This window comes from Ruegeria sp. AO1, from assembly GCF_056535985.1.
In genome coordinates this window covers 631,535-746,877 of sequence record NZ_JBQFJC010000002.1, presented here as the reverse complement: position 1 = coordinate 746,877, position 115,343 = coordinate 631,535, and the positions used below count along the sequence as shown (strand labels likewise).

82 protein-coding genes and 3 pseudogenes (2 of these 85 running past the window's edge) are annotated in these 115,343 nt (G+C 54.0%); 56 read left to right on the top strand and 29 right to left on the bottom strand.

Features of this window, described 5'->3' with window-relative positions:
- The 10 genes from hisD to ACR3FB_RS21420 all read left to right on the top strand — a co-directional run.
- Positions 1–1,199, top strand: partial view of a histidinol dehydrogenase gene (gene hisD / locus ACR3FB_RS21465; protein ID WP_480565271.1) — the 3' portion only. Its footprint begins 133 nt before the window's first position; the window shows 1,199 of its 1,332 coding nt (coding positions 134–1,332); its start codon lies off the left edge, out of view; it ends in the stop codon at positions 1,197–1,199.
- The gene (locus ACR3FB_RS21460; protein ID WP_480565268.1) at positions 1,196–2,248 is read left to right on the top strand and encodes an ester cyclase; all 1,053 of its coding nucleotides are present in this window, start codon (positions 1,196–1,198) and stop codon (positions 2,246–2,248) included. The genes hisD and ACR3FB_RS21460 overlap by 4 nt, the downstream gene beginning before the upstream one ends.
- Entirely contained in the window at positions 2,248–3,012 is a 765-nt protein-coding gene (locus ACR3FB_RS21455) for an SDR family NAD(P)-dependent oxidoreductase (RefSeq protein ID WP_480565265.1), read from the top strand. The genes ACR3FB_RS21460 and ACR3FB_RS21455 overlap by 1 nt, the downstream gene beginning before the upstream one ends.
- Entirely contained in the window at positions 3,012–4,055 is a 1,044-nt protein-coding gene (locus tag ACR3FB_RS21450; RefSeq protein WP_425084655.1) for a LacI family DNA-binding transcriptional regulator, read from the top strand. The genes ACR3FB_RS21455 and ACR3FB_RS21450 overlap by 1 nt, the downstream gene beginning before the upstream one ends.
- On the top strand, positions 4,052–5,041 hold the full coding sequence (locus tag ACR3FB_RS21445; protein ID WP_480565262.1) for a nuclear transport factor 2 family protein: 990 nt from the start codon (positions 4,052–4,054) through the stop codon (positions 5,039–5,041). Before ACR3FB_RS21450 ends, ACR3FB_RS21445 begins: the two co-directional genes overlap by 4 nt.
- A gap of 148 nt (positions 5,042–5,189) precedes the next feature.
- On the top strand, positions 5,190–6,149 hold the full coding sequence (locus tag ACR3FB_RS21440) for a cupin domain-containing protein (protein ID WP_480565259.1): 960 nt from the start codon (positions 5,190–5,192) through the stop codon (positions 6,147–6,149).
- Entirely contained in the window at positions 6,146–6,748 is a 603-nt protein-coding gene (locus ACR3FB_RS21435; RefSeq protein WP_170692608.1) for a class I SAM-dependent methyltransferase, read from the top strand. The genes ACR3FB_RS21440 and ACR3FB_RS21435 overlap by 4 nt, the downstream gene beginning before the upstream one ends.
- A gap of 10 nt (positions 6,749–6,758) precedes the next feature.
- Entirely contained in the window at positions 6,759–7,883 is a 1,125-nt protein-coding gene (locus ACR3FB_RS21430; protein ID WP_480565256.1) for a cobalamin-independent methionine synthase II family protein, read from the top strand.
- Positions 7,880–8,575, top strand: a complete 696-nt coding sequence (locus ACR3FB_RS21425; protein ID WP_480565253.1) for an alpha/beta fold hydrolase — start codon at positions 7,880–7,882, stop codon at positions 8,573–8,575. The genes ACR3FB_RS21430 and ACR3FB_RS21425 overlap by 4 nt, the downstream gene beginning before the upstream one ends.
- Positions 8,572–9,267, top strand: coding sequence for an RraA family protein (locus ACR3FB_RS21420; RefSeq protein ID WP_480565250.1), 696 nt, complete (start codon positions 8,572–8,574; stop codon positions 9,265–9,267). The genes ACR3FB_RS21425 and ACR3FB_RS21420 overlap by 4 nt, the downstream gene beginning before the upstream one ends.
- Positions 9,268–9,659: 392 nt before the next feature.
- Here ACR3FB_RS21420 and ACR3FB_RS21415 read toward each other — a convergent pair whose 3' ends face one another.
- Positions 9,660–10,790, bottom strand: coding sequence for a hypothetical protein (locus ACR3FB_RS21415; RefSeq protein ID WP_480565247.1), 1,131 nt, complete (start codon positions 10,788–10,790; stop codon positions 9,660–9,662).
- Positions 10,791–11,890: 1,100 nt separating this feature from the next.
- On the opposite strand from ACR3FB_RS21415, the gene ACR3FB_RS21410 reads away from it, so the two are divergent.
- The 6 genes from ACR3FB_RS21410 (at position 11,891) to ACR3FB_RS21385 (ending at position 19,259) form a co-directional block, all read left to right on the top strand.
- Positions 11,891–13,018 (top strand): DegT/DnrJ/EryC1/StrS family aminotransferase, encoded by a 1,128-nt coding sequence (locus ACR3FB_RS21410; RefSeq protein WP_480565244.1) that lies wholly within the window; start codon positions 11,891–11,893, stop codon positions 13,016–13,018.
- A 271-nt stretch (positions 13,019–13,289) separates the two neighbouring features.
- A complete protein-coding gene (locus ACR3FB_RS21405; RefSeq protein ID WP_480566889.1) occupies positions 13,290–14,666 on the top strand; it encodes a glycosyltransferase in 1,377 nt (458 codons plus the stop codon).
- Between the two features lie 328 nt (positions 14,667–14,994).
- A complete protein-coding gene (locus tag ACR3FB_RS21400) occupies positions 14,995–16,023 on the top strand; it encodes a glycosyltransferase family 2 protein (RefSeq protein WP_425084662.1) in 1,029 nt (342 codons plus the stop codon).
- 7 nt (positions 16,024–16,030) lie between these two features.
- Positions 16,031–16,423, top strand: coding sequence for a GtrA family protein (locus tag ACR3FB_RS21395; RefSeq protein ID WP_425084663.1), 393 nt, complete (start codon positions 16,031–16,033; stop codon positions 16,421–16,423).
- Positions 16,424–16,432: 9 nt separating this feature from the next.
- Positions 16,433–17,827 carry a hypothetical protein gene (locus tag ACR3FB_RS21390; RefSeq protein ID WP_480565238.1) on the top strand — a complete coding sequence of 465 codons (1,395 nt, stop codon included), beginning with the start codon at positions 16,433–16,435 and terminating at the stop codon, positions 17,825–17,827.
- Between the two features lie 385 nt (positions 17,828–18,212).
- Positions 18,213–19,259: an acyltransferase family protein gene (locus ACR3FB_RS21385; protein ID WP_480565236.1), complete on the top strand. Its 1,047-nt coding sequence runs from the start codon at positions 18,213–18,215 to the stop codon at positions 19,257–19,259.
- Between the two features lie 115 nt (positions 19,260–19,374).
- Here ACR3FB_RS21385 and ACR3FB_RS21380 read toward each other — a convergent pair whose 3' ends face one another.
- Entirely contained in the window at positions 19,375–20,313 is a 939-nt protein-coding gene (locus tag ACR3FB_RS21380) for a hypothetical protein (protein ID WP_480566888.1), read from the bottom strand.
- Between the two features lie 336 nt (positions 20,314–20,649).
- Here ACR3FB_RS21380 and ACR3FB_RS21375 point away from each other — a divergent pair, with 336 nt between their 5' ends.
- Genes ACR3FB_RS21375 through ACR3FB_RS21360 form a run of 4 tightly spaced genes read left to right on the top strand, consistent with a single transcriptional unit; the run spans position 20,650 to position 24,561 of the window.
- Complete coding sequence (locus ACR3FB_RS21375; protein WP_480565231.1) at positions 20,650–22,080, top strand: UbiA family prenyltransferase; 1,431 nt, start codon at positions 20,650–20,652, stop codon at positions 22,078–22,080.
- The gene (locus ACR3FB_RS21370; RefSeq protein ID WP_170380976.1) at positions 22,077–22,505 is read left to right on the top strand and encodes a GtrA family protein; all 429 of its coding nucleotides are present in this window, start codon (positions 22,077–22,079) and stop codon (positions 22,503–22,505) included. The genes ACR3FB_RS21375 and ACR3FB_RS21370 overlap by 4 nt, the downstream gene beginning before the upstream one ends.
- Positions 22,502–23,827 (top strand): FAD-binding oxidoreductase, encoded by a 1,326-nt coding sequence (locus ACR3FB_RS21365; protein WP_480565228.1) that lies wholly within the window; start codon positions 22,502–22,504, stop codon positions 23,825–23,827. The genes ACR3FB_RS21370 and ACR3FB_RS21365 overlap by 4 nt, the downstream gene beginning before the upstream one ends.
- Complete coding sequence (locus ACR3FB_RS21360) at positions 23,824–24,561, top strand: SDR family oxidoreductase (RefSeq protein ID WP_425084668.1); 738 nt, start codon at positions 23,824–23,826, stop codon at positions 24,559–24,561. Before ACR3FB_RS21365 ends, ACR3FB_RS21360 begins: the two co-directional genes overlap by 4 nt.
- A 21-nt stretch (positions 24,562–24,582) precedes the next feature.
- Here ACR3FB_RS21360 and ACR3FB_RS21355 read toward each other — a convergent pair whose 3' ends face one another.
- Positions 24,583–26,217, bottom strand: coding sequence for a hypothetical protein (locus ACR3FB_RS21355; protein ID WP_480565225.1), 1,635 nt, complete (start codon positions 26,215–26,217; stop codon positions 24,583–24,585).
- A gap of 342 nt (positions 26,218–26,559) precedes the next feature.
- Between ACR3FB_RS21355 and ACR3FB_RS21350 the strand changes: the two genes are divergently transcribed.
- Both ACR3FB_RS21350 and ACR3FB_RS21345 read left to right on the top strand, forming a co-directional pair.
- Entirely contained in the window at positions 26,560–28,149 is a 1,590-nt protein-coding gene (locus tag ACR3FB_RS21350; RefSeq protein WP_480565222.1) for a hypothetical protein, read from the top strand.
- Between the two features lie 150 nt (positions 28,150–28,299).
- Positions 28,300–29,499 carry a hypothetical protein gene (locus ACR3FB_RS21345; RefSeq protein ID WP_480566886.1) on the top strand — a complete coding sequence of 400 codons (1,200 nt, stop codon included), beginning with the start codon at positions 28,300–28,302 and terminating at the stop codon, positions 29,497–29,499.
- Positions 29,500–29,986: 487 nt separating this feature from the next.
- Here the strand turns inward: ACR3FB_RS21345 and ACR3FB_RS21340 are convergent, their stop codons facing one another.
- Complete coding sequence (locus ACR3FB_RS21340) at positions 29,987–35,749, bottom strand: PA14 domain-containing protein (RefSeq protein ID WP_480565216.1); 5,763 nt, start codon at positions 35,747–35,749, stop codon at positions 29,987–29,989.
- 746 nt (positions 35,750–36,495) lie between these two features.
- On the opposite strand from ACR3FB_RS21340, the gene ACR3FB_RS21335 reads away from it, so the two are divergent.
- Entirely contained in the window at positions 36,496–37,281 is a 786-nt protein-coding gene (locus tag ACR3FB_RS21335) for a WecB/TagA/CpsF family glycosyltransferase (RefSeq protein ID WP_480566884.1), read from the top strand.
- Between the two features lie 101 nt (positions 37,282–37,382).
- On the opposite strand, the gene ACR3FB_RS21330 is transcribed toward ACR3FB_RS21335, so the two are convergent.
- From ACR3FB_RS21330 to ACR3FB_RS21320, 3 genes are read right to left on the bottom strand one after another with little or no spacing between them, the layout of a single operon-like run.
- A complete protein-coding gene (locus ACR3FB_RS21330; protein ID WP_425084674.1) occupies positions 37,383–38,219 on the bottom strand; it encodes a CpsD/CapB family tyrosine-protein kinase in 837 nt (278 codons plus the stop codon).
- A 15-nt stretch (positions 38,220–38,234) separates the two neighbouring features.
- Positions 38,235–39,791, bottom strand: a complete 1,557-nt coding sequence (locus ACR3FB_RS21325; protein ID WP_425084675.1) for a GumC family protein — start codon at positions 39,789–39,791, stop codon at positions 38,235–38,237.
- A complete protein-coding gene (locus tag ACR3FB_RS21320; protein WP_425084676.1) occupies positions 39,788–40,684 on the bottom strand; it encodes an ExeA family protein in 897 nt (298 codons plus the stop codon). Before ACR3FB_RS21320 ends, ACR3FB_RS21325 begins: the two co-directional genes overlap by 4 nt.
- Positions 40,685–41,537: 853 nt before the next feature.
- Between ACR3FB_RS21320 and ACR3FB_RS21315 the strand changes: the two genes are divergently transcribed.
- The 16 genes from ACR3FB_RS21315 (at position 41,538) to ACR3FB_RS21240 (ending at position 66,876) form a co-directional block, all read left to right on the top strand.
- Complete coding sequence (locus ACR3FB_RS21315) at positions 41,538–42,503, top strand: NAD-dependent epimerase/dehydratase family protein (RefSeq protein ID WP_480565208.1); 966 nt, start codon at positions 41,538–41,540, stop codon at positions 42,501–42,503.
- Positions 42,504–42,506: 3 nt separating this feature from the next.
- Positions 42,507–43,349 carry a sugar phosphate isomerase/epimerase family protein gene (locus ACR3FB_RS21310; RefSeq protein WP_425084678.1) on the top strand — a complete coding sequence of 281 codons (843 nt, stop codon included), beginning with the start codon at positions 42,507–42,509 and terminating at the stop codon, positions 43,347–43,349.
- Positions 43,346–44,398 carry a hypothetical protein gene (locus ACR3FB_RS21305; RefSeq protein ID WP_480565205.1) on the top strand — a complete coding sequence of 351 codons (1,053 nt, stop codon included), beginning with the start codon at positions 43,346–43,348 and terminating at the stop codon, positions 44,396–44,398. Before ACR3FB_RS21310 ends, ACR3FB_RS21305 begins: the two co-directional genes overlap by 4 nt.
- On the top strand, positions 44,395–45,570 hold the full coding sequence (locus ACR3FB_RS21300; protein WP_480565202.1) for an FAD-dependent oxidoreductase: 1,176 nt from the start codon (positions 44,395–44,397) through the stop codon (positions 45,568–45,570). Before ACR3FB_RS21305 ends, ACR3FB_RS21300 begins: the two co-directional genes overlap by 4 nt.
- Complete coding sequence (locus tag ACR3FB_RS21295) at positions 45,512–45,970, top strand: GtrA family protein (protein ID WP_480566883.1); 459 nt, start codon at positions 45,512–45,514, stop codon at positions 45,968–45,970. The genes ACR3FB_RS21300 and ACR3FB_RS21295 overlap by 59 nt, the downstream gene beginning before the upstream one ends.
- A gap of 4 nt (positions 45,971–45,974) precedes the next feature.
- Complete coding sequence (locus tag ACR3FB_RS21290; protein ID WP_480565198.1) at positions 45,975–46,817, top strand: glycosyltransferase family 2 protein; 843 nt, start codon at positions 45,975–45,977, stop codon at positions 46,815–46,817.
- A gap of 513 nt (positions 46,818–47,330) precedes the next feature.
- Positions 47,331–47,900, top strand: coding sequence for a dTDP-4-dehydrorhamnose 3,5-epimerase (gene rfbC / locus ACR3FB_RS21285; protein WP_480565195.1), 570 nt, complete (start codon positions 47,331–47,333; stop codon positions 47,898–47,900).
- Positions 47,897–48,937, top strand: a complete 1,041-nt coding sequence (gene rfbB, locus ACR3FB_RS21280) for a dTDP-glucose 4,6-dehydratase (RefSeq protein ID WP_480565192.1) — start codon at positions 47,897–47,899, stop codon at positions 48,935–48,937. Before rfbC ends, rfbB begins: the two co-directional genes overlap by 4 nt.
- On the top strand, positions 48,934–49,803 hold the full coding sequence (gene rfbD / locus ACR3FB_RS21275; protein WP_425084685.1) for a dTDP-4-dehydrorhamnose reductase: 870 nt from the start codon (positions 48,934–48,936) through the stop codon (positions 49,801–49,803). The genes rfbB and rfbD overlap by 4 nt, the downstream gene beginning before the upstream one ends.
- Before the next feature lie 11 nt (positions 49,804–49,814).
- The gene (gene rfbA / locus ACR3FB_RS21270) at positions 49,815–50,684 is read left to right on the top strand and encodes a glucose-1-phosphate thymidylyltransferase RfbA (protein WP_425084686.1); all 870 of its coding nucleotides are present in this window, start codon (positions 49,815–49,817) and stop codon (positions 50,682–50,684) included.
- A gap of 469 nt (positions 50,685–51,153) precedes the next feature.
- Positions 51,154–51,846 carry a sugar transferase gene (locus tag ACR3FB_RS21265; RefSeq protein WP_425084687.1) on the top strand — a complete coding sequence of 231 codons (693 nt, stop codon included), beginning with the start codon at positions 51,154–51,156 and terminating at the stop codon, positions 51,844–51,846.
- A 296-nt stretch (positions 51,847–52,142) separates the two neighbouring features.
- Positions 52,143–58,586, top strand: a complete 6,444-nt coding sequence (locus ACR3FB_RS21260; RefSeq protein WP_480565189.1) for a type I polyketide synthase — start codon at positions 52,143–52,145, stop codon at positions 58,584–58,586.
- Positions 58,587–58,588: 2 nt separating this feature from the next.
- Positions 58,589–59,599: a glycosyltransferase family 2 protein gene (locus ACR3FB_RS21255; RefSeq protein WP_480565186.1), complete on the top strand. Its 1,011-nt coding sequence runs from the start codon at positions 58,589–58,591 to the stop codon at positions 59,597–59,599.
- Between the two features lie 2 nt (positions 59,600–59,601).
- Positions 59,602–64,248 (top strand): MupA/Atu3671 family FMN-dependent luciferase-like monooxygenase, encoded by a 4,647-nt coding sequence (locus ACR3FB_RS21250; protein WP_480565184.1) that lies wholly within the window; start codon positions 59,602–59,604, stop codon positions 64,246–64,248.
- Between the two features lie 81 nt (positions 64,249–64,329).
- Entirely contained in the window at positions 64,330–65,262 is a 933-nt protein-coding gene (locus ACR3FB_RS21245) for a hypothetical protein (protein ID WP_425084691.1), read from the top strand.
- Positions 65,263–65,382: 120 nt separating this feature from the next.
- Positions 65,383–66,876: an O-antigen ligase family protein gene (locus tag ACR3FB_RS21240; protein WP_425084692.1), complete on the top strand. Its 1,494-nt coding sequence runs from the start codon at positions 65,383–65,385 to the stop codon at positions 66,874–66,876.
- Here the strand turns inward: ACR3FB_RS21240 and ACR3FB_RS21235 are convergent.
- Together ACR3FB_RS21235 and ACR3FB_RS21230 are read right to left on the bottom strand one after the other, a co-directional pair.
- On the bottom strand, positions 66,873–67,391 hold the full coding sequence (locus ACR3FB_RS21235) for a serine O-acetyltransferase (RefSeq protein WP_480565179.1): 519 nt from the start codon (positions 67,389–67,391) through the stop codon (positions 66,873–66,875). The two genes, ACR3FB_RS21240 and ACR3FB_RS21235, sit on opposite strands and share 4 nt — an antisense overlap.
- A gap of 61 nt (positions 67,392–67,452) precedes the next feature.
- Positions 67,453–68,292 carry a 2OG-Fe(II) oxygenase gene (locus ACR3FB_RS21230; protein ID WP_170380734.1) on the bottom strand — a complete coding sequence of 280 codons (840 nt, stop codon included), beginning with the start codon at positions 68,290–68,292 and terminating at the stop codon, positions 67,453–67,455.
- A 393-nt stretch (positions 68,293–68,685) separates the two neighbouring features.
- Here ACR3FB_RS21230 and ACR3FB_RS21225 point away from each other — a divergent pair, with 393 nt between their 5' ends.
- Genes ACR3FB_RS21225 through ACR3FB_RS21205 form a run of 5 tightly spaced genes read left to right on the top strand, consistent with a single transcriptional unit; the run spans position 68,686 to position 74,250 of the window.
- Entirely contained in the window at positions 68,686–69,822 is a 1,137-nt protein-coding gene (locus ACR3FB_RS21225) for a Gfo/Idh/MocA family protein (RefSeq protein ID WP_480565176.1), read from the top strand.
- 3 nt (positions 69,823–69,825) lie between these two features.
- Complete coding sequence (locus ACR3FB_RS21220; protein ID WP_480565173.1) at positions 69,826–70,650, top strand: glycosyltransferase family 2 protein; 825 nt, start codon at positions 69,826–69,828, stop codon at positions 70,648–70,650.
- A complete protein-coding gene (locus ACR3FB_RS21215) occupies positions 70,647–72,242 on the top strand; it encodes a GMC oxidoreductase (protein ID WP_480565170.1) in 1,596 nt (531 codons plus the stop codon). Before ACR3FB_RS21220 ends, ACR3FB_RS21215 begins: the two co-directional genes overlap by 4 nt.
- Entirely contained in the window at positions 72,239–73,012 is a 774-nt protein-coding gene (locus ACR3FB_RS21210; protein WP_480565167.1) for an SDR family oxidoreductase, read from the top strand. Before ACR3FB_RS21215 ends, ACR3FB_RS21210 begins: the two co-directional genes overlap by 4 nt.
- Positions 73,013–73,059: 47 nt before the next feature.
- Entirely contained in the window at positions 73,060–74,250 is a 1,191-nt protein-coding gene (locus ACR3FB_RS21205) for a glycosyltransferase family 4 protein (RefSeq protein ID WP_480565164.1), read from the top strand.
- A gap of 7 nt (positions 74,251–74,257) precedes the next feature.
- On the opposite strand, the gene ACR3FB_RS21200 is transcribed toward ACR3FB_RS21205, so the two are convergent.
- The 5 genes from ACR3FB_RS21200 to ACR3FB_RS21180 are packed head-to-tail and all read right to left on the bottom strand — an operon-like array spanning position 74,258 to position 81,022.
- Positions 74,258–75,658: an oligosaccharide flippase family protein gene (locus ACR3FB_RS21200; protein ID WP_480565161.1), complete on the bottom strand. Its 1,401-nt coding sequence runs from the start codon at positions 75,656–75,658 to the stop codon at positions 74,258–74,260.
- An 18-nt stretch (positions 75,659–75,676) separates the two neighbouring features.
- Entirely contained in the window at positions 75,677–77,785 is a 2,109-nt protein-coding gene (locus ACR3FB_RS21195) for an NAD-dependent epimerase/dehydratase family protein (protein ID WP_480565158.1), read from the bottom strand.
- A 21-nt stretch (positions 77,786–77,806) separates the two neighbouring features.
- The gene (locus tag ACR3FB_RS21190) at positions 77,807–78,790 is read right to left on the bottom strand and encodes a glycosyltransferase family 2 protein (RefSeq protein WP_480565155.1); all 984 of its coding nucleotides are present in this window, start codon (positions 78,788–78,790) and stop codon (positions 77,807–77,809) included.
- A complete protein-coding gene (locus ACR3FB_RS21185) occupies positions 78,780–80,021 on the bottom strand; it encodes a glycosyltransferase (protein ID WP_480565152.1) in 1,242 nt (413 codons plus the stop codon). The genes ACR3FB_RS21190 and ACR3FB_RS21185 overlap by 11 nt, the downstream gene beginning before the upstream one ends.
- Positions 80,018–81,022, bottom strand: a complete 1,005-nt coding sequence (locus tag ACR3FB_RS21180) for an NAD-dependent epimerase/dehydratase family protein (RefSeq protein WP_480565149.1) — start codon at positions 81,020–81,022, stop codon at positions 80,018–80,020. The genes ACR3FB_RS21185 and ACR3FB_RS21180 overlap by 4 nt, the downstream gene beginning before the upstream one ends.
- A 1,392-nt stretch (positions 81,023–82,414) precedes the next feature.
- Here ACR3FB_RS21180 and ACR3FB_RS21175 point away from each other — a divergent pair.
- A complete protein-coding gene (locus tag ACR3FB_RS21175; protein WP_425084704.1) occupies positions 82,415–83,014 on the top strand; it encodes a polysaccharide biosynthesis/export family protein in 600 nt (199 codons plus the stop codon).
- A gap of 70 nt (positions 83,015–83,084) precedes the next feature.
- Positions 83,085–84,446, top strand: a complete 1,362-nt coding sequence (locus ACR3FB_RS21170; RefSeq protein ID WP_480565146.1) for a hypothetical protein — start codon at positions 83,085–83,087, stop codon at positions 84,444–84,446.
- Positions 84,447–84,787: 341 nt separating this feature from the next.
- Here ACR3FB_RS21170 and ACR3FB_RS21165 read toward each other — a convergent pair.
- Positions 84,788–85,020, bottom strand: a pseudogene (locus ACR3FB_RS21165) (ATP-binding protein); the annotation flags it as partial.
- A 634-nt stretch (positions 85,021–85,654) separates the two neighbouring features.
- Here ACR3FB_RS21165 and ACR3FB_RS21160 point away from each other — a divergent pair.
- Positions 85,655–87,514: an amidohydrolase family protein gene (locus ACR3FB_RS21160; protein WP_425084706.1), complete on the top strand. Its 1,860-nt coding sequence runs from the start codon at positions 85,655–85,657 to the stop codon at positions 87,512–87,514.
- A gap of 232 nt (positions 87,515–87,746) precedes the next feature.
- Positions 87,747–89,444 carry a di-heme-cytochrome C peroxidase gene (locus ACR3FB_RS21155; protein WP_480565144.1) on the top strand — a complete coding sequence of 566 codons (1,698 nt, stop codon included), beginning with the start codon at positions 87,747–87,749 and terminating at the stop codon, positions 89,442–89,444.
- A 3-nt stretch (positions 89,445–89,447) separates the two neighbouring features.
- Here ACR3FB_RS21155 and ACR3FB_RS21150 read toward each other — a convergent pair whose 3' ends face one another.
- The 8 genes from ACR3FB_RS21150 to ACR3FB_RS21115 all read right to left on the bottom strand — a co-directional run bounded on the left by ACR3FB_RS21150 (position 89,448) and on the right by ACR3FB_RS21115 (position 100,808).
- Positions 89,448–90,608, bottom strand: coding sequence for a trypsin-like serine peptidase (locus ACR3FB_RS21150; protein ID WP_480565141.1), 1,161 nt, complete (start codon positions 90,606–90,608; stop codon positions 89,448–89,450).
- Positions 90,605–92,761: a S8 family peptidase gene (locus ACR3FB_RS21145; RefSeq protein ID WP_480565138.1), complete on the bottom strand. Its 2,157-nt coding sequence runs from the start codon at positions 92,759–92,761 to the stop codon at positions 90,605–90,607. Before ACR3FB_RS21145 ends, ACR3FB_RS21150 begins: the two co-directional genes overlap by 4 nt.
- An 11-nt stretch (positions 92,762–92,772) precedes the next feature.
- Positions 92,773–94,002, bottom strand: a complete 1,230-nt coding sequence (locus ACR3FB_RS21140; RefSeq protein ID WP_480565135.1) for a matrixin family metalloprotease — start codon at positions 94,000–94,002, stop codon at positions 92,773–92,775.
- A 162-nt stretch (positions 94,003–94,164) separates the two neighbouring features.
- A complete protein-coding gene (locus tag ACR3FB_RS21135; RefSeq protein WP_480566880.1) occupies positions 94,165–94,575 on the bottom strand; it encodes a hypothetical protein in 411 nt (136 codons plus the stop codon).
- A gap of 6 nt (positions 94,576–94,581) precedes the next feature.
- On the bottom strand, positions 94,582–96,051 hold the full coding sequence (locus ACR3FB_RS21130; RefSeq protein WP_480565129.1) for a tyrosinase family protein: 1,470 nt from the start codon (positions 96,049–96,051) through the stop codon (positions 94,582–94,584).
- A 490-nt stretch (positions 96,052–96,541) separates the two neighbouring features.
- On the bottom strand, positions 96,542–97,552 hold the full coding sequence (galE, locus tag ACR3FB_RS21125; protein ID WP_480565126.1) for a UDP-glucose 4-epimerase GalE: 1,011 nt from the start codon (positions 97,550–97,552) through the stop codon (positions 96,542–96,544).
- A gap of 753 nt (positions 97,553–98,305) precedes the next feature.
- Positions 98,306–99,430 carry a ParB/RepB/Spo0J family partition protein gene (locus ACR3FB_RS21120; protein ID WP_480565123.1) on the bottom strand — a complete coding sequence of 375 codons (1,125 nt, stop codon included), beginning with the start codon at positions 99,428–99,430 and terminating at the stop codon, positions 98,306–98,308.
- Positions 99,423–100,808, bottom strand: coding sequence for an AAA family ATPase (locus ACR3FB_RS21115; RefSeq protein ID WP_170380699.1), 1,386 nt, complete (start codon positions 100,806–100,808; stop codon positions 99,423–99,425). The genes ACR3FB_RS21120 and ACR3FB_RS21115 overlap by 8 nt, the downstream gene beginning before the upstream one ends.
- Positions 100,809–101,388: 580 nt before the next feature.
- Here ACR3FB_RS21115 and ACR3FB_RS21110 point away from each other — a divergent pair.
- On the top strand, positions 101,389–102,651 hold the full coding sequence (locus ACR3FB_RS21110; RefSeq protein WP_170380697.1) for a replication initiation protein: 1,263 nt from the start codon (positions 101,389–101,391) through the stop codon (positions 102,649–102,651).
- Positions 102,652–102,982: 331 nt separating this feature from the next.
- On the opposite strand, the gene ACR3FB_RS21105 is transcribed toward ACR3FB_RS21110, so the two are convergent.
- Positions 102,983–103,108, bottom strand: a complete 126-nt coding sequence (locus ACR3FB_RS21105; protein WP_425084716.1) for a hypothetical protein — start codon at positions 103,106–103,108, stop codon at positions 102,983–102,985.
- 586 nt (positions 103,109–103,694) lie between these two features.
- Between ACR3FB_RS21105 and ACR3FB_RS21100 the strand changes: the two genes are divergently transcribed.
- Positions 103,695–104,378 (top strand): IS6 family transposase, encoded by a 684-nt coding sequence (locus ACR3FB_RS21100; RefSeq protein WP_480565120.1) that lies wholly within the window; start codon positions 103,695–103,697, stop codon positions 104,376–104,378.
- 110 nt (positions 104,379–104,488) lie between these two features.
- On the opposite strand, the pseudogene ACR3FB_RS21095 reads toward ACR3FB_RS21100, so the two are convergent.
- A pseudogene (locus ACR3FB_RS21095) lies at positions 104,489–104,701 on the bottom strand (DDE-type integrase/transposase/recombinase); the annotation flags it as partial.
- A gap of 78 nt (positions 104,702–104,779) precedes the next feature.
- Positions 104,780–106,114, bottom strand: a complete 1,335-nt coding sequence (locus ACR3FB_RS21090; RefSeq protein ID WP_480565117.1) for a hypothetical protein — start codon at positions 106,112–106,114, stop codon at positions 104,780–104,782.
- Between the two features lie 78 nt (positions 106,115–106,192).
- Between ACR3FB_RS21090 and ACR3FB_RS21085 the strand changes: the two genes are divergently transcribed.
- From ACR3FB_RS21085 to ACR3FB_RS21060, 6 genes are all read left to right on the top strand, one after another.
- Positions 106,193–106,447 carry a hypothetical protein gene (locus tag ACR3FB_RS21085; protein WP_170471682.1) on the top strand — a complete coding sequence of 85 codons (255 nt, stop codon included), beginning with the start codon at positions 106,193–106,195 and terminating at the stop codon, positions 106,445–106,447.
- 10 nt (positions 106,448–106,457) lie between these two features.
- Complete coding sequence (gene gntH / locus ACR3FB_RS21080) at positions 106,458–107,930, top strand: guanitoxin biosynthesis MBL fold metallo-hydrolase GntH (RefSeq protein ID WP_480565114.1); 1,473 nt, start codon at positions 106,458–106,460, stop codon at positions 107,928–107,930.
- 4 nt (positions 107,931–107,934) lie between these two features.
- Entirely contained in the window at positions 107,935–108,915 is a 981-nt protein-coding gene (locus ACR3FB_RS21075; RefSeq protein WP_480565111.1) for a CobW family GTP-binding protein, read from the top strand.
- A 24-nt stretch (positions 108,916–108,939) separates the two neighbouring features.
- Positions 108,940–110,115, top strand: a complete 1,176-nt coding sequence (locus ACR3FB_RS21070) for an HlyD family secretion protein (protein ID WP_480565108.1) — start codon at positions 108,940–108,942, stop codon at positions 110,113–110,115.
- Positions 110,116–110,488: 373 nt separating this feature from the next.
- Positions 110,489–112,228 (top strand): sigma-54-dependent Fis family transcriptional regulator, encoded by a 1,740-nt coding sequence (locus ACR3FB_RS21065; RefSeq protein WP_480565105.1) that lies wholly within the window; start codon positions 110,489–110,491, stop codon positions 112,226–112,228.
- 148 nt (positions 112,229–112,376) lie between these two features.
- Entirely contained in the window at positions 112,377–114,176 is a 1,800-nt protein-coding gene (locus ACR3FB_RS21060; RefSeq protein ID WP_480565102.1) for an NAD(P)-binding domain-containing protein, read from the top strand.
- A gap of 128 nt (positions 114,177–114,304) precedes the next feature.
- On the opposite strand, the pseudogene ACR3FB_RS21055 reads toward ACR3FB_RS21060, so the two are convergent.
- The 3 genes and pseudogenes from ACR3FB_RS21055 to paaK form a co-directional block, all read right to left on the bottom strand.
- Positions 114,305–114,457 (bottom strand): annotated as a pseudogene (locus tag ACR3FB_RS21055) (IS6 family transposase); the annotation flags it as partial.
- A 148-nt stretch (positions 114,458–114,605) separates the two neighbouring features.
- Positions 114,606–115,202 carry a TetR/AcrR family transcriptional regulator gene (locus tag ACR3FB_RS21050; protein WP_425084724.1) on the bottom strand — a complete coding sequence of 199 codons (597 nt, stop codon included), beginning with the start codon at positions 115,200–115,202 and terminating at the stop codon, positions 114,606–114,608.
- 3 nt (positions 115,203–115,205) lie between these two features.
- Positions 115,206–115,343, bottom strand: partial view of a phenylacetate--CoA ligase PaaK gene (gene paaK, locus ACR3FB_RS21045; protein WP_170375277.1) — the 3' portion only. 1,173 nt of this gene lie beyond the right edge of the window; the window shows 138 of its 1,311 coding nt (coding positions 1,174–1,311); its start codon lies beyond the right edge, outside the window; it ends in the stop codon at positions 115,206–115,208.

The following is a 115,343-nucleotide window of genomic DNA, read 5'->3' as shown; positions in this document are numbered from 1 at the left end:
GCGAGAAGTTCGACAACTATTCCCCCGCCTCGTTCCGCCTGTCGCAGGAGCAGATCGACGATCTGATCGGCCAGCTGACCGACCGCGAGCTGGACGATATCAAGTTCGCCCAAGAGCAGGTGCGCAACTTTGCACAGGCGCAGCGGGACTCGATGCTGGATATCGAGGTTGAAACCCTGCCCGGCGTCATACTGGGCCACAAGAACATCCCCGTGCAGTCGGTGGGTTGCTATGTGCCCGGCGGCAAGTTCCCGATGGTGGCCTCGGCCCATATGTCGGTGGCGACAGCCAGCGTCGCGGGCGTGCCGCGCATCATCGCTTGTACACCTCCGTTTCAGGGCAAACCGAACCCGGCGGTGATTGCGGCCATGCACCTGGGCGGCGCGCATGAGATCTATGTGATGGGCGGCATTCAGGCCATCGGCGCGATGGCGCTGGGGACCGAAACCATTGATCCCGTCCACATGCTCGTTGGCCCCGGCAATGCCTTTGTGGCCGAAGCCAAGCGCCAGCTGTTTGGCCGTGTGGGCATCGACCTGTTTGCCGGCCCGACCGAGACCATGGTGATCGCCGACGAGACCGCAGCAGACGCGGAACTCTGCGCAACCGACCTGTTGGGTCAGGCTGAGCATGGCTACAACAGCCCCTGCGTGCTGCTGACCAATTCGCGTAAACTGGCCGAGGATACTCTAGCCGAGGTCGACCGCCTGCTGGGCATCCTGCCCACCGCCGACACCGCGAAAGTGTCCTGGGCCGAATATGGCGAGGTGATTGTCTGCGACACCTATGAAGAGATGCTGAAAGTCGCCGACGACATCGCATCCGAGCATGTGCAAGTGATGACCGACCGCGATGATTGGTTCCTTGAGAACATGACGTGCTACGGCGCGCTGTTCCTTGGGCCGCGCACCAATGTGTCGAACGGTGACAAGGTGATTGGCACCAACCACACGCTGCCCACCAAAAAGGCCGGGCGCTATACCGGCGGGCTATGGGTAGGGAAATACCTGAAAACCCACAGCTATCAGAAGGTTCTGACCGATGAAGCGGCGACGCTGATCGGCGAATATGGCTCGCGCCTTTGTATGCTGGAAGGCTTCGTGGGCCATGCCGAGCAATGCAACGTCCGTGTCCGCCGCTATGGCGGGATCAACGTCCCCTATGGCGAGGCCGCCCCCTATCGGGACGCCGCGGAATGAGTGACATCCATACGCAGCACAAAGCGCTGATCGCGCAAATCAGGGCAGCTATGTATGACTTTACAGAAACGGGTGTGCGTCAGGCGCTGGCAACTGTCAGCGCTCCGGATGCCCTGTTTCGGTTGTGCCACCCGTTCGGCGACAGCAACGGTAGCGATGCGTTTTATGACACCGCTTACAAAGGTTTGCTGAACGCGTGGCCTGATCTGGAACGGCGCGACTACATTGTCACAGCCGGGCCGGACGAACACGGCGCGGATTGGGTCGGTTGCGGCGGCTACTATACCGGTACCTTCACCGGGCCTTGGCTGGATATCCCGCCGACTGGCCATCAGGTGACGATGCGGTTCCATGAATTCTATCGCTTCCGCGACGGCAAGATCGTTGAGATGCAGGCGCTGTGGGACATCCCCGAAGTGATGATGCAGGCCAACGCCTGGCCCATGGCCCCAAGTCTGGGGCTCGAATGGCATGTGCCAGGTCCCGCGACGCAGGATGGTCTGGTTCCAGGGCCATATGATGCCGCCAAGGGCCAGCAAACATGCCAGCACATCATCGACATGCTGGATCACCTCAAGAAACACCCCTCAGAAGGCGGGCCAGAGGTGATGGAGATGGAGAAGTTCTGGCATCCCCGCATGAATTGGTACGGCCCCGCCGGGATCGGTACCGGGCGCGGCTATGCTGGGTTTCGTAACTGGCACCAGATTCCGTTCCTGAACGGGATGCCGGATCGCGGGAAGTATGTGGATGACATCACCTATCACTTCTTTGGCGATGGCGACTACGCCGCGGTCACGGGCTGGCCGAACATGATCCAGACGGTAACCCATGACGGCTGGATGGGGATTGCGCCCTCGGGCCAGCGGATCACCATGCGCAGCCTTGATTTCTGGCGGCTCGAGAATGGCCTGATCCGCGAAAACTGGGTTCTGGTCGATCTTCTGGACGCTTATCGCCAACTTGGCGTTGACGTGTTCGCCCGTCTGCGGGAATTCAACAAGGCCCGGAATATGGGCCGAATTGAAATACCAGATGGAATGAGCTGATGAATGACCTGCCCCGCACCCCCTCTTTTTCGCTGAGCGGTAAAACCGCGCTGGTTACTGGTGCCTCCTCGGGTATCGGTCAGGGCTGCGCCGTGGCGCTGGCCGAAGCCGGGGCGCATGTGGTTTGTGCGGCGCGCGGGGCGGAACGTCTGGCTGAGACCGTCGCCGCGCTGCAGGCGCAGGGCTGGTCGGCCGAGGCCGCGGTGGTGGATCAGGGTGACTTGCAGGCGCTGAAACAGCTGTTCGACGGCCGTGCTTTTGACGTGGTGGTCAATTCCGCCGGAACTGCTCGCCATAGCCCGGCAATCGACACCACGCCCGAGGATTTCGACGCAGTGACCGATATCAACCTGCGCTCGGCCTATTTCCTGTCGTCCTACGCAGCCAAGGCGCTGCTGGCGGCGAAGCGGCCGGGGTCTATCATCCATATCTCAAGCCAGATGGGCCATGTCGGCGGTGTGGACCGGGCGCTGTACTGCGCCACCAAACACGGGCTTGAGGGGATGGTCAAAGCCATGGCGATCGAATGGGGCAAACAACGCATCCGCATCAACACGGTCTGCCCGACTTTCATCCGCACACCGCTGACACAATCCACCTTCGACAACCCAGAACGCGCCGCGTGGATCATGGACAAGATCAAGCTCGACCGCGTGGGCGAGGTTGAAGACATAATGGGCGCGGTGACCTATCTGGCCTCAGACGCCTCGGCGCTGGTGACGGGCACCTCGATGCTGATTGACGGCGGGTGGACGGCGGACTGATGGCTGAAAAAGTCACATCCCTGCAGGTTGCGCAGCTGGCCGGTGTCAGCCAATCGGCGGTCAGCCGAGTGTTCACGCCCGGTGCCTCGGTCAGCAAGAAGACCGAAGACAAAGTGCGCAAGGCGGCCGCCGAACTCGGGTACAGACCCAATGTTCTGGCCCGCGCCATGGTGTCGGGCAAAAGCCGGATCATTGGTCTGGTGGTGGGGTATCTCGAGAATTACTTCTACCCCGAGGCGTTAGAAAAACTCTCCAACGCGCTGCAGGAACAGGGCTATCACGTGCTGATTTTCATGGCCTCACGCTCGGCCGGTAATATTGACGACGTGATGGACGAGATTCTGGATTATCAGGTTGACGGGGTAATTCTGGCCTCGGTTCCGATGTCCTCGGATATTGCCACGCGCTGCCAGCAGGCCGGTGTTCCGGTTGTGTTGTTCAACCGCACGCAGGATCTGGACGGGATCACCACGGTGGCCTCGGACAACTATGCGGGGGGCCGCAAAGTGGCCGAGTTTCTGTTGGCCGGAGGGCATAAGCGTATCGCCTATATCGCGGGTTGGCAGGGCGCCTCAACCCAGCGCGACCGCGAGGCCGGGTTCCGTGCGGCCCTGGCCGAAGGCGGGCAGGACGTGTTCGCCCATGATGTCGGAGATTTCCACACCGAAAACGCCCGGGCCGCCGCCCGCCGGATGTTTGATGTTGCCCCCGGTAAAAGGCCCGACGCGGTATTTGTGGCCAATGATCACATGGCTTTGGCCGTGATGGACGTGATCCGCTTCGAATTGGGTCTGCGTGTGCCCGAGGATGTTTCGGTCATCGGCTATGACGACGTGCCGCCCGCCGGGTGGCCTGCCTACAACCTGACGACGATCCGCCAGCGCGCAAATCTGATGGTGGCTGAAACCGTCACCGCATTGCTTGACCATATCGACACCCCGGCCACGGCCGAACCACGCAAAGTGGCTATTGACGGGCCGCTGATCGTGCGGACCTCGGCGCGTTTGCCGAAGGGGTGGAAACCACAAAGGACCGAGACATGAAGGGCTTTGATCCGAAATTCCGGGATTTTCCGGACTACATCATCGGGATCACCAAAGAGATCTGGGAAGATCGCGGCATCGCCACGCTGCATGACTATTACAGCAAGGATATCGTCGTGCGCTCGCCCGGGTCGGTGGTGCTGGGCAACCAGAACGTCATCGGCGCGACCATGGCGACGCTGGCCGAATTTCCCGACCGTCAATTGCTGGGCGAGGATGTTATTTGGTCCGGTACGCCGGAAGAGGGGATGCTGAGTTCGCACCGGATCATCTCGACCGCGACACATTTGGCCGAGGGTGTTTACGGTAAAGCGACCGGAACCAAATTGCGCTATCGGATTCTCGCCGACTGCCACGCCATCGACAATCAGATCAATGACGAATGGCTGATCCGCGATCAGGGGGCGATCGTGCGTCAGATGGGTTGGGACCCCAAGGAATACGCCGCCGATCTGATCGCGCGCGAAGGTGGACCTGAGAACTGCGTCAAACCTCTGACACCCGAGATCGACCAGCCCGGCCCCTACAAGGGCACCGGCAACGACAATGAATGGGGGCAGCGTTACGCCGACATCCTGACCCGGATCATGAATGCCGATATGGGCGCAATCGAAACCGAATATGATCGCGCTGTTCAGTCCGAATATGTAGGCGGGATCACCGGTCACGGCTGGGACTCAGTGGATCGGTTCTGGATGGGTTTGCGCGCCAGCTTCCCCAACGCCGAATTCAAGATCGAACACCAGATTGGCCGCGACGACCCGAATATGCCCCCTCGCGCTGCTATACGCTGGAGCCTGTGGGGCAAGCATGATGGCTGGGGCGTCTTTGGCGCGCCAACCGGTGCGCAAGTCTATGTTCTGGGCATCAGCCACGGCGAGTTCGGCGAGTTGATCGCCGGCCAGCCGCAGCTGCGCCGAGAATACACCCTGTTCGACGAGACCTCGGTCTGGAAACAGATCCTGCTACAAGGACAGGAGGGCTGAGTGGCTGCGACGGGCCTCTCCCTGAACACCAGTCAGGCGGCGCGGCGCTTTCACACGCATCGCGCCTCGCTGCGCGCGCGGCGTTTGAATAACCGACCTCCCGGGGGACGGGATTGATCCCATCACACCCATTTTCAAGGAGACCATCATGAGCACCAGCCAACAACGCATCGTCCGCTACGGCGAGCTGCAACCCTGCAAAACCGCCTTCATCGACGCCCATACGCCGGGCAGCGATCAGAAGGAAAACTTCACCATCATCGGCGGCGGCGTGTCCGAAAGCCCCGATCAACACGTCCACATCACCGACAAGATCGGCTTTAACATCGGCGCTGCGGGCCAGCCTCCGAAATGCCGGAATTCTCTGCACAGCCATACCACGGCCGAGGTGTTCTTTGTCGCCAAGGGCCGTTGGCGGTTTTTCTGGGGTCGCTATGGCACTGCGGGTGAGTTCATTGCCGAAGAAGGCGACATCTTCAACATTCCAACCGGCATCTTTCGCGGGTTCGAAAATGTCGGTCAGGATTATGGGATGATCATGTCGATCCTCGGCGGCGACGATGCCGGGGGTGGCGTGACCTGGGCGCCGCAAGTCATTCAGGACGCGCAGGCCCACGGGCTGATGCTGGGTGACAATGGCGTGCTGTATGACAGCAAGAAAGGGCAAGAACTGCCCCACAACGTGCGCCCGATGCCGCTGCTGACCGAGGAACAGTTGAAAAACTACCCCGAAGTACCGGTCGAGGATGTGGTGGGCAAATACGTTGCCCGCTACTGGGATCTGATGGCGCTGTCGGCCAATAAACCGGCACCGGTGATCGGCGAAAACGCTCTGATCAAAGACAAACCGGGGTTCGAGGTCGACTTCCTCGGGCGCGGTTCAAGCGTGAATGATCCGGTTGTCGCTAAAAAGCCGGTTGTCCTTATGCCAGCAAGCGGTCACTGGCGCATCTCGATTGACGGGTATGAGACCACTCTGTCAAATGGAGACACCGCCTTGGTTCTGCCGGGGGAACGCTATAGCGTTGAACCGTCGATGACCGGACAGGCAGGTCTGTACCGGATTACAGCGACCGATGACCCGGCAGGAGCCACCTGGACAGGATGACCGCAGATCCAAACGACACGCATGCCATTTATGAACGGCAGGCGACTGACTATGACAAGCGCCGCTCAAAGGCCTTGTTCGAAGCGCGCTGGCTGGCGCGCTTCACTGCCAGCCTGAAGCCCGGCGATCGCGTTCTGGATTTAGGGTGCGGGACAGGCGATCCCATTGCGCGGTGGTTCAAGGCCGAAGGCTTTGACGTCACGGGTGTCGATTTCTCCGAGGCGATGCTGGCCATTGCCCGGACCCGCTGGCCCGATGGTGATTGGCGTCATGGCGATATGCGCGATTTCGAACTGGATCAGACATTCGACGGTATCATTGCCTGGAACAGCTTTTTCCATCTGACAGCGGACGAGCAAAGGGATTGCATCGCCCGTATGTCCCGTCACTTGCGGCCCGGTGGAATGCTGATGCTGACCGTCGGTCCCCGCGCAGGAGAGGACAGTGGTACCGTTGGATCGGAACGTGTCTATCACGCGTCGCTGTCTCCGGCAGGTTATGCTGTTTGCCTTGAAGAGAACCGGCTGCAATTGACCGGGTTTCTGGCCGAAGACCCTGAAACCCAAAGCCACACAATCCTGATGGCTCGCAAAATCTGAGGAGGCCCCGATGACCGTAAAGACCACGCATGTTGGATCCCTGCCCCGCTCGCAGGACGTGGTGGATTACATCTTCGCCCGTGAAAACGGCAAGCCCTATGATGCCGCGGGTTTTGATGGCTGCATGACCGAAGCGGTCTCCGAGACGGTGCGCAGACAGGTCGAAGCCGGGGTGGATATCGTCAGCGATGGCGAGACCTCGAAGATTTCCTACGCCACTTACGTCAAGGACCGCTATACCGGTTTTTCCGGTGACAGCCCGCGCAATGCACCTGCGGATCTGAAGATGTTTCCCAGCTTTTTGCAGCGCCTGGCTGATGATGGCGGCACCCCGAAATATGCCCGACCCATGTGTACAGGCGAGGTGCGTTCAAAAGGGCAAGGCGAGCTACAAAAGGACATCGAAAACCTTAAGTCGGCGATGTCCCAACATGGGATCGACCGAGGCTTCATGAATGCCGCGTCGCCAGGGGTGATTTCGCTGTTTCTGCAGAATGACCACTACCCAACGCGCGAGGCGTATCTGGCCGCGCTGGCCGATGCGATGAAAGAAGAATACGAAACCATCGTGGCCGCCGGTCTGGACCTGCAACTGGATTGCCCCGATCTGGCCCTTTCGCGCCATATGTTGTTCACCGATCTGTCGGACGACGCGTTCGTAAAGATCGCCAATATGCATGTCGAGGCCCTGAATCATGCTCTGCAGAACGTCCCGCAAGACCGTGTGCGCGTGCATATCTGTTGGGGCAATTACGAGGGCCCGCATTGCTGTGACATCGCAATGGACAAGGTGTTCTCCACTCTGATGGCGACCAAATCGCGCTATGTGCTGTTTGAAACTTCGAACCCGCGACACGCCCATGAATGGACTGTGTTCCGCGACCGTAAAAATGAGATTCCCGATGACAAGATCCTGGTGCCCGGCGTTGTCGACACCACCACGAACTTCATCGAACACCCCGAGCTTGTGGCGCAGCGCATCGACCGGTTCTCGGGCATCGTTGGGGCGGATCGGGTGATTGCAGGCAGCGATTGCGGTTTTGGTACCTTCGCAGGCTTCGGCGCGGTTGATCCGCAGATCGCCTATGCCAAATTGGCGGCGCTGTCGGCAGGGGCAAAGCTGGCTGCGTCATGACGCCTTTGATCTTGTTGCCTGGCATGATGTGCGATGCGCGCCTCTTTGGTCCGCAGATCGACGCACTGTCAAACAGGGTGCCGTTGATGAGCTTTCCGTTAAGCCAGCAGGACAGCGTCGGGGTCATGGCCGCCGAGATTCTGAACAACGCCCCTCCTCGCTTCGCTTTGGCGGGGCTGTCGATGGGTGGGATCGTTGCGATGGAAGTGCTGCGTCAGGCCCCGGATCGGGTGGAACGGCTGGCTTTGCTGGATACCAACCCGCTGGCAGAAGCGTCCGAGGTCAAAGCACGCCGTGCGCCACAGATGGCCGCCGTGCGCGAGGGGCGCTTGCGGCAGGTGATGCGCGATGAGATGAAGCCCAACTATCTGGCGGATGGTCCGCGACAGGGCGCTATTCTAGATCTTTGCATGGCTATGGCCACGGATCTGGGGCCGGACGTCTTTCTACGTCAGTCGCAAGCGCTGATGGATCGCCACGACCAACAAGCGACCCTTTCGGCCTATACCGGCAAAACGCTGGTTCTGTGCGGGCGTGTCGACGGCCTTTGCCCTGTCGAACGCCACCAACTCATGCACGATCTTCTGCCTAACAGCGCGCTAACGATCATTGAAGACGCAGGGCACCTGCCCACACTGGAACAACCACAAGAAACCACAGCGGCCCTGATCCGCTGGCTGGAGGACTCATGACCCCATCGCTTCTGTCTCTGCTTCGCAAGGTCGACACGCCCACCGTATGCAACGCCATTGAAGTGGCGCAGGGCAAACGAGGCTTTGATCAGTTCACCCGGGGTACCATGCTGTGCTCTGCCCCCGATGAGCCAGCAATTGTCGGCTATGCACGCACCGCCAAAATCGCCGCCATTCACCCGCCAACCGAGCCAGCAGATGTGATCCGGGCGCGACGCATGGCCTATTACAAGTATATGGCTGAGGCCCCAGAGCCATCTGTCGCGGTGATTGAGGATGTAGACTACCCGGACTGTATCGGCGCCTATTGGGGTGAGATCAACACGTCGGTCCACAAAGGGTTTGGTATGTCGGGGGTCGTAACCAATGGCGTGATGCGTGATCTTGGGGACTTACCCGATGGGTTTCCCGTCGTCGCCGGTTCAATCGGCCCGAGCCATGGGTTCGTCCACATACGCGAGATTGCTACACCGGTTTCCGTGTTTGGTCTGATGGTAAGCCCAGGTGATCTGATACACGCTGACCGTCATGGAGCACTGGTGATACCAGAGGATGTTATCGTGCAACTGGAAGCGGCGATCCAGAAACTGCTTTTGACAGAGCGTATCGTGTTGGATGCTGCACGCCAATCCGGGTTTAATTTTGAAACCTTCGAAACCGCATGGGCCGAGTTCGAAAAGGCAAGGGTTTGATTGCTGCAAACGAGTGACAGACCTCGACCGAATAGTAGGCTACAGAGCTCAAGTCTCTGGAATGACATCACAAGTCCAAGTCTGACCTTCACATCTTGGTCGGTGCATGACAAAGGCAGCCTTATTGTAACGTTGCCAGAAACCAGGATTGACGGAGCATAACCGTTCGTCAGATGGCGCCTTAGAACCGGCCAGATTCAAAACCGTGTTGACTGAACAGCCAGTCCACTCTTTCTTTTAGGGATGATTGGGTTCCAAAACTAACAACACGACCAACTTGAGCAGCGGTAATGCAGAGATTGCGTAGACATCGTTAGGCCGTCACGAAGTCCAACGCTAAGTCCACAAAAAAGTAACTACCGCTGCAACCCGTATTTCAACGCAAATCCCCATCACAGAACAACCAACAGGGCATGAACGAAATTAAAGGCAAAGCCTTCAATTGGTTCAGGCGCGATCTGGTTGATCCCGATCAATAAGCAAAAACACAAAACCAAAGCATAGGGCAACTTGTGCATTGGAAGTTTCAAGCCATCCCGGGTCTCTGCAAGGATCAAAAGTAAAAACGTCATTACAAATACCTGCATCGACAACCAACGGCTCCAGTCAGTGGCGATCGGATAAAGCAGAAATGGAGTGCAAGCACTCAACAGAAACAGACTCCATTCAAAGCCGCCACTTAACACCCGGGTCGCTGCCCACAAACAAGGCAACATCAAAAGTATAGTCATCAACACTACGACAGGAACATTCACTCGATCCAGCACTATGATCTTAACCGCCGAGGTCGTACCTCCAAATCCGTCTACAAGCCATGGAAATATCCCGCCGCACAACCGGTCCGACAGCCCGGCGTCCAACAGACGTGAGCACATAGCGTCGGTATCCGGAACGCTGACATAAACTGTGGAAAACACTGCTGCTGTCAGCGAGATTAAGCATAGGCATGCAATTGGACCAAGCGACGCTTGTTTTCCGTGACGCAAATAAAACGCTACGCTCAACCCCGGAGCCAAAACTAAATTTCCTTCATGAAAAAAGACAGATACGCCATAGAGAATTAGGGCGGTCATAGTTCCGATAAAACCGCTACTTCTGGCAAATAGCAATGGAAGGAACGCGGCTAAACCAATCAGCTCTTTGCGATACGCAGACGTAGTATCGTTGACCCAGAATAATACGAGTGCAGGGCTGACCAAAAGGATCACAACCACATCCGGCATTTTTAGTGAAAGGCCTTTGCAGAAAAGCACCACAATTATCAGAATTGTCAAAGCCGCTTGTACCAGGCTTACCAACACCAGGGGACTGACATTCGACAGTTCGGAAAGTTTCAGAAAGAACTCACCCGAAATGCCCCGTCGAACGATACCACTTGAAAAGTTCACCAACCAATCCGCGTGCTGAAACTCGCCACCACCAGCTTTGGTCAAATAAATCAGACGCCGCAATAAAAGCGCTATCGACACAAGAAAAACAAATGAAACAAGCAACACGTTAAAGCGCCTTGACCCAAACAGCATGTATTCCCACCCTTAATGATCAAATTTGTTCAAACATATTGTTGGTCAGGATGTTAAGCTGCGTTCAAGATGTTCTCAAGAAGGCGCCGAGTGGTGACTGAAGGACGTATTGGTTCTGAAATAAATTCGGGAAATGTTTTGAACAACTTTCACCGGAACAAATTTTGCGCGACTGCATCAGAATTGCGAAGTTCCGCTGACTGAGGGCATGATCAGTCTAGGTATCGGAATAGATCGAAAAATTGCAGCGTCGAAATAGTTGCAAAAGCATAAGGAAACTTCAGTTACGGTAAATCGAACAAACACGGGATCTTATTCCCTGTTTCACCCTGAATTTGGTTCAGTAGAGCAAAGGGTCACTGAGCGAACTTCCGGTCTTAGTTGAATATCGAGCTGTTGCTGGATTTCGACAACGCAACTAACTGGTATGCAACTCACGTGCATCGCGGGTTCACCCAGAAGGTCCTTCCATTTCACCTCGGGGGATGCAGTCACTTTTGGGACTATCGATCCTTGCCCCCGCGCATAGAAGTATGTCCCAATCTAGCGATGCCTAAAATTTCGTCGCACAAGACAGATCTTTAGTCGGTAGCTTGCTTGATTGAATGCATCCGCATCAGCAAAGTTCCATCTTAGAAATTTGATGAATTGTTTTTCCTTGCTCGGAAGCTTCAGCCCAATCTGGGTTTCAGAACGCCCGCTCTCAAACTGCTATGGAACCTTGCCAGAACATGTACCCATTCTGGCCACTCTGCTTGGCAATTCAACAGAATTTTGTTTTATCCAGCTTTTTTGGGATATCCACAAAACGGAGCGGGCGGTTCCTTGAGCTTTGTTGAGCAGGATAGCGTTGTTATCCAAATCATGGCAATCTATGCCACAGTTATCTCCGAACCCATCACTTTGGAGTGTCAACAAGACCGAAAATGTATCGCGAAATCCACAGGAAGACGCGCACTTTCATAATCTATAAGCATTTTTCATTTGTGTAGCCGATTGAAGCGTGAGTGGTGAAGTTCTCGACATACTAGTGACTAAATTGCGTATAAATATGACAAGAATCGCCAACCCCGTAAGCTGTCAGTTTTTGTGTTTGAGGAATGCTTGATTTGGAAAACCGTCGTCCGACCTTTGTCACTCGGCCTGGCCTTCCGGAAATAGGTGATGTCCTGCCCTACCTTGAACGGATATGGTCCTCTCGTGTTCTCACAAACGGCGGTCCACTGGCGCAAGAACTCACAGTGGCACTACAAGATTATCTGGGTGTCGCGCATCTAAGTCTTGTTTCGAACTGTACCAGTGGCTGTATCGCGGCTTTGCGCGGCCTCAAGGTAAAAGGCCAGGTTATCACGTCTCCTTTTTCTTTTGTCGCAACGGCAAACTCGATTGTACTTGCGGGCGCAGAACCGGTTTTTGCGGACATTGATCCAGTAAGCCTTAACCTTGATCCAGAACAAGTGGAAAGGCATCTAACCCCGGACACCGCCGCTATTATGCCTGTACACAGCTTCGGAAATCCCTGCGACCATGCCGCACTTGAAGAGATTGCCAACCGCCGAGGTATTCCGCTGATCTATGACGCTGCACACGCATTTGGAGTGAAGTCGAATGGTCAGAGTTTAACAAATCTGGGAACTTGCTCGGTTGTTAGCTTTCATGCCACCAAAGTATTCAATACCTTCGAAGGCGGCGCCGTTATCACGCACGACGAACAGTCAAAGGCAGCTGTGGAGCGCTTGATCAATCACGGTATAGAACATGAAACCTCAGTGCCAGAGATTGGTTTAAACGGCAAGATGAGCGAACTCCACGCAGCAGTTGGCTTGGCGCAACTGCCTTATGTGGATGAAATCATCCATCAACGGATGATGATTGCAAAAAAATATTCTGCTCGGCTTAGTGGCACACAGGGAGTACATTTGGTTCAGCCTTCACTGGACGTGCGATATAACTATTACATGTTTCCTATACTTCTTGATACAACTTACGCGCTGTCCCGCGACGAACTTTGCACGACAATGGAGGCGGAAGGGATTTTTCCTCGGCGCTACTTTTATCCTTTGGTTTCCGATTTACCTTCTTTTCAACATCATCCTTCAGCTGAGCCGTCGAATCTTCCAAAAGCCCGGAGAGTTGCGAATAGCATTGTCTGCCTGCCGATTTATCCTGACCTCCCATCGGTTGTTCAGGACAGGATCATAGAGATAGTTTTAAGTCCAACGCACTGATGTGGATTATCCTCCGGTCGCAACGAACAAATCGTGCCTTAGACAGCGCCCAAGTTCAGAAGCCGCCCAACCAACTTTGACAGGCTGATGTACGCAAACCTGTGAATCCTCCTTAAGCAATCTATCTGCTCGATATTCAAACAGATTGAGCAACTCTTCGAAGGCCCATAATGGCCGGCAACACTAAAACCTCTGGTCGTTTGGCCGTCCGCGGAAAGTTAAGGTTTACAGCGACCCAAACCTGCCACGCTTCGCATGTGTGGCGCTCAGAATGTGGGCTAAGGTTATTCGATCCGTGCTTGGTCAGAGCAATCGAGTTCGCCATACCTGCACAAGAAAACTAGAATATTTGGATAAGCCCATTGAATTTCAGGTTGGCGAACTTCCGGATCAGGGCTACGTTACACGCCGTCATGACTTCTACAATCCTTTGGAAAATTTTTTGATCGAGCGCGGCCTGTCTAATGAACTTATTCTAATACCGGTGTTGAAGGCTCATAGAGGACCCAACGGCGGATTGGTTCTAACGCAAAAGTACTTGGATGGCGCGGTTGAATATGCCAAACACTGGGATGGCCCTGTGACCTCGCTTGCCGAAGTTTCTCGGACTCCCTCAACAGATATGGACCATGTTGAGGTGCAGGCAGATTGCGATGCGCAACACCGGATTGAGGAACAGCCAAAAACACTTGATACCTTGATCTCTCGCCTTCAAAACGCAGGGGCTGTGGTAGGATTTCTTGATCCCAGTCAGGGGGCGATGACGCGGCAGTGTTTTCAACTCGGGGTTCCGGTCATTCACGTGTGCGAATACACCCTGAAAACTGAATTTCAGATCATCGATGCATCGCCGGTCAACCCACTCATTAAGTTGCGCAGGAAAATCTGGATTCGGAACGCGGAGCGAACACGCAGAGCCTTGCTTGGCTCGCTGGCCGGACTGCAGTGCAATGGTGTACCAGTCTTCGAAGCGTATAAACCTGAGCGCCCCGACGCGTTCCTTTTTTTTGACAATCGCGTCAGAAAAGCCGATGTGGCGAGCGACCAGGACCTGGAAAGAAGGGCGGCAAGATTGAAAAAAGGCGAACGTCTCCGTCTTTTGTTCGGCGGTCGTTTTGTCCCAATGAAAGGGACGCGCTATCTTCCCCTCGTTGCGCATGAGCTTGTAAAAAAATGTGTCGACTTTCAATTTGATATCTACGGATCTGGACCGGAGCGAGGTCAACTGGTTGACGCGATTCGAAAACTTAAACTTGAAGATCGGGTAACGGTTCACCCGCCCGTCGATTTCATGTCAGAATGGGTTCCTCTTCTGAAAAATGCGCCGGACTTATTCGTCAGCTGTCACCCACAAGGTGACCCGTCGAGCACCTACTCAGAAGTGATGTCGTGCGGCTTACCAATAGTTGGCTTTGATAACGAAGCATTTAAGGGAATTGTAGCGCATTCCCGTAGCGGATTCTTAACACCTTTGGGCGATACAGAAAAGTTGGCAGACCAAATTGCTAAACTTGATCAGCACCGTGAAGTATTGACCCAAGCTGCTCGCCGAGGTCGCGATTTCATGCGAAGCCACTGTTTCGAAGAGACTTTTGCGCGGCGCACGGCGCATTTTTCTAAAGCTGCAGAAACTAGGCGGCGCAATTAGAGTTGCTCATTCCTGGTAAAAAATCCTCATTTCTTGGACATCCAACAATTGCTTAACTACACGGGTGAAACAAGGAAAGTATGCCTTGTCACATGGAATCATCGCGTCCTCTTTTTGGGCTATCAGGCCGAAGCACAGACTGTTGAACCTGCCATGAAACTAGCCACGCTGCCGTAATTGAGGTAGACGTAAGGGGAAGTTTCGGTATCTGAAGGCACGTTCAGTCGAATATTTCCTTAACTACAACAATTGGCGCAGAGAGACTTTTTTGTTACTCGAACCTGAGGAGATCCCCCTTTTTGGTTTTATCTTCTTAACTTAGAAGAAATTGCCGACTATTCTGATCACTGAAATTTTAACGTTCGCTATAGTTGGTGTTATGGTTCAAATTGATGTCCCAAAGCTGAATGCAACGGAAACTGAACCTTCGCTGACAAGCGTTGCCGTCCTTGTACCATGCTACAACGAAGAAGCTTCAATCGGTATTGTCGTACGCGATTTCAAAGCCGTGCTCCCGAACGCAACGGTATATGTTTACGATAACAATTCGAACGATCGCACTGTTGAGGTAGCCACAGAAGCCGGTGCTGTGGTGCGCAGCGAAACCCAACAGGGCAAAGGACATGTCATGAGGCGAATGTTCGCCGATGTTGATGCCGATTGCTATGTGCTGGTCGATGGCGACAACACTTACGAAGCAGCCGCGGCCCCGCGTCTGGTAAATATGCTGCTAGCACAGAACCTTGATATGGTAACTGGATGTCGTGTTACGAATATTGAGGAAGCTTACCGGCCCGGGCATAGGTTCGGCAATTGGGCATTGACCGGTTTGGTGCGGTGGATTTTCGGAGACCGCACCCGTGATATGCTCTCTGGGTATCGCGTTTTTTCGCGCCGATTTGTTAAAAGCTTCCCAGCTTTGTCACGAGGTTTTGAGATCGAAACCGAACTTACAGTGCACGCACTGGAGTTGCGCATGCCTATCGCGGATGAGGAAACGGCTTATATCGACCGGTTACCCGGATCCGAAAGCAAACTCAGCACATTTCGAGACGGCTTCCGCATCTTGCGGCTTATCCTCACTTTAATAAAGGAAGAGCGCCCGATGCCTTTTTTTTCGGCAATCGCCGCCTCCCTGCTGGTACTTTCGTTGGCGCTTGGATACCCAATTATCGCCGAGTTTATCGAAACCGGGCTTGTGCCACGTTTTCCCACGGCAATTCTGGCCGCAACCATCGCCGTTATTTCCGTCCTGTCGTTCTTTGCTGGCTTGATCCTGGACACCGTTACGCTTGGGCGGCGTGAAATGAAGCGGCTACACTACCTTTCGGTACCAATCAGAAACCACTGTGAGTGACTAGTGGATGCCAAGTTATACTAGTTTCTTTCGGTTCTGTGTCGTTGGCACAATCGGGTTCATTACTGATGCCACTGTGCTTGCTTTGTTGCTGGAAAACGGTGTTTCTCACTATGTCGCCCGGATACTCTCTTTCCCGGTAGCTGTCTTTGCCACATGGTGGCTAAACCGCGTTTGGACCTTCAGCACTGCGAACCGTACCAGGACTGGTCGACAAATTGTGCGCTACTTTACGGTTCAAATCCTAGGAGCGATTGTAAACTTAATGACTTACCTGTTGGTTTTGCTGTTTATCGAAAAAACAGTCGTCAACGCATTATTCGCGCTTTCGGTCGGTTCGGCAGCGGGGCTTGTCGTCAACTATCTTGGCGCCCGACGCCTCGTATTCCTGACCAACTGAGGCCGCGTCATGACACGTTCGTCATTTACCTTCTCTGTAGCCTTGTTTGTGTTCGGATGGGCTCTTTACCTGGCGATCTTATTTCCTGGCTTTTTGAGCGTGGACTCAGTTGTCCAACTACTTGAGGCCCGTAGTGGGGAAATCGGCGATTGGCACTCGCCTTTCATGACTTTGCTTTTCGGAGTGGTGGATCAGTTCTTTCCGGGACCAGTCGGCATGCTTATCCTGCAAATCACCTTGCTGTGGGGCGGGTTGATGCTGTTTTGGTACGCGGCGTTGGTTCCATTTGCCCCACGGCTTGGGGCAGTCTTACTTTTTTTGTTAATGTTTTACCCGCCAGTTCTGGGTATCAACGGAGCAATCTGGAAAGACATTCTAATGGCGGGCATGCTCACTGTGTTGAGCGGTGCCCTAGCAGGTGTTTATTCAGGCCGTTTGCCTCAAGGGCCAATGATTGCACTTGTTTTAGTGACCGCGTTTGTGGCGCTTCTGGCCCGTGTAAATGCCGTCTTCTGCTTGACACCTCTGTTGTCGCTTCTAGCGGTCTGCATCATCCGTCCGCGTCGTATCGTGGGGTTTACAGGCGCTATTTGCCTAAGCGCCGGGCTAGCCCTGGGCATAGCGCTTGGGTCGATGAGTATTAATGCCCAAATTGCCGATCGCTCGGAAAACCCAATGTTGTCGGTAGCCCTTTTTGATGTAAGCGGGACAATCGCCTATCTGCCAGATGGAGAACGGCGAACCCGTTTGCACTCTAAATTACCAACTCCACTCACCGAAGGGCTTACTCCTCAGAACCTGAGCGAAAGCTATTCACCGCGCGATTGGCAAGCTGTTTTTTACGGCGATCAACCCGGACTAAATGCACTGAATCAATCCCAAGACACTCATGTCCCGACTGATACTTTTGGTGCTTTGGACCCTGAACAACAATCCGAGATACTTGCCTCCTGGCGCCATGCCATCACTACCGAACCGAAGGCCTATCTAAGTCACCGCCTCGCTGCATTTGATTGGGTGTTGGCGTTCCGAAAAACACTTTGGCAACCCGTCTTGTTTGATCCCGCAAACTATTCCGAAGAAATGCAACAAATTGTACCACCTATTTCGGAACAGACATTGCTGCAAAAAGAGTTGGCTTTGCTCTTTAACAAGCTGGCCTATTACCCGCCATACAAACCTTGGCTATGTCTGGCAGCAGCGATGACCTTGCTCGTCATTTTGTTGTTCAAACCAGCTGGCCATGGGCTGGAGATAGCCCTTTTACTTGCCGTTCCTGCACACTTGTTCGGTTTGTTTTTGTTGGCGCCGACACCGGACTTTCGCTATTCGCACGTTATCTTTTTGTTCACTGGGTTAGCCTTCAGCAGGGCAATATGTATCTTTCTAAAGCGACGGGTTTAGATTTGGACCCAAGGCCCATAATTCGCTAACAATCAAATTGGACCATTTAGGAAGCGCGGATCAGCTACCAACAAAGCAATATCAGCAGCCGTGAACGACGCACGCAGCTAGCATAGATATCACACTGCTCAACACAACTCCTGGATTCAGGAAGCTTTGCGATTCGCTTAAACCCGCTTCATACTTAGTTCTACAAGGACCAAAGTCCGTCGCATTCCCTTAACTATTGCTTGTAATTTGGATCAATTGTTTCCCAAATTGACCTTTCAACTCTTTCAGACACAGAGGCAACTTGCTTCTGCGAGTATGATAAACTTTCTAACTTGATTGGGTAAAAATAGTGGTATGAACTGAAGCAGCGCAGTTGTGTTGATCGTGATAGGTTATGGTTTATTCGGTTCAGTATCTTAGGTTTTTTGCAGCAATCGCTGTCGTGATCGTGCATGCAGCGGGCGAAGTTGGGTTAGTCTTTCAACAAGGACAGGTCGGCGTCGACCTTTTCTTCATTATCAGCGGTTTCGTAATCTATCTCGTTACCGAAAGAAGCAGAAATTCACCAAAATTTTTTCTATATAAGAGATTTATCAGGGTCGCCTTACCCTATTACGCCATTTTGTTTTTTGTAATTTTCGACTACACGACCCTTGGATGGAACAACTACGATTTCGGCAAGCTCACTGTGAGCAACACTCTGCATTCATTTCTGTTCATTTTCGAAACGAGTGATGAAGGAGTGTTTGTTCAGCCAATCTATCCGATCGGTTGGACTCTGAATTTCGAGATTTTCTTCTACGTACTGTTTGCAGTAGCAATGATGGTTTCCCAAAAACATCGCCTGGCCCTAACAGCCAGCGCGATCTTTGGACTGACAATCCTACAATGGTTTGGCCGATTCGAGGGTGGTATGTGGTACATGGTTCAGACCCGTACTGCTATCGAGTTTATTTTCGGAATGCTTGTAGCTTACTACTACATCAATCACCTCGACAAATTACGTCAGCATAGAGCTACTGTCCCGGTAGCAATGGTGGCATGTTTGATAGGGTTTTCACTGCTTGCGCTTGGACCCCCCGTTCATCCTTTCAGTGGTACGCGGTTTATTACTGCTGGGATTCCATCTGCAGTCTTCCTATGCGCAGTCGTCACCTTAGAGTCGTGCGGGCAGATTTCAAAGAGCAAGATTTTGTTTTATCTTGGTGGTGCGTCTTACTCTCTGTATTTGGTTCACTTGGCAGTTGCAAAGAGCGTCGTGCATTTCATACCCATAAACGCGTGGCCGGGACCAATCTTCGCTGTGATTATGATTGTTGTCGCCTCCATTTTGGTTTCCTTAGCGTTTCATCATCTATGTGAACGTCCTTTGCTCGAATTGTCTCATAGGCTCGGACAGCGGCACCTTAAAGGGATAAAGCTACAGGGAACTGGATCGTGACCCAGGAGTCGCTCCGAGGTCACGAGTTCATCGTTTCGACAAGATCGAAATGATGTCACCTAAACAATTTCAACATGCAGCATTGCAAGCGCTTTCAGTTTGGTTGGTGATATTTTCAGGACCCAGTGTAAGGACTAACAACCTCTAAAACATGTGATGCGATTTCTTCGTAATTGGCCGAAAATACATCGTTTATGTTATTTTTAGAAAAGTCTGGCTTCGGGGCCACTTCTTCAAACATAGCCGAGTAAACTATCATCGCAGCCAGAAGATGCAAAGTGTCTTCTCCGTGAGGTGCGTCATCAGCAAACCAGTCGTCGGCTGATAAGGAGGAGGCCGCAGTGTTCTCCATCACCGAAACCATGGTTCGCGCCACAGGAATTAGTTTGATACGTGATGCTGCGTCGGGAACGTTTTCCTTTACCTGGCTCAGCAAATTGTCATACCAGCCGGTATAGTTGAATTTGGTAGTTGTTCGTTCACGCCAATCCGCGAAATCGCGATCGGAACCTGCACCGGTTGCCTCATCAAGCAGCCTTCCCCCGTCAGACCAACCTTCGTAGATCCAATAATTCGGGCGATCTCCCACGTTTGCTTCATGCGTTGCCACAATATCGCTAATCGTGCCGGTCCAAAAACGAGACCGCCCTTCTTCAATATGCCATGGCAGCGGCCCGCCGACGCTAGGGTCAGGATTGGCTCCTTGTGATTCATAGGCTGGAGGGCCGGAAAAATTGTCCGTCAGCATGATTACATCTGTGACATTTGCCCTATCGATCGATGGCCAAGAGTTTTGTGCACCCATGACAGGCACCCCAAGGGTCTTCCAGTTCTGCCGCCAGTCCGGCGGCTCGAGCGGTGGTCCAATGTCATAGCTTCCCTGGCCCGCGAAGAACTGTTCGCCGTTTGCCTCGGTCAGCAATTTCATCATCGGCGGAATCCGATCGTATAGGCTGTTCATGTACGCACCAACGGCACGCCTTTGCTGTACTTCGCCGTTTGCGTCGGTGGGTAGAGAAGAAAAGGCCATCAAAGAAACAAGGGCTGCACTCAAAAATCGCACTGCTTAAACTCCATGTCGGTTGGTTGTCTGTCAGAGAGAATATAGCGCTCTTTTTCAAAGTACATCCTGGATCAAGCGTTTACTGAATGCTCGCCTCTAAATTCACCATCAATGCGGTCACTATCGCCAAAATCGAAACAATCAGAACCGATGTTTGCCTTAAAATTAGGTGATGAAATGACCTTTTGCGGCCATAGAGCCATACCTTTGACCTGTCTGTGAAATAGCTCCTCGCCAGACATACATCCGCCGTATTATATGCATATCGGAGTCAATTAGACTCTAGTTATCTAAAAAACATTTGAGGGGCCTTGGCCGTTAGTTCGCATGACGAGTGAAGCACGTAAACCAGTTCTGGTGGTTGACCTAGACGGAACGCTTTTGCGATCCGACATACTCTTCGAAACTTTTTGGAGCGCGTTGGGAAAAAACTGGCAAACACTCTTTAAGTCGGCTAGCGCATTGTCGCACAGCAAGGCCAGACTGAAGCACGAGCTCGCAGAAGCAGGTCCTGTCGACGTCGAAACGCTCCCTTATGATCCGGAGGTTATCGCCTATGTCGAAGACTGGCGGCGAAAAGGCGGTCAGACGGCTCTGGTAACGGCCAGCGACGAGACCATAGCCAAGGACATTTTCGACCATCTTGGTATTTTTGACGAGGTCTATGGGTCAGACGGTGTGAGAAACCTCAAAGGCCCGGCGAAGGCCACCTTTCTGAAAAACCACTATGAAGACGGCTTCGCGTATATGGGGGACGCCCAGGCTGACATTCCGGTTTGGTCGCAAGCTAACCGTGCAATCACCGTCAACGCACCCACGAAGTTGCGCAGTACCGTGGACGATCTTAGCCCAGAGGTTGACCATTTGAGCACAAAGGTCACTTCATTAAAGCCGTATATTAAAGCTATTCGGCCCCATCAGTGGTTAAAGAACATTCTTGTTTTCCTTCCGATGCTAGCCGCTCACCAGTATGATTGGGGGACATTTTGGGCGTCGTTGCTGGCGTTCATCTCATTTTCCATGGTCGCGTCCAGTGCGTATGTCATGAACGATCTTCTGGACTTAGCAGCTGATCGCGCACATCCGCGCAAGTGCAAGCGCCCATTTGCATCAGGCGCGATCCCAATCGCGCATGGAACTTGGATGGCCTTCGGAATGCTTGCCACAGGCGCTATTATCGCGGCCAGCGTCAATTGGGCTTTTCTGGGCGCGATGACCTTCTATTACGTCGCAACCACTGCCTATTCGCTAAACATAAAGCGCCGCATTGTAATCGATATCATTACGTTGGCTGGTCTCTACACTACCAGAATCATTGCCGGGGGGTATGCTACTCAGATTCCACTGTCTGTGTGGCTTTTGGCATTCTCGGTGTTTTTCTTTCTTTCACTTGCATCAGTAAAACGCCAGGCCGAACTAATCGACACCGCCAAGCGTGGCGCAATGGAAGCCACAGGACGCGGCTATCAGGTCGACGACCTGCCGCTAATCAGCCAGGTAGCTATCTCTTCCGGATATGTTTCAGTTCTGGTTATGGCGCTATACATCAACTCTCCCAACGTGATGGAATTGTATCGCTCTCCTACTGCGCTTTGGGTGGTGTGTTTGATTCTTCTGTATTGGTTGACTCGTGTCACCATGATCACCCACCGCGGGCATATGCATGATGACCCCGTCGTCTTTGCCGCGAAAGACAGAACCAGCCAGTTGTGTTTTCTCGCCATACTGTTTTGTGCTGTTTGGGGTGCCTTGTTATGACCTTGGGGAGTTTGATACTTCGATATGGAACATTCGCGATCATCGCGACCGCCGGGAACCTTGCTACGCAACGGGTTTTCTTGATGTGGGGTGAAAGCCTAACCCATTTTGTTGTCGCACTATGTGCTGGAACCCTCGTGGGTTTGGTCATCAAATACCTATTGGACAAACGTTGGATTTTTTACGACTTGTCCTCCGGAGTGGTTGAGCACAGGAAAAAGTTCACGCTCTATACGATTATGGGGTTAGCTACGACTGCAATCTTCTGGGGTACTGAAACCGCTTGCTGGCTGATATGGGGGACCGATTTGGCTCGCGAGATTGGGGCTATTGTTGGTCTAACCATAGGCTATGTGGTCAAGTACAATCTGGATCGGCGGTTCGTGTTCACCGATTCAACCCTTTCGCTGGGACGTGCGACATGATGCTGAGTGGGTGGGGTCGATTTCCAGTCGTTTATGCACCAATAGTCAAGGCCCCGCGGTCCGATGTCGAACTGGCTTCTGCGTTGCGTTACGGGGGTGTCATCGCACGGGGCAACGGGCGTTCCTATGGCGACAGTGCGATCAGCCGGCGAGGTACAGTTGACATGCGGCACTTCAACCGCATGATTTCGTTTGACAATGAAACTGGAACCCTTGTGGCAGAAGCTGGCGTTCTGCTGGCCGACGTAATCTCGTCCTTCCTGCCGCGTGGATGGTTTCCTCTTGTGACGCCCGGGACAAAATACGTGACACTTGGCGGGATGATCGCCGCCGATGTGCATGGGAAGAACCATCACCGTGACGGTTCAATGGCAAAGTCACTGGAATGGGTCGATGTGATGGACGCTTCGGGCCAAGTGCACCGTGCCTCGCGCGACGAAAATCAGGAGCTTTTCAATAGTATACCAGGGGCTATGGGGTTGACTGGTATAATACTTCGGGCCGCGATCCGTTTGCAGCGGGTCGAGACGGGCTGGATCCAGCAGAAAATGATCCCCGCGAGCAATCTTGCTGAGTCGATGGAAGTATTTGAGGCCAATGACCAAAGTCTTTACTCGGTTGCCTGGATTGACTGCCTGAAGCGCGGCGCGAACCGCGGTCGATCATTGGTGATGCTCGGAGAGCACGCTTCGCTCGATATGTTAAGCGCTAGGCAAAAACTAGACCGCTACGCTATGAGCCCTCGGCGAATGAAACGAGTGCCGTTTGACTTTCCAAGCTTTGCAATGTCGGGTCCTGCAGTGAAGGCTTTTAACGCGCTGTACTACCGTTCCGGGTTGCGTAAAGCCGGTGACAGCATTGTGGACTGGGATAGCTATTTCTATCCGTTAGATGCGATATTGAATTGGAACCGGGTTTATGGTCGCAAAGGTTTGCTGCAATTCCAATGCGTTTTGCCCTTGGAGACATCCCGTGAGGGCTTAAACGCCTTACTGGACACGATCTCTGAGGCCGGCTCTGGCTCTTTTCTGGCGGTTCTTAAGCGTTTCGGAGAACAAATCAGCGCGTTTTCTTTTCCAATGCTCGGCTATACTCTAGCGCTAGATTTCCCCGCCACCGACAAGAACCTCAGCCTGCTGGAACGCCTTGATCAAATAACGATAGCGCACGGTGGAAGATTCTATCTTGCCAAGGACGCCCGTATGTCAGCCCAAACATTGATGGAAAGCGACGCGCGTACGGCCGCTTTTGTCGCACAGCGACAGAACAGCAATGCATCGGTGGCCTTTCAATCCTCACAATCCGAAAGGCTTGCACTATGAGCAAAGGCCCCGTACTCATCCTTGGCGCGCGTTCCGACATTGGTCTCGCCGTAGCAAAAAATTTCGCCAGCCTAGGACACCCTATCCAACTTGCCGCGCGCGAAGCTCAGAAATTGGCTCCTGATCGCGACGATATCTCCACGCGGTATAATGTAGAAGTCACGCTACATGAATTCGACGCGCTGCACCCCGACAGATTTGCTGGTTTCCTCGACAGTTTGCCAGAACTTCCAGAGGTCGCTGCTTGCGCAATCGGCTATATGGGCGAGCAAGAGGATAGCGAAAGTAACCTGACAGCCGCCAGCCTTGTGATGCGTTCAAACTATGAAGGCCCTGTCGGCATTCTGTCCGAGCTAGCTAATCGGTTCGAAGATCGTGGGTCAGGTGTAATTATCGGGATCAGTTCGGTGGCCGGTCAACGTGGCCGCGCCACAAATTATTTCTATGGCTCGGCCAAAGCCGGCTTCACTGCCTTCCTTTCAGGACTGCGCAATCGACTGGCCAAGAAAGGTGTGCATGTAATCACAGTTTTGCCCGGGTTCGTTGCGACACGTATGACTGAAAATCTCGATCTGCCCAAAAAACTGACGGCTCAACCTGCAGAAGTGGCCGAAAAGATAGCGTTGGCAGTCAAAAAAAGCAGAAATGTAATCTACGTCCGCTCAATTTGGTTTTTGATCATGACAATCATCTGCAACATCCCTGAAAGCATTTTCAAGAAGATGAAGCTGTAATGTTCAAGGCGCTTCCGTCTTTCAGTCGGACGGTGGGCAATTGACTTCGAGCACATAACCCGGGCTTAGCAGAGTGTCAAAAACCGCAACTGGTTTATAAGAACATGATCTTTCGTCCAATACCTGCCTCAGTCCTGCGGTTGCCCGTCCCGGTAACCCAGGCCAGCTCGCATGTATCGACGCTATATAAAAAGTCCTGCCATCTGACGGCCTGGAATCCAGAACGAACCTTGCCAATGGACTGAAATCAATTCTTCGGCGCAACAAAATGTACATCTTTGCCCAGCCGATTGGATCGTTTTGCAAGATGTTCTCCACCTTTTCCGAGAACAGATGGCTATCGATTTCGTTCCATTCTGAATCGAAATAAGATGGGTCGATCGCACCACTTTGGGTCGAAAGACTAGGTGCGTACCGGTGCTGCGCAATTGGCGCGCCCCTTTCGATCATCAGCGGAATCAAACGGAAGGTTCCAAAATAATACAGCACGTCCGAGGGCGGCAAATTGGCAAGTGTCTCGACTACCTGTTCGCTTGAACCTTCGACCAATTGCGGCGGCCACTTCATCGCCACCCGTAACCCGGAGGCAGCGAAAGCAATTCCCAGAAAAACCAAGCAGCCCAGCGCTAGTCGGCGGCGTGGGTCATCGCGTGGCACGAGCAACGCATCGGCCACCGCTCCAGCTAGAACCCCTACGACCCCCAAAATCCAAAAAAGATGACGTGAGCTGACCGCAGGATATTTGCCTATTGCGGCCAACACTAAGAAGGTCAAAACGATAGTTGCGATGAACAGCAACAAACTGACAAGTTTTGAACGTCGAGTGTCACCACAAATAATAAGTGCGGCGCCAGAACTTCCCAAAAGTACCAACACAATAAACACCCCTCGTGATTGCAACAAGAGCATGGTGGCTTCATCGAACCGCTTCAGGGCATCAAAACCCAGAGCCCCATAGGCGTCCGGAAATCCGGTTAATTGAATTTTTGTCGCGTAACCGATTTGCAAGTAATACGCCACGGCAACACCGCAGAAGAGCGCGGCCAAAGCGACCTCCTTCCACTCTAGCTGTCTCCGTTTCAGACGTTTGAGCAGAAAAAAAGCTACAACCAGACACCCTGCGACAATTGTAGATAGACCCAAAAACAATCCAACAAACAAAACCGCCATGTCCCGTAAACCAAAGGGTGCGTCACGATTTTTGCAGTAGATCCAGGCAGCAAATATGGCGAAACCAGCCGCATCGAACGCGTAGAACTTCAACATCGAGCCATTGATCAGGAAAGATGGCTGCGACAATAGCACAAATAGACCTGCAGCAATTGGAATAGGGCGCCTGTCGAAAGCGAAGGCCATAGCAATAGTGATGATGCCAAGCGTCGTCAGGATCACGATCCATCGAGCCGTTTGAATTGATAGGTGTGAAATCGAATGCAAAAACAGATTGAAAACGGGCGGGCCGGCTTGTTGCGCCTGCGGCAAGGGGCCAAAGGCTTGCGCAAGGTTGTCCAAAGGAAAGTTTAGAAGTTGAGAAACTTCATCAATCCAAATACTGCGATCTGTCCAAAAAAAAAGCTGCACACCCCCGAAAGCTATAACTAGAACTAATATCGCAATGCCAAACGGGCTGTCCGAGCGGGCAATATCCTTTGGCATCGAATTCTCTCTGAAATCGTTTGATTGTCTGTGATTTAATCGGAAAAGCGTTGTGGACTCAAGTTGGGGTTTCTGTTCAATCGCGACAGACTGAACACGCTTAAGTCCCCACAGTTTAAGGCGATGTACTCTGCGCTCTAACCAAGGCTGCCGACAAATAGCTCTGTTGGCCCTTTCGAGTTGTTTCGCCTACCAAATCACTGCTGTCAGCCAATCAGAAATGAGGTCTCGCCTGAAGGTCTGACCTTGATGGGAAATTGCCACGAGTCCGTATTTTTGTGCATGCCCACTAGCTTTTTTTTTCGTTTTAGCTAGCGATAGTAACGGTCATTGGAGAACGCCATGCTGCTTTTCAGGCTTTGCCTTGTCGTCGTTATTTTATCAGTGCTCCTGGATTACGCAGTTAACCTGTCCGACACACGCTGGAGCTGGGACATCAACCATATGATGTATTTCGGCCAACGTCTTCTCGAAAACGACCTTCATTGGACGGTTGAGTTTGATGACAAACTGCCAGTTAACCAATTCCTCTTCGTTATCCCAGCCGCATTCGACAGCGTTCTGGCATGGCAAATCCTTTCCATCTTTGCAATGCTGAGTGGCGCGATTGCGACGGCGTTTGTCACTCGGCAGGTTCTTGTCTCCGGACTGGATCTGCCGGATCGGGTTACGACGATGTGTGCGCAAACGTCAGCAGTCGCAAGCTTAGCGGGTTTTGCGTTCCTTCCCGGCGGGATTTACCACATCAATCCCTTGGCAAGCGCCTCGGCAATTGGTGCAATAGCCTTGCTTATGGCTGCGGTTGCGCCCATCCGCTTTGGAAAAACCCCGTCTATTTGGCTTTTCGCTTTTTCAGCTCTGCTTGCAAGCCTTGCCATAGGGATACGCCCCTATTTTTTGCTGTGTCTCTGTTGCGCAGCATTCTGGTTGACTTTGCGCCTTATACCAACAGGGCTTACTCTGCTAAAGGCCGTTTATGTCGCTACATTCTGGATTGCTGCCGTCGGTTTGGCCGGAGCGCTGACGAACGTCATGCCATACGTTCTCGCCGGCAACTTACAGGCCTTTTTGGATGGAATGCAGTTGCTACGACAAGACCTGATCCTCCAATCATTGACGAGCAATTTGAAAGAGCAACACAGCTGGTTCACCGATCGCGTTCTTCCTGTTTTTCCCTTCCTCGCACTGGCTTCGGTCTCCACTGCGATCGCAGCTGTTATACATTTGGTCCGAGGTCGAAAGACGCGACTATCAGACCAAACAAAGGGTCTTTGGACAGATATCTTAGTGCTAACCTTAATATTGCCCGGCCTGATCGAGGCAGCGATACTCTACAAGCATTTTTGGTCACACTACCTACAACTGTTTGTACCGTTTTTTGCTATCGGAACAGGGTTCTTCGCCGCTCTTTTGTGGCGTGGGCCGTTGCAAGCCAGAACAGGAAGCGAAGTTCTAAAGTTAGCGCTGGTCTTTTTGACAATGCTGCCACTATGGCGGATTTCGCTGGAGCATGTCCGTTGGTTTGCATCCCGGGACAATACAGCTGAGGAGATCGACCTGCTGTCCAACCAGATCGCGCAGGTTCAAGAGACACTGCCCAGTGGGTCACGCGATTTTCTGGCGCCGAATCTGATGTATGAACATTGGAGGTTGCGCGAACCGCGCCATGGCTTTCCTCATGCCGCCAATACCGATTTTATCGTTGGTAAGAACTGGTGGGGCGATCTAGAGATTCCAGCAGGATACGACCTGCCGAAAAACTACAATGAGTACTGCAACCAAATCGACCGCCAAGGTCCCAGCATCATCGTACTTAAAATCCAAGACGAGCTTGCAAACTGTCTCAGACAAAGCGCATTGTATTCGGCCTTTGAACCGGAGAACGCGACATCAGATGACGTCTTGTTTTTCTTACGCGGAAACGGAAGTTGAATCTTTGAAGCGTGTAAATGCAGACGGATTAAGGAAGGGTTTCATAAGCGCAACCATCCCAATGCCCAGGGTGAGTTGGATTCCTAGTCCTCTTTTACACACGCTGGGCTTGGCTTATGCTGTTTACCCTTACTCAGGCGTAGCTAACCTTTGATACAGGCCATTACTTTGCAGAGATATATTTACTCCATTCCGATGCTTTTGATTTGGGGATTCACACTCTTCATCGCCTGGACTGCCTATCAGGACTTTCTGCTTGGCGGCAATTCCTGGAAACAGGGTGATTGGCTTATCAACAGTACAGAAATCACTATCCGCCGGGGGATGATGGGCTCGATGCTGCTTAAGGTAGCACAGGGTTTGTCGATTGATGTCCTGCTATTGGTTGTCGTTGTGCAGGTCGGCTTGCTGCTTGCAACCGTGGGACTAATTACTGTTGCGCTTAAGCGAAAATGCAGTCCTTCAACCCTTTGGCTTTTGATCCTGTCCCCGGGCTTTTTTATCGGTTTTTGGGCACTGGACAGTCAAGGTGGTTTGCGGAAGGAATTGATTTCCTTTTTTGCCTTTGCATTGATGCTGTTTGCCGCCAGTCAACGTACTCCGAACAAGTTTTTGATCTATTTTTCGGCTGTCGTCTTCGGGTTCGCAACTATTAGCCACGAGGGAAACCTTTTCTTTGCGCCCTTCTTTGCGTTCTGCTTTTGGCTGGCTCGATCTAGACTGGTGATCTCGCGGTTGGACTTCGTCGCCTTGCTAGGAATTATCGGCAGTGCTTGCCTGATCGCCGTGCTAATTGCGTTCGCATTTGGAGAGTTGACTGACTATATGGCCGTATGTCAGCCCATACTGAACGCGGGTGTTTCGGCGGAAATGTGTGAAGGCGCAATCAAGGCGCTTGAGATTCCCCTGAGCGAATACATGACGGCAACCTTTTGGGTTTTGTTTTCATCGAAGATCTTTTCGTTCGCGCTTTTGTATGCGTTGACTGCAGTCTCGATTTTGGTCATCGGATCCTACCTAATAGGCGGGCGCATTTTTGTGCGTGCCTACATTGCGTCGGCATTCCTTTTTCTCCCGCTTTACGTTGTTGCCTTAGATTGGGGCCGATGGGTCAGCTGGCATACAACCGCTGTTGTTTTCACTTTGCTAATTGCGATCAGCTTTGGTGTACAAAAACGAGCAAATGCTCAAGAAATGCCAATTCGGATGTTTTCGGTACTCTTGGTTTTCAATGTAGTTTGGGGATTTTCACACTTCGTGGACGTAATTTGGGGCGGTATTGCCTGGAAAACACTCAAAAGCACATTCATTCTCCTCGGTCTCGACCATGTTGCTCTACCGGCCACGTAGGCCACGAGCGACGGACAGAAGCGGCTTCCAATCAGGGTGTAGCCCATACCTCCTTCGTTTCGGCGCGAATAGGCCTTAGTACGACCCTGGCTGCCTTAGTCGCGACAATGAAACGATGTACTGAACCAAGACCCACCAGCAACTAAGCGATCCAGCCAGACACGCCTCCGTTACGCTTAAACTTGAGATTTCAAACGACGGAGCGGGGAACTTTCTGCGAATAGATCATCGGCAGACAACGAAGCAACGACCAAACAAATGGTAGATCGCGCCAGGTCGACGGCCCATTGATCACGTGGGTAGCACTAAAGTTTTCGACGCTACCCAACCTGGAAACAAACCGGCAATGAGTCCGGCCAGCATAACCAAAAGCCACGCGCCTGAGATACCCTTTTGCACGATGGCAAGCAGGACAACTCGGCCAAGCATGGCTTTTGTAGGCAGTACGGCCTCTTAAGACATCCGCAGATTACGTGCGAAACTCAGATCATAGGTCCCACACCTCAACCACGACAGTCGCCTCAGACAGTTGACCAGACGAGTCCGCTACCCAGTACTCAAATGTGTCGGTGCCCTCGAAGTTGATGTTTGGCTGGTACAGCAGCTGCCCATCTTCTTGAACATATACATCGCCATTCTCGGGGTCGGTGAAACCACTTACATTGAGTTCAGCACTTTCTGCATCTGAATCATTGGCAAGCACGTCAACAAGAACACCCTGGTTCATTCCAGTGGAGAAATTGTCGTCCACTGCATCCGGAGCCGAACCTCCCAGATCAAGCATGCCGTTAAACCGGGCACCGTTCGCGTAGTTGTTAATCATCCAGTTGTTGGCTAGTTCACCGTCCGTCATTTCAAGCGTGACAACATGGGTGATCTTCATAACTTCGCCGGTTGCTCTATCTGTGATAAAGTCGTCGATCAAAAGCACATTCCGCCCGTCTTCTGTCCGGTAGTATCCGTTTTCGGAGATCAGATAGATGATGTGCTCATAAAACTCGATCTGAAGCGGCTCTTGCTCAAACGCCCGGTCTCGGGTCCCAATCGAGTCGGTTCTGACACCATCAAAGCTGAAGTTTTCACCTAGCGCGATGCTAAGACCACCGTCATGGACAAATTCCAGCCTGCCAGGAGTCAAATCATCCGACGTCAGTATCTGGTGAGCAGCGGGGTTGTAGCCAAGGATATCTGTGCCGTTATTGATCGATTCAAAATCAATCAGGATATTTGCGACATCGCTATCCGGGAACGAAGCTGTGAAATCCGAGCGGAAGTCAACGGCCGCATCAAAACCTTCCACACGCAGCCCATTTAGAACCATGTCGTAGATGTTTGTTCCGAAGTCTATCCCGTAATTATTGACGTCGCCCAGGCGCTCTCTCGCGTTGATGAGATCGAAGTCAATGAACGTATAGTGCGAGGTGTAACTCAGGTTAGCGCCGGTGGAAGTTTCCCAGTTCAGAAAACCGTCAAAAACAGTGCGAAGATCGTGCTGCGTCTGCCAAGGGAAATCCTTGATGACTATGATCCCTGTGTTGGTGCCAAAAGCCTCGTTGTCGCGAAACCCTTGAATCGGCGCCAGGTTGTTCAGAATGGTATCCCGGCCATACCCTATCTCAGGGTGATCCAAGTTATCGACTGAAGGATCGGCTTTGTTGTTGCGCATCATCCAGACGAAACCATTGTTGGTATTCGCTGCGACGTTTTCCGCTGCCTCAACCAAACGACCAGCGAAGAAGAACCCGTCGCCAGTATGTCCGATATCTTGACTCGAGACACGTGCTCCGTCCTTGACTTCCCAATCGCCCCAGTTCGTACCTTGGGCATTGATCGCCATGTTTCTGAACCAGGAGCCTGTCTCGTCACCGGCTTCAGCTACAAATGCAGCCCCGAAAACATCAAAGGCGACATTCTCTGCGAAGTTAGCATTGCTGGAATGGTGGACAAATCCCCAGCCAGGCGAGCCATCAACGGTATTTCCAACAGCAATCGCCGGGTTGTCCTGATCAGAAGTGCCCGTCAAGTGGAAATGGAATGAATAGCGACCTTGGATGTTACTGTCCGGTTCCACAACCGCCAAGTCAGCAGTGCTAAGTGCGGCGGGTGTAGATTTGTCGGTCCGTCCCAGGTCTTCGAATGCTGCGTAGCGGACGTCGACGTCATCATTGTGCATGAACATTACGTGCCCACGGTGATGAGTCTGGGTGGCATCCCCATCCTCACTCGAGAACGTAATGTTTCTGGACATGTTCGCGACGTAAGCAAACAAATCGTCACGCGGTGTATCGTGATCATGCTCCAGTGGAGGTTCAAAGGTGATCTGATTGCCGTTGATAGCGGTGATCGTGATCTCTTCGTCTTGGCTTTCGATGTAGCCAAGAGCTGTACCAGTATGACCAGTTTGGTGCGTTCCTGTCAGAACCAGATTGTCACCGACTTGCCATCCATCGGGGATTTCGGAAAGCGACAGAGTGTTCTCACCACGCATCGGGGCTTCCGACACGGTCAAGAACGCTTGCTTTTCTGCTCCGTGAATTTCGACTTGACCATGCGAGATCACACCGCGCGACAGCAGGGTCGGATCCCAACTGACGTCAATGTCACCGTTGTTGGCAATGACAATTTCGGCATTCACATTGGCTGCAATCGGATTGTCTTCTGTTCCAATTTCAAGTCGGCCGGATGTGTCGACAACCATCGTGTCAACGACCATGCGCGTGTTAATGTTGGTCGCGAAGGACAATTCACCATCAACACGAACTGTGAACAGTGATGCATCGCTCACACCATTGTAGGTGACTGCGATGTTCTTCGGAATCAAGACGTTAGCACCTTCGTCCGGGATGCGCCCTTCATACCAGGTGTTGGGGTCAAACCAATCGCCATCTGATACGGCCACATGAGTGGCGTCAGAGCGATCAACAAGATCCAGCAGCGCACCATGCTCCGTGGACATAGTCATATTGTCGCCATGCGCGTGCGCATTGGGCTCGGCCATTACCGCCGCAACAAACGCGTCATGTTCGGAAGGGTCAGTTGGCTCTGGGATCGTGCCAGGAAGGTTCTCACCACCATGATCCACTTCGTCGCTGTCGGCATGATCATCGTGGCCCGTATGGCCATCATCAGTCCCGCCATGATCGCCGTGATCAACCACATCATCGGTGGTATCCGAACCATCCGTTCCATGATCTCCGCCGTCGTGGACCATGTCGCCATCATCGGTCCCGCCATGATCGCCGTGATCAACCATGTCATCGGTGGTATCCGAACCATCCGTTCCATGATCTCCGCCGTCGTGGACCATGTCGCCACCGTCGGCCCCGCCCTGATCACCGTTATCAACCACGTCGTCGGTGGAATCCGATCCATCCGTTCCATGATCTCCGCCGTCGTGGACCATGTCGCCATCATCGGTCCCGCCCTGATCTACCTGATCAACAGCGTCGTCGGTGGTATCGGATCCATCCGTACCGTCATGACCATCATGTACGGTATCGCCGTCCGGCAACGAATGACCAAGGCTATCGCCGGAAATGACTTCGGTTACACCGTTCGTGTCAGGACCACTCCACTCCAGCCTCAGAACCTGGTCGCCCCAAATCTCAAAATAGCGGACTTCGAGGTCGTGCTCACCAGCTTCCAAATCGACCACGACCGGAATGGTCACAGCTCCATGAGGGCCATCATTGTCGATGATGCGCTCACCATTTAGGTAGACTGCGGACCCGTCATCGGATGTCAGGTAAATCGTGTATGAACCGGCCGTTTCAACATTGAGTGTACCTCTGTAACGGGCCGCGAATTCATCCTGTGCGCCATTTTCCCAGAACGGGTTATTTGAGTTCTCGAAATTCAACTCTGAGACGGTGCTTGTCAGATCGGGCGTTGCGTCAAAATCAATTTCAGCAAGGCTCCAAGCCGCTGTCGGCAAAACAAAATACTGAGCAACCAGACCACGGTTTTGTGATGTTTGGTCGTCAGGGCTGTCATGCCCGCCGTCGTGACCCATATCGCCACCGTCGGTGTCAACATGATCACCGTGGCCTGCGTCACCATCATCGGTCCCGCCCTGATCTACCTGATCAACAGCGTCGCCGGTGGTATCCGATCCATCTGCACCATCATTTCCGCCGTCGTGGACCATGTCGCCATCGTCGGTCCCGCCCTGATCTACCTGATCAACAGCGTCGTCGGTGGTATCGGATCCATCCGTACCGTCATGACCATCATGTACGGTATCGCCGTCCGGCAACGAATGACCAAGGCTATCGCCGGAAATGACTTCGGTTACACCGTTCGTGTCAGGACCACTCCACTCCAGCCTCAGAACCTGGTCGCCCCAAATCTCAAAATAGCGGACTTCGAGGTCGTGCTCACCAGCTTCCAAATCGACCACGACCGGAATGGTCACAGCTCCATGAGGGCCATCATTGTCGATGATGCGCTCACCATTTAGGTAGACTGCGGACCCGTCATCGGATGTCAGGTAAATCGTGTATGAACCGGCCGTTTCAACATTGAGTGTACCTCTGTAACGGGCCGCGAATTCATCCTGTGCGCCATTTTCCCAGAACGGGTTATTTGAGTTCTCGAAATTCAACTCTGAGACGGTGCTTGTCAGATCGGGCGTTGCGTCAAAATCAATTTCAGCAAGGCTCCAAGCCGCTGTCGGCAAAACAAAATACTGAGCAACCAGACCACGGTTTTGTGATGTTTGGTCGTCAGGGCTGTCATGCCCGCCGTCGTGACCCATATCGCCAGCGTCGGTGTCAACTTGATCACCTTGGCCCGCATCGCCATCATCGGTCCCGCCCTGATCTACCTGATCAACAGCGTCGTCGGTGGTATCGGAACCATCCGTGCCATCATTTCCACCGTCCTGGCCCGTATCGCCACCGTCGGTGTCAACATGATCACCATGGCCGGTATCGCCATAATCGGCCCCGCCCTGATCTACCTGATCAACAGCGTCGTCGGTGGTATCCGAACCATCCGTACCATCATATCCACCGTCCTGGCCCGCATCGCCATCATCGGTCCCGCCCTGATCTACCTGATCAACAGCGCCGTCGGTGGTATCCGATCCATCCGTACCATGATCTCCGCCGTCGTGGACCATGTCACCATCATCGGTCCCGCTCTGATCTCCCTGATCAACAGTGTCGCCGGTCGTATCCGATCCATCCGTGCCGTCATCATCGGTAACGCTGCCTGGCAGCGAATGACTCAGGCTTTCTCCCGCTATCAGAGTTCTACCACCCTGAGTATCCGGTCCGCTCCATTCCAAGACCAAGGTCTGTCGACCCTTGTTCTCGAAATACTGAAGCTCAAGATCATGCGAACCTGCAGTTAAAAACAGTGTCACCGGGATCATGACGTCGCCATGCAAGCCATCGTTGTCGATCACTTGTTCACCGTCGATAAACAGCGCGGAGCCGTCATCGGATGTCAGGTAAATTGTGTATTCCCCAGCTGTCTCGACATTCAATTGGCCCGTGATCTCGGCGGCAAATCTATTCCGCGCACCACCGTCCCACCATGCATCCCGACCCCGTTCGAATGCGACTTCGGACAGGATCATCTCCGAAACCGGATCAGCGTTAAAGTCGATCTGCTCCAGACGCGAAGTACCGCCTTGGAGTTCGAAAAACTTGGCAACAAGTCCCAGACTCTCTGTCGCCTGCGGCGCAACATCTGCATCAGAAGAAGCTTCGTCAAAGCCTTCCGTGGCTGTTTCTGCGGCATCAGAAATAGAGTAGTCCACGACGTTAGAACTGATCAGCTGCCTTTCGCCCCCGGTATCAAAACCCTCCCATTCCAACTTGAGCGTTTGTAAACCGCCGCTTTCGAAATAGCGGATCTCGATATCATGGGACCCAGCGTCGAGCATAATGTCGGTCTGAATCAGCCTGTCACCATGGTTTCCATCGTTGTCGATGACAAGCTGTCCATCAATGTACAATGCCGAACCGTCATCAGACGTAAGGTAGAAGGTGTAGACGCCAGCCTGACTTACGTTCAGGGAGCCCGAATACCTTGCTGCAAACGAATCTTGGGGACCGCCATCCCAGAACGCTTCAGTTGAGCGTTCAATATCCAGCTCCGAAACCACCTCAACCGCGTCAGGTGTTAGATCGAAGTTTACCTCCGAAATACTGGAAACCCATTGGGGTAACGTGTAGTACTCTGCGATAAAGCCCAAGCCTTCGGTCGGAATGCCGAAAATCCGAGTGTCGATGCTGCTCATTACGTTATCCTTGGTGCATTTGACGAAACCCTGGTGAGGCTCCAATCAATGTGGTGGTCGGTCAGGAGGTACAGGTCCAGAAGGGCGAAAGTGCGGCAGGAAGCTGGCACAAGATCATATCTGCGGCGAAACTGTGTCCATTTTGTAAACCGGGTGTCTCAAAGTTTGCCGTCGAATTATTATCCGAGGCTAAGTACTTCAGTTTAGGTGCCATCCCAGCCGCCTTTTCATTTTGTCCATTCCAAGCGTTTCCACGACCCGTAAGCCGCGAGAATCGAGTAACATTTGAAGTAACGAAAAAACTAGTTCACCATCCCTGAACAATGGCATACCCAGACCTCAAATTGCCCACAACCCGGAAATACTCAGAGCTATTCAAGCAAGCGAGACATTGCCGAGCGTGTCCAGATTTCCGCCGAGTTTCTAAGTGAAATCATGGTTTTTTTGCATTTTCGCCCCAATCACGACCTCAATTCGCTCCAAATTTCATCGGTTTTTTAACGAAATTTCGTATACGCTCGAAACTGAAGCACCCGGTAAGCGAGAAGACTGCTGATTTGGAACAATTTCCGACTGTTTTCGATCTAAACCCGGGACTGGAACAAGGGTAAGAGCAAAGGCATGCAAGCGCACTGCTGTGATGTTCGTCTTTTTTGTTGTTCTCGCAAGGACGCAGCTAGCGATAGACAATTCCGCTTCGCTGAGCCATCAAAGGGTATTGGTTATTAAGTAGTGGAATAGTTTTTGTGAATTCCGAGACTGAAATCGCTTCGCATCAATTGGCACAAGGGCCCGAGTTTCTGTCGCTGATCAGCCAGCCCACGAAGGCAGCGCTTTTTGCGAGCGTGAGTGACTGCTGGAATCGGGGGCAGGGCTTTACTCTGGCGACCTTAAACCTGGACCACATCGTTAAAATGCGTGAGATGCCCGATTTTCGTTCGGCCTATATTTCGCACAGCCACGTGGTAGCTGACGGAAACCCAATTGTGTATCTTTCGCGGCTTGCGGGGCGCCCAATCGAATTGATCCCCGGCTCAGACCTAATCGCGCCGCTGGCAAAGTTGGCTGCGCAACATGGCGTACCTGTCGCGCTTTTAGGGGCAACACAGTACACATTGGACCGGGCGGCGGATCAGCTGGAGAACGACAATCCAGGGCTTTCCGTTGTTGCTAAAATCGCGCCGCCCTATGGGTTGGATACCAATGGGCCTGAGGTTGCCACCTACTTTGAGACCATCCAATCATCTGGAGCACGCCTTTGTTTCCTAGCGCTAGGCGCGCCGAAACAGGAAATTCTGGCGGCACGGGGTGCTCAAATTGTGCCGTCCTGCGGATTCGTCTCAATTGGGGCAGGCCTGGATTTCATAGCAGGCAGTCAAACCCGCGCGCCGTCCTGGGTACGAAAGCTGTCGCTGGAATGGGTTTGGCGCATGGCCAACAACCCGAGGCGACTTGCGGGCAGATATGCTCGGTGTCTCGCGATTTTGCCCAAACTATTCTTCCAGGCTTTGCGCGTACGCTTGGCACGTTGATCACCGTATGAAACGGCGTTTCTAAGGCATTGACTGAATTTTCGGCGCTTGCGCAATTCCTGATCTGTGTATTCATCAGGTGCCGGATCCGGGAACAGCAGTCAGTAACCGTATTTATCCAATTTCTCGAGGTAACGGCATTTGTTTAGGACCACACCCAGCAGATTGCAGCGCCCAGCGATCTCGTCCTTGCACTTCTCCAGTTCATCAGCCGAAGTATCTTCGGCCGCGGCCACTAACAAAACGCAATCAATCTGATCGAGAAATGCATATGTGTCGTCGCAAGCGAGCATAGGGGAAGTGTCAAAAATCATGATATCTGGCTGATACCGCTCTTCAATCCGATCAATAACGTGAGCAACGTCTTTGTCCTGCAGCAGTTCGGCAGAGTTCGCTACCGAATCGCTGTTCAAAGCAAAAGCCAGCTTCCGATCGTAACAGACCATGTGGTCCTCGGGCTGGCTTTGGCCTTCCAAAGCGTTGGCAAAATTGCATTTGCTTGTACCCAGAAGTTTGTGAGCTGATGGACGTCGCAGGTCCAAATCGACCAGCATCGACCGGATATTTCTCTGGCGGGCGATACTGAACGCCAGATTTAGACTCAAAGTAGTCTTTCCGCAGGCGGACCCTGGTGAAGTGATCGCAACTCGACGCCAATTATTACTAGCCATCTGATGCATCATACGTGTGCGCAAAACATCAAATGACGCAGAATCTGCGGACGCCTCGTAACCAGAGATTCGGGCCCGCTTCAATTGGCTGGGCTTCAGATCGTACTCAGGCAAGTCCGCCCACAGCTTATCAACGAGCGGGACAGCCGGATTCTCGGGCTGCAGAGCTTCCACGGTAGCGCCTGCAGGCTTCGGAGCGATTTCGTCGGAAGCCGACACACGCCGCGCTTCTCGGGCTTTTTGAATGGCAGACTGAATACGTTCCATAACCTTTGGATCCCGTTATCCCAGTTTCAACCGATCAAGCAAATCCGTCGCGCCTAGCTTTTCGGCTACTTTCTCGAGAACAAGATCAAGTGGTAGATAATATAGGTGAACTAAGTACAAAGCTGCAACCACTCCAACAATTGGGAGGCTCAGACCAGCTACAATCATGGCTCGCCGAACAGCAATCTCTCGTTTAGTCCATAAATACGGCACAGTCCCAAACACAGGCACATCAAAACGAGAAGAGATATCCGCCGGTCTGCGCAAGGTTGAATTGAGAATCTCCAGCAAAACAAACAATCCTCCCGCGATCGCGAATCCAGCTGCAATACCCATCGCTACGATCTTTTTTCGGCTGGGTTCTGCGGGAATTGTCGGCACCACGGCATTCTCTGCTACAGTGATGCGCTGACCACGAGACTGGGTTTCGATTTGATCGCCTGTACGGGCTTCGGCAAGGCTGGCAGTCGCCTGAGTGTATTGCAAACGCAGATTGTCATAATCCCGTTCGAGAGTACCCAGAGCAATTGCATTAGTTGGAGTCGCCTCGATGGAACGCGCCAGTGCCTCCAACTCTGCATCGACATCGGCCTTTTGAGTCTCGATAAAATCGATCTGCCCATCAATGTCCGAGACCTGCAGATCAAAGGGTGTGAAGTTGGGCGCTGTCTCGGTGCCAAGACCCAACTGGATATTGGCTGCTTCCAATGCCGCTATCTGACCATCCAATGACCGAATGCGCGGATGATCCGATGAATAGATAACCAGAGCCGAAGCACGTTCGTCCTGTAATTGCCTTAGGCGGCGCTGTTCCGGTGTCAGGCTCTCTCCGGCCAAATCTGAACGCCCAGTCCGTTCGTAGACCTCAACAAGCCGAGCACGGCGGTCGCGCAGACCTGACAATTCGCGATCCAGCTGAAGCATCCGTTCCTGCAACGAAGACTGACGCTCACGGCTGTAGTTCAGACTTTCTGGCAATGCGTCTTGATGGGCTTCCTTGAATTCAAGGATCTTGCGACCCTGCTCTGCCATCTCACCATCCAGTCGAGCAACTTCCTGAACAAAGAATTCCAGTGTCTGCGCCGCGACACCTGTGCGCATCGCAACGTTTTCCCTTAGTATCTGCGCGACCAATTCATTGGTAACCATAGCTGAAACTTCAGCATCGGCCGATGCAAAAGACACTGTCACAAACGCCGCCTGGTTTAGAGTATTATAGGGTATTTCAAGCTCAATTCGCTCTTGCATATCCCAGACTATCTCATCTGGAGTCAGTTCAGGCTGGTCATCATGCAGCGCAAACCGGCTCGACAAGTCTAGCAAATTGGATCGCGCCAAAACCCGCTGCTGGATGACTTGGAGAATTTCCACAACACTCGCCTGTACGGTGGTCGATGCAAGATCACCCGGAATTTGAGCAGATTCTACAACCAGTCGGGACTGCGCTTTGTACACGGGTGGCAGCGTAAACGCTGCGTAGACCGCACCAAGCGTACAAAACGCAATAATGGGAACGATGAAATAGAGCCTGCGCCAAACCAAAGAAAGGTAGAATTGGATGTCCCTGATCATGAACTTGAACCACCGCTATCTGAATGCAAGCTCGCGGCAAAAAAGGCGCCATCTTCAAGAACCATTTCGACCGTTTTCCGCACGACGCGCTGGCGTCCGCGGGTAGAGGCATACACCATCGACAAGTCGCAAAGCTGATTGACCAGACGCGGCACTCCATGTGTCGCCTCGTAAATCAGGTCCGTCGCGGCGGGGCTGAAAAAGTTGCGCTCGGCCCCAGCAACACTAAGCCTATGTGCCACATATTTTCGCACCGTTTTCCTATCCATCGCCTTCAAATGAAAACTGGAGGCAACGCGCTGCGCAAACTGACGCAACTCGGGGCGGCGGACGATTTCCTGCAATTCGGGCTGACCAACCAACACCAATTGCAGTAGTTCGTCTTTGTTCGCATTGATGTTGGTGAACATCCGGAGCTCTTCCAGCGATTCTGGCGTTAAGTTCTGTGCCTCATCGAAAATAAGGATCACACGGTGACCTTTAGCGTATTCCTCGATTAGATGAGACTGGAACATGGCAAACAGATCAACATACGTGGCTTCCGGAGGGGCCGGTTGATCAAGCGCCATCAATACCCAGCGCAACAATTCGCCACGGTCTCCATGCGCATTTGAGATCAGACCAATCTTTACGTCACTGCCCACACTTTTCAGGAGATGGTACAACAATGTTGTCTTGCCGGCTCCAACGTCACCCGTAATCAGTGTTATCGGAGCGCGTGTCAGGATACCATATTCGAGCATCGTGTAGGCCTGCAGATGCGCTTGCGACCAGAAAATGAAGTCCGGGTCCGGCAGCAACGAGAACGGTCGCTCGTTTAACCCGAAATGAGCGGTGTAGATATCAAGCGAGCTTTCGCTGCCGCCTGGTGTATCGTTGGAATGAATATTCAAATCCTCATACTCATATTAATCGCAATGCCATCTTCGGACACTCTGGTATCCTAATCCTGACAAGGGATTTCAGTCTTGTCATCGCAGTATACCAAACTACCTTGTTCACGTTTAGGGCATTTCGTAGCAACCGCATGTGACCTAGGCCACAATTTAAGATGCTTCCGGAGCAACGCAATCAATTATCTTGAACCTGCTATGGGGTATGTCCTGTCTGAAACCCGGTTCTCCAGAAAGCTAGCCAATATATCTAAGCTTCTCAGCATGTCGCAAGCTGAGCTTCAGCAAGGTGAACGCTCAACCCATTGTTTTCATTCTCATTGAGACTTGGATGTGTTTTGGAACTGCCTCCAAAGCGCGAAAGTTTCAGCAGTGTTTTGACCACGATTATCACGCGCCAAAGAGGCAAGATTACGACAATGATGCAGCCGAAACAGACGCCTCGCCAACTACAGAAGGCATGTAGAAAAACCTAGCAACTCTACAATTGGAAAATGCGAAATGGAAACAATCAACCCATTAGGCAGTGATTATCAAAGATGCACATAGTGCAGATCAGATTACATACAGCGCAAATAATCACTGAGATTTGCTTGTACTTAGCAAGATGCGCAAACTCCGGGACCGGCCCGTTAGACAATCCTGCATGCTGGACTGTTTCTCTTTGACAGAAGCCGAACCGGAGCGTAACCCAACTATTAGGTTGCTCAACTGATTAAAGGGCGCCGTGTGCAGTACCCGCCGGCCTGCCAGCAGGCCGGCTTTAGACTGCTGGGTGCTGATATATTTGTGACTCCGCGGCTCGCCCGCGTTATTAATAACGAGTAAGAAGCCGATTGGAGAATATCTGACCATGGCGCCACGATCAGATATCGGTATTTTGGGGTACTCCGGGTTTGTTGGGTCGACCCTCGCGCGGGCGCTCCCTGATGCAAGCGGATTTAACTCGCGCACCGTGAAGCACGCCGAAGAGCAGCGATTTGATACGCTCTACTGTGCTGCAGCACCCGGCTCGATGTTTGAAGCCAATAAGTATCCGGATCGCGACGCTGAACGCATCGACGCTCTGATCGCCTCGCTTTCGCGAATGCAAGCGAGCAGATTTGTATTGATTTCGACCATCGCCGTACTTGACCGCTTCGATGGAGGGTATACCGAGGCCGCTTCGAGTTTTCAGGAAACCGTTGCTTATGGCGTCAATCGGAGAAGGCTGGAAGAAGCCTGTCAGGCTCATTTCCTTAGGTGTTTGATCGTTCGCCTACCCGCGCTGTTCGGGCCCGGTTTGATGAAAAACTTCATCTTCGATTTGATAAACCCCATGCCAACAATGCTGAATACCACCGGTTATGATAAGCTTGCAAACCAACTTCCAGCTTCGTTGGTTCCGGCCTTGGACAGTATTTACTCGATCAGTGACGCGCTCGGCATGTATGTGATCGATCGCGCTGCGCTGGCAAAACTGCCCGCACGAGCAGCGCTGACTGCCGAGGCAGATAATCTCGGAATTAACGCGGTAATGTTCCACAATCGCGAGACAACCTATCAATTCTATGAAATGGATCTTTTGAAAGGAGACATTGATCTCGCATTGGATGCCGGGCTGGACGTTTTACATCTTGCACCAGAACCAATCAAAGCGTCCGATGTTTATCGCTCTCTTCTGCAGAACGAGATGCCTGAAACCGCCGGAAAGATTCACAAAGAGGATATGCGTACCCAACACGCAGAGCTTTTTGGCCAAAACGGCCACTACAATCGCAGTGCAGATGATGTCATGGCCGCCCTAACCGCGTTTTTCAATGCCACTGTAGAAGTCTAGGTCATGAAGTACGCCGTTTCGAATATCGCATGGTCTGCAAGTGATCGCCTTAAAGCATATGCCAAACTTCAGGCAGCAGGGATCACTGGGCTGGAAATCGCCCCGGGACTGTTATTCAGCATGGCTGATGATCCTTTTGACCCAACCGAGGCGGAGATCGCATTGGTCCAGAATGAACTGGATCGTTTTGGGCTGTCACTGGTTTCGATGCAATCGCTACTGTTCGGCGTCGAAGGGGCTGAACTGTTCGGTGACGCCTATGAGAGGGCTGCTTTTGAACAGGGATTGATGCGAGCCATAAAGTTGGCAGGTCGGCTTGGAATCCCAAATCTTGTCTTGGGATCGCCCAAACAACGACAGCGACCGTCGGGAATGGAGCCAAACGCAGCAATCGACAAAGCCATCGAAATCCTGACACCGCTGGCCGATGCTGCTGCTTTTGCAGGTACAAAAATCGCGATGGAGTGCAACCCAGCGGAATATGGCACCAATTTCCTAACAACGCCTGATGAAACGCTTGCTTTCGTCAAACGTGCTAATCATGCTGCGATTATGCTAAATTTCGACGTTGGTGCTACGCTGCTAACTGGCACATTTGATCACGTGATGGATCAGTTGATCGCGGCGGGTCCAGTTCTGAACCATGTCCATATCAGTGAGCCGTATTTGTCACCTGCGCCAGCAAACCCGCAGGACGCCGCGAAGGTGTTGCAAACTCTGGAAACGCTAGAGTATCAGCACGTTGTTTCAATTGAGATGCGCCAACCGCAAGATGGTCTGGCCGGTTTGGACACGGCGCTGGAAAATTTGCTGGAGGCGCGTGGCCTAGCCGGAGAGGCCCGATGAGCGGTCCAACACTGCGCGACGACATACTTGTATCTGTGTGTTTCACAGACGCACACGCCCCTGACGCCGCAGTCCCGCGGATCGCTGCAACTGCAGATCTGTTGAAAAAGCACTACCGTTACTGGGAGATTCTTGTCGTCAACGAAACCGATTACGATGCTGCTTTGGAAGAAGCTCTCGTTGCCGTACCGAACGTACGCTATCTTTCGGTTGTGCGCGGGCTGGACAACAGCCAGCGCCGCGTGATTGCAGCTTCTGAAGCAATTGGAGACTTTGTGGTCATTACTTCGGTAAATGAGGTCACAAGCTTCGACATTCCTGCAATGATTGATGACGCACAGGATCGCAATGCCGTAATCCTTGGACAACGCAAAGCCACTTTTTTGGCCGAGCCATTTATCGCTCTTCTTGGCCGCGCCAGCGGGTTTCACGCCAGCACTCGTGATATGCAGACCACTGCGATCCCGCGTACCGTTCTTAATCGGCTGCTGAACGATCCGAACCCGGTTCTTGCCCTGCGCTTTCCGCCACGAGACAATTCTCTGACGGTGCTGCGGCGAAGGCCTGATTTCAAAGACTCAACAAAAGTGCATGAGCCTACCTGGTCAGGACGCATGGCCAGCCGGTCCGATCTGATGTTGCGAATGGTGACTGAAGCGGGACCATCACTGCTCAGCGCAGTGGCCTTGTTCTCCGCATTCATGTTTGTCAGTGCAGTATTCTTTGCAATCTATGTGGTGATTATCTATCTGACCAAAACCGATATTGCGGAAGGCTGGACCACCCTTTCGCTATCAATCTCAGGGATGCTCGCCTTTTTGGGTGCCGCGTTGTTTGCGATTTGTGTCACCCTGCGCAAAGCGATGGAAATCATGCGCGGCCGAACGATCGACTATCTGGTGGCTGAGCGAAGCTCCGTTGATCTGTTTGAAAGCGTGTCAAACGCGCTGAATGTCGACACGGATGGCACCGAAAGCTTGGAAGATCGGCGAGAAGCCACGCCAGACTCGAAACTGGTCCATAAGCAGACGGCTGGAGGTGCACCGTGACATCTCCGCGACGCGTTAAGTATCTGGTGATCGGTGGTGGATTCTATGGCTGCTGCTTGGCTCTTTTCTTGCGCTCGACCACGCAGGATGTGACTTTGGTAGAGGCAAGCTCCGAGATTATGACTCGCGCATCACGGGTCAATCAGGCGCGCTTGCATTCCGGATTCCACTACCCGCGCTCAATGCTAACCGCACTAAAATCGCGTAAGCTGTGCCAGCGCTTTGCAACAGATTTTCCCGACGCAATCGTATCGGACTTCCAGATGCTCTATGCTGTAGCGCGTCAGCGGTCCAAAGTATCTGCCAATCGATTTCGCAAGATGTTTGAAAACATGAAGGCCCCAATCGCGTTGGCGTCGCGTCAAGAAGCCGCAATGTTCGACGACGACAGGATCGAGGCGGTGTTTCGCGCAGACGAATTCGCGTTTGACTACTCTGTTTTGGCAAACCAACTGATGGCGCAAATTGATGCGTTCGACCTCGATCTGAGATTAGGAACCGAGGTGGTATCGATCGATGACAACCCTAATGCCGAGGCGGCGATCGTTCACCTTTCTGACGGCAGTGAAGTCCTTGCTGATCATGTCTTTAACGTCACCTATGCGCAGATCAACCATGTTTTACGGGACTCCGGGCTGCCGCTGGCAAGACTCAAACATGAGATGACCGAGCTCGCTCTCGTTGATCCGCCGGACGAAATGCAGAATCATGCCGTCACGGTGATGGATGGACCGTTTTTTTCCCTAATGCCCTACCCGGCAGCGGGCAAATACTCGTTAACGCACGTTCGCTATACCCCGCACGTAAGCTGGACGGATCAAGCTACTTCGGTTTCACCGTATAAAGCATTCGACCAAATTGAACTCGAAAGCCGCCTCAGACACATGGTTTTGGACGCCGCGCGTTATTTGCCATGCGTTGGTCAAATTACGAGTGGCGAGTCAATCTACGACGTCAAAACCGTGCTTGTGAAGAATGAAGTCGATGACGGGCGCCCTATCCTGGTGCACGAAGAGCCACCAGGTGGACGGGTCACATCCGTTCTGGGCGGCAAGATCGACAATATTTATGACCTGTTTTCCCATTTAAGGGCGCGGCATGATGCCTTAAAATATGCCGATTTCAGATACATCCTTACGGGCTCAGACATACATGTCACGGCGTCGGCATGACTTCTTGCGATACGGCGCCACCGTGGCGCTCGGCTTGGTCGTCGATCTGACCGCCGCACGAAGCGCTCTGGCGTTTGGCGTACCACTTGAACTGTCTGCCATAATTGGTGTTGCATGCGGTGCACTCTTCAATTTTATCGTACTCGATCTTTGGGCTTTTGCAGGTCAAAAAGCCAAAGGTGCTGGATCGCGGCAGCTGCGCTACCTTGGGGCTCTCGTCGTCACAATGGCAGTTCGGGCGGCTGCTGTTTGGAGCCTCGCTGCCATTCTTCCTGCGCAAACTGCACCCATGATCATACTGTGTCTGGCCGTCGGCGTGTCGTTCACCATCAATTTCTTGCTTTCAAAACACTGGGTTTTTCAGCGCAGCGACCGGCCGCAATCAACATCTGGAGAATGATTGGATGCACTCCGATACAAATACCGAGGCACGCGAAGACGTGCATTCATTTCCCTCCTGTGACGACACAAATTGGCAGGTTCCCGAGTTTGATGTTTTGGACCTAGGTTCGAAACAGCACAAATTCGTCCTCGTGATACCTGTCCTGAATGAGGGCCAGCGGATTCAAGGTCAGCTACGCAACCTCGCCGCTCTGAACCACCCGATTGATATTATTATTGCCGATGGAGGCTCGACCGATGGCTCTTTAGAAGCCGATTTTCTAAGAGAAGTCGGCGTTCGTGCGCGTCTGACGAAAACAGGACCCGGAAAGCTCAGCGCGCAGCTTCGAATGGCTTACGCCTGGGCATTGCGGCAAGGGTATGAAGGTATAGTTACCGTTGATGGCAACGGGAAGGACGGGATGGAGGCCATACCTCTGTTTTTAGAAAAATTGTCCAACGGTTACGACTATGTACAGGGCTCACGCTATCACACGGATGGTGCTCACGAAAACACACCGCTTGAGCGCACTATGGCCAACCGGATGATTCACGCGCCAGTTCTCAGCCTCGCGTCGGGCACAAAGCTGACTGATACTACGAACGGCTATCGCGGCTATTCCGCTCGATTTCTGATGAACCCCACCGTTCAGCCTTTCCGAAACGTGTTCGACTCTTACGAGCTCCTGTTCTACCTGAGTGTGCGAGCAGGCCAAATTGGTCTACGCGTCACAGAGGTGCCGGTATCGCGCAGCTATCCTCGGAGCGGTAAAACCCCGACCAAGATCGCGGGATTTTCCGGCAAGTTGAAGATCCTCAAACAAACACTTGCTGCTGCACTGGGTTCGTTTTCACCTAAAGACTGACCAAACGATGCCTGAAACAAGACTGTATTGAATGGAAATGTCATAAGGTCCATCGTCGTCGCCCGTTATATACATCTGAACAATTCCTGTCTGTGGTCAAACGAATGTAAAATCTCGCCATATGTTTAGGCGGTGAGTATCGCCTGAAGATATTTCTTGGGCTCCGCTAGGTGTTCAGCCCAAGCGTCCGGTGAGCTGGGTTTAAGACGAAACGATCGTTCAATGATGTCCAGAATTTGCAGATCTATTCAAAATGTGTGAGTCCGCTCGGCATGTCCAATCTGCGGGCAAACATAAGCATCCAGGAAGCCAGCAAACGACCGATGGCCAAATCTCGGATCGATGAAATCAATTGGGGTTTTCCGCCAGATCAATCTCTTCATCTCTCGTCCTCGCTGATATCTGAACAGTCGGTTCATTTTTCGGTTCATTGACAAAGGCTTATGTGATACAAACAACTGTCTGAGCGTTGCCGAGTGATGAGCCGGCGCGCAAAAGGAGAGATTAAAATCCATGGACATAAAGCCTCTTGGTATTCCTGATATAAAGATGATCACACCTCGGCGATTTGGCGATGATCGCGGTTTTTTCGAAGAAACTTATAACTTGGAGAGCTTTGTCAGCCATGGGATCGAAACAGTTTTCGTACAGGACAACCATTCCCTGTCAGGAACTGTTGGAACTGTACGCGGACTACATTTTCAGGCGCCGCCAATGGCTCAGGCGAAACTTGTGCGCTGCGGGCGGGGCCGGTTGTTCGACGTGGCCGTAGATATCCGCAAAGGTTCCCCCACTTTTGGCAGATGGGTCGGCGCAGAACTCAGCTTTGACAATGGACAGATGCTATTGGTTCCCGAGGGTTTTGCCCATGGTTTCATGACATTGGAGCCTGACACCGAGATCGTATACAAGTGCTCAAATACCTACGCTCCGGAAACAGAGGGCGCCATACGGTGGGATGATCCTGATATTGGAATTAATTGGCCCCTCGACGTGGCAGAAATCAAAATATCCGATAAAGATGTCAGAGCCCTGCTTTTGAGAGATTTTGATTCCCCGTTCAGGTTCGAGGATGTTTTATGAAGATTTTAGTCACGGGCGGCGCAGGCTTTATCGGCTCTGCTGTGATACGGCGTGCAATTGCTGACGGCCATTCCGTAGTGAATGTCGACGCTCTGACCTATGCGTCCTGCCTCGATAATGTAGCTGAAGTAGCTGACTCAACAGATTACACTTTTGAACATGCCGATATTCGCGACTCCGAAGCTTTGTCTGGCATTCTGCGCAAGCATAGTCCATCTGCAATAATGCACCTTGCGGCCGAGAGCCATGTGGACCGTTCCATCGATGGTCCCGCCGCTTTTATCGAAACCAATGTGACCGGGACCTACGTGCTACTTGAGGCGGCACGCGATTTTTGGGTGACTGCAGGCCGTCCCGAGAGCTTCCGCTTTCACCACATCTCTACCGATGAGGTTTTTGGTTCCTTGGGTGAGACAGGTTTTTTCACCGAAGACAGTCCCTATCGGCCTAACTCACCATATTCAGCTTCAAAGGCGAGCTCTGATCATCTTGTCCGAGCCTGGCACGAAACCTTTGGATTGCCCGTCGTGCTGACCAATTGCTCTAACAACTACGGCCCCTATCAGTTTCCGGAAAAACTGGTCCCCGTGGTAATCCTGAACGCGCTGTCGGGAAAGCCCATTCCCATTTATGGCGCTGGCGATAACATTCGCGACTGGCTGCATGTCGAAGACCACGCCGAAGCGCTGTTATTGGTTCTGGAAAAAGGTGCGATTGGGCGCAGCTACAACATTGGCGGAGAGAATGAGATGACCAATCTCGACTTGGTAAAAATGCTCTGCGCTATTCTCGACCGATTGAAACCACACACAACTCCCTACGCTGACCAGATCAAATTTGTCGCAGACCGGCCGGGGCATGACCGTCGGTATGCCATTGATCCAACACGCATGCGAGAAGAGCTAAAATGGAGCCCGTCCTACACACCCGAAAAGGGCCTTGAACAAACCGTACGCTGGTACTTGGACAATAGCGCTTGGCTAAGTGCATTGCAGGCCCGCAGCGGCGTGGGTGAACGGCTCGGTATTGCGCAATGAAAGCATTGGTCTTTGGCCATGGAGGTCAAGTAGCGACTGAACTCCGAAGGCACGCGCGCCGACAGGGCATTATCCTTGAAGCCTTGGATCGATCTCAGGTTGATTTGTACAATCCTGCAGCGTGCGCGGAAGCAGTCCGAGGCACAAATGCTGAGGTGATCATCAATGCTGCCGCTTATACTGCGGTGGATCAAGCCGAAGACGAACCGGAGCTGGCTCAGTTGGCCAATGGAGACGCTCCGGGTGCTATGGCGCAGGCGTCAGCCGAGTGCGGTCTGCCGTTTCTCCACCTCTCTACCGATTATGTTTTTGACGGATCCGGCGAGGCACCCAGGTCTGAGGCCGACCCCACCGGACCACTTGGGGTGTATGGCCGCACCAAACTCGACGGAGAACGCCAAATCGCCGAAACCGGAGGTTGGTACGCTGTTCTACGGACCAGTTGGGTTTTTTCGTCGCACGGAAAGAACTTCGTCAAAACTATTCTACGGTTAGCCGAGACTCACGACAGACTTACTGTCGTTGCGGACCAGATCGGAGGACCAACGCCTGCCGCGGATATTGCCGAGGCTCTTCTTTTGATCGCCGCGAAAGCGCGCACGACTGAAGGCGGCATCTTACATTATTCCGGCGCTCCAAGCGTCAGCTGGGCAGATTTTGCGCGCGAAGTGGTTTCGCAGGCAGGATTGACCGCTCAAATCGAAGATATCCCGACCGTGGACTACCCCACCCCGGCCAAAAGACCATCGAATTCGCGCCTCGATTGTTCGCTGATCAAGGATATCTACGGCATTTCTCAGCCCAATTGGCAAACCGGCCTGACCCAAGTTTTGGCCGACTTGGAAGTGGCAGGCGCTAGGTTTTGAAAGGACGAACTATGCAACGCAAAGGCATTATCCTTGCCGGTGGATCGGGCACTCGGCTTTATCCAACCACCATTGCCGTTTCAAAGCAGCTTTTGCCCATTTATGACAAGCCGATGATCTTCTATCCGCTCAGTGTTCTGATGTTGTCGAACATCCGAGAGATTGCGATCATCACGACTCCGCAGGACCAAGAACAGTTCCAACGCCTATTGGGCGATGGCAGCCAATACGGTCTTTCCCTGACATGGTTGACGCAGCCTTCGCCGGATGGCTTGGCGCAAGCCTATATCCTTGCCGAAGAGTTTCTGGCAGGTGCACCATCGGCAATGATTTTAGGAGATAACATTTTCTTTGGTCATGGTTTGCCCGACCTTTTGCGATCTGCTGACGCGCTAGATCAAGGTGGCACCGTCTTCGCATATCGGGTGACCGACCCCGAGCGCTACGGCGTAGTCGACTTCGACGACAACAACAAAGCATGCGCCATAATCGAGAAACCCAGCGTGCCGCCTTCGCATTATGCAGTTACCGGGCTGTATTTCCTCGATTCAGAAGCACCGGCTCGCGCCCGCAAGGTGCAACCATCTGCTCGCGGCGAACTTGAAATTACGTCGCTACTTGAAACTTACCTGGTCGAAGGGCGTTTGGATGTCCAAACGATGGGTCGCGGCTTTGCATGGCTGGACACTGGCACCCATGGGTCACTTTTGGATGCAGGTAATTTCGTCCGCACTTTAACCGACCGGCAAGGTATGCAAACCGGAAGTCTAGACGAAATCGCTTGGGCAAATGGCTGGATCAGTGATGACGCTCTAGCCGATCGCGCGAAGCTCTTCGCAAAATCTACCTATGGCGCATATCTCGAACTGCTTTTGAGTTAAGAACGAAAGCAAAGACGACGGCGGCGTCGTTTCGGCTGGCATCAACTCACTTCAGTTTTGCCAAATAGCATATGGTGTTCACGGGCTTTCGATACGCGACTAAAAAATGGGCGATTCGACCTCGAAAACACGATCTCGTTTAAGCATAGACAACTGAAACTCATTTGCCCGCCACGTATAGGCTCAGCGAAGACTTGAAACTCAACTCAAAATTGATCCCGTTTCCGATAGAGAGAACAATGCCCGAGAATGTGCTCAATTGTGCGGCGAATGCGGCGAAAAAATGTCGAACAGGCCCGATTCACTCTTTGAGAAGTTATTTGTAACTGTATAAACTAGTTCACGTACTAAGGGCACAGTTTCGTGTTAGGTCTTGTCTACGGTAGTTCGTGTGTTGGGGAATTTTTTGGTCCCCTTGAGTTACCGCTTAATTGGTGAAGCCAGATTTGGCTTAAGGTTAAAGGTTGAAATGTCTATTCAGGATACGAACTTTCGCACCGACACCGTTACATGCGGTTCAGTTGTTGAGGCCGGCAAAGCCTCGGTAAACGCCGCTCAACCCTACCGCAACACATTCAAACGCCTGATAGATTTGGCCATTGTGTTGGTGACCCTACCAATCGTGGCGTCAGTTGTACTGGTTCTCGCGCTTATGGTTGCGCGAGACGGATCAAATCCCTTCTACGCCCAATCCCGCGTTGGTCGCGGTGGAAGAGTCTTCAAGATGTGGAAGTTGCGCTCAATGGTTCCGAACGCGCAGTTATTGCTCGAAGACTATTTGACAGAAAACCCGGCTGCTCGGCAGGAATGGGACGAAACCCAAAAGCTGCAGAATGACCCCCGAATCACGCCGTTCGGTCATGCCCTTCGCAAGACTTCTCTGGACGAACTGCCGCAGTTGTGGAACGTACTGATGGGTGAAATGAGCCTGGTCGGACCGCGCCCGATGCTTCCTGAACAGCAAGAGCTGTATCCGGGCGTAGCATATTTCACCCTGCGTCCCGGCATGACCGGATCTTGGCAGGTGTCCAAGCGCAATTCCAGCTCCTTCGCAAGCCGCGCCGAGTTCGACACCTCATACGCCGACAATCTAAACTTCAAAACCGATCTGGGTATTCTGTATTCGACGGTTGGTGTAGTCGTACGCGCCACGGGCATCTGAGCGAATACTCTCAACTGCAGCGGAGTTGAATCGCGTCAGCAAATGGCTTGCCGTGGCTGGCGCAATAATTCTTCTGGCTTCAGATTGTAGAGAATTCGGAAACCATCGAAGAGCGCTTTTCATTCCCGGAAATCCACGGTCCAAAGCTCGCGTGTGGAGTTTTTTTTTGGCATTATGAGGCCCCTACACCATAATGCTGGGGATTGCGGGCAGCACAGGCCGTAAAATTCAGCGCACACGCATCACTTTCGTTTGGCAATCCCTACAGCGGGACTTAAACTCAAATCGGTTTATTTATGGATGGTTCTACTGTGAGTATTTCTGCCAGGGACGGCGACATCGCAATCGTTGGCATGGCCGCGCATTTGCCCGGTTCGTCTTCGATTGAAGCATATTGGTCCAACCTGTGCGAGGGGGTGGAATCTATCCACCAGCTCAGCAGGGAACAGCTCATTGCGAACGGTGAGACTCCACATTTGCTTGAGCGGCCTGACTATGTGCCGTTTGCCGCGCCGCTGGATCGGTTCGAGGAATTTGACGCCGAGTTTTTCGGTCTTTCCCCAAAAGAAGCCGCCATCATGGACCCGCAACACCGCCAGTTTCTGGAGGTGGCTTGGGAAGCGCTGGAAAACGCTGGCCATCCGCCTGAAAACTTTCCCGGACCTATCGGCGTGTTCGCAGGCTGCGGCATGGGCAGCTATTTTTATTTCAATGTCTGCTCGAACCGGGATCTGGTCGACGATGTGGGCATGTTCTTGTTGCGCCATACCGGCAATGACAAGGATTTCCTGTCGACCCGGCTGAGCCATATCCTCGACCTCAAGGGGCCGAGCGTGAATGTGCAGACAGCATGTTCGACCTCGCTGGTCGCAACGCATTATGCAACGCAAGCTTTGTTGACCGGTGAGTGCGATATGGCGATTGCTGGGGGGGTTACGATCGAACTCCCTCATAACAGAGGTTATGTTTATAAAGAGGGTGAGGTTCTCTCACCCGACGGCCATTGCCATGCCTTCGATCATCGCGCGCAAGGCACTGTTTTTGGCTCGGGCGCTGGCGCTGTCATTTTGCGGCGTCTGTCTGATGCGATTGAGGATGGCGACCATATCTGGGGCGTGATCCGCGGCACGGCGATCAACAATGATGGTGCGGCCAAAGCCGGGTACTTGGCGCCATCTGTGGATGGTCAGGCCGCCGCGATTTCCGAGGCCCATGTGATGGCCGATGTTCAAGCCGACACGGTGGATTACATCGAATGCCACGGCACCGGCACCTATCTGGGTGATCCAATCGAAGTGGCCGCGCTGACACAGGCTTTTTCGGAGACCACACAGGAAACGGGCTTCTGCCGGCTGGGCTCGGTCAAGACCAATATCGGCCATCTGGATACCGCCGCCGGGGTGGCCAGCTTGATCAAGACCTCGCTGGCGCTGCATCACAAACAGATCCCGCCCAGCCTGGGCTACGAGAAACCCAACCCGGCGATCGATTTTGAGAACAGCCCGTTCCGGGTGAATGACACTCTGACCGATTGGGTCTCGTACAAAGGTCCGCGCCGAGCCGGGGTGAATTCTCTGGGCGTCGGCGGCACGAATGCTCATGCCATTCTGGAGGAAGCGCCCGAGCAGGCCGCATCCGAGCCGTCAGATTGGCCGTTTCAAATCCTCACGGTCTCGGCGCGGGGCAAGAAAGCGCTGGATGCCAACAGTGCGGCACTGGCCGAACATCTGCGAGCCAATCCCGATCAGGATTTGGCCGATATCGCATGGACCCTAAAAAACGGACGGCGCGGGTTCGAAAAGCGGCGCGTTATCGTCGCTGAAACCCATGAAGAAGCCGCCACGATCCTTGAGGAAAGCGATCCACGTAGGGTGTTCACCCATACGGTGATTTCGGACGCACCAGAGCATGTCTTCATGTTCCCCGGCGGAGGCGCTCAGTACGCCGGTATGGCGCGCGACCTCTATGAGACCGAGCCGGTCTTTGCCGATTGGATGGATCGGGGTCTGGATATCCTGCAGGCCAAGCTGGACTATGATATCCGCGCGATCTGGCTGCCTGAGCCGGGCCAAGAAGAGGCTGCGGATGAGCGGTTGAAGACGCCCTCGGTGCAGCTGCCGCTGATCATGATCACCGAATATGCGCTGGCGCAGCTTTGGATGGAATGGGGTGTTCAGCCCACTGCGCTGGTCGGCCATTCCATGGGCGAAAACACTGCCGCTTGCGTGGCCGGCGTGATGTCGTTTGAGGATTGCATCGGTCTGGTGCATCTGCGCGGGCAACTGTTTGATACGGTTCCCGCCGGTGGCATGCTGAGTGTCCCCCTGCCCGCCGATGATCTGCGGCCACTTCTGGGCGATGACCTTGATCTGGGCGCCGTAAACGCCCCCAGCCTGAGCGTTGCAACCGGACCTCAGGCGGCGCTGGACGATCTGGAGGACCGCCTGCGCAACCAGGGCGTAGACTGTCAGCGTATCCCGATCGATATCGCCGCACATTCGCGAATGCTGGAGCCGATCCTGCAGGAATTCGGCGACTACCTGCGCTCGATCGAGTTGAAGGCCCCGCAGATCCCGTTCCCCTCGAACCGCAGTGGCAAGTGGATCACCGGGGCCGAGGCCACGGACCCCGAATACTGGGTCGGCCATCTGCGCAACACCGTTCATTTTGCTGATTGCATCACTACGCTGTCCGAGAACCCAGAGCGTATCTTCATTGAGGTCGGCCCGGGCAAGGCGCTGGCCTCACTGACCGGGCAGCATGACAAGGTCGACGCCAATCAGGTGATCAGCAGCCTACGTCACCCGAATGATGACGTGGCTGACGATGCTTATTTCATGGCCATGCTGGGCCGTATCTGGGCTTTGGGCGGCGCGTTCGACTGGGAACAAATCTGGGGCGAGGCGAGGCGCAACCGGGTACCTCTGCCCACCTATGCCTTCCAGCGCTCACCTTACTTCATCGAACCCGGCACGACACAGATCGAGACAGCCAGCCAATGGCTGATGCGCACCGAAGACCCTGCCGATTGGGGTTATCGCGTGGCATGGACACCGAAATATGCGGCCTGCGATGTTGATGTCACCGGCGATCTGTCGGACGCGGCACAGGAAAGCTGGCTGATCTTTGCGGATGAGGCTGGGCTGTGCAGCAAGCTAACCGAACGTCTGAAGCAAGCCGGGCACAAGGTGGTCACGGTCACGCCCGGCGATGCCTTTGCGCGCATCAGCGAGGATCATTACCAACTGGCCCCCGAACGCGGGCGCGAAAGTTATGACGCGCTGATCCGTGATCTCGTCGCGCAGGAACACCTCCCAACCCGAATTGTGCATGGCTGGCTGCTGACACAGGCCGAGACCTTCCGCCCCGGCGGTAGTTTCTTCCATCGCAATCTGGAACAGGGCTTTTACAGCTTGTTCTTCCTGGCGCAGGCCATTGGGGACGAAGATCTGCCGATGCCCCTGCACCTTCATGTCCTCAGCTCGGGCGCGCTGCAGGTGAGGGATGAAGCCCTGCCCTATCCCGAGAAAGCCACGGTCACCGGCCCGACCCGCGTGATCCCGCGCGAATTCCCCGGCCTGACCTGTGCGCTGCTGGATATCGATCTGCCGCAGAACGCTGGCAAGCGCCGGACCCCTGCCCTGCCCGACGGCCTAACCGATCAGGTGCTAGAAGACCTGCTGGCTCCGCCCGCTTCGTTTACAGCGGCGATCCGCGTGGGCAAGCGTTTTGAACAAGGTTATCGCCCGCAGGCTCTGACAGAACCGTCTCTGGACGATCTGCCGTTGCGCGATGGCGGCACTTATCTGATCACCGGCGGTTTTGGCGGCATTGGCCTGACTTTGGCCGAGGCGCTGATTACGAAGGTGAATGCCAATATCGTCCTGCTCGCGCGTGGAGACCTACCGCCACGGGATCAGTGGGAAACCGTGCTCAACAACTCGGCCCCGCAGAACAAGACGGCCCGCCGTATCCGCGCCATCGAAAAGCTGGAAACGACCGGGGGCAAAGTGCTGCCGATGTCGGTAGATGTCAGCAACGTTGAAGAGATGCGCCGCTGCGTCGAAAGCGCCACGCAGGAATTCGGCCAGATTAACGGTGTGATCCATGCGGCTGGCCTGATCGACGATGCGCCGATCATGACCAAGACCATGATGGAGATCGAGGATGTCTTTACGCCCAAGATCCATGGCACGCAGGTCATCGACCAGATTTTCCCCGATGGATCACTAGACTGGCTGGTTCTGTTCTCGTCCAGTTCGACCGCAACGGCACCGGTGGGTCAGGTCGATTATGTGGCCGCCAATGACTACCTGAACGCCTATGCGCGCGCGCGTTCGGGCGACAAAACGCAGGTTGTGTCGGTCAACTGGGGCATCTGGGCCGATGTGGGCATGGCTGCGGATGCGATGGAGGCTCGGACCGGCACTGCCGAGCCTGCGCCGGTCACGTCGGCAGATGTGCCAATGCTGGATCGGGCAACATTCGATGACACCGGAAACCGCCTGCTCAGCGCAACCTACAACGCCCATGACCGCTGGTTCCTGAACGATCACCGGACCAAGGCCGGGCATGCTCTGGTGCCCGGCACCGGCTATCTGGAGCTGGCGTCTGAGGCACTGCGCGTGCAAGGCGAAACCGGTCCGTTTGAAATTCGCGACCTATATTTCCTGCGCCCCCTTGCGGTGTCTGACAGCGAAGATCAGCAGGTCCGCCTGCGCCTGCCACGCAGTGATGTGGGCTATGATCTGACGGTCGAGAGCGGCTCAGATGACGCGTTCGAACTGAACGCACAAGCGAGCTTGTCTCTGCTGCCGCTGATCGCGTCCGCACCGCTGGATGTGGCGGCCATCGCTGCCCGTTGTGGCCCGGCCCATCAGGCCGAGGGCGCGGGCCGCCTGCGATCCCCGCAGGAGGCACATCTGAATTTCGGCCCGCGCTGGCGAGTGCTGACCTCAACCGCGCTGGGGCAAGATGAAGGTCTGGCCCATCTGGCTCTGCCCGAGGGCTTGCAAACGGATATCGAGGCAGGCTACCACCTGCATCCGGCCCTGATGGATCTGGCCACGGGCTGGGCGATGGAACTGATCGCGGGATATCAGGCCTCGCACCTTTGGGTGCCAGTCTCGTATCGCTCGGTCCGCGTTTATGCACCGCTGCCCGCGCAGATCGTCAGTTGGGTCCGCAACGCGGGCGATAACCGCGCCGAAGGCGAGGCCGCCAGTTTCGACGTCACCATCGCCGCCCCGGACGGCACAATCTGTATCGAGGTCGAGGGCTTCTCGATCCGTCGGATGGAAGATGCGGTGGATTTCGCCTTTACCGAAAGCGCCCCGACGATCACCTCTGAGGTCGACGCCCCCGCCCCCCTGTCCCCGGCCGAGGAACGGCTGCGTCACAACCTGTCTCAGGGTATTCCGGCGACAGAAGGAGCGGACCTGTTCTTCAAGGCACTGGCCAGCGGGCAATCGCAGATCATCCTGTCCTCGCTGGATCTGGTCGGCTTGATCGCGCAGGCCGCCGACAGCGGCGCATCCACCGAAAGCTCGGATCAGAAATTCCAACGTCCCGAGTTGGACTCGGATTACGTCGCCCCGGAAAATGACATCGAACACCGCCTCGCCGGGTTCTGGCAGGAACTACTGGGCGTTGACGAGATCGGTGTCGAGGACAGTTTTTTCGATCTTGGTGGGCATTCCCTGATCGCGGTGCGCCTGTTCGCTCAAATCCGAAAAGCCTATAACGTGGACTTCCCGATCTCGGTCCTGTTCGAGGCCCCAACCATCCGGAAATGCGCCGAACTGATCGCTGCCCGCGGCGTGCCGAAAGAGGGCGACGAAGGGGACGCACCAGCAGCGGCCCCGGCCACACCGGAACGTCGCTTCACCCATCTGGTGCCAATGCATTCCGGCGAGGGTGGGCCAAAGAATCCGTTCTTCCTGGTGGCCGGCATGTTCGGAAATGTGCTGAACCTGCGCCATCTGGCGCATCTGGTGGGCACCGACCGTCCCTTCTACGGCCTACAGGCGCGCGGTCTTTATGGTGATGAGGAACCGCACCGCGATCTGCGCGAGGCCGCCAAGGACTATATCGCAGAGATGCGACAGGTACAGCCCTCGGGGCCGTACATGCTGGGCGGTTTCTCGGGTGGCGGTATCACGGCTTATGAGATCGCTCGTCAGCTCACTGAGGCCGGGGAAGAGATCGCGGCACTAGTCATGCTGGATACACCCCTACCGGTACGGCACCCACTTAGCAAAGCGGATCGTTTCAAGATTCAGCTGCAGGAGATGCGGAACAAGGGCGCAAGCTACCCCATTCAATGGGCCAAGAACCGGATCGCCTGGGAAATCCAAAAACGCCAATCTAAGGAAGAAACAGCTGAGACCGGCCAGCAATTCCACGACACCGAGATTGAGGCCGCATTTTTGGAAAGCGTCAACAGCTATCCCTTGCACCCATGGGATGGCCCCCTGACCCTGTTCCGGCCGCCTTTGGTCGGGAAATGGGAACTGGGGCCTGGGAAGCTGGTTCACCAAGAACGCTACTATCTATCTCATGACAACGACTGGACACCCTGGGCCCCAAGTATCGAGGTGTTCGAGGTGCCCGGAGACCATGACTCGATGGTGCTGGAACCGAACGTGCGGGTGCTGGCAGCACAGATGAAAACCTGCCTTGAAAACGCAGAACGCCGAATATTGCACTTCAGACGCACTCTGCAAGAGGCAGCGGAATAGCCATGTCTGATCCAGTACTCCTTACCATTATTCTTAACTACAAAACCGCGGACATGACGTTGCGCTCGGTAGAGGCCGCTCGGAAGGCCATGGAAGGGATCGCAGGAGAAATCATCGTTGTAGACAACGACTCACAGGATGGATCGTTCGAGGCCATCTCGAAACGCGTTCAAGAACAAAGTTGGGATCAGGACAGTCGCGTTCGGACCATCCAGTCTGGGCACAATGGTGGCTTCGGTGCTGGCAATAATGTAGGTATTCGCGCGGGCCTTTCCGATGGGACGCGACCGGACTACGTCTACATCCTGAATTCCGACGCCTTCCCTGCTACGGACGCCGTCCGCATATTGATGGAGCATCTGGAAACCACGCCGGAAGCTGGTTTTGCAGGCAGCTATATCTTCGGCGATGACGACGAGCCGCACCTGACAAGCTTCCGCTTTCCTTCTGTCGCAAGCGAATTTGAAAGCAGTATCAACTTTGGCCCTGTCACTCGGTTGTTCAAGAACCGGATCGTGCCCATTCCCATCCCGACCGAGACCCGGCCCGTTGACTGGTTGGCTGGGGCCAGCCTGATGATGCGGCAGGACGTGTTGGATGAGATCGGCCTCTTTGATGAAACGTTTTTCCTGTATTTCGAGGAAACCGATCTCTGCCTACGGGCTGCGCGCGCCGGGTATCGCACCGATTACGTGCGTACCAGCGCTGTGATGCACATCGGTTCGGTGACCACGGGTATGAAAAGCTGGAACCGGGTGCCAACCTATTGGTTTGACTCCCGTCTTCATTACTTCGTCAAAAACCATGGCGCAATTTATGCCGCATGCGCCACCTGTGTGCATTTGACAGGTGGCTTTCTGCACTGGCTACGATGCTTAATAACACGCAGGCAAAGCGGTGTGCCGCCCCATTTTTTGCGTACTCTTGCTTGGCATGACTTGTCCGCATTCATGCGCGCGCCTTGGCGCAAACGCAGTTCGGACCAACAAACCAGGCCTGTTATTGGAGAATAAAGATGCCTTTCAGCACTTTTCTTGTTGGCCATGAATCCCTTGTCATTCAGTGCGGGGAATTACTGCTAGAGGCGGGGCACGAAATTCAGGGTCTGGCTACACGCAATCCGGATGTGGAGGCCTGGGCCAAGTCTCACGACCTACCTCTATTTGCACCCGGTCCCGATATGTCGGATCGGCTGGAAGGCGTATCGTTTGATTGGCTGCTCAGCATCGCAAATCTCGAATTGCTACCACAATCGCTGCTGGACAACGCGCACAAAGGGGCCGTCAATTTCCACGATGGCCCCCTCCCGCGCTATGCAGGGTTAAACGCGCCGGTATGGGCCATTCTCAACGGGGAAACACAACACGGGATCACCTGGCACATGATCTCCGGCGGTGTGGACGAAGGCGGAATCGTTGCTCAAAACCTATTTGACATCAGTGACAACGAAACTGCCCTGACCCTGAACACCAAATGCTACGGCGCAGCCATCGATAGCTTTAGCGATGTCATCGGGGCGCTTGAAACGGATCAGCCCACGACCCCGCAAGACCTGTCGCAGCGCAGCTATTTTGCAAAAAACGACCGCCCCGAGGCAGCCGCTCGGCTGGATTTTACAAAACCGGCGCATGAAGTGGCCGCTTTGGTGCGCGCCTTGGATCACGGTGACTATTGGAACCCCTTGTGCCGCCCCAAGATTCAGCGGGATGACCAACTTTGGCTGGTCGGCGCGGCCAAGGTGAGTGATCAGCCATCCGATGCCGAGCCGGGCACCATTCTGTCGAGCAACGCCGATAGTTTGACCGTTGCAACGAGTGACGGCGCTATTGAGATCAGCGATCTGCGAAATGGTATGGGCGCGTCTGTGGCGACTGATGGCGTTTTGAACGGCGGCAGCGCTTTGCCCCCGTTGACCGGAGAACAGGCGACAGCGATCAGTCAGTCAATTGCTGACACGCTGAAATCGGAACCACAATGGCGCACACGTCTTGAAGCGCTGCAAGAGAGTGACATTCCGCTGATAAATTCGGCTATGCCATCTGGCGCGCCTCGTTCACAAACACTGCACGTGCCAGATGGGCTTGCTGATGCGACGGCCAAGGCTGCGTTTGCCGCCTTGATGGCGCGCCTTGGGGACGCATTCACCCTTGATCTGGCCTTCCGCCTGAACAACGTGTCGTCCCCGTATCTCAACGACTGGGTTCCGGTCCGCTTTTCTGCGGATCAGACATTCTCAGCGGCGCATAAGGAGTTTGAACAAACCATTGCACAGGCCCAGGCGATTGGTCCGTTCGCCTATGATCTGCCGGCGCGTCTGCCAGGTGCGGCGGCCTTGCAAACGCCTGTGATTGGTTTGTCTGATGACGTTTCGGAAGGTCTTGTTACAGGCACCAGCCTGACGCTGGCCACTTTTGGTCGAGAGGCGACGCTTTTTGCCGACAGCGGACATGTCTCTGAAGCTTCACTCCGCTTGTTTGCTGCTCGGGTCGAGAGCCTGTTTGTGTCGCTGACAGATCAAGCCAACGCGGATCTACCGATCGCTGAACTTCCCATTCTCCCCGATACGGAACGCGCACAAGTCCTGCAGGACTGGAACAAGACATCCGTCGCCTATGATGAGGTCAGCTGCGTTCACCAGCAGTTCGAAGCCCAGGTCGCACGCACGCCAGATGCCCCGGCGCTGGTCTTTGAGAACCTTAGCTTCTCCTACGCCGAACTGAACGCTCTCGCCAATCAGGTTGCGCATGTGTTGCATGAGATGGGTGTGGGCCCCGATACGCTGGTTGGTCTGCATGTCAAACGATCTCCGCTGTTGCTGATCGGGGCTCTGGGGATCCTGAAGGCGGGCGGAGCTTATGTGCCTATGGATCCGGCCTATCCTGCGGACCGGACGGCGCTGTATCTTGAGGATAGCGGCGCGAAGGTGGTGCTGACGGAATCCGCGCTGGCCGCAAGCCTGCCTGATCACGGCGCGCAAGCCTTGCTGCTTGACACGGACCCACGGCTGGGAACAGCTGCGACAGACAATGTCGACAGCGGCGTGCGTTCGGAGAACCTCGCCTACATGATCTACACCTCCGGCTCGACCGGACGCCCCAAGGGGGTCATGGTTGAACATCGCAACGTGTCGAACTTCTTCACCGGCATGGATGATCGCATCAGTCATGATCCGGCCGGGGTCTGGCTAGCGGTTACCAGCCTGTCCTTCGACATCTCTGTGCTAGAGCTGTTCTGGACGCTGGCGCGCGGCTTCAAGATTGTCCTCAGCGACGACGAAAACCGCGCGTTGGTCGCAGGGGATGCGAGTGCCGGAAAATCCATCACCGGCAAAGGGATGGAGTTCAGCCTGTTCTACTGGGGCAACGACGATGGTGTCGGGCGCGACAAGTACAAACTGCTGCTTGAGGGCGCGAAGTTCGGAGATCAGAACGGCTTCTGCGCCGTCTGGACACCCGAGCGTCATTTCCATGCCTTCGGTGGCCCCTACCCCAATCCGTCCGTTACGGGCGCAGCAGTTGCCGCCGTGACCGAGAATATCGGTGTCCGCGCGGGCAGCTGCGTCGCGCCGCTGCACCATACCGCGCGCATTGCTGAAGAATGGGCGGTGATCGACAACCTGACCAACGGGCGCGCAGGGCTTGCTATCGCCTCTGGCTGGCAGCCCGATGATTTTGTCCTGCGGCCCGAGAACACGCCGCCGGAAAACAAACCCGCGATGTTAGAGGCGATCAGCACTCTGCGTCAGCTCTGGGCTGGCGAGACAGTGGAATTCCCCACCAAGTCCGGGGATATGCACGGCGTGGTTACGCAGCCGCGCCCGGTCTCCAAGAAACTGCCCGTCTGGGTGACCACTGCTGGCAACCCGGACACGTGGCGCGAGGCCGGGGCCATCGGGGCAAATGTCCTGACCCACCTTCTGGGCCAGAGCGTCAATGAAGTCGCCGACAAGATCGGCATTTACCACGCAGCCCTACGCGAAGCGGGCCATGACCCCAATGATCACACAGTCACCCTGATGCTGCACACCTATGTTGGGCAGGACCGTGAAGAAGTGCGCGAGGTCGCGCGCGAGCCGATGAAGGACTACTTGCGCTCGGCGGCCGGGCTGATCAAGCAATATGCCTGGGCCTTCCCGGCCTTCAAGAAACCCAAAGGTGTCTCGAACCCGTTCCAACTTGATCTTGGCAGTCTGTCTGATGAGGAACTCGAAGGCATCCTCGATTTCGCCTTCCTGCGCTATTTCGAGGATTCCGGCCTGTTCGGCACCGTCGAGGATTGCCTGACCCGCGTCGAAGAACTGAAACGCATCGGCGTCGATGAGATCGCTTGCCTGATCGACTACGGTATTTCGGTTGATCAGGTGATGGAGGGTCTGAAGCCTCTGGCCGAGGTTCTGCGCTTCTCCAATCAGGATACAGAACTGGCCGAGGACGACTATTCCATTGCCGCCCAGATCATTCGCCACAATGTCAGCCATCTGCAATGTACCCCCAGCATGGCCCAGATGATCCTGATGAGCGACGAGGCGCGGTTCGCCTTGTCCAAGGTCAAACACGTGATGATCGGCGGTGAGGCCCTGCCCGGTTCGCTGGTCAAACAGATCAACAAGCTGTCGCCTGCGCATATCGAAAACATGTACGGGCCGACGGAAACAACGATCTGGTCAACGACCGAAACCGCCGTGTCTGCCGAAGGCGTGATCAATGTCGGCACACCCATCGCCAACACGCAGGTCTACGTACTGGACGAACACAGAAACCCCGTTCCCATCAGCGTGGCCGGAGAGCTCTATATCGGCGGCGCTGGCGTCACCCGCGGTTACTGGCAACGCGAAGACCTAACTGCCGAGCGGTTCGTGCCTGACCCGTTCTCAGATAGGCCGGGCGCACGGCTCTATCGCACCGGAGATTTGGTACGCTGGCAGACGGATGGCAAGCTCGATTTCCTGGGCCGGGCCGATCACCAGATCAAACTGCGCGGTTACCGGATCGAGTTGGGCGAGATCGAAAGCCTGATCGACGCGCAAGCCGGCGTGCGCCAATCCGTTGTCATCGCGCGCGAGGACACGCCCGGACTGGTTCAACTGGCGGCGTATATGACCGTCGACCAGCCGGTGGATGATAAAGCACTGCGTCAAGCCCTGTCCGGACAACTGCCGGACTACATGGTACCGACACATTTCGTGACTCTGGAGAGCTTCCCGCTGACACCGAACCGCAAGGTCGACCGCAAGGCCCTGCCTGCCCCGTCAGTGCAGAAGCCCCGCGTTGCGCCTCCGGTCACAGCCAAATCCGAGGCTACCGTCAGCGACTCGGGCAGCACAGGCGGGTCGGCGTCACAAAAGATTGCGGCGATTTGGTCCCGTATTCTGGGAGTTGCCGAGATCAGCGGGCGGGACAATTTCTTTGAATTGGGCGGTCACTCACTTCTGGCCGTGCAAGCCCATCGCGACATACGCAAGGAATTAAATGTCCCTGGCCTGAGCATCACAGACATATTCCGGTTTCCAACCCTCGCAGCTTTAGCCGAAACAGTGGACAAGAAAACTGGCGGAACCAAACCAGAAGCAGAACCTGCACCGCATGCCTCGGAAAAAGCCAGTACCCGCAGCGACGCCATGGCGCGGCGGCGCGAGATGCGGGCGCGCAGACGCTCGGCGTGACCCTCAACTAAGATCGCTATATGGCGCAGAAAAGCATAGGGTCGCGACCGTGATAGCGACACATAGCATCAGAGATGAATCGTGCTGAAACGCTTTGTTCCCGGGAGTGTGCTGGTGGCAGTGGCGGCCATCGCTGGTTTGCTGCGGCTGAGGGGCACGCAGCCAATCGACGACGCAACGTTCAAAGGCTTTTATGATCAGTCAGGACCGGCACCTGAAATACCGCAAATAGTGTTCCATCTGGGGCACAGTCTGGTCGGGCCGGACATGCCCGAGATGTTGAAACAACTGGCGGGTGACGCGCACGATTACAGCAGTCAAATTGGCTGGGGAACCCCGCTTAGGGCGCATTGGGACCCGAACGAGACTATCAATGGTTTCGAACTTCACAATATCCCGCACGAGTTCAAAGGCGCAAAAGAGGCATTGTCATCCGGCAGATACAATACGCTGGTTCTGACCGAGATGGTCGAAATTCGCGCGGCCATCAAGTATTTCGAAAGCGCAAAGTACCTGCACAAGTGGATTCAGCTTGGGCGGCGCGCAAACCCCGAGATGCGGATCTTTTTGTATGAGACCTGGCATCAGCTGGACGATCCGGAAGGCTGGCTAAACCGGATCGACACGGACCTGGATCGCTATTGGGAACAAGGCATTCTGCGTCGTGCCCTGTCTTTCGAAGACACTCCCAGCCCGGTCTACATCATCCCGGCTGGGCAGGTCATGGCCCGTTTTGTCCGCGAGATAGAACGCCGTGGTGGCGTTGGACCGATTGCAGGCAGAGGCGATCTGTTCACTGATGAAATCCACTTGAATGACTATGGCACCTATCTCGTAGCTCTGACCCACTACGCGGTACTGTACCAGACCTCTCCCCTGGGACTACGCCATACGTTGACTAAGTCGGATGGCAGTTTCGCAGCGGACCCGGGACCCGAGTCTGCGCTGCTGATGCAGGAAACAGTTTGGGATGTCGTGAAAAACTACCGCCCTTCAGGGCTGGGTCTGTCCTGAGTCCATTTGTTGCGCAACATTCGCGCCACAAAAGCTCGATTGCGCTTCGTAATCGTGAGGACAAAGATATCGGCGCCATGATATGACTGGCTGAACCCTGTAAACCCCACGGCCGGATCGATGCCTAACACGTTCGCTTATTTGATGCTTGCTCTCTGGCCGATTGTCATGGTCGTGCTGTTTAAAAAGCTGCCGCCTGCGCGGGCGTTTTGTATCTCGATTTTGGCGGCTCACACGATTTTGCCAACGGCGACATATTTCGACCTACCACTTGTCCCAACGCTGGACAAAAAAACCGTTCCAAGCATTTTCGCGCTATTGCTTTGCCTGACGATGTTCAACCAAAAAATTAGGTTTTTTCCGGGCTCGCCTATCGTTTCGGTCTTAATGATTGGCTACATCTTAAGTCCCTTTGTAACTTTTGCGAGCAATCTGGAACCAATCTTCGCGGGCACCTTGTACTTCCCCGGATTGACGGTCCGAGATGCAATCTCAGAATCCCTTAAACACGTGATAACCCTGATCCCGTTTGTCTTGGGATTCAATTTATTATCGACGCCGGATAACAAACGAGAGTTCCTTGCACTCTATATGATGACGGGCCTGATCTATTCGATTCCGATTTTAGTCGAAATCCGAATGAGTCCACAGTTCAACAACTGGTTCTACGGCTTTTTCCCACAGCTTTTCGCGCAACAAGTCAGGTTTGGCGGGTTCAGGCCCGTTGTGTTTATTGGTCACGGTTTGGGCGTCGCCTTTCTGATACTTATGTCAATGCTGGCTACGGCTGCTCTTTTGCGCGGATCATCCCGCAAGGATAGTGGCAATAAGTTCGCAATTCTGGCCTATCTGTCTCTTATCCTAGTACTGTGCAAAACCGTAGGAGCGGTTTTGTTCGCTGTTCTATTTGCTCCGATCGTCCTGTTCGCGCGACCCAAGGTGCAGCGATGGGTCATGATGGTATGCGCGGTATTCGTGCTGACATACCCAGTCCTGCGCGCCGCAGATGCAATACCGGTGGAACGTTTGCTCAGCTATGCGAGCATGATCCAAGCCGAGCGGGCGCAATCCTTGGGCTTCAGGTTTGAGAACGAAGAACAACTGCTAGAACGCGCCTTGGAAAAACCTCTGACAGGCTGGGGTTATTGGAACCGGAACCGGAACTATGACCCCGAAACCGGGCGAATTCTGACAGTTCCTGATGGCTACTGGATCCTCATCATCGGTGTTCTAGGGTGGTTCGGTTACATCTGTATTTTCGGGCTATTGACCTTTCCCCTGCTTAGGTTATGGGCGCAACGAAAGGAGTGCACTGGTTCAGCGGATGAGTTTGTGACGCATGGCGTCGCAATCATGCTGAGCATCAACTTGCTAGAACTGATCCCCAACGCCACTAACAACAACCTCACCTGGCTTATGGCCGGACTTTTAATGGCAAAAATTACCGAAACCGTTCAGGAAAAAAATACCCAACCCACGGAGACCCGCCCAGAATTGGCCACCGGTCAACACCCTAAACATGTGCGCAAGCCCCGTGGTGAGCAAAAAAACAGCACAGCCGAATATCCTGAGTTTCATCGCAGGAAAAGACATCCACGAACTTCGCAGAGTTAACGATTCAGCACCTTTGCCGGAACACCAGCAACTGTTGAACCTGACGCGACATCCCGGGTCACAACACTGTTCGCCCCCACCGTTACATCATCGCCGATTTTAAGTGGACCGATGATTTTCGCGCCTGCCCCCAGATCCACATGTCCGCCAAGCTCAACGGTTGAAACAAGCGTAACTTGATGAAAAATCATACAGTTTGGCCCAATGCGGGCAGTTGGGTGGATAATAATACCGGTCGGGTGCGGCAAGCGCAGCCCACCTTCGATATGGGTGTTCAGGTGGATTTCGGACTGTGTGATCACCGACCAAAATCTGTGAACCACTGTCCAATATTTGCTGAAAAGCGAGCCAAGAATCCCGCCACGCGCTTTGGCGGCCTGATACCGCCGTATCGCGCGCAACAGTTTATAGCCTGGGTCCCAGAACTGTCGAACCTCTTCACGCGACCAGTCCGGCACCGTGGCCGAGACGACTTGCGGCTGATCCGTTGTCTCTACCTGGAGGTTGCCTTGCATGAGCCTAACCTTTTGAACTGATGCGCAACTGTCCGGTGAAACGAGGCGCGCATGTCGCTGTTCAGAAGCCTAGTCGCGCAAGACGCGGATAGACCCGGCGGTACACTACTGGCGGCAACCAGTTTTCCAATATTTCCTGCCGGCGCGATTGACGATCGAACTGATCCTCGGTTCCCGGGCGGGGTTTGAAGATCGTCGAGTGTGCCTTGCGGCTAGGATCCCAGGTCGCCGTGTAATAATAAAGTGCGATCGACTGACGGGGTTCACCTTTGGGATGGTTCACTTTTTCAGGATTGCCGTGGAATGTGTTGGACCCGGTTGAAAAGCAGCACATGCGGTTGAACGTGGGCACGAAGCTCTTGATCTTCGTGCTCATATCATTGCTCCAGATCTCGAAGGAACCACCCCATTCTTCGCGCCAGTCATCGTTGAGATAGATCAACACGTTCAGCCGACGTTCGACTGACATTTGCTTGTGCAGATTGAAATCTGCGTGAATATCCAGATGGCCCCCGTTGCTAACGCGGTGGATACCTGCGCCAATGTAATATGGATCTGGGATCAGACCCTTGATCCCGGTCATTCCCTCGAGAAACTGGATGAAGGGGCGCGAGTTGAAGGCATGAAACAACTCACGCGAATAGGTCGGTAAACGTTCGGGATTGTACTGGGTTTTCAGGTTCTCCTGCGCGCGCTGAAATGTGTCACTGTCTTCGTTTTCCTCAAGCGACATCAAATCCTTCTGAACTTTGCGCAAAACCTCTTCAGGCAGAAAATTGTCGATGCAAATATGATTATAGGGCTGACCGCTTTGATATTCTTCTGCAAAGGGCGCAGCAGCCGCGCGGGCACTTTCAGTGCTGATACTCAAACGTTCGGGATCAATTTGATAGATCGCCATCTTCTTTTCCTATTTTAACAATAACGAAACTCTAATTACCGGCCAGCCGCTGCTGTTACAGAGCAAGGTAGGGATCGAAGTCTTCTACCAGAAATATGAGGGGAAGCCCCCCTATTCCGCAATGTGACATATCCATCCGATGCTGACAAATACATGATTTGGATCAATGACCCAGTATCCGACCAAAAGTTTCGCATTGCGCGACAATTGAATGCACCACTCTAGACCGCTGAAATCCCTGATTCCGTGCTAAGGAACATGGAGATAGCTAACCATCTTGGACCCAATTGCGATCTGTTACCTAATTTACAGTGGTGCAACCCTATTTCTGCCAATATTACTGGGTTAATCGTTTGTGAGTTCTTGTCCGTCGACTAAGAGTTATTCCTGTTTATGCCCAGTTTGTTCATTGTTGGTACTGGTTACGTCGCGGATTTGTATCTGCGCTCACTCAGGCTCTACCCAGAAATCGAAATCGCAGGATGTTTTGACCGTGACCCCAGTCGTCTAGCAGCATTTTGTGCGCATTGGTCTTTGCCGGCGATGGACAGCCTGTCTGCTTTGATGGAGCAAGGCGAACAGGGTGATGTGTTGCTGAACCTGACCAACCCGTCCTCGCATTACGAGGTTTCATCCGCAGCGCTGAAGGCCGGTTTTCACGTCTATTCTGAAAAACCACTGGCGATGCAAATGGAGCAGGCGCATGCACTGACCGAATTGGCAGAAATCCTAAATTTGCGCCTGGCATCGGCACCCTGCAGTTTTTTGGGGGAAGCTCCGCAAACAATCTGGGCCGGGCTGCGCGCTGATTTGCTTGGACCCGTCCGCTTGATTTATGCCGAGATGGATGACGATTTCATTTCGCAGGCTCCCTACGGGAAGTGGATGTCCGAAAGTGGAGCTCCCTGGCCCGCGAAGGACGAATTTGAGACCGGATGCACGTTGGAACATGCCGGTTACTACCTTGCCTGGCTGCTACCGATGTTCGGGCCTGTCAGAACCGTTGTGGCGGCCTCGGCCGGGTTGGCTGATGTTTCGGATGTCACGACAAATGCGGCACCGGACTTTTCCGTGGGAACGTTGTTTTTCGAGAGTGGAGTGGTCGCGCGACTGACATGCTCGATCTTGGCCGTGCACAACCACGAACTCAGGATCATAGGCGACAAGGGCGTGATCGAGATGGACGAATGCTGGAACAACTCCGCCCCTGTCCGCTTAAGGAAACGGTTCAATTTGCGTCGGCGGCTAGTAAATGCGCCGGTGGCGCGGCGGCTCAAGCTCAAGGGCCCAACTCATGCCAAATTGGGTCGCAAGGGAGCCGCAACGATGAATTTCGCCTTGGGTGTTGTTGAACTGTTTGATGCCATCCTCGAAAATCGCCCCTGCCGGCTTTCCTCCGATCTATCGCTGCATATGAATGAGGTTACTCTGGCCCTACAAAACGCGGGAGAGTACGCCGGGTCGGTCACAATGAAAACCCGCTTCGATCCAGTGGCCCCGATGCCCTGGGCCGAAAGTCTGGCAAGCTAAACTATGTACGATATCTCGGTCATTATTCCTGCCAATAACGAGGAGGCCTACATCAGTAACTGTCTTGAGGCCGTTTTGGCACAAGTGACTGAACAGGCAGCTGAAGTGATCGTATCGGCAAACGCCTGCTCCGACGCAACGGCCGAAATCGCCATCAGCTATAGCCAACGTTTCGCTGACCGGGGCTGGCATCTAACTGTACTGGACTCGGAAATCGGTGGAAAGCCGGGGGCGCTGAATAGAGCAGATGAAGTCGCGACCGGGGACATCAAGGTCTATCTTGATGCTGATGTCGTCATGTCTCCGCAGCTTCTGGACGAATTGGCGAAAGTGCTCAATCGTCCCGATCCCGCCTATTCCAGCGGAGCGCTGACCGTGACACGAGCCAAAAGCTGGATAACCCGCGCTTATGGGCGTATTTGGACCCGCCTTCCGTTCATGACAAAAGGCGTGCCAGGGGCCGGTCTGTTTGCAGTCAACGCTGCGGGCCGCAAGCGTTGGGACCAGTTTCCTCAGATAATCTCCGACGACACCTTTGTGCGATTGCAGTTCACACCGAAAGAACGCTTGCCAGCTGAGGCGCCTTATTACTGGCCCCTGGTTGAAGGATTTACCGCGCTGGTGCGTGTGCGAAGGCGACAGGATGCGGGTGTGTCCGAACTTGCTAGGCTTTATCCCGGCATTTTGGACCGTGAGGGCAAGGACCGGTTGACAACGGGCTATCTGACGCGTCTCGCCCTGACGGACCCGGTCGGCTTCGGGGTCTATGTTGCAGTCAGCCTTGCGGTGCGCCGTCGGAACAGTGGCGAATGGAGCCGGGGCCGATGAAACCAAAACAAGCCCTTTCGCAAGCTTGGGATGTAATCATCATCGGCGCTGGCATGGGCGGCGGGCTGGCAGGGCGTCGCCTGACCGAGCGCGGCCTGTCGGTTCTGTTTCTGGAAAAGGGCGTGGCCGGCTATCGCAATGAACGCCAATCCTATTCTGATGGTGGCGATCCACTGGCCCGGCGGCTGCGCGGTTACTGGCCCAAACCGGTAGAGGCGCATGACGGTTCGAAAGTCTCACACTATTTCGCTCCGCTGGGTAGTGGAGTTGGTGGGTCTTCTGTCTTTTACGCTGCGGCGCTCGAGCGACCGGAACCACACGATCTGGACGCAATGCCCGGCTTGGACCACCCCACCGGTGGATGGCCTGTCGGGTTCCAGACCTTTCTACCTTATTTCGATCAGGCGGAAGACATCCTTTATGTGCGCGGTGGCGTTGATCCCTTGTCGTCTGTCCCGTCGGTCAAACTGCATCCAGCACCCGAATTCACCACCGAAGAACAGGCGATGATCGAAGATTTTCGCGAGCGTGGGATGCACCCCTATTATTCGCACATTGCCCGGAAGGCCCTTGAGGGGTGCACCAATTGTCTTGCGGGTAAATGCCCGCGCGCCTGCAAGATGGACGGCCGTTCGGCCGGAGTCGAACCCGCTCTTGCCAGCGGCCACGCGGCCTTGATCACGGAATGCGATGTCGAGGAGTTTTGTGAAGATCAACCCGGTCAGATCACCAGCGTACGCGTTCGTCATGAAGGTGAAAGCTATATGCTGAGGGCTCGCACTTATGTTCTGGCCGCCGGTTCCTTTGGCTCGCCCACGCTCTTGTTGCGCTCGACCGGACGCGATGCGGCGGGATGCGCCAATTCAAGTGATTGGGTCGGACGCGGCCTGATGTTTCACATCGATAACTTCTTTGCGGTCTGGCCCCGGCGCGGCGCAAAACCCATCGGCAACAGCCGGGCTGTGTCCACCCGAGATTTTTATGTAGTGAATGGCGAGCGTAACGGTCTGGTTCAATCTATGGGCTATGAAGCAAATTACGGCACTATCCTGCGGTTTTTGCTGATGCAATATGAACGCTCCCGCTTTGCCAAATACAAGAAATTGCGCCGTCTTTTGAACTTCCCCGCCTTGCTGGCGGAAAAACTGTTCGGAAATGCGGATGTCTTTGTTGCCCAGATGGAGGACTTTCCGGTTCGCGAAAATCGCGTGATACTGAACGCCAAAGACCCCGAGGTTTTCACTTTCGAATACAAGGTCGCGCGGGATGTGTTTACGCGACAGGTCGGTCTACGCCGCGCCCTCCGTCGGGCGGTTGGCTGGTGGCGGATGATGTTTCTGTCGATCAAGCCCATCGTCAATGTTGGTCATCCGCTTGGCACGTTACGCTTTGGAAATGATCCGGCAACATCGGTGCTAGACCCCGATTGCAAGGCCCATGACCTGCAAAACCTGTATGTAGCGGACGGGTCGTTCATGCCGACTTCCATGGGGGTGAATCCCAGCCTGACAATCGCCGCGAATGCCTTGCGGGTGGCGGACATCATCGCGGACCGGGCCGAGCAGGCAAAACACAAAACGGAGGCTACATGACAGATACAAGCGACCGAATTCGCGAAGGAATTGCCGTTGTCACTGGCGCAGGCGCGGGGCTGGGCCGCGAGCTGAGCCGAAGGCTTGTTGCCGAAGGCGTCCGCGTTGCTGGGATCGGGCGCAACCCTGACCCCCTGTCCGATCTTGCGGCCGAATTGGGCGAAGCGTTCATGCCGGTCACCGCAGATGTCGCGGACCCAGAAGCCGTTGCGTATGCGTTCAAGGACATTGAGGCCGCTGCGGGGATTCCCACAATCCTGATCAACAACGCCGCCGTTTATCCTCGCCGGGACCTTCTGGACGAAACACCAGAAAGCTTTATGCAATCGGTGAACATTAATCTCGGCGGTGTATTCTACTGCTGCCATGCAGTCCTGCCTGGGATGGTCGACCGCGGATACGGGCGTATCGTCAACCTCAGCACCTTTGCACATATCGCACCTGCCCCAACAGCGGCGGCTTATTCTGTGACCAAAGGGGCAGCACAGACTTTGACCAAGTCTCTCGTGGCCGATCTTTCGGATCGCTTCCCCGATATCGTCATAAACGACTGGATTCCCGGAGCACTTAAAACGCGAATGGGCATTCCCGACGGGATCGAACCGGCAGACGCGGCCAAATGGGGTGTTAGACTCGCCCTGTGGCACGATCCCATGCTCACCGGACGACTGTTTGACCGGGATATCGAATTCCTCGAACCGATTTCATTGAAACGAAAAATTTTGAACAAGGTCACAGGCAAAAAGCGCGTCCCCTTGCGCTTGTCATGACCTCTAGTTGAACGGCTGCATTCGCGGACCGTTGGAAAGGGATTAGAATGCGCATCGGACTAGTCACGCCCTCTTGGCCTGCCAGCGTTGCTGCAAATGGCATCGCCACCGCCGTTGCGCATATTGCTGATGGCCTGAAACATCACGGCCATCAGATCACGGTAATCCCCCACGCGGGTGCGGTCCATGATGACCCGGATGTGGTCAATCTGCCCGAGCCGCGCGCGTGGACATGGTCCGAAAAACTGATTGGCCGATTTGGCCGCAATACCGCCTCGATCCCCATTCGGGCCGAGCAGATCGCGCAGGCCGTGAACCAGGCCATCAAGACACGCAGAATCGAAGCCTTAATCATGGAAGAAACCAACGGCATCGCTGGCATGGTACAAAAACATGTGCCGATCCCTGTGATCGTTACTCTGCATGGGCCCATTGAGCTATACACTGACTTCCTGCCGGAAAAACCAGACGGATACGTCATAGGAACCCGGGTCAAACGTGAGGCTGAGACGTTTCGAACCTGTAGAGGAATTACCTCGCCCTCCCAAGCCGTGCTGGACCAGATGATCGCGCGCTATGGTGAGCCTGCCTGTCCCACCGCAATTGTCCCCAACCCAATGCCAATGGCCGCCCCAATCCCAGAAAAGGCTATCCGCGAGACGATCCGCAATATCCTATTCATCGGCCGCTATGACTCGATCAAGGGCGGGGATACAGTGCTAGAGGCATTTCTACAGATCGCCGAACAGGACCCAAACGTTCGGCTGACCTTCGTTGGATCAGACCCCGGTGTCCCCCTGTCCGGGCAGGTGCTGCAGCACATGGATCAGGCCTTGTTGGCCTATCCTGAGGCCATTCGAAACCGTATCGACTATCGAGGGCAGTTGGACCGGGACGCGATCGACACCCTGCGGATGCATCACGGCATCACGCTCATTGCGTCTCGGTATGAGAACTTCCCCTATGCCGCACTTGAGGCATTGTCCTGCGGTGCACCAACGGTGGCGACGGCGGTCGGCGGCGTTCCCGAGATCGTTGAGGACGAGATATCTGGTCTGTTGGTGCCTTCCGGTGATCCCGAGGCTATGGCAAAAGCCTGTTTTCGCCTGATCGCAGACCCGGATCTAGCCGTTCGGCTAGGCGCAAAGGGCCGAACCGAAGTTGTGGACCGGTTCCAGCCTGAAACAATCGCAAAAGACGTCGAGGCCCTTGTCCAACAAGTTTTGAACAAAGCGTAACCCGCGTTCAGGTCAAAGCCTGCACAGCCCAGGCCATACCCCAACCCACCAACGCGCCCGCTGGAACCAATGGGATCAACCTGACCTCGTGCAGGAGTGACACCCAGTTTTCGCGTCCCCCCTTGATGAGTAACAGGATGATCTCGGGGATGCGGTGCAAGGCAACCACGAACAGCGCTGCGGTGATTGAGTTAAAGCCCCAAATCGCAACCGACAGACCGATCCAAACGGTCGCGGCGCTGACAAGGCTCAGCATCGTCATTTCCCGGAACCGGCGCTGCGCGCTATATGCCTCGCGCAACAGGCCCGGTCCGATCAAAATTAATCCAATGGCGAGGATCTGGATCATACCGGCCACATCAGCGTATCGGTCATCGTAGAGAATACGCACAAGTGTCGGCGCAAACGTCATTAACGCACCGGCACCGAACATCGCCAGACCGTCAAAAAGAATGCGATAACGGTAATACCGACGACGCAACGCCTCAGCCGCATTGTCCTTCTGTAAGGCGGTGAAAACCTGCAGCCCCATCTGGGCGTGAATAGAATTCAAAAAGGTCTGAACCATATCCACGATCTGACGGGCGATGTAGTAAAATCCGAAAGAACTGGCGGACATGGCAAAGCCAAGAACAAAACGATCCGCCATAGTCATCACTGCTGTCAGGGCGGAATGGCCGATAATCCACTTGCCGCGGTCTATGATCACGCGAAAGTCTTTCCTGTTCCAGCGCATCCGCATCGCCGGCCCTTTGAACATTATGTAGCTGAGCGAAACCGTGATCAGGGCATTCGCGAAGTTGCCAAGCACCAAGGCCCAAATGTTTTTTAGCCAAAAGGCAAAGGCAATGGTCAGGACGGTTGTGCAAACCACAGTAATCAGCATCGCAATGCTGACCTCGCGGAATTTCATCTCGCGCTCATAGACAAACTTGGCGGGCGAAGCGAACCCGTTGATAATCGAAAACCCGCCAATCGCGGCTATCGCGTATGGCAGCGTCGGGTCGCCATAGCTGGATTGGATGTCAAACAACTGTGCATCTTGGCCCCACGCGACGCAAAAACCCAGAAGGACGCACACCAGAAGGATTAGAACCCCACGCAATATTTGTGCAGTCCAGCATGAACGCAGGAACCCATCATCCAACTCGCCTTCGCGAGTCAGGATAAGCGACCTAACCCCAAGATCGGAAAACATCTCAAGCACAAAGATAAAGGTCATCACTACCGCGAAGACCCCAAAAATCTCAGGCGTCAATATGCGCGTCAGAATAACGGTCGAAATGATCCGCGCCAGCACCTGCATAGCGAACACAATCGTTGACAGCGCTGCTGAGGCCAGAATCTTGTGCCTCAGACTTTCGCGGTCGTGCAACAGCCCGGATATGCGCTGGCTAATGAACTTCATTCCGAAACCCGCAGCACGCTAGAACCCGAACAGGTTGGCATCAGTGATGCCTTTGCGGACAAAGGCATCGTGGTCCGACTCGGGAGCCCAGCCCAGCACCTCTTTGGTGTGCTCATTGCTGAAAGGTGACAGATGTCCCCGCGATTTCCAGTCACTGTAAGACTGATTTTTCAGATCGCGCAGACCCACCACATATCGTTTGAGAAGGTATTTGACGCTGCCTGACAGATAAAAGGTCCAGAACGCCCCTTTCTTGACCTCGATCCGCGCGCCCAAGGCCTGATGGATCGCGTCAAAATAGTCTCGCGCGCTCATCATTGGCTCGCCGATAAGGTTGAACGACTGACCCACGGCCTCGTCCTTGTCGATCATCGCGATCAACGCGTCTGAGATGTCGTCGATCAGCACGAAAGGTAGGATGTTGTGCCCATCACCCCAGATCCGCACAGCACCGGCCCCGTGCCAGCGCCCAATACCCCAATGTTGCAGCGGCCCGCCTTTGCCGATCACAATTCCGGGGCGCGCGATCACCAGCGGCAACCCTTGCGTTCTGTGCATCTCCAAAAGCCGCTTTTCGCACTCAGCTTTTGACCGGGCATAGAGGTTACGGTCGCTCATATCGTCACCAAAGCTGGTCTGTTCGGTGATTGTTTTTGCCGGATCGGACATGTCATAGGACGCAATGGTCCCGGTATAAATCAGCCTTTTGACACCGGCCTTCTGCGCCGCTTCGGCCACACGAACGGCCACACCGACATCGTTTTCCAGACAGCCCTCCCATGTGCTATCCAGCGACTTGGCAAGGTTGTAGACAACTTCGATCCCATCCATCGCGGCGACCAAGCCATCTTTGTCGCGCAAAGAAACCGCAACGGTTTCAACCTGATCCGCAATGTCTTCAAAAGGTCCGTGGCGACCCCGGCTGAGCACCCGCACCTGACGGCCGGTTCTTACCAACGCACGTGTCAGATGCCGTCCGATGAAACCGGTGCCGCCTATCACCATGACAGTGGGTTTCAAAGGAACTGTTGGAACAACCGGGTCTGGGAAAGCGGTATATTCATCAGGGATCAATGCCGCAGTTTTCTCGATAGCCCCGATGACGGCACCGGCGGCCTCGGCCGAAAACCGGGCATCCACCGGTGTTTTGGACCGGATCGCTTCGTAGAACCGATCGAACGCTCCAATAAAGCTCAGCGCGTATGGGGATTTTCGGTTCAGCGAACTCAGTTGCTTGGCACCATTGACTATGCCTTCGCGCAGATGCTGACCTGCTAGACCCATTTGCTGACGAAATGGATTGATGACAATGTCCGATGTGTTCTCGCGCCGGATGGTTAATGTGTCGCTAGCATAGTCAAGCCGCGCCATCGCCGAAGACCCATGCACCACAACCGACCGGTCGTCCATAGTCTCGACCAATTCCAGATTGATCGTCAGATCGACATGCCCGGCCCGCGCTTGGATTTGCAGGCTTTGCGGCCGCACCTGACCGCCTTGCAAAGCCACTGGCTTTCCGACCTGCAACCGAAGATCCTGAAGCTCACCAAATAGATCAACCGCAAAAGCATAGAGGTGCGGGCCTAGTTCGAACAACAAATTTCGTGTTTCTTGCAGCATCCAAAGGCCATAAGGGCCGGATCGCAAAGGCGCTAAGGGAAAACGCCAGTTGAACTCGGCACTGTTGATGCGGCCCAGCGCGCCCGATCGACAGGTTTGTTTTAACCTCTCATACGAAGGCACGCCCAGGAAGTTATGACAGACGGCGGCCACACGCGCGGCCTCCTCGGCTGCCGACGCAACCACCTGGCAATCGGCTTGTGACAACGCAAAGGGTTTTTCGACCATAACGTGAAACCCCAGCTCAAGGCAGCGCTGCGCCAAATCAGCGTGGATATGCGGTGGGGTCAGGATATGGACCGCGTCACAAACATCGGCAGCGGCCATCTCCTCAATCGAAGTGAACGACTGCAAACCATAGGTGCCTGCGAAATCTGATGCCGCACTAGGTGAGACATCACAGATCGCTGTGAGGGTAATACCTTTGCAGGCCCGCAATGCATTTGCGTGCCAGGTTGCGATATATCCGGCCCCGATCAAGCCGACACGAATTTGGTTCAGGGACATATTCTTTTTCAACATAAATAACTATTTATACTCGATTATTTTCATGGGCGCCGCCCGTTTTCGGCGCCACATATAGGTCAGCATTCCAATAACATTGGGCAGTTTGGACAAGGTAAGTAGAACGGACTGACGCAACGCGGACTGGCGCGTTAGCCCGTCGCGCATGAGCCCCTTTGAGGTTCGCAGGTACGAAAGGATATAGACGACCAACACCGCTAGCGTGATCCAGAGGGAGAGGGCAAGCCCGAGCAAGGCAACGATTGGAAGGAACGCACCAAAGAACCAGACGCGCTTGCGTTCGCGCGTGAAATACTCACGATGCAGATCGCCGACCTGCGCGAACCCGTGCCCGGTGCGCACCGCGCGCTTCCACCATTGCGAAAACCGGGTCATCTCGGCGTCATGGCGGGTCATATTCAGCGGCAGGCGCTCGATTTTCCAGCCGGCCTTGCGAATGCGCAAACAGAATTCGTCATCCTCGGCCGCAATAACTGTATCATCAAATCCTCCCACGCTGTCAAAAGCCTGAACCCGCACCATCATGTCGCCGCCGCAGGTCAGAATCGAACCCGCAGGGCGGTGCCATTCGAAATCACACAGCGCATTGTAGACGCTCGCGTCAGGATGGATTTCCGCCCGCCAACCGGTGACAATCCCTAAGTCAGGGTTGGCGGCTAAAGCATCGGACGCCGCCTGGACCCACCCGGTTACAATTGCGCAGTCTCCGTCGATGAACTGAACAAAACCCAGCGGCTTGCCCAGCTCCTTCAATGCCGCATAGCCCGCGTTGCGGGCCCGTGCCGCGGTGAATGGGCGGGACAGGTCAAGCTCGACCACTTGTGCGCCGGCTTTGGTCGCCTGGTACACGCTGTCATCCGAAGAATTCGAATCCACATAGACGACGGCGGCTACACCTTCAGGCACCGACGCTAGACAGCGAACTAGCCGTTCGCCCTCATTCCGACCAATCAGTACCAGACCAATTGAAGGTTTTTCACCGTTCATCTGGAAGCTCCTGATCTGTCGTGTTGATAAGCTTTGCCAATCGGCTGGCTTCGGTCTTCTGATTGAACTCTGCAGTTACCTTGGCCCGGCCTTCCTGTCCCATTCGAGTACGCAAATCAGCATCGCTCAAAAGGTCACGAAGCCGTGAAGTAAGAGCATCGGCATTACCAGGCGGCACAAGGTAACCGCTGACCCCATCCTCGACCAGTTCCGAGATGCCGCCAACGCGGGTGGCAAGCACAGGCAGACCGCTGGCCATCGCCTCCATCAGCGTCACCGGAACACCTTCGGCGAAACTGGGCAGAACCAGCAAGTCGGCTTCAGACAGCCTATCGGCCACCTTGCTTTGCGAAAGGTATCCCGCAAACTTCACAACCGAACTGAGCCCGAGCGCATGTGTCCGCGCCTCAAGATCGCCACGTTCTGGCCCATCACCGATCAACGTCACGCTCAGGCCTGGGACGTCCGGCGCCAAACGCGACAGCGCTTCCAGAAGAACCGGGACGCCTTTTACGCCCGCCAACCGGCCAATAAAGAGAAGATGCGGTCGCGAGCGTTCAGACGCGCCTTGGCTTAAGTATTTCTCAGGGGTTATGCCGCAGTGAACAATTTTCAACTTATCCCAATGCTGCGGATCTGAAAAAACCATGCACTGACTGCGGCAGAAATCGCTAATGCAGGCAACAAACTTAGCCTCTCCGATTTTTGCGTCGATCCGCCAGTGTTTTGGCTCGAAAAAAACGTCCGGCCCATGGATTGTGAAGCTGAACGGTATGCCACTGATGCGGCTGGTCAGCATGGCCACCGTACAAGTCGCCGTAGCGATGTGGTTGTGAAGGTGACGCACGTTCCGGCGAGCCAGATGGTCCGCCAGCACAGCGGCTTCGGCAAAATAGAAGAGCTGATACAAAAGACCTTTCAAACCGGCGGGACGCGTCCTAAGGGCCAAACCTAGTGAAGCAAAATACCGTCCCGGGGCCTTAACAAGCGCCTTTAGATGGCACCCGATCAGGCGCAGCGGTGATTTCGCAGCAGCAATGACGTAAAACGTTTTCTCGAACTCTGCTTGTTGTTCAAGGCCTACATGATGCTCGACGCCCGTTTTGCGGATCGAGCAGGTTTCAACCTCGATCCCTTGATCCCGCAACGCAAAAATCTCTCGCTGAATGAACGTGTCGGTGGCACGCGGATACTCTCCAGTCAAATAGGCGATGGGTTGAGACGTGCTCATTGCTTCGACCCTTCGGGCAGCGATTTTGTCATCAGCTCAGCAAACGGTTTTTGTTTTGCGATATCAAAGTGCTCATGCAGGCGGGTCGTCTCAAACCGCAGCGGCTTCATGCGCGCATGCAATGTGGCTGAGCGCAGTAGCCCGGGCAATTTTGTACCAACGACGGGCACCTTCTCCAAAACTCTGCCAATGGCGTCCAACAGACGCCAACTGACCGGAACCACGAAGCGCGGCCATCCTCCTTTGCGCAGCGCAGCAACATATCCGGCTCGATCAGGTCGGTCATCATCGATCACATTAATCACCTCGACACCGTCGGCAGGGGTTGCTGCGGCTTGCACCAAAACTTGCGCAGTATGACTGACGTAACTAACCGGAACCTCCCCACGGCGCTCCATTTCCAGCAGCACAGGTCCAACCGGATACCCAAGATGCCCGTTCCAAAGATGCCCCGGTCCAAACACCGCCCCGGGGCGTAAGATCCACAAGTCAAATCCTGCTGCTTTGGCAGCAGCTAGTGCCTGCTGTTCCTGCTGCAATTTCAGCCAGCAATAAGCATCACGCGACTGTGGCGCGGATTCAAGCGGGCTTTCTTCGTTCAGCACAGCCCCCGGAGGCAACTGCTTACCATCATAGACTGACAGCGAACTGACCAATACCAGACGCGGCGCAGGTGTGCATGCCGCCATAGCAGAGAGCACCGATCCTGTAATGGCCTTGGTTTCCACGACCTGGCGATCAGCCGGCCCACTCATTATCGCCGCCGCGTGAATAATCGCGACGCAACCCGAAAACTGTTTCGCCAAAACCTCAGCCGCGTCTGGTCCGGCAAGATCCACCTCGAGGACCTCAATGCCATGATCACTAACCCAGGATTGTGGTGCAGATACTCTATTTCGGATTATTGCGATCACTTCATATCCCGCTGCGCGAGCCGACTCGACGGTTTTACAACCAATAAAGCCCCCTGCACCAGTTATACAAATCTTTAGATTTTTCATGGCGCTATCACCAAGCGTATGCCTTTGTGGCGTCTTTGCTTCAATTCAATTCCAATATCCACGTCACCAATCAACCTGACAAAATCAAAACAACTCGACCCTCTGCCTAAACGGGGAATTTGTCTATTTCGAGGGTTTTATAGAGTGAATCTTCATTTATTCGAATGGCCGCGACCAGATTTTCCCTCGCCTCTGAAAAATGCGCTTCAATGCCAAAAAGTTGTGCTCTTGCAGTCGCAAGCGACTCTTTTACATAGAGACATTGAGCGCGGACCGAGTTGAAACGTTGATCCAGACTAATCCCATGCTGCCGCAGCGGTACTTGATTGGAGTTGTTTCGCCTAGGTGTCCGTAGTGGAAGAGGCGATGCTGAGGCGCCTTATCAGGATGCCGCGTTGATTGCCCTATGCCACGCTGAAAGTCTAATGGCGTGAGACTTCGAAAAATTGGCCTGATCGCTACCATCAATCCGCGCTACAGTTGTTTGAGAACTGTGCCGCAATCCGCGTTTATTCTGAGTTGCGCGATGACGCAGAACAAGACTGTCCGCCCGAGGGCGCACGTCAACGTGTGTCCAGAAATCTCGCTGATCCAAATACGGATTCCGAGGCTTGCAATTAGATGCTTCACCTTACTGAGCAAAACCCGAACGACGTCAAACTCGGCTCTCCCCAATAGGATTTTCTTTGAATCAGAACAGTTGAGAGGATTTACGGCGTCACTAGGGTGGGCACAGCAACTCCAGCAGCAAGGAAACGACGACGGTACGTCCGTCGCGAATAGATCAAACCTTGCGAAGTATTCTGGTAAACCGGTTTCTGCCCACACTCTGGCCAGCTTGGTGGTCACCTTTCTCAGCGGTACAGATGGGCAGCCAAGCCTCTTTTCAGATGCGAGCGTGGCTTATGTCTCTGCCAAAACGATATATCGGGAATCAATTTGCTTGGATAGAGTGTCGTTAGAAACATTCGTCCTATACACAATCCGCAGAAACTCACCGCGGCCGCGTAGGTGGCAACGGCAGCTCCCAATGAAGCGCGGGAAATAATCGCAACAACACTCAATGCGCCTCCTGTCATCGAAACAGCCAGTATTGATCAGACGATCATCGCACTTTTGGTCTCCCTAAACGTAAGAATACGCATAGAGTCATGCGGCAGGATGAGATAAAAATTAAGTTGTGGTTCGAGAGATTCCCTCCGCCGGGAACGTTAAAACCAGCACCCCTGGCGGAACGTGGAGTCGCCCTGAAAAAACGGGGTAACTTCGACACAGTCGGTAAGAAATCATCGTGGTCATAAAGAAATTTCAGCAATGTGCCGCCAAAAGAGGGTACTCGTTTCTACAGCTACGACATTCAGTATCCTTCAGCAGGGATGAAAGAGTTTGGATATGAAATCAATCTACACGTTGCTTGCTTCGGTCTTGATTAGCCTTCTGGCCATACCAGCAATTGCACAGGAATACCGGTTTCAACCGGGGGACACATTGCGAATTGAAGTGTTGGAAGACGAGACTCTGAATCGTGACATCCTTGTAGCTCCAGATGGACAGATCAACCTGCCACTGGCTGGTAGCTTGCGGGCTGGTGGTCGGACGGCCGAACAAGTGCGCTCCGAATTGGCCGGCCGGCTGGCACCAAACTTCGCTTCACCCCCAAATGTCTTTGTTTCACTAGCCACGCTTAACGTTCCGGTACCACCACTGCCTGACGAAACTATCAACGTTTATGTAATTGGCGAGGCAGGCTCACCCGGCCGTCATTCACCTGTTCGAGGTACGACCCTTTTGCAATTTTTTGGCGAAATGGGCGGCTTCTCTCCCTTTGCTGCGACCAAGAGGGTTATGCTCCGTCGGACTGACAATTCGGGACAGGAAAGGGTGTATCAGTTCAACTATGATGCGATGCTGGACGGAACAGGGACCGGCGGGGCCACAAGACTGGTGGATGGCGATGTCATCGTGATCCCGCAACGTCGTCTGTTCGAATAAACCGGAAAGTATCTGACTCTTGAACTGCAATCATGTCCAACATGCCCTGCTAGTCGGTGCCACATGTGTCGTGGCACTTTCAAGCAATAGAGCTATTGCACAATCTGTTGAATTGGACCCGGGCGGCACGCAGTACGAATTAGGCATCGGCCAACGGGTTGAATCCGGTCGAAACCTTGGCCTGGATGTACCTGAAGAAGGACAGGGTACAATCCTATCGACCCTTTTGTCCTTTGGCATATCTAGCGAAACCCCGATCCAAAGTTTCAGTTTAGACGCGGTCACCGCTCTACGTTGGTCCGACCTTCCGGACCGGGGCAGCGAATTCGACATCGGCGATTCGATATTTGATCTCGACTACGGCCGCGAAAGTGCCAATTCTGGATTAAATCTTGGTTTAGATTTCTCAAGCTATGATATTGGATTTTTGAGATCTTTACGAGATTTTGTCGATGAGGACGGTGTCATTGACCTCCCTTCGGATTTCGACGACCTGACAGGTGACGGGACACGGAGAGAATACGCGCTTTCCTTCCAAATGGACTTCGGACGTCAGGACTTGGTAAGTTACTTTTTTCGATTTGATACGTCGAATCTGGATTACATCGATCAGACCAATCCCGACCTATTCGATGAATCCAACGTCAGCGCTAACGCTGGAATCGGTTTTCTCCTTTCACCCAGCACCACTGCTAGCCTGGACTTTTTTGCCGAGCAGTATGACCAAGACGATCCTGATGAAACCGATCGACGGACTTGGGAGGTAGTTTTTGGACTCTCACAGGAAATTGACGAAGCAAATCGATTTGGCGTTACACTGGGCTACACGGATATCGACGAACGAAATGAAATCTCGGACGACATTCTGGTAAGTGGCATTATTGGTAGCATCAATGCAGAAAGAGATTTGCCCAATGGCAACGTCTTTTTCACGGCTGAATCCGAAGTCGGCACCGCTGGACGACTGAACCGCGTGCGTGTCGGGCGCAGTCGCGACGTGGCAAATGGAAGCTTTAGCGCCAGTTTGGGCGTCGCTGTTGCCGGCGATGGAAAAACCGAACCGATTGGCAGCCTTTCCTATATGCAAGAATTTGGTGAGGATGAGGTGCGAGTGTACTTTGATCGCAACGTCGTCAATACAGCTGATGACGTTTTTCGTGACGAATACATCTTGGACGTCGGCTACATCTTCGGACTTGGGCCGTCTTCACGCCTTGGGCTCGGAGCGACGCATATCCTCACCGACGATACGGCGGTTGACCCGCGCACCCAGCGAACGGACTTAAATGCTGTGTACAGTTATGAACTGGAGTCTCAATGGATTATCAATACCGGAATCAATTATAGAGTCCGTGACGAAGACGGGCTTGGGCGAGCCGAGAGCCCTCTTGCTTTTTTCGCGATTGGACGCAACTTTGCGTGGCGCCCATAAGTCGGCAAATTCCTTTCTGAGTTTCGGTTAAAAATCTGGCGCTAGACCTAGGCGCAGAATTTGTAACTGGTGTGGCGCACACTACCGCTAGACCCAAAGCGAGACATCGCAACAATTTGGAATTTGCCGCTTTCAGACCGATTTGGCGACCTCAAAGCCATCCATAGTTGGTACGGCGGATCTGAACGATTTGACCCCACCAATGTACCGGATGCGACGTTTGACGAAGCGATAGTTGTCAATCCAGGAACAAAAAAGGAGACATGTGCCAGTTAAATATGGGGCAATTGGGGTTGTGCCGTGCCGCGCCTTGGCCATGCCCCTCACGAATCTCACGGGCACTAGGTTGCACTGGCCGTAGGCCGGTTCTTTGAGTTGGATTTGCGGCTTTCACGCAGGCGGAAACCTTCGTCGTTCATCTCAATAGTATGGCATGGTGATTGAGCCTATGGAGGATGGCCCCCGTTTGGCCCTAAGTTCCCAAAGTTTCCGTCCATTCCTCGAATGGCAGGATTGATGTGATGACTATCGAACCACGTTCATAGCGTTGGCTAATGACCTCGAACAGCAATTCGGTCTAGCGTGCTGCACAAGTCGTTGCCTATACGTGACCAATACTTCGAATTGGCTGCGGGGTGCTGGGCTGCCTTTCAAATTCAACGCGTCGCGGCAGGATAGGTTGGCGAATGCAAAGTCCCGCGCGACGAACCGGGCGGAATACAACGAGGCGCTCCGCCTTCGTGGCGATGTGCGGTCTCGTTTGCCGAGGGCACGATGTCTGGATGGTACGCCGCACGCAACGCCCATATCGACATAATCGCCGAGAAAGGTCGTAGAACTGGAAGAAGGCCGCCGGCTATGGCCAACGGCCACGCGGCGAGGCCCATACCGGGCGCTAAAAACAAGTTAACGGATCAGAGCTGCGCAGCCGCAATTTGGAGACAAAGACAACCGAAACTGAGATCGCTGTCAAAATTCTCAACCGCATGGCTCATCTCGGTCATGCCACCTATAAACGTGTCGCACAACGAACCGGAGAAAGGAGCAAATGCAGCCCTAGCGCTATTCGGTCAACGCGGTCCTGACCCACCTAAATTTTTGCGTCAGAATCTCTCAGAGGATAGTGGTTGATATGTTAGTATTTTGGCTAGGCTTTGTTCATTGATTTGACTTAAATATTTTCGCCACAGGTCTAAGGAGGCGCAATTGTGACGACACGACGCAACGTGCTTGCAGGTAGTCTGGCAACGGTCGCGTTGTCCGGATGCGGCTGGCGCGGACCCGATCGTGATGTCAGCGCCGAGGGCTTACCCGCAGTTCCGGTGGATATCCACAATCACATTTTCAATGCCACCGACGTACCTATCCCCGGATTTCTGGAACAGGTGTTGCTCCGTGACCCTGAAACCCCAGTCCCGGGGAGACCCTCAGTGGTGCGATCGATGGTTGGTTTGATTGTCGACATCGTGTTGGCCGCGCAGCGTACACCAACTGCGTCGCAGGAGCTTGAGGACATCGAAGGGCTGGAACGCCTAGTGATGCGCGATGGCGGCGATCTGTTGATAGAAGACCGAAGCGCCGTTGAAACCGGCTTACGCATACTCGAGGACAAAGTGGATGCGGCCGGGCGCAGGCGACTGGGTGCGTTTACTACCACGGGTACAATGCCAGACGAAACCGGTGATGAAGAGTTGTTTTCACTGTTGGCGGCGGAAACGAATGTCGCCGTGAACCCGGTTGGACTGGCTGGCAACATTCGCGAGGCTGGGCGCGAAGGAGAACAGGCGCGCCAGATGGCCGATGCGATCTATCGCGACGAGACCATCCGCGAAGCACCCACTTTCAAAACGCTTTCAAAACGCACCAATCCGGATCAGAGTTTGGCGCAGACACTGCTTTGGGCAGGGCTGCTGACGCGCAGTCGCGTGGATATACTTGGTGAATTAATCCGCCTCTACGCACATCAAAGCGTCAATGCTGATCCCAACGATCCCACTGGGTCAAACGGGATCAAACTGTTCTCTCCATCGCTTGTTGATTTCACATATTGGTTGCGTTCGGGGCAAGACAGCGATGCCGATCTCACTGGGCGCGACATTACTGACCAGATCACGCTTTTGTCGAAAATGTCGAAACTGGAACGCGGTGCCCTTTTGCTGCCGTTTGCTCCTTTTTGCCCACTGCGGGCCGCTTATTACAAGAGAAACGGCAACCCGAACTGGTTGGGGACCATACAGAACGCCGTCGAGAGTCAGGGTTTCGCGGGCGTCAAGCTTTATCCACCCATGGGATTTCTTCCACTGGGCAACGAAGAATTTGACAAGCCAGGCGCACGAAGGCCTCGAGCCATGACAGACCTTGGTATCAAGGGCGCTGAGATCGATACCGAATTGCGTGCTCTTTACGATTGGTGCGCCGCCGAAGATGTTCCGATCAAGACGCATGGCAACAACTCGTTGGGGGCGGATGCTTGCACCGGGCAGAATGCCTCGGCTGCAAACTGGCGCCCAGTATTGGAGACCTGGGCTTGGCGCAATCTTCGCATCAACATTGCCCATTTCGGCGGGTTTGACGAGGAAAGGTTCGAGGGTGATGACGGTTGCCCGACCGAAACAGAGGCTTACGAACGGCAGGCTGCCGCACTGATCGCGAAACATGAAAATCTCTATGTTGATCTGGGCTATTGGACCGACGTGACTGGTAGTAACCGGGACAGATCCACGGCGGTCACAAGATTACTGGATGCACTTCTGCGGCAGGAAGGTAAGCTGAAGCACCGGCTGATGTATGGCTCTGACTGGACGATGCTGGGCCGCGAGGACCAACATGCAAGCTATTACGACGATGTGCGAATTGCATTGAGCAAAACCATTCTGAGTGAAGATGAAAAGGTCGCAATTCTGGGGTCCAACGCATTGAGGTATCTGGGGCTGGACCGCCGGGGCAAACAGTATGATCGGCTGACGCAATTCTTCAAAAATGCCCCACAATACGCGACGGTCATCTCGCTGATACGACCATCTTCGAACCTGGCGGCACTGGCCCGCGACGCATTCGGACAGCGCTGACCATTCGGTTGGTGTTGACGGATACGGCACCTTTTTTTGGAATTTTCCAGATCAGCAGAAGAATGTGCTAGGATAGGACAATTTTTCGGTGTCTGCACTTCCTGTCTTGATCCGGGCCGCACGCATAGCGCCGAACGCTAGAGTGTGACCCGCGTGCAGTCTCAGGTCAGGTCGACGTTTCCCGAGCTAAGACATTTTCGCCTTTTTACAGAAATAAATTGGAGTAATTGAAATGAAACTCAGTCTGCTCAAACAATTTCTCTGCACCGCGCTGCCTTGTCTCGCTTTGTCGCTACCTGTCAATGCGCAAACAGTTTTTCTGGACCAGGGAGCTGACTGGACACCGGAAAGCCGAGAGAAATTCTATACTCAGGATCAAGGATCGCGCCTAATTCCACTGGCCTGGATCGAAGCGCTGACTATTCCGAGCGGAGAACCCTTCTTGCACGACGGCTTGGCTCGCTATGGTTATCTTGCCAATCCCAACGGGATCGATCCGCGCATTCCCGTGGGCTTTACAGTCGCCGGATCGCCAGATCATCTTGGCATGACATGCTCAGCCTGCCACACGCGTCAAATCGAGGTCAACGGGACCCCCTACCGTGTCGATGGCGGGCCGGGGATCGTCGACTTCCAGAGCTTTCTTGCCGACCTCAATGCAGCGATGGCCGCCGCGCTTGCAAATGACAGCTCGTTCACCGCCTTTGCAGATGCAGTTCTTGGCGCAGGCGCGACAGACACTGCCAAGGCCGAACTGCGTGTCGCTGCCGAGCTGTGGCACCTGAGGTTTGACACGATCATAAGCCGGTCGCTACCGGACCCGGCCTGGGGTCCATCGCGGCTGGACGCGGTGTCGATGATTTTCAACCGCGTTGCCGGTTTGGATATGGGCGAGCCGCCAGATTATATCATCGCCGATAATATAGCTGTCGCGGATGCGCCCACTCGCTATCCGTTTCTGTGGAACGCGGCGCGGCAGGATCGGACTCAATGGCCTGGTTTTGCCGAGAATGGAACCGACCTGCTGGGGTTGGCGCGTAATCTTGGTGAAGTTTACGGCGTGTTTGGAATTTTTCACCCCGAAGTTCAATCTGGAGCATTTCGACTTAATCGGAACTACGTGAAGGTTAATTCTGCCAATTTCGACGGCCTGCGCCGGCTTGAAGATCTTATCTGGAAAATTGGCCCGCCCAAATGGCCTTGGGAGTTGAACCGTGGTCTTGCAGAACAAGGCAAAGAGGTTTTCGACCGCGACCCCGAAAACGGAGGGTGCAAGGAATGTCACGGGATAAAACGCGGCGACCGGCTGTGGACATGGGCGACGCCGGTTCAAGATGTGGGTACCGATACGGCCGAGTGTCGCATTCTGGCGCGTACCGTGGATACTGGTGCAATGAACGGGGCACGAATTCCGGTACTCGGCGTGGACCTTGGCGCACGCGCAAGCGCTTTCGATCTGTTGAGTGCTTCGGTAATCGGCGCGATCATTCAAGATATCCTTAGCGTCGGAGATCAGTCGACGGTGGCACTGACGGCGGAACCTGAGTTGCCATCAGGCGTCGTGGATGAGCTAAAGGGCGCGTTCCGTCTGGACAATCCTAACGCTTTGACCGCCGGAGGCTGCGCCTATGAGGCCCGTGTTCTCGAAGGTATCTGGGCCGCCGCACCTTACCTGCACAATGGCTCTGTCGCCACGCTGGATGATCTTCTGAAACCGGCTGACCAACGGCGGGCGTCGTTCAAGATTGGCCCCAATTACGATATTGAGGCAGTGGGTCTGTCGGTCGAGCAGGATCGATTCGACTATGAGCTTCAAACCACCGATTGCAACGATCTTGGCAGCGGAAACAGCAATTGCGGCCATGAATACGGTACCGATCTGACTGATGATGATCGCCGCGCACTGCTGGAATACTTGAAGTCGCTGTAGCGCCTAGTCGCCAGGCGTTGAATTTGTCCCTTCCGATGTCTCGCCATCGGAAGGGGCGGGGATTACGCCCTGTTGCTGCAACCAGTCGGTTATGCCCCTCATCCGCACGGCGCGGTTTTCGGTCCATTCCTCAATCTGACCATCGTTGAACCCATAGTGATGCAGGCCGACCAATACTCCGTTCGCATTGAACACGGGCGAGCCGGATGAACCGCCTGCGGTATCGCATGTATGGCTGAAATCCGTTTCGTTTGCCCGACCATCAACCGGTAGCGCCATCACAGTGCAGTTGATGAAGGAAATCTGCTTTTCGTTGCCACCGGGATGCTGGATGATCGCCAGTTCCTCGGATATCACCGCTTCTGTGGCCACTGGATCGATGCTGTAAAAGCCGAACGTGTCGCCAGGAGTTCCATCCAGCCGGATCAGGCTGGCGTCGAGCTCAAAATTCACCAGCACTTCCTTCACTTCGGCACAGTCGAATTGCTGACCCAGTCGAAGGCGGTTATCAGCGGTTCGTTCGTATCCGAAGACCGCAATTGCGCTGCGGCAGGTAGCGGCGTCCGCCACGCAGTGCTGGTTTGTCAGAAGGTGGTCCCGGTTGATAAGGGTCCCGGTACAGCTGCGTGGTTTGCCACCTAGGAAAAAGGAAAGTTTGGCCACCGGCGCGCCCAAGTCGCGAATAGATTGCGGCACGGCAGCGTCATTGATATGCGCGGTTTCATCCTCACCGCCCCAGATCGAATACAGCGTGCCTGTTTCTGTCTCGATCGCCATTTCCTCAATCATCAATGACAGACCGTCAGGCCGTGTGTCCGAAAACAACGAGATGACGACCCGCCCGCCGGGGAACATGCCGGTCCAACGCCCATCGGTTCCGATGTCGGCAATGTCGTAAGACCGTCCGACGCCGTTCTCGCCTTCCACTTCGATTACCGCCGGCAATTCTGTGCCTTCGACCACGCGAAGAAACAACCGTATCGATTTCGCACCGACTTTGGAGAAGTCACTGCGCCACCAAATCGGACCATTGTCCCGAAAATCGTCACCGGTGACATTTACAGACAGATCAAGTACGCGGCCATCCACATGTGGTTCAATTGCCTGTTCCTGCGCCACTGCGGCGCCACAGGTTAGCACCAGACTGAGGGCAGCCAGTTTCACTCTAACAGTGCCGAAGTGTAATCCACGACGTCTCCCAAGCGGAAATCGATCTCATCTCCACCACGCGGCTTGATTTTCCCTTGATGACTCAGAGTATTCAGGTTGCAGCCGTCGACCCGCCGGAGTGGCTGATACCTGTTGTCCAGAGTATCGCCTACATAATTGTCGTTTACATAAAGGATGTATCTGTCGCGATTGGGCACATAGATCATTCGTCGGATCGAACCCCAGGCGTATTTCGTGACATCGCCGCTGGCTTGTAGGCATTGGATATGATCAACGGGAATCGCCTTGAGGCTGCCCTTGTAGGATACTGGCCCGTTTTCTTGCTCGACAACGATCTGAGTGTCCACAACGTTGATGGCCCGACTTACGTTCAGGCGACCGGATTTCAGCTTGCTCTGCAGGCCAAGGAAATGATCGGCGGTGTATATCAACCGATCCTTGACGATTTTGGGGGCAAGCTTTTGCTCGATCAGATCAGGGTAAAGGAATTCAGCCGCCGAAAAAATAAGCGATGCGGCTGCCGTTACCTGGGGAGCAGCCTGGGAGGTTCCGGACATGCGGCCCAATCTGTCGCCGGGAATGGTGCTGAGTACGTTGTCGGCGATTGCACCAATGTGAAACTCGCTGTTGTAATTTGAGCCTTTGGTCTGATCCCGATGCCAAAGCGAAGGGTTGCTTGGATCGCGGTCAAGCCCAACAACCGTAAGAACGTTGTCGAGCTGATGCATGCAAGCCGGAAAAATCCGGCAGTCTTCGCTGACATCTTTGTTTTCGTTCCCGGCCGCTGCCACCACAAGCATAGTACTGTCCAACGTGGCGATTTGGTCGCGCAGAAAGTCGCTGCTGCCAACTTCTCGGTCAAAACCCCAGCTCATATTGGCGATGCGCACGCCCTGGAATGCGTTGCTCTGTAGTTGTTGGATTACATTCAGGATATCCGCGGGCGAAGTGAACTCGCGGTTAATCGACCCAAAAATAACATTGGCTTCCGGATTGAGACCGACGATCCCACGCTGGTTCATAGGCGCGGAAATCAGGCCTACCACATGCAAACTGTGATCCCTGATTGGATGTGGGGCAGCCTCAATCTCGCCACAAGTGTTGGCCCCCTCTGGTAGAGCGTCCAATGTTAGATCGCAGTGGGTCCCCGCGCCGTCAGCATCCAGCACCAGAATACCGACATTGCCGCGATACTCTTCTGGTAGTTCCTCCTGTTCGGCGAATGGATGCTGGATAAGACGGAACAGTTCAACCTGCTGATCAAACAGCGGCTCATCTCGCACACCAAAATCGCTGGCTCCGCCGATGCTGACGATGTTGCGTTCTAGCGATTGGATCGCCAAATCCGTTCGTGAAATGTCAGGCGCATGGCTTTCAAGTGTCAACCCGGACTGTTTTGCACTGGGTCCGGCGAATTCCGTTTCATTCTTGGGTTGCTCATCTCCCATTTTGCTGAGCAGATCATAATATCGCGACTGCTCTTCTGGGCGCAACGGAACTTGAACTGAAAGCCCTGCCACCGGCAAGACCACTGTCTGTGATGTTGATCGGGTTTTCTTACCATAGAGTTGCGGATTCAATCGCTCGACTAGTGATTGGCAATCCGTCTCCCAGACTGAACAATCCACCATGTGACTCGGCGTGTATTGCGTGGGCACCCAGTCCGAGGGCACTTGGGTTTTGGTCAACAAGGTGTAGGATGAGAAGTCGTAGTCCGGAATACGCACTTTCAAATCCGGATGCCCCCTGAACCGCCACCTTGATGGAGAGCTTTCCAAACCTCCTACATGGGCTGACAAGTCGAGTAGCTGTTTTTCACTGACCGGATAGCGTTCGCGGCTGCAGATATGTGTATTGAGATCGCACAATACGTTGTCCAGATTTTGCGGAAAGTACGCTCCAAAAAACACGCCTTCCTGCCGCATCAAACGTTCTAAAAACAACCCTTCGGGGTTTGGAACCTCACGTGTGGCCAGGTTGCCCGTGTTGTAAAGTGTCTGATAAAGAAGCGAAATTTCGGCTGCTATTTTTACTTCGTCACCTGGCGACGAACGCCAGTCAAGTTCTGCCAAAGGACGAGCCGTGACGATTTCTGCTAGTGCCGGCGTTCCTGCAGTGGCCAGAGCAATCATCAGAACGCGTAACATTTTCTACCTCCTCAAGGAGCAACAAAACTCAGGTCCAGCGAGAAACGGGCATCTGCAAAGCCATGCACCATGACGGATGCGACGCTGGCATTCATCGGAACATCAACGTCGCAAACTTCTTCAGGCCCGTCGGCGAACGGTCGACAGTCAAACTCGCTGAGCGCCGCAAGCGCGTCGAATTTAAGATAGAGATCGGGATCTCCTTCGCCCGACTGGCGCACGACAAAGCGTGTCCCTCCCACAACGTCAAATGGGCCAAACCTGACACTTTCGTGTCGCGCAACCGTTACCGGCCCCTCAGTGAGCGTCGTAGGCTGACCTGACCCGCCCAGCACGGCAGGTGTGCAAATCGTGGTGTCGATGACAAATCCAGGCGCGGGTCCGTAGAGGCAGGCAATCCCGTTCATGTCAGAATGTGTGAGCGTCAGCGAGAAATCCCCCTGACCGTTGCAATGCGGGTAATGCATAACCGACAACGCGTCGTAGTCTGTAACTTCGCGCCAGTCCTGATCTTCGAAACAGGTTCCGGCATCGGGGCGGGTATGTTCGTGTCGGAAGCCCAACACATGACCGAGCTCGTGTCGCAAAATGCCTCGTAGCGTCAGTGCTCCGTTGGGATCGAGCGTAAACGAGCTTGGATCCATTGCGACTGTGCGTCCCGACCTCACCTCGTTCGGGAAGAAGGCGACGGCCAAAAACTGACCGCCGAAGTCGAACGGGCTCACGTCGAACAGCACATTGTTGTTCGAGGACGTACAGGCACTGTCTTCGGTAGCCACGTGAATGAAGTCGATATCCGCCGCTGCTTCCCAAGCAGCTGTAGCACCTGCCATTTCCGCGACCATCGCGGAATAGTTGGGGCCGAAACCTGTATCTACACAGTAGGTCAGCGCCCGTTTCTGCGCATTGCTCCACAGCAGATCAAGCCCGCCTTCTTGCGCCACGATAAGCTCTGGCACTTGGTCCCCTGTTGGTGGCACGACCAGAACATTTGCTTCGAAAAATTCACGCAGACGCTTTTCCCCTCGGATCGGGACATCGCCGTTAACGACCCACAAGTTGAGATTCTCGAAATGCGGGATCTGGGCCTTGAACTCTTCAAAACTCATTCCTGCAAATTGCTGGCGCGCTTCTTCGGCCAACTCACCCGAGGTGGCCCTGCCCTCTTCGGGTGAAACCGCTTGCGCATAGGCAGGTCCAACAATCAGGCAGGATAAAACAGAATATAAAAATACACGCATACTTAGCCTCCGCAAATAGTAGAGGATGACTTGCCTGGATGAATAATAATAGTGCAGGCCTCTTTTTACAGTATATCACAAACCTTGGGTTGAGTCGTCCTTTGCCATGAATCCTCAGCCCCACTGCAGGTTGCCTACGCTTTCCGATGCGCAAAATGGAAGTTAATTGCTCAATGCTCCGGAGGTTTCCACGGAAATCAATACGGTCCCGTCTTCCGCATCAAACCGGATTTCATAGCAATACTGATCCTCAACCGGAGTCTGACGGGGCAGAAAAAACCTGCGCGACGCGTCTCCTGCCTGGCTGTTGAACGGTGTAGCGGGAAAGAAACCTATTCGAGCGCGCACTTGGTTCTCTAGCGCGACGACCAAGAGATTTGCGTTTTGAGACCTTTGCGGATCAAACGTGTCGACAACCAAAACTGCCCGCGCTGATGGATCGGGCGGGGCTTGGACACAGATCTCGGTCGTGTCACCCGGCCCCAACCGAAGTTTCTCGGCTTTATCGCCTTGCGCGAGCCAAAGCGCGGTTCCTGCAAGCAACAATCCAATCGCAGTAATCATCAGGCGCATTCAGGGTCAGACAATCGCAAGCTCCACTTCTTGCACCGAGACAGCCGACGCCTCGGCTGAGCCTTGCAGGGGCACCGGAACAAGTTGCACCGAAATACTGTCACCGGACAACGCTCCTTCGGCGTCAAGTCGGCGCAATGCGCTGGTCAGGTCAACGGCAACCGATCTGTTCATGTCCATGCCATCATGGGTCTTGGTCGGCCCGAAGAACCCAACAGATGTCACGAAGTTGGGGTTGCCCACGGCCTGCGTATCGGCTCCGGCCTCTGGCAGATTCACGAAGACCCGCAATTGTGTGCCATCATTGGTCGGCAGGAGTCCTCGCAGAAACGCGTAGACCCGCTTTTCTTGGGCGCCAGCTGCTGTCAGAGCGTTGCTTGCATTCGGGTCGATCGCGGCGTTGAGCCGTTGCACATTTGCACTAAGCTGAACGTTGGCAGATTGGCCGGGGTCAATTGTGGCTTCAACCTCCTGCACCTCGCGCTGTACCAGTCCGGTTGCCGATCCCGGTGCACCATAGAGGTTGGCAAGATAGAGGTACCGCCCCGGATCGATGGGATCGACAACAGGTGGCGGCTCCAACCCGTAGGTATAGCCCAGTGGAACCACCTTAAGCAGTTCATTGACCGTATCGGTATAGCTGTTGCCGTCAGGATCAAAGAAATTGTCTGTAAACGGCATGTCCAGCCAAAGTTGATCGCTGCTGTTGGCATTGCCGTTTGCGTTCCATTGATCCCAGATTCGGTCAATGTTGCAGTGATGCATTTGGAATATAGGGTCCTGGGGTGAAGCGCCAGAACACATGAACGGCCCCAACACGATGCAATGCACGTTGTTGTGCGGGTTACTTTCCAACTCGCCCTGCGTTCCATTCATCATGATCCACATTGGCGAGGTATCGACCTGGCCGGCCGGACGAGATGAGCCGAATTCCTCGAAGGTCTGGCTTCCATAGATCGTGTCCATAACGTCTTGTCCGGTGATATCCTCACCCAGTTCATCTCCGGTACCAAGATTCCGCCCTTCCACGAACAACGGGTTAGGCTGACCATCAAATTCGGCGTCACCAAAGGCAGCCGGGAATCCGGGGTTCGCAGTCCAGTCCCAATAGGGCATCGCGAAATCGGTGTTTCCGGTCAATGCCCGAGCGGCCTGTTCGTACATGCGGATGTAACTGCGATGCCATGGAAGGAAATACCAGTTCCCGTGCGGACACAGGTTGAACCCCACTGTGAAATCTCCGTGGATATTGGCAAAACCTTCCCAACTCACATTTTGACCGTCCCGCGTTGGGTCCTTCATCATGGTTACGAAACTGCGCAGGGTAACTAGGTCGGGATCATCAAGATCCATATCGGCTAGGCTGCGCCGTAAAGGTGTCCCGGTCTGCGCCGCTGCCCGCAAGCCGGGCAAAGTACCCGAGAAAACTACCGCGCCATAGGCGGTGGTGCGTGCTAGAAAAACTCTGCGCTTCATGGTCAATCTCCTCGTTGAAAATTCTCTATTCTTCCCTCGCGTTTTTTCCGGCCGCATCGGCTCTGAAATAGCATTGGGTAGATCGCCGACTGAGGCGGTGCCTGACGAGATAGAATTTGAACAATTCAACTGTCTGGACGGAACGGGTCAGCCCCGATCTTACTTGTGAAAAACGCGTAAATTACGCGGCCACTAGTTTCTTGCCGCCGACGAACTCAAAGATTTATCAATCTCAATCGGCTGCAACCGGCAGTTACTCATTGATATGATACCACACGCACCAGTTACCTGGCCAAGGTTTTCTCATTGCACGGTTTGTCGGGTCAGTTGGGCAGTGGCCCGAGCCAGCTTACGTCATTGTGTGAAATGGAAGGCCGATATGCAGCTATTCGTTAAGGGGACTGCAACTTTGCGAGCGCCCCGCAGTCCAATCGAAGGACCAGCCACGCGCCGGAAACGATTTGTGCGACACGCTCGACCGGATCATCGCTCAATAACCTGATGGGTTCTTCGTTTGCCAGTTCCAAGCTGTTCTACAAACGTCGACTAGACCTTTCTCAGCCCTCCATCCCAGCAATTTTTGTGCTTTGGTTACTTTGGCAAAACTGCGCGCCACGTCACCTTCGCGTTTTCCTTTGATTTTGAAGGGAATTTTTCTGTTTGATGCTTCTTCGAAGGCTTTCACCATTTCAAGAACCGTAACGCCTTTTCCGGTCCCGACGTTGATTGCTTCACATCCTTGGTTATCGAGAGCAAACTTAACTGCCTGAATATGGGCTGCCGCCAGATCATCGATATGGATGTAATCACGTTCGCCCGTGCCATCCCGTGTTTCATAGTCGTTCCCAAAAATGCTGAGTTCCTTGAGGCGGCCAACGGCAACCTGAGAGATGTAGGGCAGGAGATTGTTGGGAATGGTGCGCGGATCTTCCCCGATTTCGCCAGACTCATCCGCTCCAACCGGATTAAAGTAACGCAATAAAACAGCGCTCGCGTCTGATTGTGAAGCAACCCAGTCGCGTATGATTTCCTCAATAAAGTACTTTGTACGACCATATGGGTTGGTGGGGTTTAGTGGATGATCTTCATCATAGGGGAGGTACTGTGCCTCGCCATAAACAGTAGCTGAGGATGAGAAGACAATTTTTTTGCAACCGAAACGCTGCATGCAATCAAGAAGGCCGATGCTGCCGGAAACATTCTGGTCGTAGTAGAGGAGTGGTTTCTCGTTGGATTCACCAACCGCCTTCAGCCCTGCAAAGTGAATGACCGCATCGGGGCGAAATGAGTCAAAGACCGAGTCAAGCACATTGGGCTCGCGATAGTCACCGACATGGGTCTCAAAGTTCGAGTTGCTAAGTTTTTGAACTCGGCGCAACGCTTCAGGAGAGCTGTTGGAGAAGTTATCCAATGCCATTGCGGCATTTCTGCGATCTTGCAGTAGCTTTAGCAGAGTATGGCTTCCGATATACCCAGCGCCGCCAGTCAAAAGTACACGCATTCTACCTGCTTCCTTGTCGCTTTGTTTTGCCAGAGCGGTTCCTGAGCCCCAAACGTCCATACACTAAGGTATTTGCATCCGCCACAAATTGGTTTGAGCTGGGAGCGGGCAACTTGTCCATTGTCATCGCACTAGAGGTTTATTGTCTGACGTCTGCGCCACTGAGACTGTTTAGGTCGATTTGATAAGAAAGGGTTTCTGGCACATCGTGACCGCCCAAGTTGCTATTAATCAAACTGGCCAGCTCATCCCGCGCGGTGGCATCCTGCGCGTGGATATCCGCCCCGTCCAGCATGTACAGTAAAACGCCGCTTAGCATGATGGTCTGGTTTTTGGAGGGAATTGCTAAAACCTCTTAACCGCTCGCTTCAGTGATCTCAAGCGCGTCGGCACCGATCCAGACGATGAAAATCGGGTCGCTGGTCGGGTCGAAATCATTGATGATAATGTTGCTGCCCGAAGCCCATGTCACCACGATATCGGCGTTTTCCTTGGTAACGGCCGTATTGTCGAACTCACCTCAAGACCCGTGCGCGGGAGGCGTCGGATCAGGCCTTTCTGGGGTTCAAACCTCTCGATCTAGTAGTTTCTCCAGCTGGCGGGACAATTGCCTTGCCAATTCCATTCACGCATTGCTGAAAGAAATTTGCGGAAGAAACGTTAACAGGCAAAGGTTTGCAAGAATGCCTGGCTGCCCAACGCAAAAAAGCCATCCCGAATGCAGTGCTCATTATTTTAGTATTTTGCACACTTCTATAAATTTGCTTTTCTGCCCTCCTCTCTACTAGCCTCCTGCACCTCAACTATTGCATATTCAAATTGCTCACAAAGTTGGTTCACCAAGGCTTCCGCATCCGCCAGCGCCAGTTCACGCCCCTTGATTTTTAGCCGCAATTCACCGGATGCGACTTCTGCCAAAACCTCTCCACCACCTTTCAATGGTCTCTTTGGGAGGCGTAGAACTTCTGTCGGGCGACCACCTCGGCTTTTGCTCTGAGACGCATCCGACGAGTCACTCATTGCTTTTTCAAGGATACCCCATTCGGCCTTAGCATCCAGTGGACCTATTCCTGCCAAAGCGTCGCGAAGTACCGCTTGCGCCCCGCTTCGAATGGCCGATGCCAGCTTTAGGCCCGCCTTCTCTGACAAGGCGACCGGGTGCTGGAGAAGATCGCCTAGGCTTTCATGGACCATTGCAAAGCTTCGGACCTTTGAACGCTTTGCTTTTGACGCAGCGGCGAACAGCACATCAACAGCCGCTTCAGTCGACGGGAAAACCCCCTGCCCTGCCGCCAGTACGGCTATGCGTCCTCTCTCATACGGCGTGAGATTGGCGCGCAGCTCGTTCTCTTCGACCATGGAGACATAGGCCCCTTGCCCCGCCCCCGCGTTGCGAACAAAAGCTGGGATTTCGGCGAACCGAGGATCCGTGCCCGACAGCCGTCGGAACGCTTCAAGCCGCCGAAATCCGGAAATCAGACCGAATCCGTCTCCTTCGGGAGTGACTTCGATCGGTGTTCTCAGCCCATTGAGGCGAAGAGATTCCAGAAGCTCAGCCATGGCTTCTTCGTCTTCGACCATTCGGTCTCGCCGAATGAAATCGGCGTCGATCTGGTCAAGTGGCAGCATCTGAGCCACCAACCCCGCCTCTTGCGCATCGCGCCAACGCGCGGCGTCGCCCTGATCCTGAGCCAGCGCAACACGGTCTGTAACAGCTGCCATTCCCCCAAGCGATGCTGCTTCGGCCGCGACTTGGGCGATGGGTGGCGGGGCGGAGTTGGTCTCAAACGGGCTGAGCGAGGGTTTCGCGGCGAAACCGGCCTCCAACTGTTCAAGCGCCTCTGTATCTGGTGCAATCAGTCTTCTGCGTTTAGCCATCTGCCTGTCCTCCCATCTGCGCATCGCGCCACCAGCATCCGATCAGAACTTCTTTGAATTCGGCATAGGTTCTGTCGAAAGTCTCACGTCCGCGCACATATGTCTCGCGGTTGAAGTCGCGATAATCCGCTTCGTAAATGCCGTTCACTTGCTCACCCGCCTGCCCGACCAGCGCCGTATAGTCCTGCCTGTAGGCATTCATGAAATCCCCGAAATACGCCTGAATTACATTGGCCATATCGGTCTGCTGGCTCGCGTCAAACCGTGTGATGATCGCGCGTACTACATCCCATTCGAACTTCAGTTCAGGTAAACCCGCCGCACGTTGCGCTGCGTTCTCACCATCTTCGATACTGGCGAACGTCGTATAGAGCATATCGAAGAAACGACCGGTGGAATCGAATTCAAGGAACGAAGCCCCAAGCGGCACCAACAAAATGTCCGCCGCAGCCAGCGCATTGATCGTTAGGTACCCAAGAGCAGGAGGCGTATCCAGGAAGACAACGTCATAGTCATTCAAAACGCCTTCATCCTGAAGGAAGTTTGTCAAACCGTCCCACAAGGGCCAGCTTCTCAGGCCCATACGCCAGACGGGGATCTGGAACTCGGCCCAATACAGGTTCAGCTGCGCCCCGATCAGGTCGATATTGGGCCAATGCGTTTTTTGAATCACGTCCTGAGGCGTGGTTTTCAAAGCTTCCTGCAGAGTTTCATCCAGAGGAATTTCGGGTTGCGCCGCAGCCGAGCGCACGCGATTTTCCTCCTGTACCGCGCGCGCATAGTCTTTGGCGACCAGGGGAAACACCGTTTGCCACTCATCAGCAACCTGGCCTCCGAGTATTGATGTCATCGAACCTTGGCTATCAAGGTCGATAACCAAGACCTTATACCCATCCAGGGCTGCGGACATGGCCAGATGCGCGGCAGTGGATGTCTTGCCGACACCTCCTTTGAAATTGGCTACTGCCACGACCTTGGCTGGCAGGCCTTCGGGTCGGTAGGGCAGGTATTCCTTGGTGCTTACACCTTCCGCCGCAAAGTGCTTGCGCAGCGTTAGTACATCTTCAAGGGTGAACCACTTAGAGCCCGCCTCACCTTCGCCTTGTGGCAAATCTGGGTTCGCTTTTAAAACACGCCGCAGATGAGCCGGAGCAACCGGAATCAGATATTTTGTGATTTCCCAAATTGAAAATCGGCGCAGTCGCTTTTCACCATCCGGCGCATAGCCTCTACGGGCAAGGTCTTCGCGTCCTTTCGCACAGAAAGCCGCTGCTTTTGCGAATCGAGATGTCCCGATAGGATTAGGCAACTTCGTCGCTGCGATTTCCGGATCGAGGTTCAGATATGGGGGCAGGGGAGGTTGGTTGGTTTTACTCACTGTCGATGCCTCAGAAAATGTTCGTCTTTGCGACGTATATCGGGAAATGTAGCGAACATTATTGGAGATGACTATCCTCTTCCGGTGTTTTTTCCACAGTTGATTACAGCAAGAGGCGGTTTCGTGGCGAAACTAAACACAATGAAAGGAAATTAGCACAAAAAACGTTTTATTTTTTTAGATGTTTTAGAATCTTTACCGTGGAAGAACGTAATAAAAACAATGTAATAGATATACTTGAGTATCCAAATACGGTTCCAAAAGAACCATTTTACGGGATCATGGGTATCCGTTTACAGGACACCAGGCGCCCAAGATCAGGAAGTAGGGGACTGATTCTCGGGATACTGAAAATCCGCGGAAAACAGACACTATTTCGAAGTGATTTCTCGCTGAGGACCGGGGGCGAAGTCGGGATCGGACTCGGATTGATTCAATTTCTGTGGATAACTTGCGTGCGTGATTCTTAAGGTACCCGAATACGGGATTACCTTCATCCTGTGTTTGGGTACCCAAAAACTATTGAAGCAAAGGTACCTTTTGTGTCAGGCTTTTGCAAAATGAGCAGCCGGGCAGAATCATGCCGGATACACAATTGAACATGGATCAGCTTTCGGGCGCTTTGCGTCGAGAGACTGTTAAGAAGAATGTCGCAGCGATACATATCAGCGGCAAACTTTCTCTGCTGCAAAGAAAGCTTTCTAATGTTTTGTTGATGAACGCCTATGATGCACTGACGACCGCGCAGACCCACACGATTGATGCGCGGACGCTTGCTATGATGGTCGGGTACAATTCAAACGACTTTGACACTCTGCGTGCCAGCCTGCGGGCGTTGGCGGAAACAGTCGCGGAATGGGACATGCTGGATGAGCAGGGGCGTCAGGAATGGGGCGTCTCATCCCTGCTGAGTTTTGCCAAACTGAAAGGGGGAGTTTGCGAGTATTCATACTCACCCGCCTTGGCGCAAAAACTGTACGATCCGAAGATCTATGCGCTGATCAATGTTCAGATACAGCGAAATTTCAGTTCAGGGCATGGGCTTGCTTTGTATGAAAACTGCTACCGATTTGTGCGGACAGGGTCGACTGGTTGGTGGCCCCTGGACGTGTTCCGAAAGCTGATGGGTGTTGATGGCAGCGACTACTACGCCAGTTTCAAACATCTCAACGCGAAGATCATCAAACCAGCAGTCACGGAGGTGAACAAAAGCTCGGATATTTTGATCGAGCCCGAGTTTCAAAAGAAGGGTCGAACCGTCACTGACATTCGTTTTCTGATCAAAGGCAATCCGCAAAAGGCGATGTTTGAGATCGACGATAGTGATGGGGTACGCAATCTCGCCGTGTACAAAACTCTGAGGAAGCAGGGTGTGTCTGACCGCTTGGCGCGGCAATGGATCGCGGAGCACGGCGAGGACTATGTCCAGAAGAAGCTCGATTACGTAAAAGGGCAGGGCGGTGTAAAATCCACTGTCGGATATTTATCCGCTGCTCTGCGGGATGACTACGAAGACCCGAAGGAAATTCCAACACCTGAGCCTAGCCCCGAAGCCATCGAAGCTGCGCGTAAGCGGGTCGCGGAAAAAGCCTCAGAAGAAAAGGCATATGCTGTCCGAACAGCCGAAAGGCAGGCAAGGGCGCGCAAGCTAGCCATCGTTGAAGACCTGGTTTCGCGGCGAAACCCTACACAGCGAGATGCAGACAAGCGGTTGTTCTTAGCGGGTTTGGACAATGATCTCGACCGAGAGCATTTTCGATCTCATGGCTGGCGCTCGGGCTTGAACGCCACAGCTATCTTCGAGTTTTGGGAAGACTTGGAGCCAGAAGCGTTCGCCGTTTGACGCGCTGTCGTGAAGTTCCTGACTGAAAGAAAAGCTGACGCCGAACTCGCGGCTCATGCCTTCAGTACTGTAAACTAACGGAAGTGAAAGTATCTGGGCGTGAATTCAACTTTGCAGATCATGAGTACCACCTCGCTTCCTTCTGGTGTTGTTGTCACTGACGCGAATGTCTCCAACCACAATTTCTGTCGAGTGTGTCTTTTGTTGGAGCGATGGTTCTTTCCCTCGACCTCGCTCAGATGTTTCCCCGTGACCCTCTTGTTTGGGATTGGGCCGCCTAAGCCAATCAGCAAGTTTTCTTTTGCTTTGATACCTGCTGTGTTCGCTCCGCTCATATCGACACAAACTGTCGCGCAAGATCACTGCGTTCAAACAATTGAGCGAAGAATTCTAGAGCGGAAGGCTTGTTCCGACGCTCTGAAAACATGAAGCTCAGCGTATTGCCGTGTTTGTCCATAGCTCTGTATAGAATGACCCGCGCACCTTTCACGCTTGTTTAAGTTTCGTCTATCCGCAAGGAACGGCAACTCGATCCATTGAACCTGCGCGCGGCGTTGGCGATTTCACTAGTGTATTTTTTGTCACCCAACGCTTCAGCGTCGTGTGATTCACCCCAACGCCAGGCTAGGACGTGATTTCTTTTAAACCATGGTACGGCACGCCGAATAGAACACAAAAAAAGTAAATAGGTTCACATCCTCGGGATGTTGCGTGCCTTCGAAGGAGAACACGAGTTGGCTTTCGACCAGTTGGGACTGAAAGCCCACCACACACTAAACCCAAGCCCGTCAAAAACCAGAACTTTGCAGTAAAGCCTCAAAACACTGGCAGAATCTGGGTCTCCGTTGTAATATGCAAAAAAAACAAAAAAGTATCATAAGAGTGGATGCCATCCTAATTTCGAACATTCGGAGGTTCTGTTGCAAAGTTTCTGGCTGAGCCAAGTAGGTTCTTTGGATGGGTTTTGTCGCATACTCCGAATGTACCTGTTGAGTCTATTGAAGTTTTGATAGACGCTTGCCCAAGACAGATCGGGGCAGGCCGTGAAAATTTCGCTCAAGGGAGCGCATTTTCCAAAAGACGTGATCTTGCACGAGTTCTTCTTCCATCTTCGGTATTCGGTGTGGCACCGGGATCTGGAAAAAATCCTGGCTGAGCGAGGCGTTTCGGTCGAGCATGCGACCTTGAACCGTTGGATCGTGAAGTATGCACCACTGGTCGCCGACCAGGCGCGTCATCAGAAGCGCTTCTTCGATCGATCTTGGCGAATGTACGAAACTTATGTGCGAGTCAAAGGTAAATGGGTTTACCTGTATCGCGCGGTCGACAAACACGGAAAGACCCTTGATTTCATGCTGTCCGAGCGCCGGAATAAAGCTGCAGCGACAAAATTCTTAGCTCGTGCACTCGAGCTGAATGGGCTCCAGAGAAGGATAGTGATCGACAAAAGCGGAGCCAACACGGCTGCTATCAAAACCATCAAGAAGATTCTGAAGGGCTTTGGTTGTCCAGTTCCGATTGAGATGGTCAGGCGAAAATTCCTCAACAATATCGAGGAACCGGACCACCGATCCATCAAACGTCGAATCCGCCCTAGGCTCGGGTTCAAATCGTTTGCGTCCGCCTCCGCAACGCTTGACGGAATTGAAGTTGCGCAGATGATCCGAAAGGACGAGTTCGGAGTCGGAATCTACCCATTCAAGCAGTTCGCCAAGTTAGTCGCCTAAACACAGAAATTCCTAAACCACCTTCATTCTTCAGAGAAGTTTGCGACAAAGCCCTTTGGATATTTCTCAGACATTTGGGACGGCCAAACTCAGCGACTTACTGGATACGCTTATCCTGCGATCTCGGCGAATAGCTGAAAGCCGGAAGTCATATCGCTTGAGAATTGCTGCTTCCGGCTCATATAAGCGACTTCGACGCCGTCCAAAGCGGCTGATGCTGATCTGAACGATTTGAACCCACACATGTGACGTACGCGACGCTTGATAAACCGTTGATCCTGTTCGATCAGGTTATTCAGATACTTGGACCTGACTGTTTGGGTTTAGGCTATTCAGCCTCCACAATTAGTTAAATTTCTCGCGTCTAGACGCACATCATTGTCGTTTCAATCGGCCGTTTGTCAAAACTTGCCAAGTGTTTCCAGTATCAAATTCCGCGTAGCGTTGTCGTTGTTGAATATCCTGTCAGCGAGAAACTCAGACGGAAAATCGGGCCACGTTTTGCGCATTTGAACAACGAGCCGTTGTGCGTCTTCCGTGTTTCCCAACTGATCTTGCGCGACGGCTTGGAATAAGAGCGAAGGAGCACTGACTGGCGCTCCGGCAGCTGGCGCCCCCTGAAAGGCTTCGACAACACTCTCGTAATTCCCGAGCATGAGTTGCGACACGCCCCAGATGTTTCTCGCACCGAACCTACCGGATCCTGATCTGGGTCTCTCCGGGTTGCTGACTTCGGCAGCAAGTTCCGGGGCATTGGCAACTATGGCAGTGATACCAACAAGATCGAGAATATGGCCGTCCTTTGACCCCAATTCGACGGACATTCGGGCGTATTTTAAAGCCTCGTTTGGCTGGTTATAGACAGCCAACACCCAACCATTTGCGCCATTTGCCCACGCATCAGCAGGGGACAATTCAAGGGCCTTTTCAGATAGTTCCGAAGCTTGACCTAAGAGATCTTCTCTTTGCGATTCATCCGGGGAAAGCATGGCCAGAGTCGCCAAAACCTGTGCCGATCCCGCATAGCCATCGGAGAGTGCTGGGTCGAGCTCGGCTGCATGCTGGAACATTCCCAGTGCGATTTGCTGGCGCTTGACGTCAAAAACGGGAAAAAACACGCCTCGGGCTTGATCTGCAAGGTTGGCCGCCTGAAGTCTTGTCAAAGATTGCTCACCAAGTGCTGCACGTTCAGCTTGTTCATTGGATTGAGCCGTTGGCGGTACTTCTGTGTTTTTTTGGCTCGTCCAGATGCCAAGCACAACGACTACTGCGAGGACCCCCAATCCAAGTGGAAGCAGCCGCAGCGAACGCCGACGCCCGCCAGGCTCATCGCCGTTCCATGCATTTGATACGCCACCTTCAATTGTAGGCTCGTATGAAAACCGCGGCTTGTATCCGCCAGGATCAACAAAAATGCGAACACCGTCGCCGTCCCATTGATCTTCGTAAAACTCGCGCAATAGCCGACGTAGTCGCCTTGCTTCGACGCGAACGAGGTTTTGGCCGCCACTGCCATCAATGCGTCGCCCATAGACCTCTACAGCAATAGCTTTGCCTCGGATCTGGGGACCGCGGCCCGCGATAGCTTCCTCGACTACGTATGTAAGAAACTGTTGAAGACGGGGTGAAGCTTGAAACTCGTCGCTCGATAAAACCCGCTCGAGCGCTTCCCGGACAAGATCCGGCGACGGCTGCTCAACATGTTGATCTATCGGCAATTCACTAGCTTTGTTCAAGGCAAACTCACCCCCAACTCACGGTGACTCACTTGGCCTGCACGGTCAACCACACTCATCTCGATGTGAGAATAGATAGTGGGAGCCGGGATTTATCCAGTGGCGGTGGACCTGACAGAAGAGATTCCAGAGCTGTCCGATGCGCTGTCAGGGCGTATCGAAACGGATGCGTTGCTCAAAGAGGTCGTCGAAGACCTGAAGAAAGCTTCCGAGCTGCTGGATGATGTATCGATCACAGCCTCAGAGCGCGCGGAATGGGCCCACATAAAATCTGAACTCGTGAACGAACTTCGCCGGATGGTGAAGCGCGATCCTCGCAACATTTCCAATTGAGGGCATGACCATGACAAAAGAAGACAACGGCAAAGATCTGAAAAACGAACCAAACCAGCAATCTGACGACATCGAAAACCCTTCCCGGCGACACGTTATGCAGGGGCTGGCAGCAGGCGCGGTCGCAACCGGTGCCGTTAGCTACGGTACTGGAGCTGCACAGGCGCACCCCGGAGATGGACCACTAGGCGAAAGCCTAAAGAACCCTTACGGCGGCAGACCTGCGGGCGGTATCACGCTGCCGGAGTATTTCCGCCCCACAAAATACATGACTGGTTCGAACGCGAACTACTTCCCGCTGTCCGAAGAGCTCGGCCCCGACGAAATGCGGATTTCATTCTGCGGTTCCACCCCATTTCCTCCGAGAGAAGATCAGGCTGGCACCTGTATTATGGTCGAGTTGGGTAACGGAAAGAGGTTCTTCTTCGACTTCGGATCAGGTTGTGTCCGCAACATTATCGGGATGCAGGTTCCGGGTCAGTTGATCAACGACATCTTCATAACGCACCTGCATGTCGATCATTATGCCGACATCCCATACATCTACCCGTTTCGGGCTTGGTCTGGTGGATACACACCGCTTCGCATTCACGGTCCATCAGGTCGAACACCCGAGCTTGGCACGGCCGGAATGGTTAAAGGCATGCAGCAAATGCTCAAATGGCATCTGGAGGCCTTTGATGTATTCCCGATTGGGGACGGCTATGAGATTGAAGTCAACGAATTCGATTTCCGCCAAGAAGGTGGCATCGTTTATGACCAAGATGGCGTGACTGTTCGGTCCTGGCCGCGTAGCCATGCCAAGGACGGAGCTGTGGGGTATCGGCTGGATTGGAATGGCCTGAGCTTTGTTTGGACCGGCGATGGCCGCCCTGATGAACTGAGCCTTGAATACGGAAAAGGCGTCGATGTGTTTGTGACCGAAATGTCCGGACAGGATATCGGTCAGTTGATGACCTACAAATACGGTTTGCCGCAAGAGCTGTTCAACTACACAATCGATACGCATCATACATCGCACTATGCGGTCGGTAAGATGATGGCTGAGGCGCGCCCACGGCTTGCAATGGTAACCCACTATACGCAAGACGAGGATATCGATGCTGAGATGTTGGCGGGAATCCGAGCGCACTATGATGGGTTGTTCGCCTGGGGCTTGGATGTCGCCGTCGTCAACGTCACAAAGGATGCAATCTGGTATCGGAAGGCGACTCTTCCCGGAAAGTCTGGATCTGTCGCCCCCTTCCGCGAATTGGGCAAGATGGAAGCAGAGGGCAAGATCACGCTGCCGGATGAAATCAAGCCGCCAGCACCGCGGTCATCACGTGCTGAACAGCAGGACCAAAAGTATCGCGACATGGAGATCGATCCCAAAGAATACTACCCAGCTGAGGTATTCCGAGCTCCTGATCCAGAATGGCCCAGTGATTTCGTCATCAAAGTTGATGACGTCATCCCGAACCGAAAAAAGAAGGCGGAGTAACGACATGATTGAATTCGGTTCGACTTCCGCGATCCCCGTAACGATCCTTACCGGCTTTCTAGGAGCCGGTAAGACAACGCTTTTGAACCGCATCCTGACCGGCAACCACGGTCTGCGGGTTGCGGTTCTTGTGAATGACTTTGGATCCATAAACGTCGATGCCGACTTGGTGGTGGGCCTCGAAGACGATGTGATGAGTTTAGCGAATGGCTGCGTGTGCTGCTCGATCCGAGATGACTTGATCGAAACGGTAGAAGCAGTTCTCGCCCGGCCTGAAAAACCGGAATACATCGTCCTCGAAGCAAGTGGAGTGTCGGATCCATCGTCAATCGCGATGACATTCACAGATCAAAAGTTTCGGGACATGATCCGCTTGGACAGCCTTATGTGTCTTGTCGATGCGGAACAACTATTTGCCGCGCCGGAACAAATGGAACTGAAGCTCCGTCAAATTGCGTTCTCGGACATGGTTATTTTGAACAAGGTTGATCTTGTTGACAGGGCTACAGTTCAGAAGGTGCACGATTGGCTTGGCTCTCGCTTCCGTCGCTATCGTTTGGTCGAAGCTGTCAATGCAAACGTCCCTCTGGACATACTTCTTTCAGTCGGCCGCTTTGCCTCAGAACAACTAGAAACAGAAGTACCTGACCATCATGAACATGGCCCCGGCTGCGGCTGTCACCACGCTACTCATTCAGACAGCTTTTCGACAACCATGATGAAAGCGGAACGCCCGATAAGCCTCTCTTCTCTCCGAAGCGCTATTCGGACGCTTCCCGGTGATGTCTATCGCCTCAAGGGTTTTGTCTTCAGTGAGGAAGATCCGGATCATCGCATTCTTGTCCAGGTCGTCGGCAAACGCATGGACATCGCGCGAGATGAAGTGTGGGGTGAGCGTAAACCCGAAACCAGGCTTGTCGCGATTGGTGCACCAGGAGCCCTTTCAGAGCACACTCTTTCAGATACGCTACTTGAGACTGTATAGTGGCCAAATCGGCCGAACCTGGTCTTGTGCGTCTTTAGTGAGCTCAGATGCTTCGGTTTCTGGTCCAATGAATCCAGTGGAGTATTTGGTATGCTAATCGTTCTGGCGCTGTATTTTGGCCTGGCATGGCTGGTGTTTTCAAAACTTCGCCTGCTGCCGTGGAACGCGGTTTCAAAGACTTTCATCTATGGCGGTGGTGTCGTGATTGCATTGGTGGTTATCGGCGCGCTGAACCACACGACACCAAGCGGGACGGTTTCGGTCCAAGGTGCAGTGATCAGCATTGCCCCAAATGTTGCTGGACCAGTGACAGAAGTCGCAGCAGAGCCCAATGAGTTGGTATCAAAGGGGGATGTTCTTTTCCGGATAGATGATACGGAATTCGCCGCTGAGGTCGCTCGACTTGAAGCGTCGTTGGCCTCCGCCCAATCTGAGGCAGATCAGCTGGGTCACGACCTTGAGGCGGCTGAGGCTGACATTGCCTCACTGTCCGCGCAACTGGATTTTGGCGTGGCGCGTCGCGATGACATTATCCGTCTCACCGAACGGGGAGCGTCCACTGAGTTCCAGCTTCAGGAAGCCGTTTCAACGATAGAGCAACTTGAGGCGGGCTTGCGCGCCGCAAACGCGCGGAAGGCGGGTCTTGAAAGGCGTATTGCCGCCCAAGTGGATGGGGTCGATGTTGGCGTTGCCGAGGTAGAGAATTTGTTGATCCAAGCGCAGTGGGCATTGGAGCAAACAGTTGTACGCGCACCTGCAGATGGCATGGTCACAGGCTTGACCCTGCGCCCTGGGAACCGGGTATCGACTCTACAAGGCGCAATCAATTTTGTTGTACCGGGCGACAGGGTTCTGGTTGCGACACTTCCTTTGAGTAGTCTGCAAAACATATCCATTGGCGATACTATTCGTGTTGCCCTGCGCAGTATGCCTGGAGCGGAGTTTGTTACCACGATTTCGGACATACCACCCGCTACCAGCGAAGGGGCGTTGGATGCCAGAAGTGGGCTTCCTTCACTGCGTGAGTTGATTGGCGCGGCGGACTTCATTGTTGTTGCAGAAATCCCGGGTGATCTGAGTGCAAAGGTGACCAAATTGGGTGCATCAGGTACAGGCTTGGTTATCACCGAGGAAGCAGGCGCAATTTCGGTGTTGGCAGAAATTTTATTCTGGGTCACCAAGAAACTGAATTACCTTTGATTTAACTGAATTGCGCAAGGAACGACCTATGTCGCTACCTGCAAAATCATACTTTTGCTTTGAGCTTCACTAACTGAGCCGTTCGCACCTCTGGACTTGCTGAGCTCACTTTTGAAAGTCTGCTTTAGCCTTAGTAAGACCATTTATTGCTCAGCATCCGTTGACAATTTATCCCGCTTTGTCGTTATCTGCACGTTTGAAATGCTGCGCCGTGTCGGGGGTCCGGACGGAGCCTATTTCGACCAATGCGGTCCGTTCAACGAAGGTCAGCTTGACGAGGCTAAGCGCCAATCGTTTGCCCGACGAAACTTGAACATAGGCGCGAAGCCAGCCTCATGCTATTTTTAAGAAGGATTCGTAGGACGGGAAGCTGTTGGATCGCCAGCACTCAAAAGAGATTGACCGTGTCTTAAGCGGGTTCGATACGGGGCGGGACCGACTTGTCGCGGATAGCTGGCAGCGATGTGTTGAAACCTACGGTATGGATCCCTCACGACAGGAACCCGCGCACATCCTCCCTGACACCAAATTCCGAGAACACCTGGAACAATCCGAACGTCTGATCGCAACCGCGCGTTCGGGGCTGCAATCGCTGTTTGCGCAGGTGGCAGGGCAGAACTACGTCCTGCTGCTTGCGGATGCAGATGGCGTCTGCGTCGATTTCTTTGGCGACCGGAACTTCGAGGACGAGCTCAAAACTGCGGGTCTTCATCTAGGTTTCAAGTGGACGGAAGAGTTGGCAGGAACGAACGGAGTGGGGTCGTGTATCGTTACGGGTCAGCCGGTGACGATCCATCAGAGTGATCATTTTTCTATCACGCATACGCCGCTGTCTTGCACGGCAGCGCCTATTTTTGACACCAAAGGAGCTCTTGCGGCTGTTCTGGATGTGTCATTGTTGCGTGGACCCTCACCAAAGGCGTCGCAAAATCTGGCCATGACATTGGTGACGAACTCCGCCCGTCGCGTCGAGATGGCAAACCTGATGGCATCGACGCGGCGTGATTGGGTCCTGCGCTTTTCAGCCAGCCCTGAATTTCTTGAGGTCGATCCCGAAGCGGCGGTTGCAGTGGACGGAGGCGGCAAGATCATCGGTATGACCTCGGGGGCCCGACGTGCGCTGGACCCGGACGGTTCGGGTCACCTGATCGGGTCGCAATTGCAGGAGTGGCTTGAAATCAGTGTTGATGACATGCCCGAGTTCATGCGCGGCAGACCGTCCGAAGACCGCGTTCTACACCTCAAGGATGGGCGCGCGCTCTATGGTCATGCCGTTGCTCCACAGACGCCGCAGATGACGGCAGCTCTGCGCAAACGGGAAAAGGTTCTGCCTGGTGCCCTTGGGAGCTTTGCAGGGCCGGATGCGGGCCTTCAGCAACTTTTGAACAAAGCTGCGCGTCTTGCGCCGACCAATCTGCCGCTTTTGCTGACCGGTGAAAGCGGGACGGGCAAGACCAAGCTGGCGCGCGCGATCCATATGGCTGATCCTGCGACACAGGATTTCCACACCGTGATCTGTTGCGACACGCCAACATTCAATTTCTGCCATGGTATCGAACCCAGCACACTGTTTCTGCGCGGCGTTGAAGACCTGAGCGAGCCTGCGCAGGCCTCTCTTTTGGCAGTGCTTGAGCGGCGGGCTGATCTGAGGATCATCGCCTCATGCCGGCAGCCCCCGGCGGGATTACAGGGCGGTCTGCGCGAAGATCTGCTGCACCGGATTGTGGGGGCCACATTGTCTCTGCCGCCTTTGCGCCACCGTGCGGATCTGGATTGGTTGCTTGATCGTCTGCTTCGACGATTTGCCAGCCATGACATTCGCCTGTCGACCGCTGCCCGCGCCGACCTGAAGTCACGGTTGTGGCGCGGCAATATTCGTGAACTGGAACATCTGCTGCAAAGTTCTGTCGCCCTGTGTCAGGATAACATCATCGACTTAACGGATTTGCCCGCCCCGGCACTAGCCCCTACGCAAAAGCAGGACTCAGATGATCTGGAAGCACTTCTGCGTGCTTGTGATTGGAACATGTCCCAACTGGCAAGGCGCCTTGGTGTGAACCGATCGACGATCCTGCGCCGTATGCGAAAAGCCGGGCTTAGACCGCCCGCTTAAACGCATATGTACCCGTGTTGCGCCCTTGTTGCGCGCGCAACAAGCAATGGCGTTTTTGGACTGAACTAAGTGCTGAGGCATCAAATCCGCTTGCCCGAAGGGTCGCGGATTTGCCAGCCTTCTGCTCCGTGGAGATAGGGAGGATGACATGCTCGACACAACACTCTCGGATCAGGTTCAGGGGTTTCTGGATGACTTCGGTGCGGCTTTGTCCCAAGGCGATATCGATGCCGCCTGCGATATGTTCCAGGACGATTGCTATTGGCGCGATCTGGTAAGCTTTACCTGGAATATTAAAACGGTCGAGGGCAAGGCGCAGTTAGCAGATATGCTCGCGCATCAGTTGGCCACAACCAAGCCGAGTGGTTGGAAAATAGCCGAAGGTGAAGTTCCAACTGAAGACGGCGGAATAACCACCGCATGGATCGAGTTCGAAACCGAAGTGGCACGCGGCTACGGGTTGATCCGCCTCAAGGATGGCAAGATTTGGACGTTGCTGACCACTATGGTCGAGCTGAAAGGTCATGAAGAGCCCAAAGGGTTCAACCGTCCACTTGGGGCCAAGCATGGTGCGGGGAAACACAGGACCACATGGGCAGAAGAACGGGCGCAAGAGGAGGCTAATCTGGGTTACGAAACGCAGCCCTACTGCGTTATCATCGGCGGCGGTCAGGGTGGGATCGCCATGGGCGCGCGGCTGCGTCAGCTGAGTGTACAGACGATCATTGTCGAACGGAATGACCGGCCGGGCGACAGTTGGCGCAATCGCTACAAATCCCTCTGCCTGCATGATCCGGTCTGGTACGATCATCTTCCTTACATCAAGTTCCCGGAAAACTGGCCCGTGTTCTCGCCCAAGGACAAGATCGGTGACTGGCTTGAGATGTACACCAAGGTGATGGAGCTGAACTATTGGACGCGCACGACGGCCAAATCCGCCACGTTCGATGAAGACAAGGGCGAATGGATCATCACTGTCGACCGGGACGGTGAAGAGGTTGTACTGCGGCCCAAACAACTGATCATGGCGACGGGGATGTCCGGCAAGAAACGCATGCCCGATTTTCCGGGTATGGATGTTTTCAAAGGCGAACAGGTGCATTCGTCGGAACATGAAGGTCCTGACAAATGGGCCGGTAAAAAGGTCGTTGTGGTGGGGTCCAACAACTCGGCCCACGACATCTGCGCCGCGCTCTGGGAAAACGATGCCGATGTGACCATGGTGCAGCGGTCCTCAACCCATATTGTCCGCTCTGACACCCTCATGGAAATCGGACTGGGCGATCTCTATTCTGAACGTGCGGTGCAGTCTGGCATGACGACCGAAAAGGCCGATCTGATCTTTGCTTCGCTGCCCTATCGCATTCTTCATGAATTCCAGATTCCAGCCTATGCCGCGATGAAAGAACAGGACAAAGCGTTCTATGACGGGTTGGAAAAGGCCGGGTTCTGGCTGGATTGGGGCGATGATGACAGCGGGCTGTTTATGAAATACCTGCGTCGCGGATCGGGCTACTACATCGATATAGGGGCCAGCCAGTTGATCATTGATGGCGAGATCAAGCTGAAACGGGGTCAGGTCACCGCGCTTGATGAAACCGGAGTTATCCTTGATGACGGCACGCATCTGGATGCCGATCTGGTGGTCTATGCGACGGGGTATAATTCGATGAACGGCTGGGTGGCGGACCTGATGGGTCAGGAAATGGCGGATCGGCTTGGGAAATGCTGGGGTCTGGGCTCTGACACAACCAAGGACCCGGGGCCTTGGGAAGGCGAGCAACGCAATATGTGGAAGCCGACACAGGTTCCAAACCTCTGGATGCATGGTGGAAACCTGCATCAGTCCCGGCATTATTCACAGTTCCTGTCGCTGCAAATAAAGGCCCGGATGGAGGGTATCCCGACGCCGGTCTACGGCCTTCAAGATGTGCATCACCTCAGTTAATGCGTGCGCCACAACCAAGAAGTGGACTTTCAATTTACCCGATTGAAAGTCTGCTTTATCCGTTCTGTCGGTCTCCGAATGTAACCCAACTTTGCGCTTGTAGCGAATGGCTAGTTCGACGGCCACATCGCTGCCCGTGCTACCCAACCGTTCAGCGTCGTTTGATCGACCGACACGCCGCGCTCTGCCATGATCTCTTCCAGATCCCGATATGAAACGCCGTATCTGACATAGAAAAACACGGCGAACAGGAAAACGTCCTTCGGATAATACGTACCCATGAAGGAGAACGTGAGAAGACTTCCAGCTGAATAATGTTATTTGCGAATCAGGTGCCAACTCCGTGAAGGTCAATCGGCAAAAGTTTGCAACAGATCCTTCCATCGAAGCCAATGAAAAGCCGTCAATTGAAAGAAGTGTGCTTCTCGCCTAAAGCTTTCGAATGCCGTGGACTGTCAGTGTGCTGACCAGATCAGCGTAGTCTTCACGTGCCTTGGTTCCGGCTCCTGTATTCCACATGTAATACCAGTTCAGCATGCCGAAGACTGACATTGTAGCGCCGCGCAGCTTGGTCTTGTCATCACCCAACGTCTCTGGAGACAACTCCTTTAGGATATTGTTAATGAAGTTGACCATATCACGCTGGTACTCACGCAGTTTCTTTTGCTGGTCGTCGGCGAGGGCGTTCATACCGCTGATCTGAACCCGGTGCTCGTCATCAGCACCTTGATAGGCGAACAAGATTTCGCGGACAGCCTTTCGAAGTTTCTCTTCAGGCTCAAGCCCTTCGAAATCAACGTTGCAAATGCGGTCACGTAAATCCCGAAGATAGGTCTCAAGGATGTCATACAAGATGGCATCCTTACTGTCGTAATAATGGTATATGTTCGCCTTGGAGATCCCGCACTCTTTTGCCAACAGGGTCATTGAGGCGCGGTCGAACCCCTGGTCCGCAAAGATTTTCGCAGCTCTTTTGAGTATCTGTTCCCGCTTCTGGTCGTGGTCTTTGGCGATTGTCCTGGCCACGGCTTATTCCTTATCGCGGTTGTCGATGACGCGCTTCGCCTTGCCCTGAGAGCGTTCGACGTCGCCCGGATCACCTACAACAATTTCCGTTGAAACGCCAACAACGTCCTTAATACGCTTAGTAAGCATTCGGGCTGCGGC

Coding starts and splice junctions, on each gene's coding strand:
- ACR3FB_RS21140 (WP_480565135.1), bottom strand. CDS start 94,002: ATGCGTGTATTTTTATATTCTGTTTTATCCTGCCTGATTGTTGGACCT.
- ACR3FB_RS21225 (WP_480565176.1), top strand. CDS start 68,686: ATGCCCAGTTTGTTCATTGTTGGTACTGGTTACGTCGCGGATTTGTAT.
- ACR3FB_RS21435 (WP_170692608.1), top strand. CDS start 6,146: ATGACCGCAGATCCAAACGACACGCATGCCATTTATGAACGGCAGGCG.
- gntH (WP_480565114.1), top strand. CDS start 106,458: ATGACAAAAGAAGACAACGGCAAAGATCTGAAAAACGAACCAAACCAG.
- ACR3FB_RS21445 (WP_480565262.1), top strand. CDS start 4,052: ATGAAGGGCTTTGATCCGAAATTCCGGGATTTTCCGGACTACATCATC.
- ACR3FB_RS21405 (WP_480566889.1), top strand. CDS start 13,290: ATGTGGGCTAAGGTTATTCGATCCGTGCTTGGTCAGAGCAATCGAGTT.
- ACR3FB_RS21230 (WP_170380734.1), bottom strand. CDS start 68,292: ATGGCGATCTATCAAATTGATCCCGAACGTTTGAGTATCAGCACTGAA.
- rfbA (WP_425084686.1), top strand. CDS start 49,815: ATGCAACGCAAAGGCATTATCCTTGCCGGTGGATCGGGCACTCGGCTT.
- ACR3FB_RS21365 (WP_480565228.1), top strand. CDS start 22,502: ATGATGCTGAGTGGGTGGGGTCGATTTCCAGTCGTTTATGCACCAATA.
- ACR3FB_RS21355 (WP_480565225.1), bottom strand. CDS start 26,217: ATGCCAAAGGATATTGCCCGCTCGGACAGCCCGTTTGGCATTGCGATA.
- ACR3FB_RS21260 (WP_480565189.1), top strand. CDS start 52,143: ATGGATGGTTCTACTGTGAGTATTTCTGCCAGGGACGGCGACATCGCA.
- ACR3FB_RS21195 (WP_480565158.1), bottom strand. CDS start 77,785: ATGTCCCTGAACCAAATTCGTGTCGGCTTGATCGGGGCCGGATATATC.
- ACR3FB_RS21210 (WP_480565167.1), top strand. CDS start 72,239: ATGACAGATACAAGCGACCGAATTCGCGAAGGAATTGCCGTTGTCACT.
- ACR3FB_RS21205 (WP_480565164.1), top strand. CDS start 73,060: ATGCGCATCGGACTAGTCACGCCCTCTTGGCCTGCCAGCGTTGCTGCA.
- ACR3FB_RS21185 (WP_480565152.1), bottom strand. CDS start 80,021: ATGAGCACGTCTCAACCCATCGCCTATTTGACTGGAGAGTATCCGCGT.
- ACR3FB_RS21460 (WP_480565268.1), top strand. CDS start 1,196: ATGAGTGACATCCATACGCAGCACAAAGCGCTGATCGCGCAAATCAGG.
- ACR3FB_RS21060 (WP_480565102.1), top strand. CDS start 112,377: ATGCTCGACACAACACTCTCGGATCAGGTTCAGGGGTTTCTGGATGAC.
- galE (WP_480565126.1), bottom strand. CDS start 97,552: ATGCGTGTACTTTTGACTGGCGGCGCTGGGTATATCGGAAGCCATACT.
- ACR3FB_RS21075 (WP_480565111.1), top strand. CDS start 107,935: ATGATTGAATTCGGTTCGACTTCCGCGATCCCCGTAACGATCCTTACC.
- ACR3FB_RS21120 (WP_480565123.1), bottom strand. CDS start 99,430: ATGGCTAAACGCAGAAGACTGATTGCACCAGATACAGAGGCGCTTGAA.
- ACR3FB_RS21155 (WP_480565144.1), top strand. CDS start 87,747: ATGAAACTCAGTCTGCTCAAACAATTTCTCTGCACCGCGCTGCCTTGT.
- ACR3FB_RS21130 (WP_480565129.1), bottom strand. CDS start 96,051: ATGAAGCGCAGAGTTTTTCTAGCACGCACCACCGCCTATGGCGCGGTA.
- ACR3FB_RS21425 (WP_480565253.1), top strand. CDS start 7,880: ATGACGCCTTTGATCTTGTTGCCTGGCATGATGTGCGATGCGCGCCTC.
- ACR3FB_RS21420 (WP_480565250.1), top strand. CDS start 8,572: ATGACCCCATCGCTTCTGTCTCTGCTTCGCAAGGTCGACACGCCCACC.
- ACR3FB_RS21305 (WP_480565205.1), top strand. CDS start 43,346: ATGAGCGGTCCAACACTGCGCGACGACATACTTGTATCTGTGTGTTTC.
- ACR3FB_RS21440 (WP_480565259.1), top strand. CDS start 5,190: ATGAGCACCAGCCAACAACGCATCGTCCGCTACGGCGAGCTGCAACCC.
- ACR3FB_RS21215 (WP_480565170.1), top strand. CDS start 70,647: ATGAAACCAAAACAAGCCCTTTCGCAAGCTTGGGATGTAATCATCATC.
- ACR3FB_RS21200 (WP_480565161.1), bottom strand. CDS start 75,658: ATGAAGTTCATTAGCCAGCGCATATCCGGGCTGTTGCACGACCGCGAA.
- ACR3FB_RS21310 (WP_425084678.1), top strand. CDS start 42,507: ATGAAGTACGCCGTTTCGAATATCGCATGGTCTGCAAGTGATCGCCTT.
- ACR3FB_RS21110 (WP_170380697.1), top strand. CDS start 101,389: ATGCCGGATACACAATTGAACATGGATCAGCTTTCGGGCGCTTTGCGT.
- rfbD (WP_425084685.1), top strand. CDS start 48,934: ATGAAAGCATTGGTCTTTGGCCATGGAGGTCAAGTAGCGACTGAACTC.
- ACR3FB_RS21175 (WP_425084704.1), top strand. CDS start 82,415: ATGAAATCAATCTACACGTTGCTTGCTTCGGTCTTGATTAGCCTTCTG.
- ACR3FB_RS21340 (WP_480565216.1), bottom strand. CDS start 35,749: ATGAGCAGCATCGACACTCGGATTTTCGGCATTCCGACCGAAGGCTTG.
- ACR3FB_RS21410 (WP_480565244.1), top strand. CDS start 11,891: ATGCTTGATTTGGAAAACCGTCGTCCGACCTTTGTCACTCGGCCTGGC.
- ACR3FB_RS21415 (WP_480565247.1), bottom strand. CDS start 10,790: ATGCTGTTTGGGTCAAGGCGCTTTAACGTGTTGCTTGTTTCATTTGTT.
- ACR3FB_RS21255 (WP_480565186.1), top strand. CDS start 58,589: ATGTCTGATCCAGTACTCCTTACCATTATTCTTAACTACAAAACCGCG.
- ACR3FB_RS21240 (WP_425084692.1), top strand. CDS start 65,383: ATGCCTAACACGTTCGCTTATTTGATGCTTGCTCTCTGGCCGATTGTC.
- ACR3FB_RS21370 (WP_170380976.1), top strand. CDS start 22,077: ATGACCTTGGGGAGTTTGATACTTCGATATGGAACATTCGCGATCATC.
- ACR3FB_RS21105 (WP_425084716.1), bottom strand. CDS start 103,108: ATGGACAAACACGGCAATACGCTGAGCTTCATGTTTTCAGAGCGTCGG.
- ACR3FB_RS21395 (WP_425084663.1), top strand. CDS start 16,031: ATGCCAAGTTATACTAGTTTCTTTCGGTTCTGTGTCGTTGGCACAATC.
- ACR3FB_RS21145 (WP_480565138.1), bottom strand. CDS start 92,761: ATGTTACGCGTTCTGATGATTGCTCTGGCCACTGCAGGAACGCCGGCA.
- ACR3FB_RS21135 (WP_480566880.1), bottom strand. CDS start 94,575: ATGCGCCTGATGATTACTGCGATTGGATTGTTGCTTGCAGGAACCGCG.
- ACR3FB_RS21450 (WP_425084655.1), top strand. CDS start 3,012: ATGGCTGAAAAAGTCACATCCCTGCAGGTTGCGCAGCTGGCCGGTGTC.
- ACR3FB_RS21375 (WP_480565231.1), top strand. CDS start 20,650: ATGACGAGTGAAGCACGTAAACCAGTTCTGGTGGTTGACCTAGACGGA.
- ACR3FB_RS21290 (WP_480565198.1), top strand. CDS start 45,975: ATGCACTCCGATACAAATACCGAGGCACGCGAAGACGTGCATTCATTT.
- ACR3FB_RS21455 (WP_480565265.1), top strand. CDS start 2,248: ATGAATGACCTGCCCCGCACCCCCTCTTTTTCGCTGAGCGGTAAAACC.
- ACR3FB_RS21235 (WP_480565179.1), bottom strand. CDS start 67,391: ATGCAAGGCAACCTCCAGGTAGAGACAACGGATCAGCCGCAAGTCGTC.
- ACR3FB_RS21190 (WP_480565155.1), bottom strand. CDS start 78,790: ATGAACGGTGAAAAACCTTCAATTGGTCTGGTACTGATTGGTCGGAAT.
- ACR3FB_RS21295 (WP_480566883.1), top strand. CDS start 45,512: ATGCCGATTTCAGATACATCCTTACGGGCTCAGACATACATGTCACGG.
- ACR3FB_RS21315 (WP_480565208.1), top strand. CDS start 41,538: ATGGCGCCACGATCAGATATCGGTATTTTGGGGTACTCCGGGTTTGTT.
- rfbB (WP_480565192.1), top strand. CDS start 47,897: ATGAAGATTTTAGTCACGGGCGGCGCAGGCTTTATCGGCTCTGCTGTG.
- ACR3FB_RS21385 (WP_480565236.1), top strand. CDS start 18,213: ATGGTTTATTCGGTTCAGTATCTTAGGTTTTTTGCAGCAATCGCTGTC.
- ACR3FB_RS21265 (WP_425084687.1), top strand. CDS start 51,154: ATGTCTATTCAGGATACGAACTTTCGCACCGACACCGTTACATGCGGT.
- ACR3FB_RS21220 (WP_480565173.1), top strand. CDS start 69,826: ATGTACGATATCTCGGTCATTATTCCTGCCAATAACGAGGAGGCCTAC.
- ACR3FB_RS21325 (WP_425084675.1), bottom strand. CDS start 39,791: ATGATCAGGGACATCCAATTCTACCTTTCTTTGGTTTGGCGCAGGCTC.
- ACR3FB_RS21430 (WP_480565256.1), top strand. CDS start 6,759: ATGACCGTAAAGACCACGCATGTTGGATCCCTGCCCCGCTCGCAGGAC.
- rfbC (WP_480565195.1), top strand. CDS start 47,331: ATGGACATAAAGCCTCTTGGTATTCCTGATATAAAGATGATCACACCT.
- ACR3FB_RS21250 (WP_480565184.1), top strand. CDS start 59,602: ATGCCTTTCAGCACTTTTCTTGTTGGCCATGAATCCCTTGTCATTCAG.
- ACR3FB_RS21330 (WP_425084674.1), bottom strand. CDS start 38,219: ATGGAACGTATTCAGTCTGCCATTCAAAAAGCCCGAGAAGCGCGGCGT.
- ACR3FB_RS21180 (WP_480565149.1), bottom strand. CDS start 81,022: ATGAAAAATCTAAAGATTTGTATAACTGGTGCAGGGGGCTTTATTGGT.
- ACR3FB_RS21360 (WP_425084668.1), top strand. CDS start 23,824: ATGAGCAAAGGCCCCGTACTCATCCTTGGCGCGCGTTCCGACATTGGT.
- ACR3FB_RS21350 (WP_480565222.1), top strand. CDS start 26,560: ATGCTGCTTTTCAGGCTTTGCCTTGTCGTCGTTATTTTATCAGTGCTC.
- ACR3FB_RS21390 (WP_480565238.1), top strand. CDS start 16,433: ATGACACGTTCGTCATTTACCTTCTCTGTAGCCTTGTTTGTGTTCGGA.